Source organism: Pedobacter yulinensis (assembly GCF_003029735.1).
Taxonomy (GTDB): Bacteria; Bacteroidota; Bacteroidia; order Sphingobacteriales; family Sphingobacteriaceae; genus Pedobacter; species Pedobacter yulinensis.
Genome location: NZ_KZ686268.1, coordinates 1,374,811 through 1,490,153, shown reverse-complemented (window position 1 = coordinate 1,490,153; position 115,343 = coordinate 1,374,811). Strand labels below are relative to the sequence as shown.

At 51.5% G+C, this 115,343-nt stretch carries 98 protein-coding genes, 1 tRNA gene and 1 pseudogene (2 of these 100 only partly in view); 33 read left to right on the top strand and 67 right to left on the bottom strand.

Going from position 1 to position 115,343, the window contains the following annotated elements; translation table 11 throughout:
• The 3 genes from C7T94_RS06595 to C7T94_RS06585 form a co-directional block, all read left to right on the top strand.
• Positions 1-1,505: the 3' portion of a CocE/NonD family hydrolase gene (locus tag C7T94_RS06595; RefSeq protein WP_107214474.1), read on the top strand. The gene continues 361 nt to the left of window position 1, outside the view; the window shows 1,505 of its 1,866 coding nt (coding positions 362-1,866); the start codon falls outside the window, past its left edge; the stop codon is at positions 1,503-1,505.
• A 7-nt stretch (positions 1,506-1,512) separates the two neighbouring features.
• Positions 1,513-3,186, top strand: a complete 1,674-nt coding sequence (locus C7T94_RS06590; protein ID WP_107214473.1) for a M1 family metallopeptidase — start codon at positions 1,513-1,515, stop codon at positions 3,184-3,186.
• A gap of 227 nt (positions 3,187-3,413) precedes the next feature.
• Positions 3,414-4,142, top strand: coding sequence for a head GIN domain-containing protein (locus tag C7T94_RS06585; protein WP_107214472.1), 729 nt, complete (start codon positions 3,414-3,416; stop codon positions 4,140-4,142).
• 52 nt (positions 4,143-4,194) lie between these two features.
• Here the strand turns inward: C7T94_RS06585 and C7T94_RS06580 are convergent, their stop codons facing one another.
• The 5 genes from C7T94_RS06580 to C7T94_RS06560 all read right to left on the bottom strand — a co-directional run bounded on the left by C7T94_RS06580 (position 4,195) and on the right by C7T94_RS06560 (position 11,403).
• Entirely contained in the window at positions 4,195-4,815 is a 621-nt protein-coding gene (locus tag C7T94_RS06580) for a DUF2490 domain-containing protein (protein ID WP_239494942.1), read from the bottom strand.
• A 187-nt stretch (positions 4,816-5,002) separates the two neighbouring features.
• Positions 5,003-6,226, bottom strand: a complete 1,224-nt coding sequence (gene odhB / locus C7T94_RS06575) for a 2-oxoglutarate dehydrogenase complex dihydrolipoyllysine-residue succinyltransferase (protein ID WP_107214471.1) — start codon at positions 6,224-6,226, stop codon at positions 5,003-5,005.
• Positions 6,227-6,267: 41 nt separating this feature from the next.
• The gene (locus C7T94_RS06570; RefSeq protein WP_107214470.1) at positions 6,268-9,063 is read right to left on the bottom strand and encodes a 2-oxoglutarate dehydrogenase E1 component; all 2,796 of its coding nucleotides are present in this window, start codon (positions 9,061-9,063) and stop codon (positions 6,268-6,270) included.
• Between the two features lie 88 nt (positions 9,064-9,151).
• Positions 9,152-10,048: a MerR family transcriptional regulator gene (locus tag C7T94_RS06565; RefSeq protein WP_107214469.1), complete on the bottom strand. Its 897-nt coding sequence runs from the start codon at positions 10,046-10,048 to the stop codon at positions 9,152-9,154.
• A gap of 86 nt (positions 10,049-10,134) precedes the next feature.
• Positions 10,135-11,403: a DASH family cryptochrome gene (locus C7T94_RS06560; protein WP_107214468.1), complete on the bottom strand. Its 1,269-nt coding sequence runs from the start codon at positions 11,401-11,403 to the stop codon at positions 10,135-10,137.
• A 178-nt stretch (positions 11,404-11,581) separates the two neighbouring features.
• On the opposite strand from C7T94_RS06560, the gene C7T94_RS06555 reads away from it, so the two are divergent.
• On the top strand, positions 11,582-12,520 hold the full coding sequence (locus C7T94_RS06555; RefSeq protein ID WP_107214467.1) for a TIGR01777 family oxidoreductase: 939 nt from the start codon (positions 11,582-11,584) through the stop codon (positions 12,518-12,520).
• Entirely contained in the window at positions 12,504-13,805 is a 1,302-nt protein-coding gene (locus C7T94_RS06550; RefSeq protein ID WP_107214466.1) for a cryptochrome/photolyase family protein, read from the top strand. Before C7T94_RS06555 ends, C7T94_RS06550 begins: the two co-directional genes overlap by 17 nt.
• Here C7T94_RS06550 and C7T94_RS06545 read toward each other — a convergent pair whose 3' ends face one another.
• The 10 genes and pseudogenes from C7T94_RS06545 to C7T94_RS06500 all read right to left on the bottom strand — a co-directional run bounded on the left by C7T94_RS06545 (position 13,806) and on the right by C7T94_RS06500 (position 27,133).
• Positions 13,806-14,696: an FKBP-type peptidyl-prolyl cis-trans isomerase gene (locus C7T94_RS06545; protein WP_107214465.1), complete on the bottom strand. Its 891-nt coding sequence runs from the start codon at positions 14,694-14,696 to the stop codon at positions 13,806-13,808.
• Between the two features lie 7 nt (positions 14,697-14,703).
• The gene (locus tag C7T94_RS06540; RefSeq protein ID WP_107214464.1) at positions 14,704-15,174 is read right to left on the bottom strand and encodes an FKBP-type peptidyl-prolyl cis-trans isomerase; all 471 of its coding nucleotides are present in this window, start codon (positions 15,172-15,174) and stop codon (positions 14,704-14,706) included.
• A gap of 135 nt (positions 15,175-15,309) precedes the next feature.
• A complete protein-coding gene (locus C7T94_RS06535) occupies positions 15,310-17,103 on the bottom strand; it encodes an acyl-CoA dehydrogenase family protein (protein WP_107214463.1) in 1,794 nt (597 codons plus the stop codon).
• 44 nt (positions 17,104-17,147) lie between these two features.
• Positions 17,148-17,468, bottom strand: a pseudogene (locus tag C7T94_RS19710) (four helix bundle protein).
• Positions 17,469-17,584: 116 nt separating this feature from the next.
• Entirely contained in the window at positions 17,585-18,763 is a 1,179-nt protein-coding gene (locus C7T94_RS06525; protein ID WP_107214462.1) for an acetyl-CoA C-acyltransferase, read from the bottom strand.
• 189 nt (positions 18,764-18,952) lie between these two features.
• Entirely contained in the window at positions 18,953-21,358 is a 2,406-nt protein-coding gene (locus C7T94_RS06520; protein WP_107214461.1) for a 3-hydroxyacyl-CoA dehydrogenase/enoyl-CoA hydratase family protein, read from the bottom strand.
• A gap of 44 nt (positions 21,359-21,402) precedes the next feature.
• Positions 21,403-21,831 (bottom strand): MarR family winged helix-turn-helix transcriptional regulator, encoded by a 429-nt coding sequence (locus C7T94_RS06515; protein WP_107214460.1) that lies wholly within the window; start codon positions 21,829-21,831, stop codon positions 21,403-21,405.
• 318 nt (positions 21,832-22,149) lie between these two features.
• Complete coding sequence (locus tag C7T94_RS06510) at positions 22,150-23,478, bottom strand: OmpA family protein (protein WP_107214459.1); 1,329 nt, start codon at positions 23,476-23,478, stop codon at positions 22,150-22,152.
• 195 nt (positions 23,479-23,673) lie between these two features.
• Positions 23,674-25,401 carry a gamma-glutamyltransferase gene (gene ggt / locus C7T94_RS06505; protein ID WP_239494941.1) on the bottom strand — a complete coding sequence of 576 codons (1,728 nt, stop codon included), beginning with the start codon at positions 25,399-25,401 and terminating at the stop codon, positions 23,674-23,676.
• Positions 25,361-27,133 (bottom strand): AMP-dependent synthetase/ligase, encoded by a 1,773-nt coding sequence (locus tag C7T94_RS06500; RefSeq protein ID WP_107214458.1) that lies wholly within the window; start codon positions 27,131-27,133, stop codon positions 25,361-25,363. Before C7T94_RS06500 ends, ggt begins: the two co-directional genes overlap by 41 nt.
• 246 nt (positions 27,134-27,379) lie before the next feature.
• Between C7T94_RS06500 and C7T94_RS06495 the strand changes: the two genes are divergently transcribed.
• Positions 27,380-27,850 (top strand): hypothetical protein, encoded by a 471-nt coding sequence (locus C7T94_RS06495; protein ID WP_107214457.1) that lies wholly within the window; start codon positions 27,380-27,382, stop codon positions 27,848-27,850.
• Between the two features lie 65 nt (positions 27,851-27,915).
• Here C7T94_RS06495 and C7T94_RS06490 read toward each other — a convergent pair whose 3' ends face one another.
• Positions 27,916-29,691 carry a M61 family metallopeptidase gene (locus C7T94_RS06490; RefSeq protein ID WP_107214456.1) on the bottom strand — a complete coding sequence of 592 codons (1,776 nt, stop codon included), beginning with the start codon at positions 29,689-29,691 and terminating at the stop codon, positions 27,916-27,918.
• Between the two features lie 376 nt (positions 29,692-30,067).
• On the opposite strand from C7T94_RS06490, the gene C7T94_RS06485 reads away from it, so the two are divergent.
• The 5 genes from C7T94_RS06485 to C7T94_RS06465 all read left to right on the top strand — a co-directional run bounded on the left by C7T94_RS06485 (position 30,068) and on the right by C7T94_RS06465 (position 37,310).
• Positions 30,068-31,177 carry an efflux RND transporter periplasmic adaptor subunit gene (locus C7T94_RS06485; protein WP_107214455.1) on the top strand — a complete coding sequence of 370 codons (1,110 nt, stop codon included), beginning with the start codon at positions 30,068-30,070 and terminating at the stop codon, positions 31,175-31,177.
• A complete protein-coding gene (locus C7T94_RS06480) occupies positions 31,174-34,320 on the top strand; it encodes an efflux RND transporter permease subunit (protein WP_107214454.1) in 3,147 nt (1,048 codons plus the stop codon). The genes C7T94_RS06485 and C7T94_RS06480 overlap by 4 nt, the downstream gene beginning before the upstream one ends.
• Positions 34,321-34,330: 10 nt before the next feature.
• The gene (locus C7T94_RS06475) at positions 34,331-35,641 is read left to right on the top strand and encodes a TolC family protein (RefSeq protein WP_107214453.1); all 1,311 of its coding nucleotides are present in this window, start codon (positions 34,331-34,333) and stop codon (positions 35,639-35,641) included.
• Positions 35,642-35,661: 20 nt separating this feature from the next.
• Entirely contained in the window at positions 35,662-36,516 is an 855-nt protein-coding gene (locus C7T94_RS06470; RefSeq protein WP_239494940.1) for an N-acetylglucosamine kinase, read from the top strand.
• A gap of 224 nt (positions 36,517-36,740) precedes the next feature.
• The gene (locus C7T94_RS06465) at positions 36,741-37,310 is read left to right on the top strand and encodes an alpha/beta hydrolase (RefSeq protein ID WP_107214452.1); all 570 of its coding nucleotides are present in this window, start codon (positions 36,741-36,743) and stop codon (positions 37,308-37,310) included.
• A 145-nt stretch (positions 37,311-37,455) separates the two neighbouring features.
• On the opposite strand, the gene htpG is transcribed toward C7T94_RS06465, so the two are convergent.
• From htpG to C7T94_RS06440, 5 genes are all read right to left on the bottom strand, one after another.
• Positions 37,456-39,345 (bottom strand): molecular chaperone HtpG, encoded by a 1,890-nt coding sequence (htpG, locus tag C7T94_RS06460; protein ID WP_204353220.1) that lies wholly within the window; start codon positions 39,343-39,345, stop codon positions 37,456-37,458.
• 115 nt (positions 39,346-39,460) lie between these two features.
• A complete protein-coding gene (locus C7T94_RS06455) occupies positions 39,461-39,913 on the bottom strand; it encodes an SRPBCC family protein (RefSeq protein ID WP_107214451.1) in 453 nt (150 codons plus the stop codon).
• Entirely contained in the window at positions 39,913-40,842 is a 930-nt protein-coding gene (locus C7T94_RS06450; RefSeq protein WP_107214450.1) for a TIGR01777 family oxidoreductase, read from the bottom strand. The genes C7T94_RS06455 and C7T94_RS06450 overlap by 1 nt, the downstream gene beginning before the upstream one ends.
• A gap of 7 nt (positions 40,843-40,849) precedes the next feature.
• Positions 40,850-41,656, bottom strand: coding sequence for a DUF393 domain-containing protein (locus C7T94_RS06445; protein ID WP_107214449.1), 807 nt, complete (start codon positions 41,654-41,656; stop codon positions 40,850-40,852).
• Positions 41,657-41,713: 57 nt separating this feature from the next.
• Positions 41,714-42,220 (bottom strand): GbsR/MarR family transcriptional regulator, encoded by a 507-nt coding sequence (locus C7T94_RS06440; protein WP_107214448.1) that lies wholly within the window; start codon positions 42,218-42,220, stop codon positions 41,714-41,716.
• A 122-nt stretch (positions 42,221-42,342) separates the two neighbouring features.
• On the opposite strand from C7T94_RS06440, the gene C7T94_RS06435 reads away from it, so the two are divergent.
• Both C7T94_RS06435 and C7T94_RS06430 read left to right on the top strand, forming a co-directional pair.
• Positions 42,343-43,086, top strand: coding sequence for a hypothetical protein (locus C7T94_RS06435; RefSeq protein WP_162618578.1), 744 nt, complete (start codon positions 42,343-42,345; stop codon positions 43,084-43,086).
• 36 nt (positions 43,087-43,122) lie between these two features.
• The gene (locus tag C7T94_RS06430) at positions 43,123-44,175 is read left to right on the top strand and encodes a 2Fe-2S iron-sulfur cluster-binding protein (protein ID WP_107214446.1); all 1,053 of its coding nucleotides are present in this window, start codon (positions 43,123-43,125) and stop codon (positions 44,173-44,175) included.
• A gap of 26 nt (positions 44,176-44,201) precedes the next feature.
• On the opposite strand, the gene C7T94_RS06425 is transcribed toward C7T94_RS06430, so the two are convergent.
• The 6 genes from C7T94_RS06425 to C7T94_RS06400 all read right to left on the bottom strand — a co-directional run bounded on the left by C7T94_RS06425 (position 44,202) and on the right by C7T94_RS06400 (position 49,311).
• Positions 44,202-44,495: a GNAT family N-acetyltransferase gene (locus tag C7T94_RS06425; RefSeq protein WP_107214445.1), complete on the bottom strand. Its 294-nt coding sequence runs from the start codon at positions 44,493-44,495 to the stop codon at positions 44,202-44,204.
• A gap of 21 nt (positions 44,496-44,516) precedes the next feature.
• Positions 44,517-45,386: a pirin family protein gene (locus tag C7T94_RS06420; RefSeq protein WP_107214444.1), complete on the bottom strand. Its 870-nt coding sequence runs from the start codon at positions 45,384-45,386 to the stop codon at positions 44,517-44,519.
• A gap of 69 nt (positions 45,387-45,455) precedes the next feature.
• Positions 45,456-46,226: an SDR family oxidoreductase gene (locus C7T94_RS06415; protein ID WP_107214443.1), complete on the bottom strand. Its 771-nt coding sequence runs from the start codon at positions 46,224-46,226 to the stop codon at positions 45,456-45,458.
• 17 nt (positions 46,227-46,243) lie between these two features.
• Complete coding sequence (locus C7T94_RS06410; RefSeq protein WP_107214442.1) at positions 46,244-47,368, bottom strand: DUF4861 family protein; 1,125 nt, start codon at positions 47,366-47,368, stop codon at positions 46,244-46,246.
• Between the two features lie 4 nt (positions 47,369-47,372).
• The gene (kduI, locus tag C7T94_RS06405; protein ID WP_107214441.1) at positions 47,373-48,215 is read right to left on the bottom strand and encodes a 5-dehydro-4-deoxy-D-glucuronate isomerase; all 843 of its coding nucleotides are present in this window, start codon (positions 48,213-48,215) and stop codon (positions 47,373-47,375) included.
• Between the two features lie 67 nt (positions 48,216-48,282).
• Complete coding sequence (locus C7T94_RS06400; RefSeq protein WP_107214440.1) at positions 48,283-49,311, bottom strand: LacI family DNA-binding transcriptional regulator; 1,029 nt, start codon at positions 49,309-49,311, stop codon at positions 48,283-48,285.
• A gap of 171 nt (positions 49,312-49,482) precedes the next feature.
• Between C7T94_RS06400 and C7T94_RS06395 the strand changes: the two genes are divergently transcribed.
• Both C7T94_RS06395 and C7T94_RS06390 read left to right on the top strand, forming a co-directional pair.
• Positions 49,483-49,977, top strand: coding sequence for an SRPBCC family protein (locus tag C7T94_RS06395; RefSeq protein ID WP_107214709.1), 495 nt, complete (start codon positions 49,483-49,485; stop codon positions 49,975-49,977).
• An 87-nt stretch (positions 49,978-50,064) separates the two neighbouring features.
• Complete coding sequence (locus C7T94_RS06390; protein ID WP_107214439.1) at positions 50,065-50,715, top strand: HAD family hydrolase; 651 nt, start codon at positions 50,065-50,067, stop codon at positions 50,713-50,715.
• A gap of 19 nt (positions 50,716-50,734) precedes the next feature.
• Here C7T94_RS06390 and C7T94_RS06385 read toward each other — a convergent pair whose 3' ends face one another.
• Positions 50,735-51,844 carry a Gfo/Idh/MocA family protein gene (locus C7T94_RS06385; RefSeq protein WP_107214438.1) on the bottom strand — a complete coding sequence of 370 codons (1,110 nt, stop codon included), beginning with the start codon at positions 51,842-51,844 and terminating at the stop codon, positions 50,735-50,737.
• A 213-nt stretch (positions 51,845-52,057) separates the two neighbouring features.
• On the opposite strand from C7T94_RS06385, the gene C7T94_RS06380 reads away from it, so the two are divergent.
• On the top strand, positions 52,058-53,035 hold the full coding sequence (locus tag C7T94_RS06380) for a sugar phosphate isomerase/epimerase family protein (RefSeq protein WP_107214437.1): 978 nt from the start codon (positions 52,058-52,060) through the stop codon (positions 53,033-53,035).
• A gap of 7 nt (positions 53,036-53,042) precedes the next feature.
• Here C7T94_RS06380 and C7T94_RS06375 read toward each other — a convergent pair whose 3' ends face one another.
• The 6 genes from C7T94_RS06375 to C7T94_RS06350 all read right to left on the bottom strand — a co-directional run bounded on the left by C7T94_RS06375 (position 53,043) and on the right by C7T94_RS06350 (position 57,935).
• The gene (locus C7T94_RS06375) at positions 53,043-54,143 is read right to left on the bottom strand and encodes a DNA alkylation repair protein (protein ID WP_107214436.1); all 1,101 of its coding nucleotides are present in this window, start codon (positions 54,141-54,143) and stop codon (positions 53,043-53,045) included.
• Between the two features lie 41 nt (positions 54,144-54,184).
• Complete coding sequence (locus C7T94_RS06370) at positions 54,185-54,664, bottom strand: SRPBCC family protein (RefSeq protein WP_107214435.1); 480 nt, start codon at positions 54,662-54,664, stop codon at positions 54,185-54,187.
• A gap of 16 nt (positions 54,665-54,680) precedes the next feature.
• Positions 54,681-55,112 (bottom strand): SRPBCC family protein, encoded by a 432-nt coding sequence (locus C7T94_RS06365; protein ID WP_107214434.1) that lies wholly within the window; start codon positions 55,110-55,112, stop codon positions 54,681-54,683.
• Entirely contained in the window at positions 55,109-55,480 is a 372-nt protein-coding gene (locus C7T94_RS06360; RefSeq protein ID WP_107214433.1) for an ArsR/SmtB family transcription factor, read from the bottom strand. The genes C7T94_RS06365 and C7T94_RS06360 overlap by 4 nt, the downstream gene beginning before the upstream one ends.
• A gap of 66 nt (positions 55,481-55,546) precedes the next feature.
• Positions 55,547-57,427 carry a gamma-glutamyltransferase family protein gene (locus tag C7T94_RS06355; protein WP_107214432.1) on the bottom strand — a complete coding sequence of 627 codons (1,881 nt, stop codon included), beginning with the start codon at positions 57,425-57,427 and terminating at the stop codon, positions 55,547-55,549.
• A gap of 124 nt (positions 57,428-57,551) precedes the next feature.
• Positions 57,552-57,935: a hypothetical protein gene (locus C7T94_RS06350; protein ID WP_162618577.1), complete on the bottom strand. Its 384-nt coding sequence runs from the start codon at positions 57,933-57,935 to the stop codon at positions 57,552-57,554.
• A 627-nt stretch (positions 57,936-58,562) separates the two neighbouring features.
• On the opposite strand from C7T94_RS06350, the gene C7T94_RS06340 reads away from it, so the two are divergent.
• Entirely contained in the window at positions 58,563-59,420 is an 858-nt protein-coding gene (locus C7T94_RS06340; protein WP_107214429.1) for an EamA family transporter, read from the top strand.
• A gap of 53 nt (positions 59,421-59,473) precedes the next feature.
• Here the strand turns inward: C7T94_RS06340 and C7T94_RS06335 are convergent, their stop codons facing one another.
• Positions 59,474-60,442, bottom strand: coding sequence for a 3-keto-disaccharide hydrolase (locus tag C7T94_RS06335; RefSeq protein ID WP_107214428.1), 969 nt, complete (start codon positions 60,440-60,442; stop codon positions 59,474-59,476).
• Positions 60,443-60,793: 351 nt separating this feature from the next.
• On the opposite strand from C7T94_RS06335, the gene C7T94_RS06330 reads away from it, so the two are divergent.
• The gene (locus C7T94_RS06330) at positions 60,794-62,647 is read left to right on the top strand and encodes a sulfatase family protein (protein ID WP_162618576.1); all 1,854 of its coding nucleotides are present in this window, start codon (positions 60,794-60,796) and stop codon (positions 62,645-62,647) included.
• A gap of 33 nt (positions 62,648-62,680) precedes the next feature.
• Here the strand turns inward: C7T94_RS06330 and C7T94_RS06325 are convergent, their stop codons facing one another.
• Positions 62,681-63,430, bottom strand: a complete 750-nt coding sequence (locus C7T94_RS06325; protein ID WP_107214426.1) for a DeoR/GlpR family DNA-binding transcription regulator — start codon at positions 63,428-63,430, stop codon at positions 62,681-62,683.
• Between the two features lie 80 nt (positions 63,431-63,510).
• Between C7T94_RS06325 and C7T94_RS06320 the strand changes: the two genes are divergently transcribed.
• Complete coding sequence (locus tag C7T94_RS06320; RefSeq protein WP_107214425.1) at positions 63,511-64,068, top strand: 5' nucleotidase, NT5C type; 558 nt, start codon at positions 63,511-63,513, stop codon at positions 64,066-64,068.
• A gap of 17 nt (positions 64,069-64,085) precedes the next feature.
• Here C7T94_RS06320 and C7T94_RS06315 read toward each other — a convergent pair whose 3' ends face one another.
• Positions 64,086-65,183 (bottom strand): AI-2E family transporter, encoded by a 1,098-nt coding sequence (locus C7T94_RS06315; RefSeq protein ID WP_107214424.1) that lies wholly within the window; start codon positions 65,181-65,183, stop codon positions 64,086-64,088.
• A gap of 111 nt (positions 65,184-65,294) precedes the next feature.
• On the opposite strand from C7T94_RS06315, the gene C7T94_RS06310 reads away from it, so the two are divergent.
• Entirely contained in the window at positions 65,295-65,741 is a 447-nt protein-coding gene (locus C7T94_RS06310; protein ID WP_107214423.1) for a lipocalin family protein, read from the top strand.
• Positions 65,742-65,750: 9 nt separating this feature from the next.
• On the opposite strand, the gene C7T94_RS06305 is transcribed toward C7T94_RS06310, so the two are convergent.
• The 8 genes from C7T94_RS06305 to C7T94_RS06270 all read right to left on the bottom strand — a co-directional run bounded on the left by C7T94_RS06305 (position 65,751) and on the right by C7T94_RS06270 (position 77,585).
• On the bottom strand, positions 65,751-67,295 hold the full coding sequence (locus tag C7T94_RS06305) for a M20/M25/M40 family metallo-hydrolase (protein ID WP_107214422.1): 1,545 nt from the start codon (positions 67,293-67,295) through the stop codon (positions 65,751-65,753).
• Between the two features lie 106 nt (positions 67,296-67,401).
• A complete protein-coding gene (locus C7T94_RS06300) occupies positions 67,402-69,270 on the bottom strand; it encodes an FG-GAP-like repeat-containing protein (RefSeq protein ID WP_107214421.1) in 1,869 nt (622 codons plus the stop codon).
• Between the two features lie 240 nt (positions 69,271-69,510).
• Positions 69,511-71,187 carry a RagB/SusD family nutrient uptake outer membrane protein gene (locus C7T94_RS06295; protein ID WP_107214708.1) on the bottom strand — a complete coding sequence of 559 codons (1,677 nt, stop codon included), beginning with the start codon at positions 71,185-71,187 and terminating at the stop codon, positions 69,511-69,513.
• Positions 71,188-71,198: 11 nt separating this feature from the next.
• Entirely contained in the window at positions 71,199-74,474 is a 3,276-nt protein-coding gene (locus C7T94_RS06290; protein ID WP_107214420.1) for a SusC/RagA family TonB-linked outer membrane protein, read from the bottom strand.
• 93 nt (positions 74,475-74,567) lie between these two features.
• Positions 74,568-75,710: a FecR domain-containing protein gene (locus C7T94_RS06285; RefSeq protein WP_107214419.1), complete on the bottom strand. Its 1,143-nt coding sequence runs from the start codon at positions 75,708-75,710 to the stop codon at positions 74,568-74,570.
• A 53-nt stretch (positions 75,711-75,763) separates the two neighbouring features.
• Complete coding sequence (locus C7T94_RS06280; RefSeq protein ID WP_107214418.1) at positions 75,764-76,351, bottom strand: RNA polymerase sigma-70 factor; 588 nt, start codon at positions 76,349-76,351, stop codon at positions 75,764-75,766.
• A 279-nt stretch (positions 76,352-76,630) separates the two neighbouring features.
• Positions 76,631-76,981 carry a DUF4180 domain-containing protein gene (locus C7T94_RS06275; protein WP_107214417.1) on the bottom strand — a complete coding sequence of 117 codons (351 nt, stop codon included), beginning with the start codon at positions 76,979-76,981 and terminating at the stop codon, positions 76,631-76,633.
• A gap of 79 nt (positions 76,982-77,060) precedes the next feature.
• Positions 77,061-77,585: an NAD(P)H-dependent oxidoreductase gene (locus C7T94_RS06270; protein ID WP_107214416.1), complete on the bottom strand. Its 525-nt coding sequence runs from the start codon at positions 77,583-77,585 to the stop codon at positions 77,061-77,063.
• 125 nt (positions 77,586-77,710) lie between these two features.
• Here C7T94_RS06270 and C7T94_RS06265 point away from each other — a divergent pair, with 125 nt between their 5' ends.
• Positions 77,711-78,100 carry a winged helix-turn-helix transcriptional regulator gene (locus C7T94_RS06265; RefSeq protein ID WP_107214415.1) on the top strand — a complete coding sequence of 130 codons (390 nt, stop codon included), beginning with the start codon at positions 77,711-77,713 and terminating at the stop codon, positions 78,098-78,100.
• Between the two features lie 5 nt (positions 78,101-78,105).
• Here the strand turns inward: C7T94_RS06265 and C7T94_RS06260 are convergent, their stop codons facing one another.
• Positions 78,106-78,981 (bottom strand): nucleotidyltransferase domain-containing protein, encoded by an 876-nt coding sequence (locus C7T94_RS06260; RefSeq protein WP_162618575.1) that lies wholly within the window; start codon positions 78,979-78,981, stop codon positions 78,106-78,108.
• Positions 78,982-79,029: 48 nt separating this feature from the next.
• Positions 79,030-80,226, bottom strand: a complete 1,197-nt coding sequence (locus C7T94_RS06255) for an MFS transporter (protein WP_107214413.1) — start codon at positions 80,224-80,226, stop codon at positions 79,030-79,032.
• Positions 80,227-80,499: 273 nt separating this feature from the next.
• Between C7T94_RS06255 and C7T94_RS06250 the strand changes: the two genes are divergently transcribed.
• Positions 80,500-81,387 carry a dienelactone hydrolase family protein gene (locus C7T94_RS06250; RefSeq protein WP_107214412.1) on the top strand — a complete coding sequence of 296 codons (888 nt, stop codon included), beginning with the start codon at positions 80,500-80,502 and terminating at the stop codon, positions 81,385-81,387.
• A gap of 219 nt (positions 81,388-81,606) precedes the next feature.
• On the opposite strand, the gene C7T94_RS06245 is transcribed toward C7T94_RS06250, so the two are convergent.
• The 5 genes from C7T94_RS06245 to C7T94_RS06225 form a co-directional block, all read right to left on the bottom strand.
• Positions 81,607-82,347, bottom strand: coding sequence for a class I SAM-dependent methyltransferase (locus C7T94_RS06245; RefSeq protein ID WP_107214411.1), 741 nt, complete (start codon positions 82,345-82,347; stop codon positions 81,607-81,609).
• On the bottom strand, positions 82,334-82,891 hold the full coding sequence (locus tag C7T94_RS06240) for a DinB family protein (protein WP_107214410.1): 558 nt from the start codon (positions 82,889-82,891) through the stop codon (positions 82,334-82,336). The genes C7T94_RS06245 and C7T94_RS06240 overlap by 14 nt, the downstream gene beginning before the upstream one ends.
• Before the next feature lie 67 nt (positions 82,892-82,958).
• Positions 82,959-83,711 carry a helix-turn-helix domain-containing protein gene (locus C7T94_RS06235; protein ID WP_107214409.1) on the bottom strand — a complete coding sequence of 251 codons (753 nt, stop codon included), beginning with the start codon at positions 83,709-83,711 and terminating at the stop codon, positions 82,959-82,961.
• 3 nt (positions 83,712-83,714) lie between these two features.
• On the bottom strand, positions 83,715-84,554 hold the full coding sequence (locus C7T94_RS06230; protein ID WP_107214408.1) for an NYN domain-containing protein: 840 nt from the start codon (positions 84,552-84,554) through the stop codon (positions 83,715-83,717).
• A gap of 144 nt (positions 84,555-84,698) precedes the next feature.
• Positions 84,699-85,079, bottom strand: a complete 381-nt coding sequence (locus tag C7T94_RS06225) for a cupin domain-containing protein (protein WP_107214407.1) — start codon at positions 85,077-85,079, stop codon at positions 84,699-84,701.
• A 267-nt stretch (positions 85,080-85,346) separates the two neighbouring features.
• Here C7T94_RS06225 and C7T94_RS06220 point away from each other — a divergent pair, with 267 nt between their 5' ends.
• Positions 85,347-86,261, top strand: coding sequence for an alpha/beta fold hydrolase (locus C7T94_RS06220; RefSeq protein ID WP_107214406.1), 915 nt, complete (start codon positions 85,347-85,349; stop codon positions 86,259-86,261).
• Positions 86,262-86,347: 86 nt separating this feature from the next.
• Here the strand turns inward: C7T94_RS06220 and C7T94_RS06215 are convergent, their stop codons facing one another.
• The 3 genes from C7T94_RS06215 to C7T94_RS06205 all read right to left on the bottom strand — a co-directional run bounded on the left by C7T94_RS06215 (position 86,348) and on the right by C7T94_RS06205 (position 88,517).
• On the bottom strand, positions 86,348-86,710 hold the full coding sequence (locus C7T94_RS06215) for a VOC family protein (RefSeq protein WP_107214405.1): 363 nt from the start codon (positions 86,708-86,710) through the stop codon (positions 86,348-86,350).
• Between the two features lie 64 nt (positions 86,711-86,774).
• Entirely contained in the window at positions 86,775-87,494 is a 720-nt protein-coding gene (locus C7T94_RS06210) for an AraC family transcriptional regulator (protein ID WP_107214404.1), read from the bottom strand.
• Positions 87,495-87,593: 99 nt separating this feature from the next.
• A complete protein-coding gene (locus C7T94_RS06205; RefSeq protein WP_107214403.1) occupies positions 87,594-88,517 on the bottom strand; it encodes an EamA family transporter in 924 nt (307 codons plus the stop codon).
• Positions 88,518-88,604: 87 nt separating this feature from the next.
• Here C7T94_RS06205 and C7T94_RS06200 point away from each other — a divergent pair, with 87 nt between their 5' ends.
• Both C7T94_RS06200 and C7T94_RS06195 read left to right on the top strand, forming a co-directional pair.
• Complete coding sequence (locus C7T94_RS06200) at positions 88,605-89,264, top strand: CGNR zinc finger domain-containing protein (RefSeq protein ID WP_162618574.1); 660 nt, start codon at positions 88,605-88,607, stop codon at positions 89,262-89,264.
• A 191-nt stretch (positions 89,265-89,455) separates the two neighbouring features.
• Complete coding sequence (locus tag C7T94_RS06195) at positions 89,456-89,875, top strand: GNAT family N-acetyltransferase (RefSeq protein ID WP_107214401.1); 420 nt, start codon at positions 89,456-89,458, stop codon at positions 89,873-89,875.
• A gap of 72 nt (positions 89,876-89,947) precedes the next feature.
• Here C7T94_RS06195 and C7T94_RS06190 read toward each other — a convergent pair whose 3' ends face one another.
• The 4 genes from C7T94_RS06190 to C7T94_RS06175 all read right to left on the bottom strand — a co-directional run bounded on the left by C7T94_RS06190 (position 89,948) and on the right by C7T94_RS06175 (position 98,031).
• The gene (locus tag C7T94_RS06190; protein WP_107214400.1) at positions 89,948-91,519 is read right to left on the bottom strand and encodes a calcineurin-like phosphoesterase C-terminal domain-containing protein; all 1,572 of its coding nucleotides are present in this window, start codon (positions 91,517-91,519) and stop codon (positions 89,948-89,950) included.
• 81 nt (positions 91,520-91,600) lie between these two features.
• A complete protein-coding gene (locus C7T94_RS06185; RefSeq protein WP_107214399.1) occupies positions 91,601-93,136 on the bottom strand; it encodes a DUF5689 domain-containing protein in 1,536 nt (511 codons plus the stop codon).
• Positions 93,137-93,177: 41 nt separating this feature from the next.
• The gene (locus tag C7T94_RS06180) at positions 93,178-94,743 is read right to left on the bottom strand and encodes a SusD/RagB family nutrient-binding outer membrane lipoprotein (protein ID WP_107214398.1); all 1,566 of its coding nucleotides are present in this window, start codon (positions 94,741-94,743) and stop codon (positions 93,178-93,180) included.
• A 12-nt stretch (positions 94,744-94,755) separates the two neighbouring features.
• A complete protein-coding gene (locus C7T94_RS06175; RefSeq protein WP_107214707.1) occupies positions 94,756-98,031 on the bottom strand; it encodes a SusC/RagA family TonB-linked outer membrane protein in 3,276 nt (1,091 codons plus the stop codon).
• Between the two features lie 455 nt (positions 98,032-98,486).
• Here C7T94_RS06175 and C7T94_RS06170 point away from each other — a divergent pair, with 455 nt between their 5' ends.
• A complete protein-coding gene (locus C7T94_RS06170) occupies positions 98,487-99,146 on the top strand; it encodes a dihydrofolate reductase family protein (RefSeq protein WP_107214397.1) in 660 nt (219 codons plus the stop codon).
• Positions 99,147-99,254: 108 nt separating this feature from the next.
• Here C7T94_RS06170 and C7T94_RS06165 read toward each other — a convergent pair whose 3' ends face one another.
• The 3 genes from C7T94_RS06165 to C7T94_RS06155 all read right to left on the bottom strand — a co-directional run bounded on the left by C7T94_RS06165 (position 99,255) and on the right by C7T94_RS06155 (position 101,463).
• Positions 99,255-99,776 carry an anthrone oxygenase family protein gene (locus tag C7T94_RS06165; protein WP_204353219.1) on the bottom strand — a complete coding sequence of 174 codons (522 nt, stop codon included), beginning with the start codon at positions 99,774-99,776 and terminating at the stop codon, positions 99,255-99,257.
• On the bottom strand, positions 99,749-100,582 hold the full coding sequence (locus tag C7T94_RS06160; RefSeq protein WP_204353218.1) for a Rossmann-fold NAD(P)-binding domain-containing protein: 834 nt from the start codon (positions 100,580-100,582) through the stop codon (positions 99,749-99,751). The genes C7T94_RS06165 and C7T94_RS06160 overlap by 28 nt, the downstream gene beginning before the upstream one ends.
• Before the next feature lie 65 nt (positions 100,583-100,647).
• Positions 100,648-101,463 (bottom strand): helix-turn-helix domain-containing protein, encoded by an 816-nt coding sequence (locus tag C7T94_RS06155; RefSeq protein WP_107214396.1) that lies wholly within the window; start codon positions 101,461-101,463, stop codon positions 100,648-100,650.
• A 393-nt stretch (positions 101,464-101,856) separates the two neighbouring features.
• Here C7T94_RS06155 and C7T94_RS06150 point away from each other — a divergent pair, with 393 nt between their 5' ends.
• The 6 genes from C7T94_RS06150 (at position 101,857) to C7T94_RS06125 (ending at position 111,214) form a co-directional block, all read left to right on the top strand.
• Positions 101,857-102,414 carry a sigma-70 family RNA polymerase sigma factor gene (locus C7T94_RS06150; RefSeq protein ID WP_107214395.1) on the top strand — a complete coding sequence of 186 codons (558 nt, stop codon included), beginning with the start codon at positions 101,857-101,859 and terminating at the stop codon, positions 102,412-102,414.
• 68 nt (positions 102,415-102,482) lie between these two features.
• Positions 102,483-103,421: a FecR family protein gene (locus C7T94_RS06145; protein WP_107214394.1), complete on the top strand. Its 939-nt coding sequence runs from the start codon at positions 102,483-102,485 to the stop codon at positions 103,419-103,421.
• Between the two features lie 67 nt (positions 103,422-103,488).
• Positions 103,489-106,836 (top strand): SusC/RagA family TonB-linked outer membrane protein, encoded by a 3,348-nt coding sequence (locus tag C7T94_RS06140; RefSeq protein WP_239494939.1) that lies wholly within the window; start codon positions 103,489-103,491, stop codon positions 106,834-106,836.
• Between the two features lie 11 nt (positions 106,837-106,847).
• Positions 106,848-108,365 (top strand): RagB/SusD family nutrient uptake outer membrane protein, encoded by a 1,518-nt coding sequence (locus C7T94_RS06135; protein WP_107214392.1) that lies wholly within the window; start codon positions 106,848-106,850, stop codon positions 108,363-108,365.
• Entirely contained in the window at positions 108,359-110,212 is a 1,854-nt protein-coding gene (locus C7T94_RS06130) for an alkaline phosphatase (protein ID WP_239494938.1), read from the top strand. The genes C7T94_RS06135 and C7T94_RS06130 overlap by 7 nt, the downstream gene beginning before the upstream one ends.
• Before the next feature lie 45 nt (positions 110,213-110,257).
• Positions 110,258-111,214: a phosphatidylinositol-specific phospholipase C gene (locus C7T94_RS06125; RefSeq protein ID WP_107214391.1), complete on the top strand. Its 957-nt coding sequence runs from the start codon at positions 110,258-110,260 to the stop codon at positions 111,212-111,214.
• 81 nt (positions 111,215-111,295) lie between these two features.
• Here C7T94_RS06125 and C7T94_RS06120 read toward each other — a convergent pair whose 3' ends face one another.
• From C7T94_RS06120 to C7T94_RS06110, 3 genes are all read right to left on the bottom strand, one after another.
• Positions 111,296-111,544, bottom strand: coding sequence for a putative antibiotic biosynthesis monooxygenase (locus C7T94_RS06120; RefSeq protein WP_107214390.1), 249 nt, complete (start codon positions 111,542-111,544; stop codon positions 111,296-111,298).
• Positions 111,522-112,097 carry an NADPH-dependent FMN reductase gene (locus tag C7T94_RS06115; protein WP_107214389.1) on the bottom strand — a complete coding sequence of 192 codons (576 nt, stop codon included), beginning with the start codon at positions 112,095-112,097 and terminating at the stop codon, positions 111,522-111,524. Before C7T94_RS06115 ends, C7T94_RS06120 begins: the two co-directional genes overlap by 23 nt.
• Before the next feature lie 309 nt (positions 112,098-112,406).
• Positions 112,407-112,706 carry a winged helix-turn-helix transcriptional regulator gene (locus C7T94_RS06110; protein WP_204353217.1) on the bottom strand — a complete coding sequence of 100 codons (300 nt, stop codon included), beginning with the start codon at positions 112,704-112,706 and terminating at the stop codon, positions 112,407-112,409.
• Between the two features lie 133 nt (positions 112,707-112,839).
• On the opposite strand from C7T94_RS06110, the gene C7T94_RS06105 reads away from it, so the two are divergent.
• Complete coding sequence (locus C7T94_RS06105; protein ID WP_204353216.1) at positions 112,840-113,451, top strand: NAD(P)H-dependent oxidoreductase; 612 nt, start codon at positions 112,840-112,842, stop codon at positions 113,449-113,451.
• 880 nt (positions 113,452-114,331) lie between these two features.
• On the opposite strand, the gene C7T94_RS06095 is transcribed toward C7T94_RS06105, so the two are convergent.
• Together C7T94_RS06095 and pafA are read right to left on the bottom strand one after the other, a co-directional pair.
• A tRNA-Glu gene (locus C7T94_RS06095) sits at positions 114,332-114,403 on the bottom strand.
• 196 nt (positions 114,404-114,599) lie between these two features.
• On the bottom strand, positions 114,600-115,343 hold the 3' portion of the coding sequence (gene pafA / locus C7T94_RS06090) for an alkaline phosphatase PafA (protein ID WP_107214386.1). The gene runs 921 nt beyond the window's last position; 744 of the gene's 1,665 nt are visible here — the last part of the coding sequence; its start codon lies beyond the right edge, outside the window — the gene reads right to left on this strand; it ends in the stop codon at positions 114,600-114,602.

Genomic DNA, 115,343 nt, shown 5'->3' with positions numbered 1-115,343 from the left:
AAAACTCAAAAAAAGATATCGACGAAAGTACAGATACTTATGATACCATAGACTGGTTGTTAAAGAACGTCAAAGGCAATAACGGAAAAGCCGGCATGTATGGCATTTCTTATCCGGGCTTCTACTCAACCGCCGCCCTGCCTGGGGCGCATCCGGCACTCAGGGCAGTATCGCCGCAGGCTCCGGTAACAGATTGGTTTGTTGGCGATGACTTTCACCACAACGGCGCCCTGTTCCTGATGGATGCTTTTTCTTTTATGTCTTCTTTCGGCGTTCCCAGGCCAGCGCCCATTACGCCAGACCGGGGGCCGAAACCATTCGCCTATCCGGTCCAAGACAACTACCGCTTTTACCTGGAAGCAGGCAGCATCAAGAACCTGAAGGAAAAATACTTCGCAGACAGCATCCGGTTCTGGAACAACCTCTTTAAACACCCCAACCTGGACACCTTCTGGAAAGCCAGGGTTATTACCCCACACCTTACAGGCGTTAAACCTGCCGTTATGGTGGTGGGCGGTTTCTTCGATGCCGAAGATGCCTATGGCACCTTTGCCACCTATAAGGCTATTGAAAAGCAGAACCCAGGCGCGAATAACATCCTGGTAGCCGGACCCTGGTTCCACGGCGGCTGGGTGCGCTCGGCAGGCGATTTCTTTGGCGACATCCGTTTCGGCCAGGCAACGAGTACCTGGTACCAGCGAGAGCTGGAGCTGCCCTTTTTCAAACACCACCTGAAGGGCGAAGGTTCATTCAATCCGGCAGAAGCCACAATTTTTGTAACCGGGAGCAACACCTGGAAAAAATTCACAGCATGGCCGCCAAAAGAAACCGAGCAAAAGACGCTCTTTTTCCAGCCGGGCGGTAAACTCGGTTTTGATAAGCCACAACGCACAGATAGCTGGGATGAGTATGTTAGCGACCCGAACAAGCCGGTACCCTATCAGGACGGCGTGCAGCACCGCCGCAGCCGGGAATACATGATCGATGACCAGCGTTTTGCAGCCCGCCGTCCTGACGTAGTGGTTTACCAAAGCGATGTTCTAAGCGAAGACATCACCCTGGCGGGACCGCTTACTGCCGACCTCCTGGTATCGACCTCCGGTACCGACGCCGATTACGTTGTCAAATTGATCGATGTTTACCCCGAAAACGAACCCGATCCCCAGCCAAATCCGCAGAACGTGCTGATGGCCGGATACCAGATGCTTGTTCGCGGCGAGATCATGCGTGGCAAATACCGCAATAGTTTTGAAAAACCGGAGCCTTTTAGCCCGGGCGTGGTAACCCGGGTAAATTACAGCCTGCCAGATGTGGCACATACCTTTAAAAAGGGTCACCGCATTATGGTCCAGGTTCAAAATTCCTGGTTCCCGCTGGCCGACAGGAACCCGCAGAAATTTATGAACATTTACGATGCTGAGCCGGCAGACTTCCAGAAGGCAACCCAGCGAATTTACCATGACGTAAAAAATGCCTCATCTATTAAACTCACCGTCTTGAAATAATACCGATATGAAACGAACCTGTATTCTGCTGCGTATGCTGGCTGTGCTTGCACCCCTTTTTTATGCTGCACAAAGCAATGCGCAACTGCTGAAACCTAAGGAATCACACACCCGGGCAGATAGCCTGCGCGGCAAAATAACACCCCTGCGCAGCTGTTACGACATCAACTATTACCACCTCGATGTGCGTATGGATCTCGACGAAAAACGTGTTAGCGGCAGCAACCTCTTCGCCTTCACTGCTACCCAGGATTTTAACCGGCTGCAGTTTGATCTGTTTCCGGAGCTGAAAGTAGAAAAGGTCATTTACCAGGACAAAGAACTGCGCTTTACCCGCGAAGCAGCTGCGGTGTTCGTAACTTTCCCCAAGCCGATAAAAAAAGGCAGTAAGGATCGTTTTACAGTTGTCTATTCCGGCTCGCCGAAAATTGCCAAAAACGCACCCTGGGATGGAGGTTTTATTTACAAAACAGATAAGAGCGGCAATCCATGGGCATCAGTTGCCTGTCAGGGCCTGGGCGCAAGCGTGTGGTGGCCGAACAAGGACCACCAAAGCGATGAAGTAGACAGCATGCTCATTAGCATTGCTGTACCCAAGGGTCTGCAGGAAATCAGCAATGGGCGGCTCCGTGGCATTACCGACCTTAAAAATGGCTATGTACAGTACAATTGGTTTGTCGGAAACCCGATAAACAATTACAATGTGACGTTTTACATCGGCAGATATGCCCATTGGCAGGATTCTTATGAGGGCGAAAAAGGCAGGCTGGACCTCGATTTCTGGTCGCTCGCAGAAGACAGTACCCGCGCCAGGCCACACTGGGACCGCGATGTAAAACCCATGCTGAAATGTTTTGAACACTGGTTCGGCCCCTACCCCTTTTATGAGGATGGCTACAAACTTGTCCAGGCTCCGCACCTGGGTATGGAACACCAGAGTGCCGTGGCCTACGGCAACCAGTTCCGCAACGGCTACCTTGGCCGTGACCTCAGTGGTACCGGACATGGACTGAAATTCGACTTCATCACCGTGCATGAAAGCGGTCACGAATGGTTTGGCAATAACATTACCGCCAGAGACATTGCCGACATGTGGATCCACGAAAGTTTCACCAATTATTCGGAAACACTCTTCCTGGAGTGTCTGGAGAGCAGGGAGACCGGCTCTGCCTATGTACAGGGCATTCGCAAAGGCATTGCGAACGATGTTCCCATTATCGGCCCGTATGATGTCAACAAAGAAGGCTCAGGCGATATGTATCCGAAAGGTGCAAACATGATCCACACGATCAGGCAGCTCGTTGCTGACGATGAAAAATTCAGACAAATGCTGCGCGGACTCGGCAAGACCTTCTACCACCGCACCGTAACGACCGCCGAGATTGAAAATTTCATGAGCAAACAGAGCGGCATTGATCTTTCCAAAATTTTTGATCAATACCTCAGGCATACAAAACCGCCTGTACTGGAATATAAGATCCAGAACAACCAGCTGAGTTGCCGTTGGTCTGGCGTTGTTGCGGGCTTTAACATGCCGGTTAAAGTGGCAACAGACGGAAATACATTTACATGGATCAAACCCACCACCGATTGGAAGCTTGTCAGGGCCAGCAACCCGGCGAAGGCAGGCGGTGTCCTGGTCGATCCGAACTTTTACGTGCTGACGCAGGAAGTTCGCTAGGCGCAAACGTTTTGCTGAAACCAGCTGCTTGATTCAGGCCGGGTACGCCGCTGTCCCCGGTAAATTGATAAGAATGAGGTTGTCGCCCCTTGTTGGGACAACCTCATTTTGTTTTAAGGCCACACAGAACCCTGTTTTGACAAAATGTTAAATTTTCGAAAAGCTGCAACGAAACGGAATACGTTGCGTCTTATTAGAAAACGCACGCAGACCTAAAAACCAAGAACATGAAAAAGTTAATTACCTCTTGCCTGGCCTTTATTATAATCCTTTCTTACTCTATGAAGGCTGCCAGGCCTACAGAAATCAATAATTCCCGCCCCGCAAAGCAGCAGGTCAGGGATTTCCACGGTGTTGCCTCGGGTGGCAGCATTGATGTCGTGATACGCCTGGGCAACAGCGAATCGATCCGGTTCGAAGGCGACCAGGAGGCCATTTCTGAACTGGTTACCGAAAAAGAGGATGGTGTCCTGGTAATCAGGCCCAGCTCAAAGAAATGGTGGGATTGGGAAAAACGTTTCAAAAATTCCCGCGTAACGGCATACATCACAGCCAAAAAGCTTGACAAACTGATGATGGCAGGATCCGGTAACATGACAGTTAACGGCACGCTTTCCGGCCCATCACTGGCAGCCGTACTGAGCGGTTCAGGTAAAATCCAGGTCACCGCAAACATCAGCGGTAAAATGGAAAGTGCCATCAGCGGATCAGGAAGTGTCAATTTACAGGGAAAAGCGAACTATGCTGAAGTGGCCATTAGTGGGTCAGGCAGTTTGAATGGCAGAAGTTTCCAGGTGAATGACCTGCAAGCGGCGATCAGCGGATCAGGAAATATCTCCATGAGCGTTGGCAAAAGGCTCGACGCCGCCATCAGCGGTTCCGGGAACATACGTTATGCCGGCAGTCCTTCGGTTCAGAAACGCGTGGCCGGTTCAGGCAACGTGACCAGATTATAGTGCTTTCACACACAAATAAAAAACGTCCATACAGAGGTATGGACGTTTTTTATTAAAACCTGGTGTAAACCGCCAGCTGGACGATGTTATTTACAGTGTTGCCTGAGCGGCCTTTAACGGCCTGGTTCATGTACCCTGCCTCCAGGTCTACAGCTTTGCTGAACCGGTAACCCAGCGCGCCGTATGCCCGGTTTTGGTCGAACACTTTCCCGTTTAGCCGGTCTTTATTTTGAACATTCAGAAAGAACTCATTTTGAATCGCACCAAAGAAACCTTGCGTAAAAGGACCATTTGGTTTTTCAAACGGTACCAGAGCCCTGACGAAATAACGCAAACGCTGTGAAAAAATATCCGGCCCACCATTTAAGCCCTCAATAAATCGCTGTTCAAGCCGCGCGCGGTGGGTGATTCCGGCGGTCCTGATGGCGTGCGTAAAGATGTATTGTTCCCAGATGCGGTGTTCGGTTTGCAAGTTATCCTTAAATCCATCCATCTGGTGAAAGGTCGGTGTAAACAGGTAACCAACAATGACATTATGGTTCTTATTAAAAAAGTACTGGATACCAGGGCGGATCAGGACACTGCGCACGCCGTCCCATTCATCCTGACTGCGAACCTGCACGTCAAAATAGGCACCCCATTTTTCATTGATGCGTGTATTGTTCATAAACATGCCCCAGCCGGTTTGCTGGGTAACAGTTTGGGCGCTGACAGCCACGGGAAATAAGCAGGTTAAAAGAATAAGTATCTTCAAAAAACGCATATCAGGAAATTAAAAAAGGTTGTTCACTGCGCAACAACGTTTTGGGTAAACGCCGCTGCTGCGGTAAACAACCTCTGGTTAAAAAGAATTTCTTTATTTAAACGCCGAGCAGCAAACGTGCGGGATCTTCAAGCAATTGTTTTACGCGTACCAGGAAACCAACCGACTCGCGGCCATCGATAATGCGGTGGTCGTAAGACAGGGCTACGTACATCATCGGGCGGATCACCACTTCGCCTTTTTCGGCTACCGGGCGCTCCACGATGTTGTGCATACCTAAAATAGCAGATTGAGGGGCGTTAATGATCGGCGTAGACATCATAGAGCCAAAGACACCGCCATTTGTAATGGTAAAGGTGCCGCCGGTCATTTCTTCGATACTCAACTTGTTTTCGCGGGCTTTCAGGGCCAGTTCGAGTACTGCCTTTTCAATCTCAGCAAGACTCTTGCTTTCTGCATTGCGAACCACGGGTACAACCAGGCCTTTCGGTGCAGAAACGGCGATCGAGATATCGGCAAAATTGTTATACACAATCTCTTCGCCTTCAATACGGGCATTTACAGCAGGGAAGTCTTTCAGCGCTTCTGTTACCGCCTTGGTAAAGAAACTCATAAAGCCCAGGCCTACACCATGCTTTTCCTTGAATTGATCCTTGTATTTTCCGCGAAGGTCCATGATCGGTTTCATGTTGACCTCGTTGAATGTAGTGAGCATGGCAGTTTCATTCTTGACAGCGACCAGGCGTTTGGCAACAGTCTTGCGCAGTGGCGACATTTTTTCACGACGCTCAGAACGCGCACCTGAAGGCGCGGGCGCTGTAGCAGGAGCAGCTGCGGCGGGCTTGGCAGGCTCCGCCTTTTTGCCGGCTTCGGCTTTCTGTGCATCTTCTTTAGTAATGCGGCCATCTACACCTGTTCCCTGTACATGGGCAGGATCAACACCTTTTTCGGCAAGAATTTTTCCTGCTGCTGGGGATGGAGTTCCCGAAGCATAACTTTCTTTAGACTCTTTAACCGGCGATGCTGCCTTTTCTTCGGCTGCTGCTGGCTGTTTGTCGGCCGCTTCCTGCTTTGCCGGGGCTGCACCGCCCGCTTCGATTGTACAAACCACTGCACCGATCTCAAGCGTGTCTCCTTCGGCAGCAATGGTCTTCAAAGTTCCTGCCTGCTCGGCAGTGAGTTCAAATGTGGCTTTGTCAGATTCCAGCTCTGCAATCACTTCATCCATCTCAACGGCCTCGCCATCATTTTTTATCCAGCGGGATAAAACGACTTCGGTGATCGACTCACCTACGGGCGGAACTTTTATTTCTATGCTCATATTTTATGCGATTATCTAAATATAAAGATCAAACTAATGGACTAATCTACGCTGAAAACTTTGTTTACTGATTTCTTGGCGATTTTCTTTTCCTGTTCGCTTACCTGGGTTTCGAACGCCTTAGCCAGGATGTACGCCTGCTGGTTTGCATGTTGTTTGGCGTAACCGGTTGCGGTACTGCTGCTTTCCTTGCGTGAAATGACGTCGATGTGGCTCAGCGATGTCTTGCGCAGCCTTCGCAGCAGGTATGGCCAGGCGCCCATGTTTTCAGGTTCTTCCTGCACCCAGACAATATCGTCTGCATGTTTGTACTTCTTCACTACTGCTTCCATCTGTTCAACTGGCGTCGGATAAAGCTGTTCTACACGAACAATGGCCACATTTTTAATCTGATCTGCCTTTTGTTTTTCGGCAAGCTCATAGTAGATTTTGCCACTGCAGAAAATAACTCTCTTCACATCGCCTGCTTTAACGTGCTGATCGGCAATAACTTCTTTGAAGCCCCCGGCAGTAAAATCGGCAAGCGGCGATACGCACTGCGGATGACGCAGCAGGCTTTTTGGCGAGAAAACGACAAGCGGCTTGCGGAAATCACGCTTAAACTGCCGACGCAGCACATGGAAGAAATTGGCTGGCGTGGTACAATTGACAACCTGCATGTTGTAGTCAGCACACAGTTCCATGAAACGCTCAATGCGCGCTGAAGAGTGTTCCGGCCCCTGTCCTTCATAACCATGTGGCAACAGCATAACCAGACCATTTTCCCGCTGCCATTTCGTTTCGGCACTGGCAATGTACTGGTCAATGACGATCTGGGCGCCGTTAAAGAAATCGCCAAACTGCGCTTCCCAAATGGTTAAGGCGTTCGGGTTGGCCATGGCATAACCATATTCAAAACCCAGCACACCGTATTCAGACAGGTGGGAGTTGTAAATATCAAAAGGGGCCTGCTGGTCGGATAAATTAGCCAGCGGGATATACTCTTCTTCAGAATCTTCAAGGGTCAGCACCGCATGGCGATGCGAAAAAGTGCCGCGCTCCACATCCTGTCCGCTCAGGCGCACACGCTTGCCCTCTGCAAGCAGGGTCCCGTAGGCGAGTTGTTCGCCCATGGCCCAATCAAAAACTTCTGTTTCCTCGACCATCTTGCGGCGTTCGTCAAACAGTTTTTCAATTTTACGGAAGAACTTTTTGTCGGCAGGAAGGCTTGTAACCCGTTTACCGATCTCGAGCAAGGTCGATTTTTTCACAGATGTGTCCGGCGACTCGTTAAAGTCATTCGGGGTAGCCATGCGCATGTCTGCCCAGGCCCCGCCAAACTTCACTTCAGTACTGGTCGTGGTGACTTCTTTTGCCTCATTCAGGCGTTCCTGCAGCATAGCGCGGAATTCCTTCTCCATTTCTTTGGCCAGGCCTGCCTCAAGTTTACCTTCTTTGGTAAGCTGCTGCACGTAAATTTCGCGCGGATTGGGGTGTTTTTCTATGGTTTTATAAAGAAGCGGCTGTGTAAATTTAGGTTCGTCAGATTCGTTGTGACCAAACCGGCGGTAGCACAGAATGTCAATGAATACGTCATTCCTGTACTTCTGGCGGTATTCCATAGCCAGGTTGATGGCATAAACAAGTGCCTCCACATCGTCGCCGTTTACATGAAACACCGGCGACAAGGTAACCTTTGCAATATCTGTACAATAGGTACTGGTACGCGCATCTTTATAATTGGTCGTAAAACCAATCTGGTTGTTGATGATCAGGTGAATCGTACCCCCGGTTTTGTAACCTTCCAGGCCGGCCATCTGGATGACCTCATACACAATGCCTTGTCCGGCAATTGAAGCATCGCCATGAATCAGGATCGGTGCAATGCGGGCATTGTCGCCGCCATATTTAAAGTCGATCTTAGACCTGGTCATGCCTTCCACGACAGAATTTACTGTTTCCAGGTGCGAGGGGTTGGGGCACAGGCTCAGGTGAACACTTTTGCCGTCGTTTGTATTGACATCGGTCGAATAACCGAGGTGGTACTTCACGTCGCCGCCGAACGGCGAATCTGCGCTGTACCCCTTACCTTCAAACTCAGCAAAAATGTCTTTATACGTTTTCTGCATGATGTTGGCAAGAACGTTCAGGCGGCCGCGGTGTGCCATACCGATCACAAATTCTTCAATACCCAGATCTGCTCCTTTTTCAATAACAGAATCAAGTGCAGGAATCAGGGCCTCGGCACCTTCAAGTGAAAAACGTTTCTGTCCGAGGAATTTGGTGCCAAGGAAATTTTCGAAACTTACGGCCTGGTTCAGTTTGGTCAGAATCCGTTTTTTCTCCTCAATTGAGAAGTTTGGCGTATTGCGCACCGACTCCATTTTTTCCTGGAGCCAGCTTAGCACCTCGGGGGTGCGTAAAAATTTAAATTCAGCCCCGATAGACCTTTTATAGGTCTGCTCAAGCAGGCTGATGATGTCTTTCAGTTTCGCAGGACCGATACCAATTTCCACCCCAGCATTGAATACCGTTTCCAGGTCGGCATCAGAAAGGCCGAAGTTCGAAAGTTCCAGGGTCGGCAAATGCTTGCGGCGCTCGCGCACAGGGTTGGTATGCGTAAAAAGGTGTCCCCTGGTCCGGTACCCGTCGATCAGGTTCAGCACATTCACCTCTTTCAGAAAATGTTCTGGCGTATCGGCACTGGCGGCAGCGGGCTCTGAACCACGGCCAAAATCGAAGCCTTCAAAAAATTTCTGCCATCCAAACTCGACCGAAGCCGGATCTTTCTGGTAAGACTGGTATAATGACTCAATATATTCGGCGTTGGCACCGTTCAGGTAGGAAAAATGATCCATTACGATTGTTGTTTATAGCTTGGCAAAATTAGAACTTTAGGCCGTAAATGCCTATGAATAGTCCAATTAATTTAACAAAAAAGGCATTTTAGGCTTGTGCCGGATTGGCCAGCTGGCTGGCAAAATCAACCAGTTCGCAGACGTTCTTAAGCGGGATCAGCCGTTCGTTTGTCACGATATCGAACTCCGAGATCAGGCTGCCCGCAACGATGAGCGGTACCTCCAGGTAGTGCATCAATTTTTCCAGCATTTTATTCAGATCCTTATCTAAGCGCAGTGATGTCAGCACCGACAGCACATAGTCTGGCTGGTAATGTGCAACCACCGCTTTCAGGTCATCATAATCAACGTTCGGCCCGAGGTAAAGCGTCTCGTGGCCACATGATTTGAGCAGGTAGCGGGCAAAAATCAGCCCTGTCTCGTGGCTTTCCTCTTCGGGCAGGAAAAGCAGGAAACGCTTGGGGTTTTCATCTTTGCGGTTACCTAGTTTCTCGATCTCTACAATGATGCGTTCACGGATCAGGTTGGATGCGAAATGCTCATGCGAAGGATTCATTGTTTTGGTCTGCCACAGCATCCCGATCTTCTTCATGAACGGAAAAAGCACCTGATCCATTGTATTGGTCAGTCCAGACTCGCTGATACATCCATCCAGTATTTTATTAAATGCGGCCTCATCATACTGCAGCACCGCATTGGATAACATTTGCACCTGTACCGAATCATTGGTTCTGTTCGCCTGCAGTTGTGCAACTAAGGAGTTGACCTTATCCTGTCCCAGCTTGGCGATCTTGCTGATTTTATATCCGCTCTCGTTCAAGGTGGCGATATTAAGCAGCTGCTTCAGGTCGTCCTCGTTGTAGTAACGAATATTTGTCGCGGTGCGTTTAGCAGGCACAAGATTGTATCTCAACTCCCAGATACGAATTGTATGGGCTTTGATACCGGTCAAGTTTTCGATGTCACTTATGGAGAATTTTCTCAATTACCCTGGTTTTAAACAAACTTAAACAAATTAGTATTAAAACCTTTTTTTGTTTAGTTTGTTTGGGTCAATTTGCCTTTTTTTATTCAGGACCAGGTTGATGCGTAGAGCCCTTCCGGATCGATGTTTTTAACCTCTTTTTCCAGGTCAAAACTTCCTTTGTTTTTTTGGTCGCTGCCCACACCGCTCATGCCTGCCCAGTTGCCCCAATTGCTGGCCGGGCAATAATCGATCAGTTTTTCTTCAAAGTAAGATGCACCCAGCGTCCAGTCTACTTTCATTTCATACACCAGGTACACTGCAACCAGTTGCCTGGCCGAATGCGAAATGAAGCCTGTATAGTTCAGCTCCCGCATAATGGCATCGATAACGTTATGCCCGGTTTCTGCAGCGGTCCATTTTTTAAAGAGCCCTTGCTGGTTCCGGGCCTCAGGCGGTGCCTCGTCTTTAAAGCCAGTCTTTTTAAAATAAGTATTTCCGTGTTTCTTAAACATAAAACGGAAATAGTCGCGCCAGAGCAGCCCAATGATTACCTGGCTGAAATGGCTCTTGGCGCCAAACTTCTCTTCTGCCTGGCGCATGGCCCAATAGATCTTTCTCGGCGATACACAGCCCAGCGCCAGCCAGGCCGACATGCGCGCGGGAAATACTTTGTTTTTGCCCTTCACCGCTGCCGAGGCGGCGATAAACTCTTCCAGGTGCGCCAGACCGGCTGCCTCGCCGCCCGTAAAATTAAAGGCAGCACGTTCGTCGCGAATCAGGCCGCTGTAACCCAGGGCCTGCAGGTCGGGCATCAATCCCCAGTCTTCAGCTTCGACAACAGCGACACGCAAGGGCGCTTCGAAACAGGGTTTAATCACCGCATCCCGTTCGGTCTTTTTTTTGAACTGACTGAATACTTCAGGAATATCTTTGATGGGAAAAGGAAGGTCTTCCTTGTTGTACAGGGTATGACCGATAAAATGCCTCAGGTTAACTTTAAGCTTCCAGAGCGCGTCTTCCACGCGGGCCGAAATGCGGGTCTCTTCTGCCGCCACTTCCCGATGGTGGTACACTTCATTAATTTCGTACTGACTAACCAGCGCCGGAATAAGTTCTTCGGGCCGCCCGCTTTGAACCAGCAGATTGCCGCCCAGTGCCTGCAGTGACCGCCGCAATGCCGCAACACTCTCAATAATGAACTGCGCACGGATCTGGCCGGTTTTCCAGAACCCATTTACCTGGCTATAATGCCGAGGATCAAATACATACACAGGAAGGATCTCGTCTGACTTGGCGAGCGCCTCAAGGAGAATCTCGTTGTCGTGCAGCCGAAGATCGTTACGAAACCAAACAAGTATTTTTTTTCCGTTCATCCGGTGTGTTGTGCGATGGATCAATGCAAAAATATAGCATTTATTTTTGCAAAATGCGGCAATAACTTAATATTGACACAAGCACAACAATCACAATGAACACTCTTCAGATTTCAGCCGGGCTTGCAGGAAAATATTTTCGCTACAAACCATCTGCCGGCTTGTTCGTTATTCTCTCATGTCAGAACGGGTATTGATCACCGGGGCCTCCGGGCTTATCGGCCGGGAACTTATTTCACAACTTCTGGACAAGGGGCACGAAGTTGCTGTATTGTCCAGAAAGCCGGCGCAAAACGCCCTTTACAAGACCTATACCTGGGACATCGATGCCGGGCGGGCAGATGCTGCAGCCCTCGAAGGCGTTACAGCCGTGATCCACCTGGCCGGCGAGGCCATTTCAAAAGGTCCCTGGACCGAAGCGCAGAAGCGCCGGGTCATTGATAGCCGCGTCAAGTCTGCGAACCTGCTGCATGCCCTCGTCAAAAGCCATGGCCGGCAGGTCACACATTTTATTTCTGCATCGGGTGTGGGGTTCTACGGAGATTGTGGCGATGAACTGCTCACCGAGCGATCGCCGGCCGGCCGGGACTTTATGGCGCGTTGCTGTGTAGCGTGGGAGCAGGCAGCTATGCAGTTTAAAGAATTGGGCCTGCGTGTTTCTGTGCTCCGTACGGGTGTGGTACTGGCTGAACAGGGCGGAGCACTTCCTACGTTTGCCCTTCCCGTAAAACTTTTCGCCGCAGCTCCCCTCGGTTCGGGCAGACAGTGGATCCCCTGGCTGCATCTTGATGATGCCGCAGCTGCCTATGCTTACCTGCTGGAAAACCCGCATGCAGCGGGAATCTACAACCTTTGCGCCCCTTTCCCAGTTACCAATAAAGGTCTGACCAGGGCCCTGGCCAAGCAGTTGCACCGACCTGTCTGGCCGTTTCATGTGCCGCGTTTGGTACTCAAACTTGCACTGGGCGAAAGAAGTGTGCTTCCCCTCAGCAGCACCAATACATCTGCGCAGAAATTGCTTGATGTTGGTTTCCTGTTTAAATTTACCAATCTGCAAGACGCACTGGCATCAATTTACGAGCGCCCGCCCACACAAAACAATGAAAGAAACAATTAACATCTGCTGGCTGCGGCGCGACCTGCGCCTTGACGACCATGCGGCCCTGTACCACGCACTGCGTGCCGGCCGCCCGGTCTTGCCGTTGTTTATTTTCGACACCAATATCCTTGACGAGCTCAACCCTGACGATGCCCGCGTCACATTCATTCATCAGGAAGTGCTGCGGTTGCAGCAGGAGCTGAAAAAGCATGGCAGCGGCCTGCTTGTTTGTCATGGCAAACCCGAAGCGGTATGGAATGAGCTGGTAGACAAATACGACATCGGCCATGTGTTCGCGAACAGGGATTACGAACCGTACGCCCGTGAGCGTGATGACAGCCTGGCGGAGTTCTTAAGCAGTGAACAGATCGGCTTCAGGCTGTTCAAAGACCAGGTCATTTTTGAGACCAGTGAGGTCGTTAAACCAGACGGCAAGCCCTATACCGTTTATACACCTTACTGGAAACGCTGGCGGCAAAAACTGGAACCTTTTTTTTTCGCGGCTTATCCTACTGAAAAATATTTCAGGCATCTGTATAAAGGCGAAGTGCCTGTGCCTCCTTCGCTGGAAGAACTTGGTTTCGGCCAGGCCAAGATCGTCTTTCCCCCGAGGCAAGATTACCGGCACAAGCTGGCCGATTACGGCAAAACACGCGACTTCCCAGCCCTGGAGGGAACTAGCCGGCTGGGCATTCACCTCCGTTTCGGCACGGTCAGCATCAGGGAGGCTGTAAGGACAGCACTCGAAGAAAAAGCAGAGGTCTGGATCTCTGAACTCGCCTGGCGTGAGTTCTACATGATGATCCTATGGTATTTTCCCAATTCGGCCACTTACAATTTCAAAACGGCATATGATAAAGTACAGTGGCGCAACAACAAAGCTGAGTTTGAGGCCTGGTGTACCGGCCAAACGGGATACCCCCTGGTCGATGCGGGCATGCGGCAGATGAATGCCACAGGTTACATGCACAACCGGGTGCGCATGGTTACCGCAAGCTTTTTAACAAAACACCTGCTGGTAGATTGGCGCTGGGGTGAAGCCTATTTTGCAGAAAAACTACTGGATTACGACCTGGCGAGCAACGTGGGCGGCTGGCAATGGGCCTTCGGATCAGGAAATGATGCCGCGCCTTATTTCAGGGTTTTCAATCCCGAACTGCAGGCCAAGCGTTTTGATCCGGATCTGAAATACATCAAAAAATGGGTGCCGGAATATGGTACAAAAAAATATGCCCCACCAATTGTGGAGCATACGTTTGCCCGCGAACGGGTCTTAAAAGCTTTTAAAAAAGCGTTGGGTTAATTATTTTACAGAAACGACTTCCATGTCAAAATCCAATGCCGTATTAGGCGGTATGGTTCCCTGCCCGGCTCCGCCGTAGGCCAACGCCGAGGGAATAAAAACCCGCACCTTTTCGCCAACCCGCATCAGCGCAAGCATCTTACGCCATCCAGGAATATCACCGCCGATCGTAGATGTCTCGTAGCCCTCAGAATTGCTGTCAAATTGTTCTCCATCAACGATCCTGCCGGCATATTTCACTTTTGCTATGTGCTCTTCCCTTACCCGTTCACCGGTTCCTTCCTGCAGCACGATGTAATAGAAGTTTGCAGCTGTTTTTGTAGCAGTAAGTCCTTTCTTCTGAAGAAATTCATTAATGACACGATCATCCCGCGAGGCCTGCGTAGCTTCTTCCAGAACTGTGAGCACCAGCACGACCACTTCATTTTCGGGGACCTTCAGCGCAGTCGAACCGTTTTTACCGAATGCGAGGTAAGAAGGGAGTACAATCGATGCTTCAGAGCCCCTGTTTGTCTTTAACAACACGGTACGGATCGCTTCTACGCTGATCTGCTGTCCGTAACCCTGAAGAAATAGGGCAGATGTGTAACCAACCAGGTCAGCCATGTTGCCAATCGTTGAAGATTGATAATACGTTGCATTTGTTTTTGCAGACTTGATGGCTACCCGGTATAAAACCGAATCTGTATTTTTTAAAAGCTCGCCTGTTCCCTGCTTGGTTACTGCATAATAAAAACCGCTCGGATCTTTGGTGGCATTCAGACTGTTTTTTTTCAGGTAATCCTGGATGATTTTTTCATCTACGCTTTCGATCGGTTCATACTCCTTTTTACAGGCACTGAAAACCACCGAAAACAACAAAACGATACTGAACAAATATTTTATTTTCATGAATTGTCTATTGAGCTTTTATTAAGTCTACGTCAAAGTCAAGTACGGTATTTGGCGGAATATTTCCATAACCGGAGCTGCCATAAGCATAACCTGAAGGAATGATCAGCCTGATCCGCCCCCCCGGCTGGATCTTAGCAAGTCCCACCTGCCAGCCCAGTATTACACCGCTGTAACGGAATTTGATGGGCTCCGTACTTTTTTGAAATACGGTTCCATCCAGCAGGCGCCCGGTGTAATTGGCAAACAACTCGGGATTGTTACTGTACGTTACGTTTCCCGTTCCAGGCGTAACGATCTGGTAATAAACGCCCGAGGAAGGATCGCGAACTGCAGGAATGTTGTTTTTTGCAATAAAATCTTTGATGATCTGTTCGTCTGCCCTTGCCTGCGCATCTGCATCAAACGTTTCTTTCTTCGCACACGATACAAAAAATATCCCGGCCAGTAGAACGGCCAGCACCCTGGTTTTTAACATAATTCACAAAAATAGTTTTTTCCGGGCGCCCTGGCAATTTTTAACCAATTTTAACATACAGGCCCGGGCGCACAGGCTGAGAAAAGGCCACAAAAAAAGCCCGGATTACGCCGGGCTTCAGGATTTATTAACCAATTAAAAAATGTACTTGTTTGCTTCGATCAGTCCAACAGCGATCCGCTGACGCGCTTCTTTCACATTGAAGGGTTCCATTTTTGTAAACCGCCGCAGGCCCACCAGCATCATGCGCTGTTCATCTCCCTCGGCAAATGCCCAAAGGGCTTCTTTGCCAGCTTTGGCCACGGCATCCACGGCTTCGACCAGATACACACGCAGCAGGTCGAGCTGCCCTGCGGCTCCGTCCTCGCCCCGCAGGTGAACCAGCCTTTCGGTGCGCAGCAAAGCAGATTCGGCAACATAGGCGTAACTTGCCATATCGGCGATATTCATTAAGATTTCCTGTTCTTTAGACAGGCTCATCATAAGTTTCTGAACGGCCGCTCCGGCCACCATCAAGGTAGCCTTTTTCAGGTTACTGATCACCTTTTTTTCAGCGGCAAACAGCGTATCATCTGCCTCGCCGAAATCAGGAATGGCCATCAGTTCACTGGCCACAGCCGTTGCCGGGGTCATCAGGTCCAGTTCGCCTTTCATGGCACGTTTGAGCATCATGTCTACGGTGAGCAGGCGGTTGATCTCATTTGTGCCTTCGAAAATCCGGTTAATCCGTGCATCACGGTACGCGCGGTCCATTGGCGCGTCTGCAGAAAAGCCCATGCCGCCATAGATCTGGACGCCTTCGTCAACGACGTAATCGAGTGCTTCAGATCCCCAAACTTTAAGGATCGCGCACTCCACGGCAAACTGTTCTGTAGACTTCAGTTTCGCCTTTCCGGGTTCCATGCCGCCGGCCACCAGCGCTTCATAAGCATCATCAATATTTTGGCCGGCACGGTAGTTGGCCGAATCTACAGCGTAAACCTTAGCGGCCATTTCAGCGAGTTTATAGCGGATGGCGCCGTATTTAGCGATCTGCCGGCCAAACTGCGAACGCTCGTTTGCATAGTTCACCGCTTTGCTGATCACTTCTTTCGAAGCGCCGATCGCTGCTGCAGCAAGTTTGATTCGGCCAATGTTCAGAATATTGACCGCAATCTTAAACCCGTTCTGCCGGTCGCTCAGCATGTTATCTACCGGTACCGGGCAGTCGTTAAAAAATACCTGCCGCGTCGAGGAACCTTTTATGCCCATTTTGTGTTCTTCTGGATTCATCGTGATTCCGCCGAAATCCTTTTCTACGATAAAGGCGGTCAGGTTTTCGTCCTGATCAATTTTTGCGAATACGATGAACACGTCTGCAAAACCACCATTGGTGATCCACATTTTCTGGCCATTCAGCATGTAGTGCCGGCCATCTTCAGAAAGCACCGCTTTTGTTTTACCCGAATTGGCATCTGAGCCCGAATTGGGTTCCGTCAGGCAGTATGCTGCTTTCCATTCGCCTGTGGCAAGTTTGGGAATATACCTCGCTTTTTGCACCTCATTGCCGTAATAGAGAATGGGCAGCGTGCCGATTCCTGTATGGGCAGAAAGTGCTACGGCAAACGAATGGCCGGCGCCGATCACATCGGCCACCAGCATGGAGGTATTGAAGTTCTTGCCAAAGCCACCGTATTCTTCCGGGACCGACACGCCAAGAATACCCAGTTCGCCGGCCTTTGTAAGCAGACCCGGCATCAGTTCCGGGTCTTCCTGGCGGTCAATCCGGTCCAGGTGCGGGTAAACTTCCGATTCCAGGAAATCACGGCAGGTCTGCGCGATCATTCGCTGTTCCTCATCAAATTCTTCAGGAATAAATACATCTTCCCAGGAAGTTTCCCTGATCAGGAACTCACCTCCTTTAATGGTTTTTTTGTTTGTTGTTTCCATTTGCTACGCATTAGGACAAAAGATTAAAGAAGAAAAAGTAAAGACTACTGGCAATTGCCCAATTGATTTTTAAAAGCCGCGATTGCCCGTTGCAATTCGATGATTTGCCCGATAAGTCCTGAAAGCCGGGAAACATCGGAGTAACCAAACTCTACGCATAAAGTCAACTGCGTTTCAAGCTCAAATAAAGGCCTCAGTGCGATAGACAGAAAGCGCGCAAAGTCTTTATTGGAACTTCGTGACGAGCATTCGGCAATGTTTTAAGGAATGGATACCGCACTTCGCCCTATCTGATTTTTTAGGCCGAAACGTTCTGAGACAGGAAGTATCTCTGAAAAAATGTAAACTTCCTTTGCTAGTTGGATGCCGCCTCCATATTTTAAGCTTCCTGAAATTATGCACAGAGCTGCGATCTGTCTTTTTTCTTTCTTCTTTTTTCCTTGATCAGTGAATATAAATATTATTTCTCTAAAATTAATTTTTATAGCATTTCAAAAACCCCTGCAGCTCCTTGCCCCGTGCCTACGCACATGGTTACCATACCGTACTTCTGGTTGCGGCTGCGCAGTTCGTTCATCACCTGAACGGTCAGTTTGGCTCCGGTACAACCGAGGGGGTGCCCCAGCGCAATACCGCCGCCGTTCACATTCAGAATATCCGGATTGATGCCGAGTGCTCGCATGATCGCGATCGATTGAGAAGCAAAGGCCTCATTCAGTTCGATCAGATCGATCTGCTCGAGGCGCATGCCGGCCATTTTCAATGCCTTCGGGATGGCCTCGATTGGACCAATGCCCATGATTCTGGGCGGCACGCCGGCAACACCATAACTTACCAGCCGTGCAATGGGCTGCACACCCAGCTCTTTCAGTTTGCGCTCTGATACCACGATCACAAATGCTGCACCGTCTGAAGTCTGGGAAGAGTTTCCGGCAGTAATGACGCCCTTGGCGTCGAAAACCGGTTTCAATTTGGCGAGTTTCTCGAGGGTCGTATCAGCGCGCGGACCCTCGTCGGTATCGACCACGTAAGACCGGGTCTTGCGCTTCATCTTTTCATCCAGATAGGTTTCGTTCACGGTAATGGGCAATACACCTGCTTTCAATTTGCCGTTCCGGATCGCCTCGACTGCTTTGCGGTGCGAATGGAATGCAAACTCGTCCTGGTCTTCCCTGCTCACCTGGTATTCGCGCGCCACAGCTTCGGCCGTGAGGCCCATTCCCCAGTACCAGTCCGGATGGCTCCTGGCCAACTCCGGATTCGGCACCAGCTTCCAGCCGCCGAAAGGCATGCCAGACATCACTTCGACGCCGCCTGCAATGATACAATCGGCCATCCCCGATCTTATTTTGGCTACAGCGGTAGCAATCGTCTCCAGTCCTGATGCGCAGTAACGGTTTACCGTCACACCCGGCACCTTCTCGGTATCGAGCCCCATCAGTGAGATCATCCGGCCAATATTAAGGCCCTGCTCAGCCTCGGGTGTGGCATTGCCGACAATGACATCGTCAATTTCTTCTTTGTCCAGGCCGGCTACCGAGCCCACAAGCTCCCGGATCACGGTCGCTGCCAGGTCGTCGGCCCGCATAAAACGGAAAACACCTCTTGGCGCCTTGCCGACCGCCGTTCTTAAACCAGCTATAATATATGCTTCCTGCATGGTAGTGAGATTTGATTCACAAGGCAAGTCCTGAAACTGCACCCCGGTTAAACATCGTTATTATCGTGTGGGTCAGGTCAAGCTGCACCCGTTAAATTTTGTATCGTTTGTGCCCCATCTAAACACACTTAAAATGTCTTGCAGCACACCATCGCACAGCTGCCAGACCGCAGACCAACTCTCCGGAAATCAGTTTCGGAGCGGTTTGCCCTTTGTAATGATCGACTGGATCCGCTCGAGCGATTTACGCTCACCTGCGAGCGACAAAAACGCCTCGCGTTCCAGGTCGAGCAGGTATTGTTCTGTAACCTCGGTCGGCGAAGAGAGGTCGCCTCCGCAGAGCACATAACCCAGTTTTTCTGATATCTTTTTATCGTGCGCTGAAATGTAGTTGCCTGCATACATGCTGTTCGCCCCGGCATAGACAATGCCCAAGCCTTGTTTTCCCAGTACCCGGATATCGTTACGTTGAACAGGTTTCGTATACCCGGCATCTGCAAGTTCCAGCGCCTTTGCCTTCGCGTCTGCCAGCAGCCTGCTTCTGTTCATGGTTATGGCATACTTCCCTTTCTGCAGGTAACCCAATTCAAAGGCCTCTTCGCCCGACGTCGATACCTTCGCCATTCCGATCGTGAGGAAGCGCTCCTTCAATGTGTTCTGGGCAATCTGGTCATCTTTCAATTCATCTGATGCACGCAGGGCAAACTCTTTGGTTCCGCCCCCGCCGGGAATAACCCCTACACCAAACTCAACCAGGCCCATATACGTTTCTGCCGAAAGCTGAACGTGGTCGGCATGCAGGCTAAACTCACAGCCGCCGCCCAGCGTCAGGTTGTGCGCCGCCACCACCACCGGAATCGACGAATAACGCAGCCGCATCGAGGTGTTCTGGAATGCCCGGATGGCCATATTCAGCTCGTCCCATTCCTGCTCTACGGCCATCATGAAGATCATGCCTACATTTGCCCCGGCCGAGAAGTTGGCGCCATCGTTCCCGATGACAACCCCCTGAAAATCTTTTTCTGCCAGGTCAATGGCTTTGTTGATCCCCTGAATCACATCACCGCCGATCGTATTCATCTTTGTATGGAACTCGACGTTGACGATGCCGTCGCCAATGTCGATTACCGACACGCCTGAATTTTTCCAAACTGTCTTGTTCTGCCTCAGGTTATCCAGCACAATGAAAGCTTCGGTGCCAGGCACAGGCTGATAACTGGCAGTAGCTACATCATAGTATTTCTTGCGGCCGTCTTCGACCTTATAGAATGTGTCATGCCCCTGTTCGAGCATTTGTCGCACCCAGGCTGCGGGCTGATGCCCGTAAGTTTGCATGCCTTCTACCGAAGCGCTCAGGCCAATGGCATCCCAAAGTTCAAAAGGGCCAAGTTCCCAGCCAAATCCGGCACGCATTGCATCATCAATGCGGTACAGTTCATCAGATATTTCGGGAATTCGATCCGATACGTAAGCGAACAAACCAAATGAAGAATGTCTGAACAGCTCGGCAGCCTTGTCTTTTCCGGCAGCAAAAATCCTCATCCGCTCACGGAGGTTTTCTACCGGCTTTGTCATCTCGAGCGTAGCCGACTTTACTTTTTGCTGTGGTTTGTATTCAAGTGTTTTCAGGTCTAATGCCAGGATCTCGCTCTTTCCATCGGCGCCTTTGATTTTTTTATAAAAGCCCTGCCCGGTTTTATCGCCCAGCCAATTGTTCTCTTCCATTTTCTGTACAAAATCGGGAAGTTTGAAAAGGTCGCGTGCCTTGTCATCCGGACAATTGTCATAAAGCCCTTTTGCAACCTTGATCATCGTGTCGAGACCGACTACATCGGAGGTGCGGAAGGTTGCCGACTTGGGCCGCCCCAGCGCCGGACCTGTAAATTTATCCACTTCTTCTACTGTCAGGTCCAATTTTTCGACCAGGTGCAGCAGGGCCATAATTGAGTACACACCTACCCGGTTGGCAATAAATGCCGGGGTGTCTTTGCAGCGGACGGTGGTTTTACCAAGAAATTTATCGCCGTATTCCATCAGGAAAGCAACAACGCCCGCATCCGTAAACGCCGTCGGGATGATTTCCAGAAGGCGGAGGTAACGCGGCGGATTAAAAAAGTGGGTTCCGCAGAAATTTGCTTTAAAATCATCGCTTCGCCCTTCAGCCATCAGGTGGATGGGAATGCCCGAGGTGTTGGAGGTGATCAGCGTTCCGGGCCGGCGATGCTGTTCCACCTGGTCAAACACTTTTTTCTTGATGTCCAGATTTTCAACGACAACCTCTACGACCCAGTCACAATCCCTGATCCGAACCATGTCATCGTCGAAATTCCCCGTAGTGATGCGGCTCAGCACCTTTTTTGAGTAGACCGGCGATGGATTGGTTTTAACTGCGGTTTGCAGGGCCGCATCGACGATGCGGTTCCTGACCTTCGCATCAGCAGTGGTCAGGCCTTTGGCTTTTTCCTCTTCCAAAAGCTCTTTCGGTGCGATATCAAGCAACAGCACTTCTGCGCCGATGTTGGCAAAATGGCACGCAATGCGCGATCCCATAATACCCGAGCCGAGTACGGCTACTTTTTTAATCGTTCGTTTCATCCAATGCTTTCTTTTCTGTTCGTATGTTTAATCGCCGCCCCTGCTCAGACAGGGTAGGCCAGCGTTACCTCGTTTAATTTTACAAGCAGGGCAATAAATTGCTCTTTTTCTTTTTTTGAAAAATGACCGTCCAGGTATTCGTTGAATTGCCGCACGACATTTTTGGCAGCCTGGCGTTTCTCCCGGCCAAAGTCGGTCAGGAAAACTTTTACCGATCGCTTGTCGCCTGCTGCTGTTTCCCTGTAAATTAAGCCCTGTTCCTCCATGTTGTTCAGCATGCGCGACAGGCTCGTTGCTTTTACACCGAGCAGGGCGGCCAGTTGAGATACGGCACTCCCCTCTTCGTTGATGTTGATCAGCATGTAACCGATCGCCTGAGTAATCCCAAAACCCGCAGCCAACTGGTTATATTTATTGAACATGTTCTGCCAGGCAAACTTGATGTGGTAATCGATGGTCTGGTGCTGCTTCATTTCGAATTTTATTATGCTTGCATAACAAAGTTAATGAATGAAGAGTTTTAATGCAAACACATTTCAAAAGAATTTACATCAAATGACACAAGTGGGTGTTTGTGCAGGCACGCGCAACAAGGAAATATCCCAGACCACTTGTGCACAAGAATTTATACAAAAAAATCTATCACTAAAATTCTTCATAACGAGCCTCAGGTCGGGCTGAATTTTTTTTCTGCGGCCCGGACAGCATGCGCCAGCCCCGGGAAAAATCTATAAAAAAAGAAAGGCCCGGACGCTGCTGCGACCGGGCCTTTCTGTAGTAGAAAAATAGGCTTAAAACAAGGTAAACTCTACCCTTCTGTTTTTCTGACGACCAGACTCTGTTCCATTACTTGCAATAGGTTGTGATTCGCCATAACCGGTAGCCTCGACCCTTGAGGCGTTAGCGCCTTGCGATACCAGATAAGCTTTTACAGACTCTGCTCTGTCTTTTGACAGTTTCAGGTTGTATGAGTCGCTGCCCTTGTTATCGGTGTGGCCGGCAAGTTTCAGGCTGAAATTTTTCTCGATCAACAGTGCTGCAACACGGTTCAGTGTGGGGTACGATTTGGCGCGGATTGTCGCTTTGTTAAAATCAAACTCCAGGTTTTTGATCGCATCAGCTACCACCTTACGGTCGGCTTCGGTAATGACAACCTTTTCAACCGGTGCGGGTACCTTTAACGGACAACCAGATCCATCCACTACGGTATTGGCAGGCGTACCAGGACATTTGTCCAGTTTGTCGGCCACGCCGTCTCCGTCTGTATCTTTAAACGCGTCGGCAAGCTCCGCGCGAAGGCGTGCGTTGTCTGACTTCTGTGCGTCGAGCTCTGCTTTCATGGCTGCAGCGGTTTGTTTCGCCTGAACGGCTTCGTCATAGGTTGCAGCAACCGGATTGTGGAAAGCCAGCTGTTTGCCCTGACCCAGCGCAAACTCGAGACCGGCGTAAGCATAGTTGTACTTGTCATTGCTTGTACCCATATAAGTTCCGTCGAGGTTATCACCGTCAACGAAATTGATGGTCCAGCCAAGGTCGATGTTGACACCGTCTGACACTTTGAATTTGGCGCCCAGGCCAACCGGAATAATCAGTTCACTAATCGTTTTGCCGGGGGCGTATTCTGTCATGCCTGAACCGCGGTTAACCGATGGTTTATAGCCGGCAAGGCCCGCGCCTACTGAACCGAACAGCTGCAGCGCGTCTTCTTTGCGGAACATGTCGATATTAAACATGTTCACCACGGCATTCAGTGATCCGGAATAAGTCAGCTTGGTTTCAAATGCACGGTTCGCACTTGTGTTGGCTACGCCGCTGTCATACGGCTCGGCGTTATCGCCTTTCAGCTTTCCCCCAACACCATCAAGACGCAGTGAGAAGTAATTTGTGAACTGTTTTTTGACATAAATTCCATAACCCAGATCGGATTTCCAGTTAGAGAAGTCATTCTTTCCGCCGAGCGGAGAAATTGGCGACAAAACACCCACGTTTGCTCCGACAGACCATGTTCTGAATTGACTTGAGGATGATTTTGCAGCTGTTGTTTGCTGTGCCTGAACGGCAGACCCTGTAAAGAGTGCCGCTACAGCAAAAGGCAGGCATTTGAATAAACTGTTTTTCATAATGTTTCTTGAGTTAACAGGCGTTGTATTTTTTATACAGCTCTGCGAACAATTGCCGTACCAAGACACAAAAATTACAAAACATTAAAGCAGGCAGACGTGTTGACCTCATTTCTTCTGCATTTTGCCCGCCGCAGGCCATAAGGGCCAGCCGGGTAAAATGTGCAGTTTTTCATACACTCAGGATTGCGGCGACTACCAGCCGGCGGCTGCATCATCGCCGCGTGGGTCTGCCCCGGCCTCATAATAGCCCCATTTGGTTTTGAGAATTGCATCGACCCGGCCAATGGCTCCACGCTCGGTAAACCGGTACCCCTTTTGTGTCAGGCGCTGCCTGGCCGTGCTGTCTACCGCACCTTTTTCCAGGAACACCTCGTCGGGCAGCCACTGATGATGAATTTTCCTGGCATTCACCGCTGCCTGCATGCCCATGCCGAAATCGACCACGTTGAGAATGGTCTGAAAAACAGAAGTGATGATGGTTGACCCGCCCGGCGTACCGAGAACCATAAACAATTTGCCGTCTTTTTCAACAATCGTCGGCGTCATGGAGCTCAGCATGCGTTTGCCCGGTGCTATGGCGTTGGCTGCGCCGCCTACGAGTCCGTACATGTTCGGGGCTCCTGGCTTTACCGAAAAGTCATCCATTTCGTTATTCAGTAGAAAACCTGCGCCTTTTACAACCACGTGCGAGCCGTAAGAACCGTTGAGCGTGGTGGTGATGCTGACGGCATTACCCGCCCGGTCAACGATAGAAAAATGCGTAGTCTCTTCATGCTCGGCGGGCGCTGCCAGGCCGGCAGCGATCGCGGCGCTGCTGCCCGCCTTTGACCAGTCAAACCCTGACATGCGTTGTTTGTTGTAACCGGCAGCAAGCAGCTGCTTTTGCGGAACAGGATGGTAATCGGGATCGCCAAGGTGGGCCGCACGGTCGGCATATACGCGGCGTTCGGCCTCAACCATCAGTTGAACGGTAGAATCGCTGTTAAAACCCAAGCGTTGCAGGGGGTATGGCTCGACAGACTGCAACAGTTGCAGCAGCGCGATACCACCGCTCGAAGGTGGTGGCATGGTAATGATTTTCAGCCCCCTGTAGGTGCCTGTTACCGGCTGGCGCCAGACGGCGCGGTAGGCTTTCAGGTCGGCTGCAGAAATGATTCCGCCGCCGCGCTGCATCTCTTCTATGATCAGTGCGGCAACGGGACCTTCGTAGAATCCGGCGGCGCCCCGCTCGGCGATGTGCCTGAGTGTAGCCGCAAGGTCTTCCTGCACAAGCAGATCACCTTCTTTCCAGGACCCTGACCCTTTAAGCAGTGCAGTACCAAGGGCATTATGCCTATGAAACCGGTAAGCCTGTCCGTTCAGTTCAGCAGCCTGTCTGCTTGTCACTTGAAATCCTTCTGTGGCGAGGGAAATGGCTGGTTTTAAAAGTTCAGACCAGGGCAATTTCCCGAAACGTTTGTGTGCAGTCTCCATGCCCGCCACTGAACCAGGCACGCCCGCTGCCAGGTGACCATACAGGCTTTTTTCTACGATCGGGTTTGCGAGGCTATCGAGGTACATATCCTTATGCGCCGCAGCAGCGGCTTTTTCCCTGAAGTCGAGCGAAGCCGTCTCACCACCGGCAGCACGGTAAACCATAAACCCGCCACCGCCAAGGTTCCCCGCATTCGGATAAACAACGGCCAGGGCAAACTGAACGGCAACGGCCGCATCTACAGCATTACCCCCCTTTTTTAAGATCTCAAGCCCGGCTTTACTTGCGTAGTGGCTGGCGCTGACGACCATTCCCTGTTTGTATTCATGGTGACTGGTCTTGCCAAGCTGGCGACCTGCACAACCGCCGAACAGGAAAACGACAAGGGTAAAGAAAGCTATTTTTTTAGTGGTTTGCGGCGCCTTTGCTCCGTTCGGCATCTTCATAAAGTTTCTCGATGTTTGCTTTGTTCTTTTCGAGGATCACCTTTCTTTTCAGGCTCAGCTTGGGCGTCAGTTCTCCGCCTTCTATGCTCCATTCTTTGGGCAGCAAAATGATCTGTTTCACCTGCTCCCAGCGGCCAAACTCTTTGTTATAATCGGCAATTAACTCTTCATATCTGGCCTTAACCTGCTCGTTTGCAATAATCTGCGCGCTGTTCTGATAGGAAATCCCTTTTTTGGCACACCAGTTCTTTAAAGCTTCAAAAGCCGGAACGATAAGCGCCGAGGGAAATTTACGATTTTCTCCGATAACCATCACTTGTTCAATGAGCGGCGACTCCTTGAATTTGTTTTCAAGCAGCTGCGGGGCCACGTATTTTCCGCCCGCGGTCTTAAACATTTCCTTTTTACGGTCTGTAATCTTCAGGTATTTCTGGTCAACCAGTTCCCCGATATCGCCGGTATGAAACCAGCCTTCGGCGTCAAGCGCCTCTGCCGTAAGCTCAGGCCTGTTGTAGTATCCTTTCATGATGTGGTGCCCGCGGGTCAGGATTTCGCCGTCGGCTGCTATTTTGATCTCTACACCGTTCAGCGCGGGCCCTACGGTGCCGAACATGGTTTCATCGGGCCGGTTTACAGCAATAACCGGCGAGGTTTCGGTCAGTCCGTAACCTTCAAAAACCGGCAGTCCGGCGGCCCAGAAAATGCGCGCCAGTTTGGGGTTCAGTGCCGCTCCACCCGAAATAATCGCCCGGATGTTTCCGCCCAGGGCTTCCTGCCATTTTTTAAAGACGAGCTTACGCGCCAGTGCCAGTCTCAGGTCATACCACCTGCCCTTTCTGAAATCAAATGCATTGGCTAGCGCGAGCGACCAGAAAAATATACCGCGTTTTGCGCCGCTAAGTGCCTTTCCTTTTTCCATGATCTTATCGTAAACCTTTTCCAGTAATCGCGGAACCGTTGTAAATACATCAGGTTTCGTGTACTGAATGTCGGCAACGATCGTATCCATACTTTCGGCATAGGCCACCGATATGCCAGAATATATATAAAGGTAAATCACCATGCGCTCAAAAATATGCGACAGCGGCAGGAAACTGAGTGCGGTGCGAATGCCAGCCGGCAGGATGATCGCTGAATTAAGAAAGTTCTGGACCAGGTTGTTGTGCGTAAGCATGACGCCTTTTGGTGTGCCGGTCGTTCCGGAGGTATAGATTAGCGTAAGCACGTCTTCAGGGGTCACCGCATTGCGCAGCTGCTGCAGGTCTGCAGACACATCCCGCCCCTGCGCTGCCAGCGTTTCCCAGTTCTTAAGGCCGGGTGCCGCATCGAATGTATAGATTTGCAGACCCTCAACGCCCGCCTGCGCGATTTTTGCGTGCAAATCGGCAGTTGCCGCGAACACCACAGACACACCTGCATCGCGAAGGATAAAATTAACATCATGTTCGGGCAGTGTCGGATAAAGCGGTACCTGGAAAGCACCGATCTGGCTGATCGCAAAATCGGTAATGTTCCACTCAATGCGGTTGGCAGACATCACGGCCACTTTTGAACCCTTGGTTACGCCGAGCCCCAACAACCCCTTACTCAGGCTATCGACGGCTTCACAGAATTGCTGCGTGCTAAAACTTCGCCACTTACCGGTGGCCTTGTCGGTCAGAAATGCCTCTTGTGGAAATTTTTCGAGACTGTGTTGCAGGAGGTCGAAAACCCGGGTTACCGTTGTTGACATGATCTTATCCTATTTGGTTCGTATTAACAACAGCCCGAGCGCAAGGCTGTTTATCAAATCTACTAAATTCTATGCATGCATAAAAAAAAATTAGCCTTGACTTGTCGAATTAAGGTTTTATGAGCAGGGGTCTGCCGGTTTGGGCAGGCGCAACCCCGGAAGACTAACGTTCAACAAAACTGGCTGCGGCACAAAAGTTGTTAAACATGGAAAAACAGAATTTACATTTTTAAAAACTATCTGATTATGAAAAAAGTATTTTTTACTCTCGTGGGATGTCTGGCTTTCGTCCTGGTAAGCAGCAGTGCCTTTGCACAACGGGGTAGCTCATACCGCACAGCCCTTGGTATGCGTATCGATGCCGGCGATGGGGCCACCGGTGTCGGTTTCAATGTCAAACACTTCTTTACCGGCCATGATGCCGTAGATGCAAACCTTGTTTTCTATAACAACGTTGTTGGATTGGGTGCTGAATATCAATACAATGCTCCGATTGCGGGTGCTTCAGGCTTGCAATGGTACCTTGGCCTTGGACCTAACTTCCTGTTCGGCGACGGCGTTACTGCGGTCCAGCTTCGTCCGGTTGCCGGTCTGGATTTTAAAATTCCAAGCGCACCGATCGACTTCGCTTTCGACTGGCGCCCGATGTTTACCCTGACCCAGGGAACAGACTTTACGGCTGCCCGTTTCGGCATCTCACTGCGCTACGCATTCTAACACATATATTGAAACAAAAAAAAGACCTGTACATTTTTCTGTACAGGTCTTTTTTTTTGATGGATTTATAAACCCATCCATTTTTTCAAGACTGCTTTTTGCGGTTCGTTTGCGTTGGGATTGATTCCCGCTTTAACGCGAACCACAGGGCTGGCCTTTAGCGTCAGCGTAATCTGCCGTTCCAGGCCGGCCCTCAGGATACGAAGATTGACCTGATCACCGACCTTTTTGGCGGCAATCGGCGCCAGGATATCCAAATTGATCCTCGGGCTTTGTAACCTTACATTCGATAGAATGTCGGCCACGTCCCGCCCATCAACGCTCAGTACAATGTCGTTCACGTTCAGTCCGTCATCCCAGGCAGCAGAATTTCTGTTTACGCTGGCAATGGTAAATGCACGTCCCACCTCTGCGGTGGCACCGGTCGTTGCCTGTGTTTTGCCTTTATTGTCATCGACAGCGTCAATACCTGCGTAGCCAAAGTATTTGGCATACTCGATCTCATCTGTACCCGTTACATATTTGTTCCAGAACGCTGTAAAGCTGGTTCCAGCAATCTGTTCCACGCAGGCTTTGAACTCCGCGTCGGTATAACCTTTTCCTTGTTTTTTAACCTGCCAGTACATGGTTTTCATCACATCGTCCAGGCTTTTTGCACCCTTGGTTGCCCGGATAATTTCAAGGTCCATGAGCATTCCGACCACTTCGCCTTTGCTGTAATAGGATATGGAGTTGTTGCGGGAATTTTCATTTGGCCTGTAACCGATGATCCAGGCGTCATAGCTTGAAGCAGCTGCAGACTGAACACGCGCACCGGGCGTATTGACAACCGTACCAATTGCACCGGCCAGTTTGGTTACAAACTTTTCAGGCGTGAGGAAACCTGCCCGCAGCATGATCTTGTTTTCGTAATAAGAGGTGAACCCTTCGGCTACCCAAAGGTTCGTAGTGTAATTCTCATTGTCGTAATCGAACGGCCCAAGTGCCACCGGGCGCAGCCTTTTCACGTTCCAGAGATGGTGGTACTCGTGCGCCACCAGGTCAAGAAAACCTTCGTATCCGGCCTGCGTTCCGTACGTGTTCCTGCTTACCTCAAGCGTGGTCGAATTGAGGTGTTCCAGGCCACCGCCGCCGCGTTCCACATTGTGAACAATAAACAGGTAATATTTATTAGGATTTTCGCCGTAGATCGCGGTTGCCTGCTCGATCACTTTGGGCATATCCTGCTGCAGCCTGGCTTTGTCATAATTGCCTTCCCCCACCATGGCCACTTCGTGTTTCACACCGGCGGCAGTGAAAGAAAACACTTCCTGGTTGCCAACCTGTATCGGGCTATCATAAAGAATATCAAAATTGGGTGCGCGGTAAGTAAATTGCTGACCGGCAACCGGTTCAAGACCGGTTGAAACTGCAGACCAGGTTTTGAACGGAATGACCTTTACGGTGCTTGGCGCGGAGATCATGCCATCAGGATGCATAAAAATACCTGTCGGCGAAAGGAAGGCGTGATCGGCATCGATAAAAGGTGTCCGCACTGAAAGCTCGAAAGCATACACCCTGTAACTGATTCTTACAGCTTTTGCCGATCCATTGTATATGCGCCAGGCGTTTTTGCGCACTTTCTCGACGCGAAGTTTTTTGCCTCCTGCCGAAGCGGCAAAATCTTCGACGCTTTTTGAAAATTCCCGCACCAGGTAGGATCCGGGGGTCCAGACAGGCATTTTGATGTCTACATAGTTTCTAGCAAGTCCGGAAACTGACATCTCCACTTCTGCATAATGAGCCTGTGGCTCGCGAAAACTGACCTCGAATCCGATTTTAACCTGTGCTTGTGTACTCATAACAGCAAAGAGGAGCAAAAAAGCTCCGAATAGTGTTTTTGGGTGAACCATAAGAAAGTGATTTGCGCAAAAATAGCGGATTGCGGTAGATTCCAAAAGAAATATCCCCCTGCCTGTAACAAGGTGAATACGCAGGTTCCACCCGGTTTCGGCAAAACCCTGTTCAGGCGGGTCAATGCCCCTTTAAATAGCGGGAACCGCCCGGAAACGGCTCCTGATCAGGCTGTAACATACTTAATACATGCCCCTGCGGGCTGATTTTATTAAATATTTTTGTGAGTTGACAGGAAAATCCGGTCGGAATAAACTATCGAATGATACAAGTGTTCCTGTTGATGCGCACCGGCGGGTCTCATAAAAGAACGACAACACACAAATGAAAAAAAGATATATTTTTTATGCTTTGCTGGCCCTGGGCCTTGCCTACCTGGTGTATTACCGCATCGGGCAGAATAAAAAACAAGCCGAAGGTGGAGCGGGCGGTAAAGGCGCTGCCGGCGCGAAGGGCGGCCCGGGCGCTGGCGGTGGTGCTACGGTAGACGGCGTAATTGCACGGAGACAGGACTTTAACAACCAGCTGGAGGTAACGGGCACCATCGATGCAAACGAGTCGGTTCAGCTGCAGAGCGAAGTACCGGGCCTGATCACCAAAATCAACTTCCAGGAGGGTAGTGTGGTCAAAAAGGGCAGTTTGCTTGTTCAGATCAACAACCGCGATATCCTTGCCCAGCTGCAGGAGGCGCTTACCAAACAAAAGCTTTCTGCCACAAATGAAAACCGCGCCAAACAATTGCTCGCTAAAGGCGCCATCAGCCAGGAAGAATATGATACAAGCCTGGCCGATCTGCGGTCACTGCAGGCACAAACTCAGCTGATCCGCACGCAGCTGGCCCGGACCAGCATATATGCGCCATTTAACGGGCGGGTCGGCCTGAGAAACGTTTCGGTAGGTGGCTACCTCACGCCAGGTACCGTCATTGCCAACCTGGTTAACACCGACCCGGTCAAGGTCACTTTCTCCGTACCGGAAAAATATGCCGGACGCATCCGTACTGGCTCAACCGTTTCGTTTCATACCGACGCTTCTGAAAAAAAACACACCGGTACCGTATTTGCCATTGAGCCTGGTATTAACGCCCAAACACGAACGCTGCAGATCCGGGCCCGGGCTGCAAATCCGGGAAACACACTGCTGCCGGGCTCATTCGCACGCATCCAGATCACCCTGGAGCGCATACCGGGAGCCATTCTTGTGCCTACAGAGGCTATTGTTCCAGTCATGAAAGGTAAGGTGGTGTTTCTTAAAAAAGGCGGCAAGGCCGTGGAAACACCGGTCGAAACCGGAACACGAACAGCTGCAAGCATCCTCGTTACCAAAGGCATTGCCCCTGGCGATACCGTGCTGACGACCGGCATGATGTCAATCAAAGACGGTGCCCCGGTAAAAGTTAACATTGCTAAAGAAGCACAAAGTCCCGGAAAATGAGTATCTCGACCACCAGTATCAAAAGGCCGGTCCTGGCCATCGTCATGAACCTGATGCTGATCCTGTTCGGGATTATCGGCTATACGTTCCTCGGTATCCGCGAATACCCTTCCATTGACCCCACGGTTATATCCGTTCGTACGTCTTATCCTGGTGCCAACTCAGATATCATTGAATCGCAGATCACAGAGCCGCTCGAGAAATCGATCAACAGCATAGACGGCATCAGGAACATCTCCTCTTCGAGCAACCAGGGGGCCAGCAACATTTCGATCGAGTTTGAGCTTGGAAAAAACATAGAAGAAGCGGCGAACGATGTTCGCGATAAAGTCTCGCAGGCAGGCCGCTACCTGCCGAGGGACATTGACGGGCTTCCGGTGGTTAGCAAGGCAGACGCCAATTCAGATCAGATCCTGTCCATGACCATTCAGAGCGAAAAACGCAACACCCTCGAGTTAAGCGATTTTGCCGAGAATGTGATTGCAGACCGCATCCAGACCATTCCTGGCGTGAGCAGCGTTCAGATCCAGGGCCAGCGCAAGTATGCCATGCGCATTCGCATAGACCCGAATAAACTGGCCGCCTATGGCCTGACCTCGCAAGACCTGGTCGCCGCCCTTGACCGCGAAAATGTTGAGCTGCCCTCGGGTAAAATTACCGGCGATGCAACAGAACTGACCGTGAAAACGATGGGCAAACTGACCACCGCCGAAGAGTTCAACAACCTGATCGTTCAGAGTGATGCCAACAACGTAGTCAAACTGAGCGATGTGGCCTACGCCGTACTGGGGCCGGAAAACGAAGAGACTATTCTGCGCGAATCAGGCAAGCCGATGGTAGCGGTGGCCATCATTCCGCAGCCGGGCGCCAATTACCTGGAAATCTCCAAAGAATTTTACAGCCGTTTCGACAAACTGAAGGCAGACATGCCTGCAGATATCGTATTGAAGGTCTCGCAGGACAACACGATATTCATTAAAAAATCGGTCACAGAGGTGGCAGAGACCATCCTGCTTTCGCTGGTGCTGGTTATCCTGATCATTTACCTGTTTTTCCGTGACTGGGCCATTGCCTTCAGGCCACTGATCGACATTCCCGTGTCCCTGATCTTTACATTCTTTATTATGTACATCATGGGTTATTCGATCAACGTGCTGTCGCTGCTGGCCATCGTGCTGGCTACGGGCCTGGTGGTCGATGACGGCATTGTAGTTACTGAAAACATTTTTAAGAAGGTAGAGGAAGGCATGTCGCCCTTTGAGGCAGCGATTAAGGGCTCTAATGAAATCTTTTTTGCCGTTATTTCGATTTCCATTACACTTGCTGCCGTGTTTTTGCCGGTTATCTTCCTGCAGGGCTTTGTTGGCCGCCTGTTCCGTGAGTTTGGTGTGGTCATCGGCGCTGCCGTACTCATATCGGCTTTCGTTTCGCTGACCCTCACGCCGATGCTCAATGCTTACCTGATGAAAAAGGGCGGCCACAAACCTTCGCGTTTTTACAACTTTACAGAACCCTATTTTGTAAGGCTCAATGAAGCGTACCGCTCTAACCTCAACAGCTTTTTAAGCAGGCGCTGGATGTCGGTTCCCATTTTGCTGGCCTGTGTCGGGCTGATTTTCCTGTTCTGGAAATTGCTGCCTAAAGAGACAGCCCCTTATGATGACCGCAGCGCAATCAACATGAGCGTCAGTACGCCAGAGGGCGCATCATTTGCCTATACAGATCGTTTCATCATGAAAGTTGGCAAGCTTGTCGAAGACTCGGTCCCGGAGAAAAATGTCAACATCACCATTTCATCGCCAAGCTTTGGAGGCTCCGGATCAGTGAACAGCGGTTTTGTGCGCATGGGCCTTGTAGAACCATCAGCCCGGGAGCGCAGCCAGAAACAAATTGCAGACAAGCTGACCGCCATGACGCGCAAATTCCCTGAAGGGAAAGTTATTGTAAGCCAGCAACCGACCATTTCAGTGGGGCGCCGCGGCGGAAGCCTGCCCATTAGCTACATTATACAGGCGCAGAACTTTGAGAAGTTGCGGGAAAAAGTGCCTCAATTTATGGACGAGGTTTCTAAAAATCCGATTTTCACGATCTCAGATGTGAACCTGAAGTTCAACAAACCTGAGCTTGACCTCACCATAGACCGCGAAAAAGCACGCAACCTGGGCGTTTCTGTCGTCGACATTGCGCAAACCCTGCAGCTTGGTCTGAGCGGACAGCGGTTTTCATACTTTTTTATGAACGGCAAGCAATACCAGGTTATCGGGCAGTTCGACCTGGCCGACCGTAAAGACCCGCTCGACCTGAGCTCCGTTTATGTACGGAATGACAAAGGGCAACTGATCCAGCTGGATAACCTGGTTTCTGCCAGCGAACAAAGTAGTCCGCCGCAATTGTACCGCAACAATCGTTTCATTTCTGCAACGGTTTCGGCAGGTCTTGCTCCGGGCGTGAGTATCGGCGATGGCATCGATGCGATGGACCAGATTGCCGACAAGGTGCTAGACGAAACGTTTTCTACCGACCTCGGCGGCGAATCGCGGGACTTCAAAGAAAGCTCCTCCAACACGGTCTTTGCTTTCGGCCTGGCACTGCTGCTGGTTTACCTGATCCTGTCGGCACAGTTTGAAAGCTTTAAAGACCCGGTCATTATCATTATGACCGTGCCAATGGCCGTAGCGGGAGCCTTCCTGTCCTTGTGGTTATGCGGCCAAAGCTGGAATATTTTCAGCCAGATCGGCACGATCATGCTGATCGGCCTGGTAACCAAAAACGGCATCCTGATCGTCGAGTTTGCCAACCAGCTGAAAGAAGAGGGCAAACCGGTTCATGAGGCCATACGCGAAGCCGCTGTTTCGCGCCTGCGTCCTATTCTGATGACAAGCCTGGCCATTGCGATCGGGGCACTGCCCATTGCCATGGCCTTGGGTGCTGCAGCCAAAAGCCGCATGAGTATGGGAACAGTCATTGTTGGTGGAACACTGTTTTCGCTGGTCCTGACCCTGTTCGTGATCCCGGCCATCTATTCTTACTGGTCTAAACCCCTGAAACATGATGATGCACGCAAGGCTGAACTGCAGGCCGCCCTGGCTGAGGAAGCGCGGCATGAACAGCAGCTACAATTGGAACAACAGGGTAAAGCATAGGGAAAGAGACATGAAAAAATACGTATACCTGCTTACGGCCTTCTTACTTTGGTTTCCCGGCATGCTTGGTGCGCAGGAACTCCTTACGCTGGAGGAAGCTGTTCGCATCTCGCTTGAGAACAACTACGACATCAAGTTAACAAAAAATGCAGCGGCCATTTCGAAAAACAATGTAAATCCAGCCAATGCCGGCATGCTGCCGGTGCTGACCGGCGATATGAATACGGGCGGCAGCCGGCAGAACACCCGGCAAACGCCGGCTACAGGCGCAGACCGGGTTATTACTGGCGCAAGAAGTACCAACTTTGCCTATGGCGTTAACCTGGGCTGGACCATTTTTGACGGTTTCAGTATGTTCGCGGCCTATGACCGTCTGAAAGAACTGGAAAAGCAGGGCCAGGTAAATGCCCGGGCTACCGTTATTGCGAACATAGCTGACGTGATCTCCACCTATTATGATATTGTACGGCAGGAGCAGCTGCTCAATGCCGCAGACAGCACCCTTGATGTATCGCGGATGCGCCAGCGCATTGCAGACAACAAGTTACAGCTCGGCCGCGGCTCCAAACTCGACGTGCTGGCGGCCTCTGTAGACTACAACGCCGATACCTCTGCTTACCTGCAGCAAAAAACGGCTCTGGCAAACACCAAGGTCAGGCTGAACCAGCTTCTGGCGCGCGACCTGCAAACGCGGTTCGAGGTGAAAGAACAGATTGAGATAGACGGAACACTGACCTACCCCGCCCTTGAGGCGCTGACCGAGCAGCAAAACCCCGACATCAGGAATGCTTTTATCAACAAACGGATAGCAGAATTGACTTTAAAAGAAGTGCGTGGACAACGTTATCCAACAATTGCCATTAACGGTGGTTATGAACGTTCGCGCAGCACCAGCCCGACCGGATTTAACCAGCGTTTCCAGGCAAACGGGTTTACCTACGGACTTACGGCCGGCCTGAATATTTTTAACGGATTTCTGCAGCGTCAGAATGAACGAAATGCAAAGATCGAGATCAGCAGCGCATCCCTCAGCCTGGAAAAAGCCCGGCAAGATGTAAAGTCTCTGCTGCTATCAGCCTATCAGAATTACCAGAATTTTATCGAATTGGTCAAACTTGAACGAAGAAATGTAGATATTGCCAGGCAAAACCTGGACATCACACTCGAAAAATATCGTTTAGGCAGCATTCCGCCGCTGGAATTGCGCGAAGCGCAGAAAAATTCGCTCGATGCGGTGTCAAGATTTGTAGAAATAGAGTACCAGGCCAAAATCGCAGAGATAACCTTGCGGGAAATAAGCGGCAGCCTTGACATTCAATAAAATTGGTTTATATTTAGGCCATGATTCTTGTAGCAGACAGCGGTTCATCTAAAACAGATTGGATGGCCTACACGCCCGAAAGAACGCTTCAGTTCAGCACCCAGGGCATTAATCCTTACTTTTTGAGCGAACACGATATTCTAAGGATCGTCTCTAAAAATAAAGACTTCGAACCGTATGCCGACCAGATCAAAGAGATCTATTTTTTTGGCGCCGGCTGTTCTTCGCCAGACAAACATGAGGTCGTGTCGAACGGTCTTTCCGCTTATTTCACCAAAGCTTTCGTTTCTGTTGAACATGATATGATGGGCTCTGTCTATGCAACCTGCGGAGACAGTGAGGGCCTTACCTGCATTCTGGGTACCGGCTCGAACATTACCCACTTTGACGGCACCAAACTGTCTGAGGGCAGGCATGGCCTCGGTTATATCCTGGGTGATGAGGGCTCGGGCACTTATTTCGGCAAAAAAATGCTGCAGAGTTACTTCTACAAACGCATGCCAGCGCCATTGGCCAGGATATTTGAGGAATCCTTTGATGTAAAAAAGGAAGAAGTTATTACAAGTGTTTACCAGAAACCTTTTCCAAACACCTATCTGGCCGGTTTCAGCCGCTTTATGATCCAGAACTATGACCACCCGTTTATCCGCAAAACGCTGCGCGACGGCTTTCAGGAATTCATTGATACCAACATTAAAGATTACGCCGGCTACGACCGCATGCCGGTACATTTTGTAGGCTCCATTTCATACTACTACCGGGAAATCCTGACCGAGGCTTGTACCGCCAACAAGATTACGGTTGGTAAGATTCTTCAGAAACCAATCCAGGAATTATACAATTACATCCTAAGGAGAGAATCGATCGAGGCTTAAAATTCAAAGAAATAACTGAAAGAGGCCATCCCACCCGGGTAGGCCTTTTTTTTGCTATCAGGTTCAGGTCGTGGCAAATTGCATGATGGCAAACGACCCGTGCCAAGCAGAAACCCGCGCTGCGGCTGCAATTTGTCCTGCTATACCCCGGCATTTGGCGCAGATCACCCCGCCTCAGGTCTTAGCCTGCACTTAACTTAGCGCTTTAACATATCATAGCTGCCATGTCAAAACACACTTTACTTTTTGCACACAGTGCCGGAGCGCAGGGTCCGCCCGACAAGGGAAGTTACGGGCTCGTGGCGTATATGAGAACAGCACTTGAACCAGCATTCGATATCCGGTGCCCAATCGTTGCTGACCCGGAAAAACCCACCTACGACAGCTGGACACAGGAACTGACAACTGCGTTCAGCGAGATCGACGGGTCCGTAATACTGGTTGGGCACTCGCTCGGCGGCTCTGTGCTTTTAAAATTTCTGTCGGAGCATTCTTTGCAACAGCGTGTAACTGGTCTCTTCCTTATCGCCACTCCAAACTGGGACGATCCTGATTGGGATGTCGAAGAATACAAACTTGAGAGCGACTTTGCACAGAAGCTGCCACCCGTTCCCGCTGCTTTCATCTACCACAGCACTGATGATCCGGTGGTTCCATTCGACCACCACCTGTTTTACAAGACAACGCTGTCCCACGCTACCGTTCGGCAACTGCCCGGCAACGATCATGTTTTTGGAGCTGGCCTGCCAGTGCTGATCGCTGACCTCCGCAGCCTGGTAGGCAGCGGCACCTGACCTTGTTAACCCCGGTCTGCAGAAAACATTAACCGGGCCGGCAATCAGGCCTGTTTCATTGACGCCTATTCCGGACGGAATATCGACAAAAAAAACCGCACCCCCGGTAAACGGTTGATGCGGTTTTTAATGGAGCTCTTAAGGGTTAAATCAATTCGACACTTCTGCTGACAAATGCGGTCAGATCTGATCCGCTCAGCATGCCTTGTGAAAGCAGGGCAAGGTCTACAGCCTGTTTGGCCAATTTGTTCTGCTCCTCTTCTGACCCAGCGGCGAGTATCCGCCCGATCAGTTTGTGGTTGCCGTTGATCGCCACTTTATAATTGTCAGGCATCTGACCATAAAAGCCCATGCCGCCACCCATTTTTGCCATGTCCTTCATGCGCCGCATAAACTCATCCATGGTTACGGTAACCGGCATTTCATCGGGATGGAGTGCGACTACCTCGACCTGATAACCTGGCTTGGAAATGGCTTTCTCAAAAACCTGTTTGGCTTTCTCGGTCTGCTCTTCGGTCAGCACATGTTCATTCTGCTCGTCTTTTTCAATCAACTGGTCAACCACGCTGGAGTCTACACGTTTCAGCACAGTTTTTTCCAGTTTCTGCTCAAGGTGGTTAATGAAGTGATTGTCGATCGGGGAATCCATAACCAGTACGTCGTAGCCCTTTTTACCTGCCGACTGGATAAAGCTGTCCTGCTTTGCCGCATCAGTTGTATAGAGATACACCACAGAACCATTTTTATCAGTCTGCAGGTCTTTTACTTTCTCATGGTATTCATTCAGCGTGAAATTTTCACCTGCGGTGTTGGTCAGCAGGGCAAAGTCTTTGGCTTTGTCATTGAATTTTTCTTCACTGATAATGCCGTATTTCACAAAAAGACCGATATCTGTCCATTTCTCCTCGAAAGACTTACGGTCTTTATTGAAGAGCTCCTGCAGTTTGTCGGCCACCTTTTTGGTGATGTAACTATTGATTTTTTTAACATTGCTATCGGCCTGCAGAAAGCTCCTTGACACATTAAGCGGAATATCCGGTGAATCGATCACGCCGTGCAGCAGCATCAGGAATTCAGGTACAATGTCTTTGACCTCATCGGTAATGAAGACCTGCCGCGAGAACAGCTTGATCTTATTGCGCTGCATCTCGAAATCGTTTTTCAGTTTCGGGAAATAAAGCACGCCGGTCAGGTTAAAAGGATAATCTACATTGAGATGGATCCAGAAAAGCGGATCTTCTGAGAACGGGTAAAGCTGTTTGTAGAAATCAAGATAATCTTCATCTTTAAGCTCAGTCGGAGCTTTTGTCCAGATCGGATTGGTGGTATTGATGATGTTGTCTACCTCTATCTGCCTGGTTTTTGGCTTGCCTTCTTCATCTTCGCCGTCTGGCTCGGTCGTGGTCTTGGTACCGAACTTGATCGGAACCGGAAGAAATTTACCGTATTTGTCAAGAATTTCTTCCAGTTTGTATTTACTTAAAAACTCTTCAGCGTCTTTGTTGATATGCAGGATGATATCGGTGCCGCGGGTACTGCGCGCACCCTCGGTGATCTCAAATTCAGTGCTTCCGTCGCACACCCAGCGTGCAGGCTCAGCGCCTTCCTGGTAAGAAAGCGTCTGAATCTCGACCAGGTCGGCAACCATGAACGCCGAGTAAAAGCCAAGGCCGAATTTTCCGATGATCTCATTGGCATCTTTCGCGTCCTTAAATTTTTCAACGAACTCGCTTGCGCCTGAGAAAGCCACCTGGTTAATGTATTTCTTGATCTCATCAGCCGTCATGCCCAGACCGTTGTCACTGATGGTGATTGTTTTTTTCTCTTCATCCAGGCTCACTTCGACGAGCGGGCTGCCCAGTTCACCCTGGTACTGCCCAAGCGCTGCAAGTCTTTTGATCTTTTGAACGGCATCTACGGCGTTCGAAACAAGTTCACGAAGGAAGATCTCGTTGTCTGAATAAAGAAACTTTTTGATGATCGGAAAAATGTTTTCCGTGTGAATTGAAATATTGCCTTTTTCCTGTATACTCATGGTAATTGATGGTGGTTATGATTTATGCTCGTTCATCAACGATTATTCCAAGCAGCTTATTTTGCCAAATTGACAGATCACATGCCCATGAAGCTGAAAAAACCGTGAAGAATTTTCAGGATTTCCTGGCTGCCGCTACAATACAGTCGCTTCGCCGTTCAATCAGGCGCAGCAGGTAACGCCTGAGTACAAGCGTCCCGACCAGTTTTCCCAGAAAACCCCAGGGCACCGAGACTTCGACAATATCGGTCATCAGTGTCCTGCTGCCGGCCGCCTGAAAAAAATGGGCATGGCTAAAACGGGCAAACGGACCTGTCAGCATTTCATCGCGAAAGTAACCCGGCGACTGCATGGCCGTGATGCGGCTGGTCATCGTGAACCAACACCCGAAGTGCCTTGCGCGCCAGGTTACGGTTTCACCAGGGCCGATCATGCCCGTAACCCTTCCGCCAACGGCTCGCTCCCGCGTATGACCCATCGATTCAAGATGCAGGTCAATGCTGCGGGCCAGGTCAAAGCAGGTTTCGGCATCGGCATCGAGCCATTTTCTGGTAATGATGCGAAACATCAGCTTCGTGTGCTCAAAATGTCATGTATCGCTGCCCGGATGCCGGGATATTGAAACCGGTAGCCCAGCTCCTGGAGGCGCAGCGGCAGCACCCACCTGCTTTTGAGGATCAGTTCGGTCTCCGTGCCTATGATCCGCGCGCCGATTGCGAGCAGCCAGGCGGGGGCCGGCAGACCAAAGGGCACGCCGTAGGTTTGCCGCAAAGTCTGCATCAACACCTTGTTTCTGACAGGCTCTGGCGCGGTCGCATTCACAACACCGTCAACGGCGGGCCCGTTCAGCAGCCATTCTGTAATCTGCGCCGCGTCCTGCTCGTGGATCCAGGAAACATACTGCGAACCATCTCCCTGCCGCCCGCCAAGCCCCAGCCTCACCAGGTTGAGCAGCCTGGGAAAAACACCGTCGCGCCGGCCCAGAACGATACCCAACCGCAATGCGACCTTGCGCACGCCGGGTGTAATGCAGTTAAAAAATGTGGCTTCCCATTGTTTGCATACATCAACCGAGAACCCATAGCCGGCCTCGCCAGCGGTCTCTGTCTGCGCACGGTCTTCTGCGTGGCGGTAAATGGTGGCAGAGGTCACATTGATCCAAAGCCGGGGCGGCTGCTGCAAACGCGCCACTGCTTTTCCAAGCAGGGCAGTTGGGATGGTTCTCGAAGCCACGATTTCCCTGCGGTTCCTGGCATTGTACCGGCAGTTTACGTTGCGGCCGCAAAGGTTGATCAGCATATCGGCTCCTGACAGTTCTTCCATCCAGGCGCCAGGCGTCTTCGCATCCCAGACCACACAGCGCAGGTTGCCTGATACATTGAACCGGCGGCGCGACAACACGACCACTTCGGCGGCCTTATCAAGATAATAATCTGCCAGGACCCGGCCCAGGTAGCCGTTGCCGCCGGCAAGTACGATTTTGCGATAAGTTTTCATCAGTTCATTAGAAAATAAAGTGCAACATAACTAGCCTGAATCCAAGCCAGGTAAGGGTAGGCAGCCCACCAAGTTCCAGCAAACGGCAACGGCGCATGTGTTCAAAAAGCATCAGGCCTGCAACGGCCAGAAAAGCGGCCACAAAAAACGGTTCAGGAAGACCCAGGGCTTTTCCCGCCAGGAGTGGCAGCTGTAAAAGAATGGCGCCTGCCAGGGAAACCGTAACCATATTGCCCAGGTAATCCCAGGTTTTATTGCGTGCATAAATGACCATGATGATCGCCTGAACCAGCAACTGCCCGCTGCAGATCCACAGTTCCCGAAATGGGCCTGCTGAAGGAACGAGCGGTGCCATGGCGGTTGTGTAGTGATTAAGCAGCAGAACGGTGACAGCCAGTGCAAAGACCAGGTAGGCTGCCCTGTATCCCGGCCGGAAGTCTGGCTGGATACCGGCACGGGCGGCTGCCGGTACCAGCACCCGCCGGTTGTAAGACACAAAAGCATAAATTTCTGACAACAGCCAGATCAGCGGCGCAAAGCCAAACACAGGCCGCAGCAAGGGAATGGCATGCCCGATCACCTTCAGCAGGCTGTGTATACCATAAGTAACCTCGCCCGTCTGCGTATTGACCAGCGCAATTTCGTTTACTGCACGCTGCCGGTCTACAAGCGGGCACTGCCCTTCTTCGAGTTCCTGGTAAGCCTGCCTGCCGGTCTTGTCCAGGATGCCCGCACCTGTAAACAGGCGGGTATAGGCGCGGCACATGGGACACTCCGCATCAAAAAGAATCAGGTGGTGGTGTAGCGTTTTCATTTTTCTTAAATATGATATTTTCAGGAATTATTGAAAGATATAGACCAAAAAAAACTGCTATTTAAACAGTTTAAAGAAAGTGCTCCAAAACCAGTTTTCTTCGGCTTTTACCATGGTATCGATGGTTTTATTGGCATTCTGGGCCAGCGAACGGATGTCGGTCACCGAATTGTGAAATGTTTTGAAATGTGCGTCCTTTTCATCGCCCTTTACTTCGGCCAGTTCATTCAATACCCGCAGCATGGGTTCCAATTCACGTTTCTTGCGTTCTTTTGCCACCTGCCTGGCAATGTTCCAGGCATCTTTGTCTGCAAAGAAATATTCCTTCCGTTCTCCCGGCCGGTGCTGCTTTTCAACAAGCCCCCAACTGATCAGGTCCCGGAGTGTCATGTTTGCATTTCCGCGCGAGATGCTCAGCTGGCTCATCACCTCTTCGGTCGTAACGGGCTCAGGCGAGATAAGCAATAATGCGTGAACCTGCGCCATGGTGCGGTTAATGCCCCATTCAGAGCCCAACCGGCCCCATGTATCAATGAATTTTTGTCGTGCTGCTGCTAATTCCATGAGTCAAACATAGCACACGTTATTAAACTTTCAAAACTTTTTGAAAATTAAATTTATAAAACGTCGCAGATTGCTGCAGGGGCTGCTTTCTGCTATGGAAAAAAACCTTTATTTTGAAAAATATGATGAAAGCGAGATTTGTTCTGATGTTCCTGCTGCTGGCAATTTGGGGATGTAGCGGCGAAAAGACACTTTGGAGCGGTACCTGCAGTGGCCAGCCCTGCCGGCTGATGCTGGTAAAGGAGCCGGGCGCAGCAACCGCCTATACCTTTAGCCAGCTGCAGATCGGCGAACTCCCACCGGTTCCGCTCAATGTCCAGACCACCGACCAGAATGGCATGCCCTATAGCGATTCGCTGTTTACCGGGACAGAAACCCGGTTTGCTGGGAACCGGCCGGCATACCTGAACAACCCCGCAGAACATGCGCCTGCAGCCAGCATGTTATACCTGGACCCCAGTAAGTACAATGCGCAGGCTTACGATACTTACAGCCGCTTTTTTCTCGGACAGTGGGCAGATGTTCGCCAGCGCATCAAAGATGCCCCCATCAGCCTTCCGCCTATAGGCGGGACTGTACACGGTACGCGTGCAGAATTCACCCGTCTTTTCCACGGAACTTTTGAAGGCGCCGATCATTTTTTTATGGTTACGCCTGATGGCGTGATTACGTTGCTCGAAGGGAAGAGTCCAGAAAAGGCGAGCGGCATTCCCAAGCGTACCTCGCTGGCTTCGAAAGTGGAAATGCCAGGCGCAGTGATCCGGATTGCCGATTCGGTTGGCTTCAGCCCGGCCAGGCTGCGTAGCTTCCGCGATGACCATGACAAAAGCCTGGAAAATTATTTCAGGCTGGTCTATACGCCCTAACGGGAGGTTTGGCCGAATTTTTAGCGTCTTATCACGATGAGTTTTTTTCAATTGAAAATCAGCCAGATCATTGACCGCGGCTCAGAGGTCATGGAATACATTTTGCAGCCGCTTGACGGCGAAAAGCCCCCGTACCTGGCCGGACAATTCCTGCCGCTCAGTTTCCGGTCCAATAACCGCGAGCTGCGCCGCTCGTATTCCCTGTGCAGCTCGCCGGTTGTCGACGAGCCGCTAAGCATTGCGGTGAAGCGCGTTGAGAACGGCGAGATCTCGCGGTTTCTGCATCACAAGACAGCTGTCGGCGATACGCTGACTGCCCTGTTGCCGAACGGGCAATTCACGTATATCCCGGAGAAAGAAAGCCGCCGGCAGGTTTTTTTATTTGCTGCCGGAGTGGGCATAGCCCCATTGTTCTCCATCCTGAAAACTTTGCTGGCGGCCGAAACGGAAAGCAAAGCTGTACTGGTTTACAGCAACCGTTCTGCTGACGAGACGCTGTTTTATAACGAATTACAGCTTTTGCAGGGCCGTTACTCCAACCGGCTGAAAATCATCTGGTTTTTCAGCCACTCGAAAAACCTGCTTATGGCGCGGCTGAATAACACCCTGATTCGCCAGGTGGTTGAATCGAACCGGGATGCAGCATGCGAAACGCTTTTTTACACCTGCGGCCCGATGCTGTATATGGACCTTTGCCGCATTACCCTGCTGGGAATGGGAATTGATAAGCAGCGCATCAAAAGGGAAACATTTTTTATTGCCGAAGACGAAGCCGACGATGACGATGCTACCGAGAAGGATGTGAAAGATAAAAACACCTACACGGTCCTGATTGAACGGTCGGGTAAAGAATACCAGATTGAGGTGCCCTGGCACAAGCGCATTCTGGAGGTTGCGCTTGCCCAGCAGATCGACCTGCCCTACAGCTGCCAGGCCGGCATGTGCAGCACGTGTACGGCCACCTGCACGGCGGGGACTGTGCGCATGGATTACAACGAGGTTTTAACTGACGATGAGGTGGAGCGCGGGAGGGTGTTGGTTTGCACCGCACATCCAACCACAAATGGCACCCGTATCACGTACCCCTGACACGGGACCGGCCCACCCGCGGGATTTTATGTGCGGGCCAGCAGGCGCTCCCATTCAGGATGCCTTTCCACAAAGGCGCTGACGGCGCGGCACAGTGGCCGTATCTGGTGCCCTTCTCTTTCCAGCTGCTTCAGCGTCTGTTCGATCAGGAAGTTGGCTATGCCTTTTCCGCGCAACGGCACAGGAACCTCGGTATGCACCAGGCTGTATACGCCGCCTTTTTCGCGGTACTCCAGTATCGCCAGGTCTTCCTCCACAGCCAGCTCGAAGCGCTGAAGCTTCTCATTTTTCGTTACTTTACTGTTCTCAAATGTTTTCATTCAAATCGTTTTAAGCTCAGGCTAGTCCAGCACCCCGAATTTTCCGAGGTTGTAATCCATAATGGCTTCCCTGATCTCGGCCTGGGTATTCATGACAAAGGGCCCGTAACTGGCAATCGGCTCATTGATCGGTTCACCGCTAAGCACAAGTATCAGGCTATCCTGCAGGGCATGGAGGGTAATTTCTTCTCCCTGCGCGCCAAATAACACAAAGTCATGTTCGCCGGCGAGTTCGCCGTTAACATGGGTAGCGCCATTGACAACCAGCAATGCGGCATGGTGCGCTTCAGGAAGGCGAAATGTCATGTCTTTTCCTACTGAAAGCCAGATGTTGAACAGGTTAACCGGTGTATAAGTTTGGGCCGGACCGGCTGTTCCTTCAAAATCCCCTGCTATGACCCTGACCTGACCCGCCCCCTGCGGCAGCAGGTGCTGCCCCATATCGGCAGCGGTAATGGCCTGGTAATGCGGGTCGGCTCCTTTATCTTTTTTCGGAAGGTTGATCCAGAGCTGAACCATTTCGAAAGGACCGCCACTTCGGGAAAATGTTTCCTCATGATATTCTTTGTGCAGAATGCCTTTTCCGGCAGTCATCCACTGCACGTCGCCGGCATGAATCACGCCGCTGTTACCGCTGCTGTCATGGTGCGCCACACTGCCTTTGTAGGCAATGGTTACCGTTTCGAAACCCTTGTGCGGATGTACATCAACACCCCGGATGTGTTCTGAAGGGCCAAAATCGTATTCGGCGTTGAAGTCAAGCATCAGAAACGGGCTGATGCGCTGCTGAGCGATATTAGCGCCAGGTATGTAATTGAACACACGAAAACCATCGCCAACCATACCGGGACGAAGCGGCTGTTGCACAATTCTTTCTATTGACCTTTTCATATTTTTGCTTTTTGTAAAGCAAATCTACAGGCTGGCAGCTGCGGCATCCTTGATGTATGGTAAGAAAGGTCAGCGGCCCATCCAGCCTCCGTCTACAGTGAGTACGGTACCGTGCACATAATCGGCAGCCTTTGAGCACAGAAAAACTGCGGGGCCACCGAAATCTTCGGGAGTTCCCCAGCGGCCTGCGGGAATGCGCTCCAGGATGGACCGGCTGCGGCTTTCGTCAGCCCGCAACGCCGAGGTGTTGTCTGTCGAAATATAGCCCGGTGCAATGGCGTTGACGTTGACGCCCTGCGCTGCCCATTCATTCGAAAATGCCTTTGTAAGCTGCGCTATAGCGCCTTTGCTGGCCGCATAACCGGGAACATTAATTCCGCCCTGAAACGACAGCAGTGATGCGGTGAAAATTACTTTACCAGATCCGCGTTCTACCATTCTTCTGCCTATTTCGCGGGTCAGGATAAAGGGAGCTGTCTGGTTAACGGCGATCACCTCGTCCCAGTACGCGTCAGGGTGCTCTGCGGCCGGCTTGCGTAGAATGGTTCCGGCATTGTTAACGAGGATATCAATAACCGGATGCTCAGCATGCAGTTTGTCGATAAAGGCCAGCAGGGCCTGTCGACTGGTGAGATCGCATTGGTAGGCAAAAAACCGCCGGCGAAGTGCCCTGACCTCCTGCTCAGCCGTGCTGTTCTGCAGTTCCAGGCTGGCAGACATCCCGATAATGTCTGCGCCGGCGGCTGCAAGCGCCAGGGCCATGGCTTTTCCAATGCCGCGTTTGCAACCGGTAACCAGCGCGGTTTTACCGCTTAAATCAAATAGTTGGTTGTTCATCATGTTGTTCAGAAAAGGTGTTATTTAACCGTGACACGCAGCGGCTGGTCGAGTTGTGCTTTGAAGTTTTCCAGGTACTGGTTCCAGCTGTTTGCTGAATTGATGCGGCCGGCTTTGTTCCAGGCAGCGCCCTGGTAATAGACGACCGGTTTTCCGTTCTTTGCCTGCATAACGGTCAGCAACTGCCCCTCGGCGTCGAGCGTACGGCTTACGGTCTGCCTGGCAATGATCCCGATAGCCAGGTTGCCATCTGCCCCATGCGCGGGCTCCCAGTACGCCACCACACCCGGTACCTGTTGAATGGTGCGCTGCCCCCCGGGCTCCTTGCGCTGCACGATCCCGACCGCTACGGGAAGCGGCTGCTCACCCTTAAAGTTGAAAGTGGCCTCGACCCGGTTCAGTTGGGACCCTGCGTCTATGCTGATTGTTTTGGTCAGAACAACCCGTCTGCCCGATACGTCCCAGCTGTCAAAGTCCAGCCTGAACGTGCTGCGAATGGGACCATTATCGAGCACTTCATACCGGCGGTAGTGTTTGGGATAGCTGATTTTTCCATCCGGAAAAGGCGCAATGTCGCCGGCACCAAGGCTCATTCCCACCGAATAATAATCCAGGCCCTCTCCGTGGTCGCTGTGGTAATCTCCGCTTCGGTACCACTTATTAACAATAAGGTCAGGCGTGCGTTTGGCCCAAACGTCCATGCCCTGTGCATCTTCCCCGCTGCCTTCAAGTGCCTTGCCATACAACCTGAAAGCGACCCGGTCGTTTTCCCAGGCAAAGTCATCTTTCCGTTCGGGCACGTAGCGGGCAAAGGTTCGTGTGGGCTGCGCAATCCGCTTTCCACTGGCCATGCTTAACGCCAGCGTTTCTTTGGCTTTGATACTCACTAGCACCAGGAGGTTTTTTACGCCGGTACCACCACGTTTTTCAAACTGCAGCGGCAATTGTTTGCCGTCGGGGCCGGTAATGACCAGCGTAGCGGTATCGACCGGTCCTTTTTTAAGAACCTGGCTCCAGGGCACCGAAACCACCGCCTCACTGCGGTCAAAAGCTGATGGGTTCTGCACCAGCAGCGACCTTTTTTGTGCCAGCAGTACTGTTGGGAACAGGGCGGCGAGGCCCAGCATACAAATGAATCTTTTCATAAACTTATCTCAAATCTGTTATTGCACAATGGTCCATGTCGCCGTAATCCAGGTTCTCCCCTGCCATACCCCATATAAATGTATAGTTCGAGGTGCCTGATCCTGAGTGGATAGACCAGTTGGGCGATATGACGGCCTGCTCGTTTTGCATCCAGATGTGCCTGGTCTCCTGCGGCTCTCCCATAAAATGGCAGATTGCCTGTCCGTCCGGTACTTCAAAATAAAAATAGACTTCCATGCGGCGGTCATGCGTGTGTGCAGGCATGGTGTTCCAGACGCTTCCCGTCTTCAATTCTGTCATTCCCATCTGCAGTTGGCAGGTCTGTACGACACTGTTCACCAGCAGTTTGTTGATAACGCGATGGTTTGCTGTAGCAGCGCTGCCGAGTTCAACAACTTCGGCCTCGTTGCGGGTTACTTTTTTGCTCGGGTATGGATGATGAGCAGGTGCTGAGTTCAGGTACAGCTTTGCCGGATTGGCCGGGTCGGCTGAGGAAAAACTTACCTCTCGGGTTCCCTGACCTATGTAAAGGGCCTCCTTGAAAGCCAGCTCAAAGGTTTCGCCGTCAGCAATGATCTGCGCTGGGCCACCAACGTTTATGATCCCCAGTTCGCGCCGCTGCAGAAAGAATTCTGCTCTGAGTTCTGGCGGATTAGGCAGATTGAGGGCTTCTGCCACCGGCAAAATACCTCCAGTAATGTACCGGTCAAAATGACTCAGGGTAAACGACATCTGGTCAGGAACGAACAGCTGCGGCATGAGGAAATGCGCCCGCAGCGCGCTTGTATCCATTTGTTTTGCTTCTGCCGGACTTGTTGCCCAACGGCTTTCGAAAGTGTATTTCATGTTAAACTATATAATCAGATCTGGAAATTTAGGTTCATTGGTCCTTGGTCATTCGCTATTGCCGGCCTCAGGTAGACATGCGCCTGATCAATTGAACGGGTATCGTGATCGGCTCATTCAAAGCTGTTTCCCGGTCGGCCGCGAGCATTTGCATGAGCGCTTCTACTACTTTGCTGCCCATTTTGCCAGGGAACTGTTCAACCGAAGTAATGGCGGGGCGTATAATGGCACAGCGCGGATCATTCGAATAGCCGACTATTTTAAGCTGCCGGGGTATCTCGAGGCCGTTTTCACGGGCGAATTCATGCACAGCGATCGCAGCTGTATCATTGGCCGTGAAAACCGCATCGGGTTTTTCCCGGTGCTCGAACATTTTTTTGAGCGCCGTACGTGTGTTATCGTAGGTTAAGGGCTGGTAAAAAACCAGGTGTTCGTACACTGGTAAACCCGCCGCCTTCAGCGCTTTGAAAAAACCCGCAGAACGGTCCCTGTACAGGTTCGTAGTCAGCGGCCCGGAAATATGCGCAATGCGTTTGCAACCGGTCTCGGCCAGGTGCGTGCCAGCCAGGTAACCTCCCTGGAAATCATCCCCCCTGATAATGAGCGCGCCATCAAAGGCAGGGGGCACACGGTCGTAGAAAATGAGCGGGATGTCGTTGTCGGCAAACACATCGAAATGGCTGAAATCCTGCGTATCGAGTGTACAGGAGACGATCAGGGCATCGACCCGGCTTGAATACATGGTATCGACCAGCCGGCGTTCCATTTCGGGCGAATCGTTCGATTGGGAGATGATCAGGTTATAACCTTTTTCGTACAGTGCATTTTGCATCATTGTAATGGCTTCTGCATGAAAAAACATAGAGATGCGCGGCACAATAAGTCCAATCGTATGGGTTTTGTTATTTCTTAAGCCCAGGGCCATGTTGTTGCGCCTGTACCCAAGCTGGCCGGCCATCTCCGTTACCTTTTTTCTGGTTGCCGGTGTTACATTCGGATTGTTGTTAAGCGCCCGGGATATGGTAGCCGGCGACAACTGAAGCGCGGCTGCAATATCCAATATGGTACTTTCCTGGTTTTTCTTTGTCCTTGACATTCTCCCCAACCGGCTCTTTTAGATCATCTGCGACCGGCAGCTCAAGTTATGAAAACGTTTTCATAAATGACAAATCTTTTCATGGCCGGCTGGCGCCGACCACTTCATGACGGATATTATTGTATATTTAGGCCAGGCGGGGTCATTGACTATGAAGCAGAACATACTAACATGAAAGATTTTGACTGGTCCTCTTTTACCAAGCGCATCGCGGTAAAATCTACCCTCGCAGAAATATACAGTGCCTGGACAACGGCTGCGAACCTGGAAAGATGGTTTTTGGAACGCGTAAATTTCCGGGATGCAGCCGGTAAACCGGCAGACCCGCTGAGCCCGGTTAACAAGGGCTGCAGTTATGACTGGTACTGGTTCCTTGAACCAGCGCCCATGCATGGCCGCATTGTGGCGGCAAACGGCATCGACCACCTGCAGTTCACCTTTGAAGGACCGAGCCTGGTTGATGTACAACTTAGCGCGTTTGAAGAGTATGTGATTATTGAGCTCAGGCACCACAGCATACCAGGGGATGACCATTCGCGTCAGCACATTCGGCTGGGTTGTTCTAACGGCTGGGCGTTTTATCTGCATAACCTGAAATCCGTGTACGAAGGTGGTATTGACCTCAGGAATAAGGATCTTCGGCTTGGCACAATGATCAACAATTGAGGCGCTCTGTTCAAATTAACCCAAGTTTAACCCCCGTGGCTTTGCCGCATCGGTCTGCATCTTTATCTTTGGTCGAAAACACATCGCATGCCGCAACAATCGCACTTAACTGCAGACAGCCTCATTTTTGATCTTGACGGGACGCTCTGGGATGCAGCCGAAACCTGCGCCTCGGCCTGGAACGAGACGTTCAGGCAGCAACAGCTGGACCAGCACAGCCTGGATGCAACCATGGTTCGCTCTGTGTCCGGCCTGCAGATTGAGCGGGTTTTTGACCAATATTTTTCGTTCGTTCCCGCCGACCGGCGGAAGACAGTGTTTACAGCCTACCAGGAAAACGAAAAACGTTACATGCGTGCGCATGGCGGCATCCTGTTCCCCGAAGTCAGGGAGGTACTGCCCATACTGAAGGCAAACTTCCGCTTATTTATTGTGAGCAACTGCCTGGCCGGTTATATTGAAAATTTCCTGGACTTTCACGGGCTTGAAATTTATTTCGACGATTTTGAGTGCCCGGGACGTACTGGTCTGCCGAAGAGCGAGAACATAGCCGCGATCATTGCGCGGAATGGCCTGAAGGCACCGGTTTATATCGGGGACACGATCTGGGACTATGAAGCTACGGCAGCGAACAACATTCCCTTTATCCATGCCGCATATGGTTTTGCAGAGGTACCAGATGCAAGCTACCGCATCGGGAAGTTCTCCGATTTGCCTGGGTTGGTTCGCCCTTTATAAAAAATGAAGATCCGGCTGCCTATAACTTGAGGCTGACCTTTTTTCCCGACTGGACGGCCTGGTAAATGGCATCGATAATTTTCAGATCTTTCAGGCCTTCTTCCCCGTCGACCGGGATAAGCGGCTTTTTGTTCTCCAGGATGATTCCTGCCATTTCTTCCATTTGCCGGGCCTGGTGCATCACATGCGGCAAGGCCAGTTCACCCTTGTTTGTACGGCCTTTAATGGGTCCGTATCCTGTAGCAGGCTGCAGTTCGGCAAAGCCCTTATCGCCGTTCAGGAAGAAGCGGTCCAGGTTGTTCATGCTATATGTGGAAAGACAGGACGCCACCGCCCCGCCGGGAAAACCAAGCTGAAACTGAATGGTCTCGTCAACGCCGGCTTTGAATTTCTGCGGATCTGTTTTGGTTTCCTGCGCAGCGACCCACACCGGGTCTTCGCCAACCATGTAACGCGATCCATTGATAGCATAAATGCCAATGTCCATCAGCGCCCCACCGCCTGCCAGCTGTTTGGACAGCCGCCATTGACCCGGATCGCCGATGCGGAAACCGCTCAGGCCCTGAAAGAACCTGATTTTTCCCAGCTCGCCGGCCTGGCGCATGCGAACAATCTCTAAGGTATTGGCCTCAAAATGCATGCGGTACCCGACCAGCAACTTCACCTTTGCCCGCCTGCACGCTTCAATCATTTCCTGGCCCTCGCGCGCATTCAGCGCCATTGGTTTTTCGCAGATCACATGTTTGCCGGCTTTGGCTATGCGTAAAACCTGTTCATGGTGCAAGGCATTCGGTGTAATAACATAAACCGCATCAATATCTTTGTTATCCCTGATCTGGTCAAAGTTCTCATAGTTGTAGCAATTCTTGCCAGCTATACCATACTTCTCGCTCCAGGACCTGATCTTTTCGGGCGTTCCGCTAATAAGGCCTGCGAGCCTGGCGCGCTGACAAGATTCCAGCCCCCTGGCAACCAGCGTGGCATAACCGCCCAGGCCCATGAGTGCTACGCGCAGCACCGGCCCCTGGTAAGGTTGTTCTGTATTGCCTGCCATAACGCTCAATGGCATAACCGGCAGGGTCAGCGCTGCAGCGCTGAGTGTTTGTAAAAATCTTCTTCTTGAAGGCATGGTGGCTCAGGTTTCTTTCAGGTGATCATACTCCCATAACGGTTTTACGCCGGGCTTGGTTTCAATGAACTAAAAATAAGCAATTTAGATCAAAGCACCTTTTTGTTCAGACGCTTTATCGCTTAACGTTTATCCGTTTCACAAAACGGCCTATTGCCGGAGATCACAGAATAATGTAAATTACAGCAACAAAAGACACCTTAACCAGATATCATGAGCACCCGGAGAAAATTTATCAAAAACGCTGCCCTACTTGGCAGTGCCTTTGCGCTGGCCCGCCCGCTTGCAGCCTGCAGTGGCGGTAAAAAAACCTTTCAGCCAGTTAAAGAGATCGGTCTGCAACTTTTCAGCATCCGCGAAGCGCTGGATAAGGATGTGAAAGGCAGCCTGGCTAAGGTGGCGGCAATCGGCTATGACCATGTTGAAACATTTTTCGACTACAATAAAAAGAGTCCAAAGGCTGCATTTTGGGGCCTGCAGGTGCCGGAACTGAAAAAACTACTCACAGACAGCGACCTAAAAAGCTACAGCGGGCACTACCAGCTTCATGATTTTCTGACCAGAGGCAATGGCGACCAGTCGGCACTGTCATACCAGATTGACATTGCGGCCGGGCTGGGCCAGCAGTATTTTATTGTCCCGGTACCGCCACTGATGCTCCTCGACCAGCTTGGTGCAGATGACTTTCAGTTTATGGCCAGCCAGCTCAACAAAGCCGGCGAGTTGTGCCGCAAAGCAGGGCTGACCATCGGATACCACAACCATTTCTGGGAGTTCAGGAACCTTGCCGGCGGTAAAAAAGGGTTAGATATACTCATTGCCGGTACAGAGCCAGACCTGGTTACATTCGAAATGGACTTGTTCTGGGCAAAAAAATCAGGCATCAATCCCGACGATTATTTTAGCAGGTATCCCGGACGCTTCGCCATGTGGCATGTGAAAGATATGGACAAAAACAATACTGCGCCAATTACAGGCGGCGACCAGGACAAGAAGCCATCACTCGATATTCTGCAGACCATTTCCTATACCGAAGTAGGCACGGGTGCTATTGATTTCCGCGAAATTTTCAGCCACCAGGAACAATCAGGCCTCAGACATATATACGTCGAGCAGGATGTCATTAAACAGGATGTTTTTGCAAGTGTTAAACAAAGCTTCAGCTACGTAAAGAAAAACCTGATCAGTTAAGGTCCGTTTAAACATCTTTAAGCTCAAAGGGAAGTTCGGCAAGCTCCTGTCCGTTTACGATCAGGGCAACTTTATGTAACCCTGGGTAATAGGTGCGTGTTGTGATGGGCCTGAAAGCATGCCGGCGGGTTAACTGTAAGGCCTGCCCGGGGGCGAGCGATCGCTCGCTGATTTTAAACACCTTACGGGTCAGCTGGCCCCTGGCCCGCAGGTGATAGATTGCATATTCCAACCGCAATTCCCGGTCTTTGTTCAGTTGGTTTTCGATGGAAAAAGTAAATGTAAGCGGCTGTGCTGGCGTGACCTCGGGCGCCTCGAGCCTGAAACCGGGCAGGCTGAGGCCATCAGCATGGAGCGCGTACAGGGACAATATCCCCCGATGCCCTTGCTTGAATAGCGTACGACAGGCATGTTTGATGATGGCATCCGTTTCGGGCGATGTTCCTTTCCATTCGGTGGCCAGCCGGAGCAGCAAGTCGGGATGGTCTTTTGAAATGTCGTTCAGGTGGTTGGCCACGCTCTTACGCACCCAGGCAGACGGGTCACACTTCAGATTTTCCAATAATGGTAACACTGGCAGCGGATTACGCTTCAGCTCGGGTATGGCCATCGCCCAGGGCAGCCTGGGCCGGCTGCCTTCGCTGGCAAGGCGCCTTACCTTATGGTTTTCATGGAGCGACCAGGCGGTCATAACAGACAGCATCCGGTCAAAATATCGGAGTAAAAACGGCCGGACAGCAAATTCAGCAGACACGAACTGCGTGACCTGACAGAGCAGACCGGTGGCAGTTTCAAAATCTTCAAGGCCGTACCGCGCGATGTATTCTGGCAGGAAAATGTAAGCCAGTTTTTCCTCTTGTCCGGCGTCGAGCAGGCGGCTGACCAGTGCAGTGAAAGCAGGCGCGCTCTCACTGAAACCCGCAGGCAGAGACTGGCTGAAAATATGCGTTGTGTGGATCATCCGTTCCTTGAACTCAAAGCCCGGAAAATGCGGCGGCTGCACATCCCGAAGGAAAGTTTCGGCAGCAAAACCAGGAATCGCAGCGGTAGCATGCACAACAAACCCGCTGTAAAAAGATGCGTTGTAAACGTCTTTGATCAAAGCCATGTGTAAAGGTACATCGCCTGACGGTCTCGACGCTAAAAATTTTAATGCTTCTGGCCGGCAATCTCGGGCGGGAAGCGGTCGCCCACCAAATTCAGGCGAATTCCATGTTCCAGCCATGCTTTCAGGCCAGCGAGGACAAGAACAAACCCGCCGGTCGAGTCCTTGATCTTTCCAAGCACCTCATCATCGGTACCATTAATGCCGTGTTCGGTAATTTGCAGGAAAGTGCCCTTTCCATCAATGGGCGTCAGTGTCCACTCGACTGTTGTTTCCATTCCTTCATTTCCCCAGGCAAAGCTGATTTTTTCTTCTGGCACAAGAGCCAACACCTTTACTCCGGTGGAAACACCATACATATCCCAGTTCCAGGTTACGGTCTGGTGCTCATCCAACCGTCCCGAGCCGTGCGAAAACCAGAACTTACTGGTTTGGTCCGGATCGATGAGTGCTTCGTAAACATCGCGTGCAGGTTTACGAATGAGGAGTGCTGTTTCTACTGTCTTTTGCGTGTCTGTGATCATGCTCTTAGCATTTAAGTTATTTATTCATTGAACGCAGGTAGCCTGCCAACCATGCTGTCAGGATCTCAGTCCAGCCACCGGTAAAGCTGTCTGCTGTGAAGTCTGGCCGGTTTTGCGGGAAACTGTCCAGGCCGGTATGGGTAACGCGGAGGCGAGCACCGCCGCCTTCTTCGAAAAGCTCGAAGGTAACCAGCGAGAATCCCGGCAGGTGCGTGTATTGCCAGGAGTACTCGAGGCGCTGCCTCGGGGTAACTTCTGTGATGCGGCAAATGTGCACCAGGCGGTCGCCCGAATGGCCCCGCCCCTCGAAACTGAATTCGAAACCAGGTTCTGCCCTGAAATCGGACAGGTTAAAATACCACTTTTCCAGTTCGGCTTTTTCTGTCAGGGCTTTCCAGACCACCGCGACCGAGGCGTTAAAAAATTCTTCGACGACTACCGTATTCATTTTTTTCGCTTTTTGTGAAGTCCGGGTTGGGGCACGGTCGCAGCGGGCAGTTCGGTTGCACCGTTTTCGACCAATTGCCGGAGGCTGGCGAGTTTTGCCGTCCAGAAGGAGCGGAATTGTTCTGTCCAGGCATGTACTTCGCTAAGTTTTGCGGGGATGATCGTGCAATGCTTTTCGCGCCCGGAGCGGGTAATGGTTAGCATGCCACAAGCCTCAAGCACCTTCATGTGCAGAGCAACTGCCTGCCTGCTCATATCGAAATGGTCGGCTACACTGCGCATGTTCATGTCTGAGGCCGCCAGCATCTCAATGATCTGCCGCCGTGTAGGGTCTGCAATGGCCTGAAAAACATCTCTTCGCAATTCCATAAAGGCAAGTATTTACTTGCCAATTTACGCCTCTGGTTTTATTTATGCAAATTCAGGTCTTGATTTTTACCAGGCTATACCGTAATCTTCGCCGTGGTTACTCGAACCACCCCAGAGCGTTTTATGTTTCCAGTCGAACCAAATGGCGTTAATTGGACCGCTGGTGCGTTCGGAAAAGCTGAGTTGGTATCCTTTTTTTAGGAGTGCCTCACGGGTAGTGGCAGGTGTTTGCGACTGGAGCAGGATCTGGCCTGGCTTTGGTTCCCGGTCTGCGACTTTGGTCCCGCCCAGCGAAAGCCAGAGCTGGTTGGTATTAAAATTAGGCGCTTCGGTGGCCTTCTGCACCGGCATGTTAAAGTCGGCAACGTTAAGGAAAAACTGAAGCAGGTTTTGGTCCTGCGTGTCGCCACCCTGTACGGCTGCGGACAAGTAAGGCTTACCGTCTTTCAGGAACAGGGATGGAGAAAGTGTAACACGCGGACGTTTGCCCGGGGCTACAACATTGAATGGATTCAGCGCCGGATCGAGCACAAAACTCTGCATGCGCTGGCTCATACCGATGCCGGTGTTGCCGGCTATACAGGCCGGCAGCCAGCCCCCGCTGGGCGTGACCGACACGACCCAACCCTCTTTGTCGGCCGCTTCGATTGAAGTTGTACCCCGCCAAAGCCGGTCATGGTAGTTTTCATCTTCAGGTAACCTACCTAGATCATGTTTTGGTGCGAAATTACGTTTGCTGCTGTCGGGTTCATAACCCCGCGCTTTCAGCAGGTTCAGGTAGGGATTCGGCTGGTTCTGAAACGGAAATGGATCGCCCGGTCCGATCTTCGCATCGTTCCTGGCCGGGTTGATCAATGCGGCGCGCTGCTTTGCATAAGCCTTGCTTAACAAGCCCTTCATGGGTTCTGCGGGCAGTTGAGCGGGATCGCCGTAGTAAAAGTCGCGGTCAGCAAAAGCCAGGTTCATGGCCTGATAAACGGTGTGTATATACTCTGGACTGTTGTATCCCATGGCCTTCAGGTCAAAGTTTTCGAGGATATTCAGCGCCTGGAGCAAGACGGGACCCTGAGTCCATTGCTTGAGTTTATAAACCTCAATGCCTTTATATGTTGTTGACAGAGCGTCTTCGGCTATCGGCTTCCAGGCGGCGAGATCAGCCAGTGTGATGAGCCCGCCCTGCTCCTGGCAGCCCCTGACAAATTCTTTAGCGATATCGCCTTTGTAGAAGCGGTCGTACGCCGCCATCAGTGCCTGTTTGCGGCTTTTGCCTTTACGAAGCGCCTCGGTTTCGGCCTGCACGAGTTTAGACAGGGTGGTAAACAGGTCTGGCTGACTGAACAGCTCGCCGCCTTCAGGTGCTTCGCGCTGTGCGCCCAAATGTGGCAGCAGCACACGTTTGCTGTAAGGCCATTGCTTAATGAGGTCCTTCTGCCGTTCAATCGTGTTTGCGGCCTGAGCCTCGATGGGATAACCTTTAGCCATTTGCAGCGCCGGGGCCAGCACTTGTGCAAGACTCATGGTCCCATATTCATGCAGCATGAAAATGAGGCCGCCGGGTGTGCCGGGCGTGGTGGCCGACAGCGGACCATATTCTGGCGGGAACTGGTAGCCCTTATTTTTGAAGAATGCCGCCGTGGCGCCCGTCGGAGCAACGCCCATGGCATTGATGGCAATGACCTGTTTCGTCTTCGGGTTGTAGATCAGCGCTTGTGTTTCGCCGCCCCAGCTCAGGGTGTCCCACATGGTGCAGGTGGCTGCGAGCATAGCGCATGCAGCATCGACCGCATTCCCGCCCTGCTGAAAGATCATGCTGCCTGCGGTAGCGGCGAGCGGCTTACCGGTAATGGCCATCCAGCTGCTGCCATACAACATGGGCTTTTGGGTGGGTTGTGCATAAAGGCGAAAGGAGAGCAGGATGAGAAGCAGGAAAGCTGCAAATTTTTTCATGTTCTAAGGTAAGGAAAAAACGAAAGCCGAACATGAACGAAAGAATCAAAAAAATTGATTTTGGTAAAAAATTTAACTTAAAGTTGGTAACTTTACGAAAGTTACCAACTTTGCAGGACTCGAACTATGTGCCGGGCTGATCATAGACCAGGTGGCCGGTTTGCCGACGGCAGTATGGCTCCATTACTTCATATATTAACCTGCTTAATATGATCTTCAAACCCCATGCGTCCCGGAAGCCTGCAACCGGATACCGAAGTTCAGGCAGATCCGTATCGCCGGCACTGAAACCGAGACCCGGGCAGGCCGTGGCCAGTCGCAATCCCAAGTGTTCCAAGTGCACATCGGCAGACAACCTGCCGACAACAGACTCGCCGTTTGTGTCTGTGCTGAAATGCATAAACGGCGTTTCCTCATCGGTGAAATAAAACCGGAAACCGCTTATGAGGCCCTCAACAAGCAAAAAAAACGCATCGTCAATCTTCCCTGCCCGTCTTTGTTGCTCCACGGGCCTGCAGCACGTAGCTGAGCAATGCGCTCCTGCGACTCCCGCACCTGTTCTTCCATGAACTCTACTAAATAGGCAGGTTCTGCATCCGTATTCAGGTGAGCAAGTCTCAGTTTTAGCATCTGCTCCTGATGCATAAGCTCCCTGTGGTTTTTATTTAAGAACACTTTGAGCGTGTCGAGGTTGTTCCCTGCCCCGAACAAAGCTTACTGAAACCCGTGTGCTGCCTGGTAGTCGGACCAGGACAGCGCTTCGGCGAGCTGCCGTTGCAGCAGTTCTTTCTTTCCTTCCAGCGATGCGATCGCATCATGCAACTCTTCGTTCATTAAAGGCGGTTGATAAAATTAAAAAGGCCCGGAACAATTGCGTTAAAACCGACAGGATAAAAAGAAAAGTACAGCAAGGACCTGAGAATTTTTTTTTGACAAACCGGACTGTACTTCTTACTTTTAAGCGATGAGAACACTCCTTCATTTCGGTATCCTGCCTCCGCCTGTTGCCTAAGCGCAAATAGCCGGAATCTGCGCCGCCTGCGGCGGTGTACCTGTACGGGTTAATTAACTGGTTGTTTGCCTTGCGCCCGACCCGGGTTTCTATTTTCCTGATTTTCTTACAAAGCAAACAACAATGACTAAATATAGCTTCATGGTCTTTGCGGGTGCCTGCAGTTACGGCATCCTCTCGACCCTGGTTAAACTGGCGTATGGCGAAGGTTACCATACCGCCGAAATCACTTTCGTGCAGGCCCTCGGCGGGATGTCTGTTCTCTGGGGACTACACCTGTTTAAACGATCTCGATCCGCAGCAAGGCCCCGGCTGTACAAGCTGATGCTGGCCGGCGCATTGATCGGCTTCACCTCTTGGCTGTACTATCGTTCTGTACAGTACATTTCCGCTTCAGCTGCTGCCGTTCTGCTTATGCAGTTTACCTGGATGAGCGTGCTGCTGGAGCGGATCTCCGGAAAGCGCGCAGCACAACCCGGGCAGTACATTTGTATGATCGCCATACTTGGGGGCAGCTTGCTGGCCGCCGGCCCCGGGATTGGCAGCCGGAGCGACCTCCGGGGTATCGCATTTGCCCTGGCGTCGGCGCTTACCTATGCGCTGTATATTGTTTCGAACACTTTTTTCAGCACAGAGACGCCGGCGCTGACCAAAAGTGCCTGGATGATGACTGGTTCTGCTGTGCTGATGCTCGTGCTGGTCGCCACAGGCGACGGCCTGGTACATGCCGATGCAGGCCTGCTAAAGTGGGGTCTCCTGCTGGCGCTCTTCGGCACCATTTTGCCACCGCTGCTATTTAGCGGGGCCATAAGCCGCATCGGTGCCGGCAGCAGCGCGATCCTGATGACAGCCGAACTGCCCGTGGCCATCCTGTCAGCGAACCTGCTGCTTTCAGAACGCATCAGTCATTGGCAATGGCTTGGCATCGGCATCATGCTCACGGCGATCGCTGCGCTGAACCTGGTCAAAAAACAGGCATAAAAAAAAACTTCCCGGCCTGTTGGCCGGGAAGTTTTTTGCAATCATTATTTGCCTTATTTGGCGGGTGTAATGGTCACCTTTCTGAATTCAATCGGACCATGATCGCCCTGAAAGTAGATTGGGCCATCTTCCGCTTCCCGGCTGTCAAGTGCACCGCCTGTAATGCCTGGAATCTCCTGGTTGCTGATTACCGTTTTGCCATTCGTCACGATCGTTACCATTCTGCCGATCAGCGTAATCTCGAACCGCTGCCAGGTATCCGGTCCCAGCGAGTTGATCTCGCTTGGCGTCAGAAACCCGTATACGCCGCCGAACAGTACGCTGGACGGATGGGCGTCTTTCGGACTGTCTTCGATCTGTACCTCATGCCGGCCGCGCAGGTATACACCGCTGTTGCTTCCCTTCGGATACCGGAACTCGATTGCCAGTTTGAAATCTTTAAATTTTCTTTCGGAAACCAGGTTTGAGCCCGACCTTGGACTGGTCAACACGCCGTTTTTCACGACCCATTGGTTTTTACCGGTTGCTTTCCAGCCGGTAAGATCCCTGCCATTGAACAGTTCAATCGGCTTGCCCCACTGCACGGTGCCGCTGCGCTTCAGGTAGGAGGCGCGAACACCGGTCCAGTTGAATTTTTTACCTTCACTCGTGGTGATAGTTCCTTTGATGCCGTCGCCGGCCAGCATACCCTCGATCACGAAATCCTGGTTGCCGGATTCCCATTGCGGCGGAATGTTGAAACTAAATTTCCCCTGGTCAAAATTTACCTTCGATACAGGCCTGGCACTGCCGGAAGACCCGACGAAACTGCCTACCAGCGTCCGTGTGCCCGAAAGTTTTACTTCCAGCCAGGAAGGTGCTTCCTTGCCATTCTCATTGATCGTGATGTCCCAACGACCGATCAGGTCTTTGCCGGGCACCTCTTGCTGAAGCGCAATGGCCGGTAACTTTTCGATGTGTCCTGAAGAGATTCCCTGGCCGAGCATCCCGCTCAGGCCTAATAACAATAGCTGACGAAACATGTTCTTAAGTAATAAAGTGAGCGGGCAATTTAACTTATTCTCCTGTTTTTCAGAATAGCTGCAGGCATTTTCCGGTTACCAGATGATCAATCACCGGCAAAAGACACCTCCGTAAAGCTATTTTTACATTTCACCCTGCCTCTTCCGCTACATTTCCTGATCATGCACGCTTTCGCCGTGGTGCCTGCAATCGCTGTTTTCAGTTCTGGACTCAACGCGAGCACACGGTCCATACCATGTTTCCCCCTGCTGAACTGGCCCGTGCGACAGAATTTACAGGATGGCAAACAGGACTGCAAAAAAAATAAGACGCAAAACCTGACTTTGCAGCCGATTTTTAACGAACGTGGGATGAAAAGATTTCTTTATATTATTCTGCTGCTAACCTGTAGTTGTGCCATTGCGCAGGACCGCCCGAACATCCTCTGGCTAGTCTGCGAAGACATGAGTCCCTACCTTTCCTGTTACGGCAATACGACCATTCAAACCCCCAACCTGGATGCGCTAGCCGGGAGAGGCATCCGGTTTACCCGGGCACATTCGAACGGCGCCCAATGTTCACCATCCCGGTCTACGCTTATATCCGGAGTATATGCCGTTAGCCTGGGTACCGATATACACCGGGAGAAGCGGCCGTTTCCGGCTGCTTTTTATTTCCCAAAGTACCTGCGGCAGTCGGGCTATTACACCAGCAACAATGCCAAACAAGACTACAACAACGAGCAAACCCCGCCTGATGTGTGGAACGAACAGGGTAACAAAGCAGGCTACGCCAGCCGCATCGATAAAACCAAACCTTTTTTTGCAGTGTTCAACTGCGGCATCACACACATGAGTCGGGTAGCCACCCATACAACGAACGGCAGAACGCCCAGAAGCGTAAGTCCGCAGGCTGTCCGGGTACCTGCCTATGTCCCTGACCTGCCCGCTGTCCGGGACGATATTGCATGGAACATGGATGCCGTTGTCATGATGGATCAATGGGTCGGTAAAAAATTACAGGAACTGGAACGAAGCGGGGAAGCTGCAAACACGATCATTTTCTTCTATTCCGATCATGGGGGCACTGTTCCGCGGGGAAAGGCTTATACCTATGAAAGCGGCACCCATGTCCCCTTCCTGGTTAGTTTCCCAAAAAAATGGGCACACCTGGCCGGGCAGCCTCAACCGGCGACAAACAATCGTCTGTTCAGTTTCGTGGACCTGGCTCCCACGGTGCTGCAGCTGGCCGGCGTTGAAAAACCGACTTTCATGAAAGGGGCTTCTGTCTTCGGCGGAACGAGCAACCCTTATATTTTTACCTTCCGCGCCAACCAGGGCGATAGTTTTTGTCCGTCGCGGGCTATCAGCGATGGCCGCTTCAAGTTGATCAGGAATTTCCAAAGTGCTTACCCGAACGGCACGCGACAGGATTACCAGTGGCAGATGCCTGCCCAGCAGGCCTGGGACCAGGCTTTTACTGCGGGAAAGCTGAATGCACCGCACCAGAAATTCTGGCGGCCGGTTGAGCCGTTTGAACTGTATGACCTTCATGCCGACTCGCTCGAAACAAACAACCTGGCAGAAAACCCGACCTTTAAAGGTCAGTTGGTCGAACTCCGAACGGAACTTGAACGAACCATGCGTCGGGAACGCGACCTGGGAGTGATCCCCAGAGAATACCGCAAGGGATTGCAGGCGCGGGGACCGCTGTATACATTGGCGCAAACTGAAAACTGGCCGGTCGGGCAATGGATTGCGGCAGCTGAGAAAGCGTCAATGTGCCATCTGCCCAATGTGCCGGAGTTGATGCGCCTGCTGGCGGACAAAGACCCGGTGCTGCAATACTGGGGTGCCAGCGGAATTTGCGGACTGGCCAAAGCCGGCCGGCTCAAAAAAATCCCTGCGGCAGCAACGGCGCTTATTGACAGCAAAGAAACCATGAAAGAGGCCAAATGCCTGCTGGCCGAAGCGCTGGTTTATACCGGCAGCAGTGCCAGAGGCCTCGCCTACCTGTATGGGCTGCTGGCTCAGGGCTACGGTCCCGCAGGCGCAGCCCTTCAGAATACGGGCGCTGCCGTAGCACCGGTCAGGCGGCAACTTGAACAGCTGCTTCAGCACGAAAAAAGAGCCCGGTACCGCTTCTACATCCGCTCCTGCCTCATTAATTGCGGCGCCCTGCCATACGCAGCTTTGTATCCTCCGGGTGAAAAAATAGGCGATTAAAATGATCCTCTGCCTCCAGCTGAGCCGGTGCCACTACCGTACAGTCACGCCCGCCTCTATAAAACCCTGCAGGTTTCTGGCAGCCGGATCTTTTTCGGTAATGAGTACATCGACCGCATTTGCAGCACAAATGTAGAACGGGTCGGTGGTTTCGAGTTTTTCGTAAGCCGACAGCACGACGACAGATTTTGACGTTTCGATCATTGCCCGCTCAACGAGCACTTCCTGATGATCGAATCCGGTTATGCCCATAGCCAGACTAATGCTGCAAATACCCAACAAACAAATGTCTGCCCGGAACCTGCGGATAGCCTCAATGGTTTCATGACCGGCTGTTGCAAAGCTGCGTTTGTTGACCTCTCCACCTAAAAAAATCACCGAGACCGCATCATGGTCTTCCAGGGCATTCACGACTGCGAAACTGTTGGTTACCACGGTGAGCTGAATACCCCGCGGGAGGGCACTCATGACCGCTGCGACAGTTGTTCCCGAACCAGCCAGCAGCACCTGGCCGGGCGTGATAAAGCCCAGCGCCTTCCGGGCAATTGTTTTTTTCAGCTGCAGGTCCCGGGATTGCCGTTCCCTGAAATCGGGATGCTCCGGCGCATGCATGACAGCGCCGCCCCTTACAGCTTTCAGTAAACCCCGGTCAGACAGCTCGCGGATATCGCGGCGAACAGTATCGGTCGATACCTGCAGGAGCGTGGCAAGTTCTTCGAGCACGACCCTGCCATCTTTTTCGATCTGGTCAAGAATTTTCTGAAGGCGTTCGGCTTTAAGCATGGACAAATATAGAAACAAATTCAAACCACTGAATATTGCAATAAGTTGCAATTTTATAAAATATTGCATATTATTGCAATATGAAAATACGTAAAAGAATCGCCATTGACATGGATGGCGTACTTGCCGATACCGAAAGTCACTATATATCCTGGTATTTACAGCACCATGGAATAGCGGTAGACCCGGCAACCCTGATCGGCCAACCCGAAGGGCATGGCTTCCCGGATCGACAAGCTGTGGAGCGGTTTCTTCATACCGCAGGGTTTTTCCGCACGCTGCCGGTTATGCAAGACGCGCAGGAGGTTGTGCTTGCACTCTCTGTCAACTACGAAATATTTGTGGTTTCGGCGGCAATGGAATTTCCGCTTTCTCTCAGTGAAAAACGGGAATGGCTTGCTGAACATTTCCCTGGCATCGGCTGGCGGCATCTGGTCTTCTGCGGAGACAAAAGTATCATCGATGCCGACTATATGATCGATGACCACCTCAAGAACCTGGATGTGTTTAAGGGCAAAACCCTGCTTTTTAATGCGGCACACAACAGCCATGCAACGGGACATGAGCGGGTACAGAACTGGAAAGGGGTGCAGGCATTTTTTAACAGGGAACTGGCCGGCGCATCATCGGCAGCCTGATTTCAGAAGCTGGCCGGCTAGCCGTCAGTCTCCTCTTTTTTAGCTCGAAACAACTTTGACAGGCGGGTCAGTAAACCATCATTCCGCTTCCAGGGTTTTTCCGGACCGATCAGGAACCCATAAGGCTTTAATCCCGGCACCCGGTCGCAGATAATCTTTGCAATGCCGAGCATGGGAATAGCCAGGATCATCCCTGCAATGCCCCATACTGCTTCACCCAGCACAATACCCATGATGGTGAACAAAGGGTTGATGTTCACCTGCTCGCCAACAATGAGCGGTTCGAGTATATATGTCTGCAGAAACTGCACGGTAAAATAGACGCCGATAACAGAAAGGATCATGGTGGTATCGCCGCCCTGGCCAATAACCGCAAGCAGGGTGAGGCTGGTGCCGGCCAGGTTGCCGATAAACGGAACAATCTCGAGAAGTCCGCACAGAACGGCAAAAAACAGGGCGCTCTCCACCCCCGCCAGGCTGAAACCAATTCCATATAGAACCCAGAGCATACCAATCATGGCACCCAGACCGCTCAGGTAGCGCTGCGCCACCTGTCCGGCTTCATGCACAATTTCGCGTGTCTTCGATTCCTGATCGTCAGGTACGAGTTTCAAAATGAACTGTTTGATATGTGACCGATAGAACAGGCTCAGATACATGTAAACGATAACCAGGACCGTATTTACGCCTACGCTGAACAAGCCACCAGCAAAATTTGCGAGCATGCCGCTGGCCTGGCTGTTGCCTTGTTTGATAAGTTTTTGCTGTTCACCGTGGCTGATACCAACTTTACTGTTTATCCAGTTTCGCAGCTCTCCGAGCATACCTGTCAGGCGCTGCTTCATGCTGTCAATGTTGCCGGAAAGGCTGCCCAACTGCCAGTAGAGCAAGCCCGCAACCACCGCGGCAGCGAGCACAAATACCGCAACGCAGCACAGTGCGGCCAGGCTGCGGCGCATGCCTTTCGATTCCAGCCAATTACAGAGTCGTATGAACAGCATAGAAAAGACAGCAGCCAGTGCAAGCGGCACCAGAAAAGGCTTGGCAAAGTACAGGCCGCCAAAGGCCAGGAACAGGAGGAGCAGCACATACACGCTGCGCTGAAGTTTTCGCATACTCAGCTAAAAACACATCTTTTCAAGTAAAGTTTTCATCTGATCGACCCAAAACCACGCATATAGCCGGTATTGTTTTATCTTAGATGAAACAATCTGAACCAAAATCTAATGAGAAAATTAATTCTTCCCTTCGTTGCAGCCGCACTGTCTGCAGCATCATGTACCAAAACCAGCGAAAAAGCAGGCATCCAGGGAACCTGGCAGCTTCTTTCGGCGAAAACAATTACCGGCAAAGATACGCTTGCCACCTTCCCGGTAGCCGGACAGGAAATGATCAAAGTGATCAACGCCTCACATTTTGCATTTTTCAGGCACGACACCTCGCGCGGCAAGGGCAGCAGCGCTGTCTACGATTCAGGGGCGGGCACCTACTCACTGAATGGCAGCACCTACCAGGAGAAGCTAAATTATTGCAGCGCGCGCGATTGGGAAGGACACAGTTTCAGTTTCCAGGTCCGTCTTTCGGCCGACAGCCTTGTCCAGACCGGAACTGAAAAAATTGACAGCCTGGGTATCGACCGGCAAATCATAGAAGTTTATCAGCGCGTTAAATAAACAAACGCGCTAATAACCATCAAATAGAAAGCGGCGTTTTTCGGGTGGTTTGCGTGGCAGCATCTGCTCTTCCATAGCGGCCTGGTACACAAAACAGGCTACGATCACGGCGGCCTGTTTCAGGTCTTCAAATTGCAGGTGCTCGTAACTGTCCAGGTTGCTGTGGTGTGTGCGCGTTTCGTAATCAAGCGGATCCTGGATAAACTGAAAACCCGGAATACCTGCCCAGTCGAAAGCCAGGTGATCTGTAGATCCCGTATTGCGGAGGGTAACCGTCCTGGCGCCCAGGTCATGCAACGGCTGCAACCAGGTTTCGAAAATGGGTTTTATGCGTTCGTTGTTCTGGGTAAAAATCCCCCTGATTTTTCCGCTGCCATTATCCAGGTTAAAATAAGCCGATATTTTCGCGTGTTCAGGTTTCAGGCGATAAGCCTTATCCATGAAATGTTTTTGCACATAAAAATACGATCCGTACATGGCCTGCTCCTCCCCGTCCCAGAGCGCAATCCTGATGGTTCTTTTGGGCTTCAGGCCGAGCGAGTCGAGCAGACGAATGGCTTCCATCATCACCACACAGCCCGCGGCATTGTCTGTTGCTCCTGTTGAGGCTGCCCAGGAATCCAGGTGGGCACCGAGCATGACGATTTCAGATTTCAATCTGGGATCACTGCCGGGAATCTCTGCAATGACATTGTAACCCTGAACATCGGCAGCAGAAAAGCGTGCCTGCAGGTTCAGGGCAAGTTCGACCGGGTGGCCGGACATGATTAGCCGGCGCATGCGCTGGCCGTCTTCGAAAGACAAGATAACCTTTGGCAAGGTCTCCGCAGCTCCGGGCTTGTAGGCACCGGTTCCCTGAACAAAAACGGCGCCGTTGTGGTTCGCTCCGCCGGCTGACAGTACGGCAAGTGCTCCTGAGCTTTTAAAAAGTTCATCGGCACGTTTGCTGATCTTAACCGCCCTGCCGTATTCGGTGATATCTGCTTCGCTGAGCATGTGTGTATCGCCGATTGAGTCCAGCTGCGCATCGGTCAGGCGGTGCAGTGCAGGCCGGGTGTTGAAATCAGGATCAACCTGCCGCCCGGCTACAAGAACGAACTTTCCTTTCAAATCGTCCTGGTGGGTGCCGAGATAGACGGTGTCGCGTGCCTGCTGGCTGCTGAGCAGCACAACCCCACCCTGCTGCCGGCCTTTGGTGCTTCCGCTCCAGGCCTGCGGATAGGCCGTGACCGGCAATACATAAGGCTTTTTCTGGATGATGCTGAAATCTTCAAGTTCCCATTGTTTGCCAAATGTACCCCAGGGCTCCAATGCAGCACGCTGCAGCCCCCAGCTTTTTAAGGTTTTCACAGCCCATTTGGCCGCCTTGAGGTAAGCCGCAGAGGCGCTCAGCCTGGGCCCGGGTACGTCGGTCAGGTAATGCGCCAGGTGTGGAATTTGTGAACTGCCCATGCCTGCCCGGCGAATCTGGCTGAATGCTGCCGTATCGACCTGCCCGTAGGCGGCACTGCCAAGCACCAACAAGATGCCCAGCGCTAAGTGACGTATTTTCATAAGCTGTCTCTGCTGCTGACCTTTATTCCAAATTTACACAACAAAAGGCCTGAGTTCTTGTAAAAAACCGGCAGGATGCGCGTTGTCATCCTGCCGGGCGGCGTATCTAGTAGGCGAAATAATTGCGCAGTTCACCGCTGTTTTCTCCCGGGTTCCAGCGTACCTGGTCAGCATGCGCATCGCCGGTGATATCTGCAAAGTAAAACCTTGTATTTTCACTCTGTGAAGTTCCGCGCAAGGAATAAACCGGGCCATCAAACGTGTTTGATGCCGTTGCGTAATAAACCTTGACCTTGCCAAGGTAGTTTGACGGGTTCCAGTAGATCTTTTCGGCCCGCCCGTCGCCGTTTATGTCAGCAAAATAGAATACGGTCGAGGCCAGGCCGCTGCTTGCGCCCGAATCGCTGAAGCCTGCAGCAGCCGTAAAGGTTCCGTCGCCATCAGACAGGTATACCATTACCTTGCCCGAGTTCAATGACGGGTGCCAGCGCATTTTGTCCATCCGGCTGTCGCGGTTCAGGTCAGCATAATAAAAGATAGTCCCGGCAGTCGTGCTGGCACCTTCTGGCCCCGCAACGACTGATGAATCGAAACTGCCATTTGCCGTGGCCAGGTAAACCCTGGTTTTACCTGAGTCGAAACTGGCGTTCCAATAGATCTTATCGGCTTTGCTGTCGCCGTTCACATCAGCGAAATGGAACACGGTAGTGCTGCCCGCACTTGTCCCTTCTGGATTTTCGATCGCGGTCGTGCTGAAATTGCCCGCCGACGTGGCGAGGAATACCCGTGTGCGACCTGAATACAGTGTCGGGTCCCAGACGATCTGATCATCCTTACCATCACCGTTAATATCTGCATAGTGATACCGGGTGCTCTGCAGCGTCGAAGCGCCTGCCGGATGTTTTATGGCCGGCGAAGCGAAAGTGCCGTTGCCGTTAGAAAGATAGATTTGCGGGGTACCACCGTCATAATTGTAACGCCAGTAAATTTTATCAGCTTTATCATCGCCGTTTACATCGGCAAAATAGAAATTCGTGCTGGCAACGGTGCTCAACCCGTTTGCATCGGCATGCGGACCACCCAAAACGGCGGGAATATAGGTGGCCATAACGGGCCAGTGGTCTGAGGGCCAGAAGCCATTGTAACTGGTTTTAATCACCTTGAACGTAGTGAAAGCCATGGCCCGGTCGCTCATGACCCAGTCCAGTTTTTTGGTACCGGTTGCTGTCCACCCATGAAACGTCGGTTCGCCTTCACTGTCGCCCAGGGCATCGACTACATCCAAGCCGCTTTTTAAAATTCCGATCTCAGTTGTACCCGGAATGGCATTGAAATCGCCGAAGACGATCTTCGGCAGGTTTTCAGTATTGGCTGCCGTAATGCCGGCTACCAGTTTTTCTGCGTTCTCAATGCGTACCGCCACCGAGTCAAACTGCCAGTGGCTGTTGCTGATAAAATATCTTCGGTTATTGGTCTTATCCTGCAAAATGACCCAGGTGCCCGTATTGCTCGGACCAATATCCATTGTACCGCTACCTGTTTTGGTAAACCGGCTGTTCTTAAAAAAAATAGCTTTCGGGCTACCGGTTATCGCCGTATCGTAATATTCCCCGTAACCGAGGGCTGCCATCTGCTCCCTGAACCAGGTTTCGAAATCGTTGTCTGAGAATTCCTGCAGACCAAAAACATCGGGCGAATTGTCTACAATAACCTGCCTGATGATCCCTTGGCGTTCGGTGATGCTCTGCGGATCGCCGGCAGCATTGTGGCGCACATTAAAAGACAGGACCTTGAATGGCGTTTGCCCGGCAATGCGGACCAATGCCATCGATTCCGGTTTTGGCAGCGAAACCGATGCTGGTGAGCCGGTCTCTTGCCGTTTGCAGCTGCTCAAGCCTGCAAGCGCGAAAATGACCAGGAAAACGGCCGGTTTGGCCGCGCCCCGGATAGACTGAAAAAAGGGAGTGATTTTCATATTTGATTTGGATTGGTGACAAGATTCAGAACAGGCCCATAAAACAGCCTGCAGTCGTGTCATGTTACCAGCCTCCAATCAAATGCAGCAGACACTAAATTAAATTTAACAAATTGAAATTTAAAAATCAACAAAAATAAATGTTATGAAATTATTAAATAAGACCTGTATTTGCAGTAAAAAAGAAGCCCGCAGCCATTTCTGGTCTGCGGGGCTCTCTGGCAAGGACAATCGGGATGATCAATAACCAGGATTTTGCTTCAGGCTGTTGTTGCCGGATATGGCCTGGGTGGGTACAGGAAACCGGTTCAGATGTTCAGATCCTGAAGGTGTGTGGTCCCACCAGGCCTCGGTAGTAAATTTCTTCCACCTGATGAGGTCGGTACGCCGCCGGCCTTCGCCGAGAAACTCGACGAGCCATTCGTCCAGGAAGCGGTAGGCGTCCAGGTTTGCCGCCGTAGCGGGATTGGGGTCGACACCACCGGGAAAATTGCGCTTTCTGACCGCGTTGATCAGGGTTGCTGCGCTGCCTGCATCGCCACTGCGCCACTGGCATTCGGCAAGCATGTAATAAATTTCTGCCAGGCGAATAACCGGCATATCCGCGCCCCAGCGCAGCGTGTTTTCGGCGAGCGGCGGGATCGGCACTTTAACAAGACGCACACCGGTATTCTCTTCCCCGTCAGACATCCTGGAGGTCAGGTTTGAAATAGATGCATACTTTTTACCTGGCCCTACTTCCGAGAACCGGGCCACCTGATCGCGGAAGACAAGCGGCTGATCTTTGTATTCTTCTCCCCCTTTTATTGTTGCACCGGCACGTGTCAGCATCGGTCCGTTGATAAACATACCTTCATAATTGCCGCTTCCCAGGTAGCGGTATACCTGCTTGCGCAGGTCGGTCGGCGCAAACTTTTCGTAAGGATTACCCAGCCGGGTGGTATAAAGTGAGCTATCGGGCGCCCGGGAAGGTGTCAGGTGGAGGCCATTATTTGCACCCATATCGGTATCAAAGAACTGCCGCGTATTGTAATGGTAAAAATCTGCAAAGAACCAGTCGTACTGGAGTTTGTTGAATTCAGAGGGGATGGACCAGATAATTTCGGGCGACTGGTCGTTCTTAAATCCATGCGGACCATTCCACGCGGCGTCCAGGCTGTAGGGACCGTATTTGCCATCTACGATTTCCCGGCAAAGCTGCATACACTCCGCATACATGGGCTTACGGATGTAGGCTTCTGCATTAAAATACAGCTGTGCCAGCATGGCTGCTGCAGCTCCCTGCCTGAGCACACCTTCTTCACGCTGCCCACCCGTTTTGCCGGGAAGTTTGGTCATGGCTTCTTTTAGCAGGCCTTCAATGTGGTTAAAGACCTCCTGATCTGTGCTGCGTGGCAAGGCACCCTGATCAAGCGAGGTGAAAACCGGCAGGCCTCCAAAGAAATCGAGGCCGCGGAGGTAGAAATATGCAATCAGCGTGTTCAGCTGACTGATGTGCGCGTCTTTGTCTGCCTGGGTAAGCGCAAACCGGCCGTAATCGAGTTTAGTCAGGTCATTCTTTGCATCCAGCGCCAGCGAAATTCCCATCAGGGTGCCGCGCCAGGTCTGCCATACCCAGTTTTCATCGGCTGTCCACCGGTGGTAATGGTAACGTTCATTTTCCCCGCCATTGTACCAATGCCGGCCCTTGGTGGTAATGGCGAACGCGTCGGCAGCGCATTCCTGTAATTTCCAGCGGTCAGCGCCCATGTACCAGCGTGCATGTGTAAACGGACGGTTCAGTGCTGCGAGAATATCTTTCTCACTTTGAAAGAACGTTTCTGGTGTAACCTGGCTGTAAAACTCCTGGTCCAGTTTGGTACAGCCGCCCTGAACGATGAACAGGAAAGCGGCCAATAGGTAAATAAGTTTTTTCATATTCATGGTAGTTAAAAGGTTGCCTGAAGACCCAGGTTAAACGTGCGGGTTTTGGGATATGTATTGCGCTCCTCAAATCCGGGCTCCAGGCCGTTGATGTTCACTTCGGGGTCTAGCCCGGTATATTTGGTAAAGACGAGCAGGTCGCGGCCGGCGGCGTACAGCCTCAGCGTCTTGACTGGCTTGATCAGCTTCTGGCTAAAGGTATAACCAATGCTCAATGCATCAAGCTTCAGGAAATCGCCCTTTTCAAGCCAGTAATCGCTGAGCTCCTTCTCGCCCGTTACATTCCGGTGTTTGTCAAATGCCTGTTTCAATACATTCTGACCGCGCACGTTGGGCAGGCTGTAGTACATATTAATCATGTTGAACACATCATAACCTAGCCAGCTGCGCATGTAAATGCTTGCATCCCAGTTTTTATAGGTAAATGTATGGTTCCAGGAAAGCTGAACTTTCGGGATGGCATTGCCAATAAAACGTTTATCGGCATTTGCCTTGTTCCGTTTAGACACATCAAAGGCTACACCGTCTTTGTCGTACAGCATCCACTTGCCTTCAGGTGTGAAGCCGGCAAACTGCCAGATGAAGAAGCGGCCGATGTCCTGACCCGGAAACAGGCGCACAGCTTCGCCGGGACTGCCCGGTGCCGGGAACGACTTGCGGTCGGCAAAGGTCAGGTTACCGGACAGGGACCGCAGCACACTTCTGTTGTGCGAGGCGACCAGACTCGTAGAATAATTGAAGTCATTTTTCTGCACAACTCTATAGTTGAGTTCAAGCTCGTAACCGTAATTTTCCAGGCTGCCGATGTTAACCGTAGTTTTATCATGAATGGCAGGAGGCTGGGATACCGAGATGTCGTAAATCATGTTTTCGACCCGCCTTTTATAATAATCGAACCGGCCAGTCAGGCGCTGATTAAAGAAGCCAAAGTCCAGGCCTGCATTCAATTCCTTTTTTACTTCCCACCTGATGTCGGCATTCTGGTTGTGCATTACGCCATAGGTTCTGATCCAGTTGCCGTTTACGAGGAACCAGGTATCTGCGCCATACATGCGCGTGGCCACATTGGCGTTGAAACCTTCATTACCGGTCTCGCCGTAGGCTGCGCGGAATTTCAGGTCACTGAAAACGTTCAGGTTTTTGACGAAGTCTTCCTCCGAAGCGCGCCAGGCGGCAGAAAGACCGGGAAAGGTACCCCAGCGCCGGCCCGGGGCAAATTTAGACGAACCCTCATGCCGAACGGTTGCGGTTACAATATAGCGGTCCCTGAACGAATAGTTAATGCGTCCGAAAAATGCAGCCAGTTTTACCGAAGGGTTCTTGTAAGAACCAATTCCGGCCCGTCCGTCGACCAAAAAGGTTCCGCTGCCCATATCATGTTCACGAATACCATCGACTGGGAAATCTGAGTTGTTTGCTGAAAAGCCCTGGCCGTTGAAATCCTGGTAGCTGTAGCCGCCAACCGCATTGATGCTGTGGCTGCCAAAACGTTTGTTGAAAGTGGCGCTCCATTCAAAGATCCGGTCTTCGTTGCGGCCATAGCTCTGGCTGGCGTACCCGTCTACACCATTCAGCCGCGACTCGCGGTGCTGCGCAGATCGGTAGAACATACCATGCTGGTTGTTGCTTTTCACGCCAACAGTTGCCGAGGTAAAAAGATCTTTCGTCAGGTTCACTTTCAGCGTGCTGTTGGCCAGCAGGTAACGGTACTGTTGTTTGTCGCTGCGCAACCGTACTTCGGCAACGGGGTTCCAGTAGTCGTAGCCTCCAACCAGGATATTGTACCCCGTGATGTCTGAAGCATCATATACCGGTGTCGTTGGATTCAGCACCATGGCCATGTTGAAAATGTCGTTGTTGCTGAACTCCGCGTCGACCTGGTTGTAGGTAATATTTGTATTCAGCTCTGCGCGTCCGCCAAAAAAACGGAAGTTGGTGTTCACCCTGCCGCCGAGTTCACCGCGCTTGGAGCCAATGGCTATGCCTTCTGCCCCACGTTTAAACAAAGTAAAATAAACATTGGCATCTTCTGAACCCCCGGTAACATTGAGCACCTGGCGATGACTGAAGGGGTTTTTGTTTGTTACTTCCTTGTACCAGTCGGTGCGGGCACCCAGGTCATCGCCGAGTTTATTGGCGACAAATTCATCGCCTGACAACACTTCTGGCCGCTTGCGGATGGTTTCGGTGAAATATTCTGATGTTAATGAAACCTGCGCCTGACCTTTGTTTGGCCGTCTGGTGGTGATCAGGATCACGCCCCCCGAAGCCCGGGTACCATAAATTGCCGCCGCCGAGGCGTCGCGAAGCACGTTAATTGATTCAATGTCTTCTTTAACTACAGAGTTGATATCGCCGCCAGGCACCCCGTCTATCACAACAAGCGGGCCCTGGGCAGCATTGATCGAGTTCACGCCACGCAGCTGCAGGCTGATTCCGGCGTTCGGATCGGTACCATTGGTCGAAGAAATATTCAGCCCGGGAACCTTGCCCTGAATAGCCGCCAGCGGCGACACGGCACCCGCAACAAAATCCCTTTGCTTCAGCGTGGATACGGCACTGGTGAGGTCTTTTTTCTCAAGTGTACCATAACCCACCACCACCACATCATTCAGCTCTGAAACATTGGGCTCCAGTTTGACGGCCGGCATGTTTGCTGCAGCGGCCAATCGCTTGCTTTTATAGCCTATCGAGCTGAATTCGAGCTGCGCACCTGAGGCGACCGCAATGCGAAATCTGCCGGCCTGGTCGGTGGTCACCACCTTTGTCGTTCCCACTTCCTTGACCGTTACGCCGGGGAGTGGCGTATTGTTTTCATCAAGTACAACGCCCGTGGCATCTTGCTGAATAGCGGCGGGAACCGGGGCAACCAGTTCGGACTGCGGTTTACGCCTGATCACAATGGCCTGATCGCTGACGGTATAGGTAAGCTGTGTTGTTTTCAGGGTTTCATTCAGGGCCTGCTGTACCGTTGCATTGCGCAGCCTGACACTGACCGGACCCTGGTTACGAACCAGGCTGCCGGTGTAAATGATGTCGTACCCGCTTTGTTTACGGATTTCTTTGAATACAGTTTCCAGGGTAGCGTGCTGCTTGTCGAGATTAATGCCCTGTGCCCTGATGTTGGCCTGTACCTGCAGAAGCGAAAGTACGAGGAAAGCAAGGGTCAGCTTCATTCGCAAAGTAATTTTTTTAAGTTTTTTTGAATTCGCCTGCCAGGAAAATAAAGGCAATAGCGAGCCGGGCACCGGTTTGGCGCCTTTGAAACGTTGATAATTCATAGACTTTGTTTTAGGTTAGTTGTTTTACAGCGCGGCAGTGCTATCGGGCGATAAACGGCAACTGCTGCTGGGTATTCAGGGTTCTGGTCGGGGTCAGTGCATCACGATCACCCTCCTTCCTTCAATTTTGAACCGGAACTGACCGGTGAGTTCCAGTTTCGCCAGTACATCCTCTACCCGTTTATACCGGGATATCGAACCACCCAGCCAATCGTCGGGCACAACACCCTGGTAAATGACATCGACATCATACCAACGGCCAATTTTACGCATAGCCGTACGAATATCTTCCCTGTCAAACATAAAGTAGCCATTCTTCCAGGCGCCGGCCACTTCGATATCGGCATTCGGATCAATCTCCAGTTCCCGGTTGGCATGGAGCACCGATTGCTGACCTGGTTTAAGCACCAGGTCTGACCGGCCTGCCGAAAGCTTCACGCTTCCCTCGAAAAGGGTGGTCCGGGTTTCCGGTTCGTCAGGATAGGCATTGATATTGAACCGGGTTCCGAGTACCTGTATGGTCTGCCCCTCGGTTTTTACAAGAAACCGGCGCGAAGCATCTTTCGCCACTTCCAGGTAGATTTCTCCGCCTGCCTCGATGCTGCGTTCCTTTGTCCCGAAGCTCACCGGAAAGCGTACATAGGAGTCAGAATTCAACCAGATCTTTGTTCCATCTGCCAGGCCAAGGCGGAATTGCCCGCCGCGCGGTGTGCGGATCGTGTTGTAAGCCGCCGGGGCGCCCTTGGTGTTGACAGCCGGGAAATCATAACTGATCATGCTGCTGTCTGTTTTCGTAATGCCAACTCCTTGTTCTTCGGCAAGCCTGCCCTCGGCTGCAGCGTCGAGTACAATGGTTTTGCCGTTTGCAAGTGTCAGCACAGCTTGGTCCCGCCCGGGTACAATTGCCGCGGTTTTTTGTACTGCGGGTTCAGAGGTTGTGAAAAGAAAAACTGAAAAACCTACGATGATGAACACGGCAGCGGCGGCGACCCAACCCATCAAACGGCGCAGAACAGGCTGCTTCGGGCTGTAGGCAGTTGCAAGCTGTATGCGCTTCTTTATGGCTTTTCTCAGGGTTTTCCTGTTTGGATACCGGCTCTCGTACACTTCGAGCAGGGAATCATCGAAACTGCTGTACCATTCTTCAAACCAGGCCCGTTCGGCCTCGCTGAGCGTACCTTTCAGAAATTTATCGGAAAGGTCATGGATATCATAACGGGAATCTTTCTGGCTCAAAGTATTTGGTTTGCCTTATAGTCGTGCAAACCGCCATGAACCCTTGCTCAGAATTAAAATATTTTTTTCAGGAGCACCAGCAGTACCGGCGCCGAGACCTGCAGCGCAGTGCGCAGTTCCTGCAGAGCCCTGGTCATATGGCCTTCAACCGTCTTCTGGGCAATACCGAGCTCAGCTGCGATCTCCGCATTACTTTTGCCCAACTCCCTGCTTAGCCGGAACACAATTCGGCATTTTTCAGGAAGCTGGTCCACACAGGCCAGGATTTGCGCCTGCAGTTCCTTTTCCAGCAGCCATTCTTCGGTCGTATCGCGCAGGGCCGGGCCTGAAAGCGCCTGCTCGGCAGCAAACTGCAGTTTTTTCTTATTCCTAGCCAGGGCTGCTATGATCCTGTATTTGACAGCGGCAGCAAGGTAGGTGTTCAGGGTATGGGTTAGCTGCAGCGTTTCGCGGCGCAACCAGAGGTCGGTAAAGATATCCTGAACGGCTTCTTCAGCCTCGGTCTCATCGGCCAGGCGGTGGTATGCCGTGATATAGAGTTTTTCCCAATAGCGGTTATAAAGCGCTGTAAATGCGCGGCTGCTGCCGGATTTAAGGAGCTCAAGCAGTTCGGTATCACTGGCTGCACGCATGATAGACATTGGGATATTTGGTTATGCTAAAACGAATATCGGAAATAAGTTTCAAGTGCAGCAGTTAATACCCGTTAAATTTTGGCCTGAGGAAATGCCGGCACCAATAGCGTTTCGTTGTACCGCACGAGAATGCCCTGACCTTAATTGCTGAGATCGCAGCGCCCGGCCTGCCTCGCCCGCGCTCCCAACGATCTGTTTGGCACACATCAGGGATTGGCGCCGTCCTGTTCACGCAACCTTTGGCGGGGGCAGTAAGCGACCCCTACGCAAGCAAAAAAGAATGGATCAGGCACGAAACGCTGCGGCCGGCGAATCAAGGAAATTAACCAACCTGCCCTTGTTGCTTTCATAAATGAAATCGCGTATGCTTTTGCCCTGGTACCTGGAAAAATCGCCTATCACGGCCAGCGAAAAACGATAATTCGAGAATTTCTGCAAAATGTCTCCGGCCATTCCGTTCTTCAGGTCGAAAAACCCGGGCGCCAGGTTTTGTTCCCGGATCACTACTTTTACGAAGTCCTGGTAATATAGGTCGGCCAGCAATTGCAGCGCATCGTCAGCGTTGGTGATCAGGACCTCATCGCTGATAATTTCTGCGATCCGACCTTCGGCGGAGCTGTGGGGGATGATTTTCATTCTTTGTTTAATGGCTTAAGGCCTCTTGAGGAGGCAAAGCAAATGTAAGGATTTCCATAACACCCATCGGCCATACGCATCATAACGCGTCGATAAAATCCAGGTAAGCCCTTGCACTTTCCTCAATGCGCGGGGCGGTACCGTTGTATTCGCGGCCGTAAAAAGCAAACAGCTGACGGTAATCTGCCCGCACATAGGCGAATGTGAGCTCGAACGGCGCCGTCAGCTGTTCAAGCGTATATTTGTAACGGCCGCCCGGCTGGTACCCGGCGGCATCGATCCCGGCCGAAATGGCCAGCGCCACTTTTTTGCCGCGAAGCGCATAATTACTGCCGTACGACCATCCATCGGTTAAGACTTCGTCAAGCCATTGCTTGAACAACGGCGGACAACTAAACCAGTAAAAAGGAAACTGAAACACAATTTTAGCGTAGCGCGCTATGAATTCCTGCTCGGCAGCCACATCGATCTGCCCGTCTGGATAGCAAAGATAGAGGTTATGCAGGGTGTACTTTTCAGGGTGTTTTTGCAGTTCGAGGATCCAGCGCTTGTTGACCACACTTTGCGCAAGGTCGGGATGAATAATGATGACAAGTGTTTTCATCCTGCAAATTTCGATATATGGTCTGCAGGCACCAACATGGGCCTGCTTAATCCCATAGCGATTAAATTATCCCTATCCCAAACCTGCTGAGCAAGCCTTATGTTTGTGTGAAGAACGGAAAAGTTATGTATACCAGAAAAATCCCGATCGACTACGACTGCGGTATCGTTGTAGCCATGGAAGTAGTCCTTTCCAAATGGAAATTCTGCCTGCTCGACGGCATATCAAAAGGCCGCACGCGTCCGCGCGACCTGCTCAAACTGGTACGGGGCATAAGCCGGCGCGTGCTGCAGGCGCAGCTAAAAGAACTGGAATTGCACGGGCTGCTTTCGAAGACAGTATACCGGGAAATTCCGCTGCATGTGGAGTACCGGTTAACACACGAAGGCCGCTCCCTCCTTCCCATCATTGCCGAGCTGGACAAATGGGGACTGGCATTTTCGCCCCGGCTTAAAAAGTTCATGGAAGAGCAGGAGGCCGCGCCGCAGCCGGCGCATGAACAGGCAGCATCCTAAACAGGTCAATCTGCCCCGAACCGGCTGCGGTAGGTACCACCACACAGGCCGACGACCTCCTTCCAAAGCTGTTTCAGAGAAACCAGGCTTGACACAAGCGGGTCTGCTTCTTGTCCGGGCGCTCCGAGTATTCGGTTCAGCCGCGCCGAAAAATTGCGGGGCCTGACGGCCATTTGCTCCAATTCGTTCAGGGCCCGCTTGTCGCCCAGCGGGAAGGATTCATTGAGGGCATACAAGGCGTGCACCAGGTAATTAGCGGCACGGGTAAAACAGCCAGTGGTGTTGTACACATCTGCGGCTGCCGCGAAACCTGCACACTGCATCAGCGTAAACTCTGCAAGCCACAGGCAATCCTGAACAATTGTTTGTTTCAAAGGCGCGGGATAGGCAGCGACGGCAGTCTTCAAACCTGCTATTTTTTGTTCCGGGTCAAACAGGGGTTGGCAGACCCTGAGTTCGGCCAGGTAAATCACCGAGCGGAAACCATAGGGCGGCTGCTGGTCAAAATGATGCGCCCAGAGCCCTTTCTCCGCATCAGCTACTACACCGGCCAGCTGCTCCAGGCTGCGGTACAAAAAGTCCACTTTCCCGGCGGCTGTCTGAATCCAGGCACCGCCGTTTACCCATGGACCCCATTCATACAACCCGGTGACGACCGGATCACTGCCTGCCGAGAACCGGTCTGCAATTTGCCTGATGTGGTCAACGGCAAAAGGTGCATGCGCACTGTAATAAATACCCAGATCAAGATCTGAGCCCGGCCGGGCCTGTCCTGCCGCGTAAGAGCCGCCCAGTACAACGGCGGCTATGCCCGGGACCTGCTGCAGCGCCGCGGTGATCTGCTGCAAAAGTTCCAGCTGCTTGCCTGATAATTGTTCCATGTCCCTAACATACAAAAAGCATGGCATTGTAAATTACCTCTGGCTGCATTACCGCCTGTCGGTGACTGATGCGCGGGACCGCCCGTCGCCCAGAACGAGCGCAAAAGCGCCCAGGCCGATGATAAAAAACGCGATGACGAGCGGCTGTACGCTGCTTGTCATGAAACCGGTGATCAGGCTCCCCAGGGATGCCCCGACAAAGAAAAAGCAGGTGCCGTATACTGCTGAAGCGATCCCCGCTGAATGCCCCATCGGTTCAAGTGCCAGTGCACTGCTGTTCGGTTCGATGGCCAGATTGATGGCAAGCAAAACGGCGACGGCGAGGAAAAACGGAAGCATGGCCGGCGTGCCGCTGCGTGCAAGGGTATAAATGAAAAGCAAGGTGCCGATCAGAACATAAATAAACAGCAGCCATTTGATGGCCATCCGGGCGCCCAGTTTCGCAGCCAGGCGGGAATTGGTCAGTGCACAGGCCGACATGGCCAGGCCAATGGCTGCAAAAATCCAGGGAAAAAGATCGGGGCGGCGGTAAATTTCGCCGACAATATGCTCAGAAGCCGAGACATACGTGCTCAGGCCAGTGAAGAGCAGGGTGGTTATGGCCGTATACCGCAGAAAAATGCGGTTGCTCAGCACTCCTGCCAGCGTTTTGCCGAGTGCCCTGAACGCGAGCGGCTGTCTTTTATCGGTCGGCAGGGATTCTTTCAAACGGAATGACCAAAGAAAAACCAGCATGGCGAACAAGGGCGGCGTAAGAAAAACGCCCTGCCAGGACGAGATCCGGAGAATGGCCAGACCGAGAAAAGGTGCGAATACTGGTGTAGACAGAAAAATCGTGAAAACAAGCGACATCATTCTTGCCATCTGGTCGCCCGAAAACCGGTCACGGACGCCAGCGATGGTGGTCATGAATACCGCTGAGGCACCCATTCCCGCAAGGAAACGCGCCAGGTACATCAGTTCAAGGCTTGGTGCAAAAGCAGCGCCAATGCCGCTGACAATATACAGCGGAAAACCGACCCTGAGAATGGCCAGGCGTCCGAAACGGTCTGAAAGCACCCCGAAGGCCAGCTGGGCAATCTGCCCCATAAAAAAAAAGCTGATCACCTGTGCTGTAGCTGTAGATCGGGGCGGCAGCCCGAAATGCGCACGCAAGTCGGCGAACACCGGAAGCATGATGTCTATTCCGAGTGCGGTGAGCATCATGGTACAGGCCGATAAAACGATAAATTCAGTTGATTTCATTGCTGGTTTGAATAATTGACTAAGGGCTTGCCCATGCAGCATGGCTTAAACGGTACCGGAGCCGCAGGGGTCTGTACACGAAAGTAGGGCGTTTACAGCGTTCCCGCCCTGTGCCTCCTGGACATTTTGACGGGCCGATCAGGACAGCAGCATTTCAAACGGAAGGAAAAATTGCAACTATTGGCAGGAACAGTTTTCACGTCACCAGAGTGTTACACACGCCGGCGGCGGGCGGCGCCCAAATCTGTTAAATTTGGGTTTACCTCCTCCCTTATGAACCCGATCAAAAAAGAAGACATCGCCCAGGAAGTGTTTGACCTGTACGATGATTATGCACACGACCGCATCAACCGGCGAACGTTTGCACAAAAGCTTTCGGCCTTTGCCATCGGCGGACTTACGGTCCCCGCGCTGCTGAGTTTTCTGAGCCCCGACTACCAGGACGCCATCCAGGTACGGGCTGACGACCCCCGTCTGAAAACGGATACCGTTACTTACCCATCACCAAAGGGCGGCGGCAGCATCAAAGGTTTGCTGGCCAAACCAGCAAAGGCTAAAAAGAAATTAGGCGGCATTATCGTGGTTCATGAAAACCGCGGACTTAACCCGCACATTCAGGATGTGGCCAGGCGGGCTGCGGTTGCGGGCTTCATCGTCCTGGCGCCAGATGCGCTGAGTCCGCTGGGCGGTTACCCCGGCAATGATGACGACGGGCGGACCCTGCAGGCAAAACGCAGCAAGACGGAGATGGAAGAAGACTTCATAGCAGCTTATACTTACCTTAAAAACCATCAAGGCTGCAACGGCAAGGTGGGTGTGGTCGGATTTTGTTTCGGCGGGGCGATCGCCAACATGATGGCCGTCAGAATTCCCGACCTCGCAGCGGCCGTTCCTTTTTACGGCGGCCAGCCGGCCACCGCAGATGTACCGAAAATCAAAGCGCCGTTGCTGCTGCATTATGCCGAACTGGATACCCGCGTAAACGAGGGATGGCCGGCGTATGAGGCAGCGCTTAAAGCGGAAGGCAAGAGCTACCAGGCGTACATCTATCAAAAGACCAACCACGGTTTTCACAACGATACGACCCCACGATACGATCAGCCTGCAGCAGCGCTGGCCTGGCAGCGAACCATAGATTTTTTCAAGAAACACCTATCCTGATTGTCCAAGCGCGCAGCGGGTTAGTCCAGCGGCGCAGACACCGGTTGCATGGCCTGTCTGAAAAAGAAAGCCCTGTCCCTGCCAGCCAAGCCGGATCGAAGCGGCAACCCACAGCGCAGGGCGACAGCGAAGAGCCGGGCAAAGTGACTGCTCGCAGGCAACTGCCTTTCAAAAATAGCTGTCCCACCAGAGCAGTGCCGGCGTTCTCAGATGACATACTCAGTTTGCAGCAGGTTTGTCGGCCCGGATCAGGAGCATCATGGGCCGGCGAAGTTCATTCTTATATCCGGGATGTTGCGCCACCAGAACAGGATCCGGTTGAGGCTCGATCACATGCTTGAGGATAAAGCCCAGCCTGAACAGGGTCTCCAGGTAACTGGTCAGCGTACGGTGATATTTGACCACCTTGCTTCCCAGGAAATCGGTTTGCCGCGCCCCTTCGGCATAATAATGATCCACTGGCCAGTACCGGGCCCGGCCCGAATCGTCGGTTATCCACTGCTGACTGCCTTCCGCAGTGAATACAGGATGCTCAACAGAAAAGACGAAGCTTCCTCCGGCATTCAGCAGGTCATAAATTTTTTCGCAAACCGAAGCATAGTCCTGTACATAGTGCATAACCAGCGAGCTGATCACTACATCGAAGCTGCCCGGGCCGGCCGACAGATCCTCAACAGGCTGCTGCCGGTAGGCAATTCCAGGCATAAGATTTCTCTTTTTTGCCTCGGCAATCATTTTCTCAGAAATGTCTGTTCCCAGAACGGTGGCACCGCGTTCGGCTGCATACCGGCAATGCCAGCCATACCCACAGCCCAGGTCCAACACCTTCTTTCCTTCAAAGTGGGGGAAAAGTGATCTGAGGGCCGGCCACTCGCCGGCAGCCTCCAGGCCTCTAACCGAACGCTCCATTTTACCATAGGCATCGAAAAATGCCGGATCATCGTATTTATTTTCTTTCATAGCGGGATGTTGCCCGGCCGCCGCCTCGGTTATGGCCGGCGATTGGCCAGGGAAAACCAAATATACCTTTTTGTTTCAGCCGCTCGATGATCTGCGCGGTATGGTGCTGAATATGCCTGAGGTTGTTCAGGTGCAGTTCCAGGCGGCTGAAGGGGTACCATTCAAAACCTGAATGCTCAGAAAACGGCAGGCCCCTGACCTGTTCGGACAACTGGTTCAAGATATCTTCCAGGTATCGCTGCAATTCAGGCTTGGTATGGAAACCTTCGGGTTGAAGGCCCGGCTCGGGATTTTCCCATTCTTCAGTTCCGCCCAGGCTTTCAGCACCTGGAATGGCATCCGCCCAGGGCGCAAATGTCTCAGGGCTGGCGGTGAGGTAAAATTTTGTTGCCCATAAAGTATGGTAAGCCAGTTGCCAGACGGGCGTCTGCTGCTCCGGACCGTTCCACTCCCCTGCCGGCGTTTTCGTCATGGCCTTGCCAAGCATCTGCAAAGCGGCGCGGTACTGTGCTTCAAGCGCTGCCGCCATCAATTCGTCGTTCATTTTTCTCTTGATTTTTGAGCAAAACTAGGCGCAGGGAAATTTTCTGAATTGTACGAAATAGACTTTATCAGTAACCGCTCAGAGCAAAAAACCGCTGCGGGCTGCAGCCGGCAAATTGCTTAAAGTCCCTGATAAAATGAGACTGATCATAATACCCGGAGGCAAGGGCAGCCTGGGTAAGTGTGGTGAACCTGCGGTGATTATTTAGCAGGTATTCGAAACGGCTGACCCTGTCGAACAACTTCGGGCTGAAGCCGGTGCAGGCGCTGAACCGGCGTTCGAACTGTTTTGGTGATAAACAGCATTCCCCTGCAAATGCGCTCAGATCAAACTTTACTTCCGGTTTCATGACCTGACGGGCAGCAGCAATAATCCGGTGGTCACCCTCCGCCGCTTTTCGCAGGCGGAGCTTCAAAAAATCATTGAGGCAACGAACACGTGCAGGCAGATCTGCCTCGCCTGCAACTTGCTCGACCAGCAAAGCGCCTTCCCTGCCCAGCAACTGTTCGGGCGTGCAAAAACGGCCACTAAGTGCCGCAGGTGGCACATCGAAAAGCAAAGGCAGGGAATAGGCAAATACAGATACGCCGAATATGCTCAGGAAACCGCCCGCATTGTACCGGGCGGCATGTGGACTGTGGCCCTGAACGGAAGCAAAAACCAGTTCCGATGAGCGGAAGGCGAACGCCAGTTCGGCCAGGCAGCTGGCAGTCTGATAATACACCGGCTGAACCCGGTCTTGCTGTGCTGTCCAGGAAGCGAACCAGAAATGGCTCACATGGTCGCGCAGTTCCATGCAGGGCGGAATGACCTGGTACATGGCCTAGCCGGTTTTCTTACGGGACGAAGCCTGCCGCCGACCGGTTTTGACCTGCGGCTTCTGTTTAAGCCTGACATACAATTGAGCGGAAAGCGCCGGCTTATACACTTCATAATGCGCTATGCTCTCCAGCAATTTGGAGAGCGTTCTGAACCCATGGGTACGGCTGTCAAAACTTGGATCTATCTTGCGGAGGTTCGTGCCCAGGGTCGATACATGCACGCCGATATCTTCAGGTGAGGCCATGAAGTAGGCCTTGTCTACCAGTTCGACCTGCACACCGGTAAAATCAGCGGGCGGCGCATCAGTTTTGGCCTCTGCGACCTTGTTGTGGCCGGTCTTCCGGGCTGGCTTTTCGATAACCGGCTTTTCGTCAACGATCTCCTGTTTTTCGATGGCAGTTTCCTGCACAATATTCTGCGTAAACGTGAAGATCTCGCATGAATTGATAAAAGCAGCCGGGGTCTTTTTCTCTCCGATTCCCATAACAAAAACGCCTTCTTCACGAATTCTTTTCGCCAGGCCGGTATAATCACTGTCACTGGATACGATGCAAAAACCGTCAACCAGTTTATTGTGTAGAATATCCATGGCGTCAATGATCAGTGCGCCGTCTGTCGAGTTTTTTCCGGAGGTATAACTGAACTTCTGCATGGGCGTGAATGAGAGGTCGTTGAGCAGTCCCTTCCAACTGTTCATACCCTGATGCGTCCAGTCGCCGTAAATCCGTCTTACGGTAACTTTGCCATACTTGGCCACCTCTTCAAGAATATCCTTTAACAGTTTGGCCTGGGCATTGTCTCCATCGACCAGGATGGCCATTCGTTCGATTTTCTTTTCCATACAGATCAGCAGTTTTGCCGAAGATAATGGTTGCCAGCGGCATTACGGGGGAATGTCGTGTTTATTTTATGCAACATCGGCTTACCAGCTTCAAGGATGTGCCGCATGCAGGGCGCGGCAATCTTGATACGGCAAGATGCAGGGCTACCGTGCGGGCACCAGTTGCGAAGATGTCCAGTGCCCCGCAACAATGAGGTCTGTCCGCGTTTTGAAAAGCAAGCGGTGCCAGTAACCGCGCCTGACAATGAACGACTCTCCCAGCCCTACAGTTACCCGGCATCGTGCTGCATCGGCCGGCACCTGGTCTTGATTGGTCATTTCGGCCGGCACATATCCAACATCCAGTTCGCCGCTGACGACCAGCAGCATTTCATCACCATCCGGGTGCAGCTCCCAATAGTCGGGATGCGTGTCATGCGGGTCTGCCGGGAAAAAATACGCCAGCGAGCAGACACTTCCCATGTCACGTTCTTCGGTATAGGCAATTTGACTTCCATCTAAAAAGCGGATAAAATTTTCATTCATTTTAACAATCGCTATGGTGTATGTTTTTAGATTTGGCAGGACAAGCCCCTCTGGCCGCCCTGAAACCGCAGGGTTGTCTTAACCCGCTATCAAAACTAATAACTCGCTGGTGTTTCTGAAACACGATCCGGCAGGCCGGATTAAACAAGGCGAGACCGGAACATCACGGAGGAACGGCCCGTGTCGTAACCAGCCTGTAATTGGTCGCGTTCCCCCATCACCGCCCGCCGGTCAACAAACGACATTTGTATCTATACAATCAAGAACATGAAAACTCTGAAATTTAACACCGCCGCCCTATACCTTGTGGGCTCCCTCCTGTTTCTGCACAGCTTTACGTTTGCGCAGCAAAAGCGTCCGGCTCAGACCGCCCGCACCGGGGCAAAGTCAGGCTATGCTGCTGTTAATGGCCTCAAGATGTATTACGAAATTCAGGGCACGGGCGCACCTGTAGTACTCTTGCACGGATCATTCATGACCATCAGCCTGAACTGGCAGGAACTGATGCCCAAGTTGGCTGCCAACAGGCAGGTTATTGCTGTCGAGCTGCAGGGGCATGGTCATACCGCTGACATGGATCGCCCCATCACGTATGAAAACCTGGCCGATGATGTTTCTGCTTTGCTCCGTCACCTGAAGATCGCAAAAGCCGACATCATTGGCTATAGTCTCGGAGCCAGCGCCGCCCTGCAAATGGTTTTACGTCACCCCGAACAGGTACGTAAACTGGTCATGATTTCCGGAGTATTCCGAAACAATGGCTGGTTGCCCGAAGTTGAGGCAAGCTTCCCTTCTATCACTGCAGATATGTTCAAGGGGACGCCGCTCGAAACGGAGTACAAGAAAAAAAATCCAGATCCCGGCCACTGGCCCCAGTTCGTAAAAAGAGCGATTGAAATGGACACCAAACCTTACGACTGGGGTGCTGATAAAATCAGGCAGACGAAAGCGCCATTTTTTATCATCGTGGGCGATGCCGATGGCGTACAGCATGAGCATGCCGTCGAAATGTACAGGCTAAAGGGGGGCGGCAAGATGGGCGACATAGCGGGCATACCGGAGTCCCGGCTCGCTATCCTGCCGGCGAGCAGCCATGTAGGCATTATTGCACAAACCCGGTACCTGCTCCCCATGATCAATGACTTTCTTGACGGTACTCCCCAGCCAAGAGCCAGCTTCTGATGTTGAGCGTTCGGCATCGCAAACCCCTGAACTTGTGTTCGGGGGTTTGCTGTTAACGTCATTTTGGTCCGTCTGGTCCCCTCAGCTTATTCGGACCAAACGGCAAGCTCATAGCCGTCGGGATCAATGAACTGGAAACGCCTTCCGCCCGGAAATTCAAAAATTTCCCGGGTAATTGTCGCTCCGGCCGCGCCAACCTTTTCCCTTGTCTCTGCGAGGTTTGCCGAGTACAGCACCACGAGGATCGTGCCTTTCGCGGGCTCGCCTGTCGTAAAGCCACCGTCTACGTACGCGCCCTCGAAAGCGGTATAATCGGGCCCGTAGTCGGTAAATTTCCAGTTAAATGCGGTTGAATAGAATGATTTAGCGGTGTTTATATCGCGCGATAAAAATTCCAGGTACTGCACTTGTTCGTGCTGGAGCCTGCCTTGTGCAAAAATAGAAGTCATGAGATTTATTTTTTACAAACTTAATGTAAAGACCGCTTCCCGCTTTTGGAAAAAAACGACAAAATTACAAGCGGGTCGGGGGCAAACCGGTGAACCGCCTGATCTCGGCACTCAGGTGTGCATGGTCATAATAGCCGTGTTCAAACGCCAGCGCCTGCAGGCTGCTGCCTTCGGGGCGATCCTGTAAAGCAGGCAGTACAGACCGAAACCGCAGCAAGTTCATAAATGCCTTCGGGCCGATGCCTACATGTTGCCGAAAGCCCCGTTCCAGCTGCCGGACCGTGGTACAATGCCGGCTGGCCAGATCAGCCATGCGCATCTGTCCGCCATGGTGTTCCATGTCGGCAAGGACCGGGAACAGCTGGTGCCGCGGCCTCACCAGGCGTCCAAGAAAATACCGGTTCAGGTACCCCTGTAAATCCCTTCGCAATTCTTTTAGGTCGAACGCGAAGCCTGAATCCAGCTCGAGTGTCAGGTCGGTAACCTGATCAAGCGATGTAAACCGGTAAAAAACAGAGAAGGCGGCAGGCTTGAACCGGACGCCGATCAAAAGGCTTTCTGCAGCCATTTCTGCTGTTTTGGCCCGGGTCATGGTACCAATCAGGTAAATTTTTCCGTTCCTGACGGCCTCACTGGCCGAACCGCAGTCTGCCCCGGCATTCAAAATGATATCGACGCAACCATCGGGCAAGATGCGGGTAGATGACGCAACAGCCGACCGACTGATCCAGTAGGCATCGATATAGGGCTGCAGCGCTGGATGTGGTCTGACTTGGCGGTACATATCATTCGGGGGCGCACATGTCCTGTAGTCGCGGGCTGCACGGCTGGCACAAAGGTACGATTGCGACCGGAAAGCCAAAGCCGTGCGGACGGGTCAGGCTCAGGATGCAGCCGCTTCTTCCGGCAGGCGGGCGGTTCTTGTCAGCAAAACCCCTGCAAGCACACCAAAAAGACACAACAGTTCGGGTAAAGTTACATGCTCGCCGGCAACCAGCCAGCCCATAAAAATGGCCACGATCGGATTCACGTACGTATGCGTTCCCACTACCGCGGGTGGCCGCACCCGGACCAGGTAATTAAAAGCCAGAAAAGCGATCAGCGAACCCATGATAATCATATAAGCGAGACCGAGGAGGCTGTTGACAGACAGGTTTTCGGGCGATAGCCGCTGCCACTCGCCAAAAGCGCCGGCAATGACCGCCGCCACCATACCTGCTGCCAAAAGCTGTACCGCCGAAGCTGTCAGGTTGGACACATTTTTATCAAGCCGGCTGCGGGCGTAAAGCGTACCGGCCACCCACAAAACCGCAGACAGCAGAAGAATGGCCGTTCCAGTCCAGTGTGCGGAGCTTGCCGTCTGCGGATCGTTACCTGCGCTGAGATAACAGAACAGAGCTATGCTGATAAAACCCAGAATGACACCCGACAGCACTTTGCGGTTGGAGAAATACCATTTCCAGCACTTCCGGTCCAATAATATGAACCACAGGGGTTCTGTAGCTACGACGGCCGCAGCATAACCCGAATGGATCTGTCCCTGCGCAACGGTCACGAGTCCTGATCCGCCGATCAGCATAAGCAGCCCGCTGACGACCAGGACCTTTACGTCTGCCCCGCGCGGCCAGCGGATGCGCGCCAGGAGGCAATATGTTCCAAGCAGCAAGCCAGCCAGCAGGTAACGTGCGCTCGAGAGCACCATGGGCGGAAAACCCAAAAGCGCAAACTGGTTGGCAAGGTAGGTTGTACCCCAGATAAAGTAAATGGCAACGAAGGCGAGAAGAACGAGCAGGGATTGATTTTTCATTGGGAAATGATTACCGGCAAAATTGTCTTATATGGTAATAAAACTATTACCGGCAAAAATAGTTTTAATGGTATTAAAATAACGCACATGTTAACTTTATCGACCGCAGCCACGATGACCCTCGATGGCGGCAACGTTTGCCTGGATTTCATCAACTCGGGTTATCACCAGCTCGAAACCGACGAGGCTGAAAGGCTGCATACATATGCCGACTTTTTGCTGCTGGCTAGGCGGCTGGACCTTATATCTGCGAGCTGGCACGACGATCTTTTGCAATTGGCAACTCAGCATCCGCAAAAAGCAGCAGCGGTGCTGAGTAAAGCGAGAAAGATCAGAACTGCCCTTTACAACTTGTTTACGACGCGTTGTGATGCAGATCCCGACGGCAGGCGAACCGGGAACCTGCGCGTTTTTAATGCCGCCCTGCAGGACATGTGGAAACAACGGAAGCTGACGTTTGAAGATGGTCGTTATCAATCCGCATGGAAGCACCCGAAGCCTCACCTCGAACATCCATTGCTGCAACTTGTATTGGCTGCATATTCGTTATTAGCATCACGGGCACAGCACGATGTGAAACAATGTCAGGGCTGCCTGTGGCTGTTTCTAGACCAAAGCAAGAACCACAGCCGGCGCTGGTGCGACATGCAAAGCTGCGGCAGCCTGGTCAAATCAAGACGTTATTACCAGCGCAAAAAGGCTGACGGCGCTGCGAAGCAGGGCCGCACCGGCAAAGCAGCCAAATAACCGCCTGTTACCAACACAGGCAGCAGGCTCCGGATATTAACATGGAAAGGAAATCGTTATGACCACCTCTCCTCCCGGTATGGAAACCAAACGCCTCCGGCTGCTACCAGTTTCGGCGCAGTATAAGCAGCAGATCAACGAGACGTTTACACCAGAAGTAACGGTTTTTGCCTTACACGCCGTCAGGCGACATGTCTGAAACCGAGGAGTTCCTGCATGCGGCACATACAGGCCTGGCATCGGGCACTGACCAGCACTTCTGTATCCTTGAAAAAAAAACCGGCGGTTTTCTGGGCATTTTCGGCATACACCAGTGCCTCACACCCTGTATCGAGACCGGGCTTTGGCTCAGGGCAGACAGGCACCACCAAGGGTTTGGGGCTCAAGCCATTGAGGCCGTCCTCTCGTTTCTAACGGCACGCTATACCTGCAACTGTCTTGTGTACCCCGTAGCTGCAGACAACGGCCCGAGCCGGGCGCTGGCTGAAAAATTTGGCTTTGTCCTGTTTCGCGAATATGACAAACCCAAAGGCAAGAATGAGTTGCTTCACATCCTGGAATACCGAAAATATGCCGCAGCACAGCGCTGCAGTCCTGATCAGGCCGGGTAGCGGACCACTTCAAACAAAGAACCCCGCAGTTTAGGCTGCAGGGATCGGTCATCAATACATTTTGAAACGATCTCAGCGTGTCAGGATCCGGTATTTTGCTGTTTGGGTATAGGTCTTTCCAAACATGTCGGTGGCCTTTACCTCGACGGTATGTTCGCCGGGCGCCAGGCTGGCAGGAACCGGTGCACGCCAGAGGTGTTTACATTCTGCCGGCAAACTGGGCCTTCTGCCCGTTAAGAGGGTTTCTGTATGGTCCCACTTGTGCAGCGCAGCAAGGAAACCGGGATCATTTTCCAGCACATACTTCATCTTTTTCCAGCTGCCGCCGTCAATACGGTACAGTACGGCATCTTTTTCACCGCCCATAAAAAAGTTTGCATAAATACCGGCAGAGGTCTTTTTATCTTTTTCAAGCACCCTTGGCGTGTAAATTTCAAGCTGGTATTCCTTAGGCTTACCCGCTACTTTGTAATCTACGGTATACTGATTGCCTTTGAAGTTGATAAAAGCATAACCTTTGGGTGTTCCGTCGCTCATGGTCGAGACCGGTACTCCGATCTCATTCAGCTCGCCCGAATACCAGTTGCCTGAAGTTGTTCCGACGTTGTAATGATGATGCGCTTTTGCTTGTTTCCAGCCATCTTTTTCTGAGAAAAACAGTTGTTTCTGGTTGTGGGTATGGGCAGAAAGCGACAGCGTGTTCGGGTAATCTGCCAGCAAATCAAATAGTTTGATCCGGTCTTCTTCGCGGAAGCCTTCGTTTTCACCTGCAAAGCCGATGGGTATGTGGAAAGCCAGCACGATCAGTTTGTTCTTAGGTACGTATTTGAGGTCGTTCTTCACGAATTCCAGCTGCCCGGCCCTCAACCCGCCCCAATAAGATTTTCCGCCGCGCGGATCAGGGTAAATGATGTCATCAAGAATAATGAAGTGTACATCGCCATAGTTGAAAGCATAGTCTGCCGGGCCAAAATGCGCTTCGTAAGATTCATCAGAATACCGGTCATCCTGCACATCGAAGTTGATGTCGTGGTTACCGATCAGGTTGTACCAGGGAATACCAACTCTTTTCACCGCTTTTGTATACGGCGCAAAGAGACTGGGGTCATTGCCAACCAGGTCGCCGAGGCTTAAGCCGAAGACTGCGCGTTTGGTACCCTCAACCTCACTGACCACACCTTTTGCGAAATAATCCATTTCTTCCAGGTTATAAGCCTGCGGGTCGCCGAAAATCAGCGCCGTAAAATTGCTGTCTTCTTTTGCCGGGCTCAGGAAAAAGTTGACCAGTTTGGGAAGCGGACCGGTCGGGCTCACCCCTTTATATTTTAGTGCCGGCGAACCGTTTGGCTTGTGGTTATAAAAAAACTGCGGCAGGTTGTCTTCATTCAACGGCACTTTGTAGCCTGCAGGTTTGATGACTGCAATGATCTGGTCATCGCCAACGGGCAACTGATAATAGCCTTTCTGGTCGGTTTGAACGACATCGGTTCCATTCGTTACAGAGATCCCTGCAAGGCCTTTTTCTGCCTTATCAAGTTTGCCATTGGCGTTCAGGTCGTTATATACATATCCTTTCGCCTGATTTTGCGCGTAGACACCGAGCGATAACAGCACGCCGGCAGCTGCTAAAAATATTTGTTTCATGTTCAAAATTTGTAAACGGGACAGGATAAGCCGGTCCCATGTAAAAAAGCGGCCCGAACAAAGTGCAGACCGCTCTATCGTTTAATTGGTTACCCGGGTTGCTCCGGTCACCTCCTGTATTACAGCGAGGTCTGCCGATTTCGAAACCGCTACCGTTTTATGCGTACGCCTGGTTGTCCAGGTTTTGGTGGTGGCGTTGTACACCCCGCCCAGGAAACTGAACTGGTAAGGCTCGGGGTTCGCACCAATTTTCCCGGTATTGTTCCCCTGCCTGTAAAAAGGCTGGAAAGTTGCCCCATTAAATCGTTTGTAATAGTCGTTGTCAACAATGGCATAACCGTAGCCTTCAGCAAAGGCATTTCCTGTACCCGAAAAGAAGGCCACATCTGAAGGCACCGTATTGCGGTCTACCGTGGTGGTTGCAAAGACGGCCATACCGGCGGCGTTGCCACTGTTGGCCAACAGGTTGCTGGTTTTGTCTCCAATGCCGTCATCGCCGTCCACATTGCTGTACAATTTGCTGACTACCCAGTTGGCCCGGCTGATGTCTGTTGAGTTTGCGCCGGCGATAAGCTTGTAACCACCTACATAAAAGAACTTGCCCTTGGCAACCGTACCCCTGGTAATGTTGAATTTGTAGGTACGCAGGCCACCTGTTGCCCAGCCGTTTACCGGCGGACCGGTTGGCGTCGATGCGCCGGCATTGTTGGTGGTGATCAGGCAGAAAGGTTTCTGACGGAAGTCGAGATCTTGTGTGGCCATGAGCTGGATGTACTCATGGTTCGCATCAGAACCTTCAGGGTCGGCCAGGTAGCCGGTAATGATGGCCGGGTTTGGTCCGAGCGGCACAGTTGGGTCAACCACGATGCTGGTTGCCACGAAGTCTGCCTTAACACGCGGCCAGATCTGCGGGATGCCGGTACTTGCCGAGGGGATAATGATTCCCTGCACATTGGCTGAATAGGGAAGAAATTCTGTCTTGAAATCTGCCGTGCTGCTGACGTTCATCTGCATGTTGCCTGATCCTTCGTTGAAGACCTTAACGCCTTCGATGCGCTCGACGCCGATATTGGGTTCAAAGTTGGAATTGTAAACCACGCCGAACAGGCCTTCAAAGTTTTCGGGCTTGGCGAGCATGGTCACGGCAGAGACAGGCGTCATGATCACATTGACCCCGGTGGCAACCTTCTGAACATTTGAAGCGGGCAGGCCGGTAATCTGCAGAATGCCGTTTACGCGTTTAAGTACGCCGCCTTCAATGTTGATGTGCACCGAATCGCCAGGCACATAGCTGGCGGCCGCAGCGCCAATATTAACGGCCATGCCCCGGATCGAATCGATCGTGGCGCTCACCTTGCGCACGTTCTGGATAAACAGCAGTCCCTCGGGCAGGTTTTTGCCAGAATGGTCTGAAGTAACCTGTCCGGCAACGATGGTGGCTTGTCCGGTCATGTTTTTGGTCAGGGTTACATCTCCGCCCCGGTGCAGCTTACGCAGGTCAAGGTTGGAAATAAAAGGGCTGGGTGTACTGATTACAAAGTCATCGTCACGCTTACAGGCGCCCAGCACCGCGAGCAGACAGATCACAAAGAAATATGGTTTCAAAATCGTATTCATCGATTGTTTATTTTAATTCTGTTTCAAAAAATCAGAAGACATTAAGGTCTTTGCCACCAAACGAGCGTATTGATATCGTCAGGTCCCTGTGCAGCTACCGCATTCTTATAACTGGTTGGGTTGGTAGACTGGGTAATCTGCGGGTAAAACATCCTGGCGGGCATTTTTTGACCGTTTACCAGGCCTGGCCCTTTCGGCAGGATCGGGTGCCCGGTGCGCCGGTGTTCGAACCACTGCTGCATATCGACGAGGAACATGGCATAATACTTTTGTATGTGGATCATTTCGAGCTGGCTTTTGCTGCCGAAGGTCAGGTTATCGAGCGGAAGCGCTGGATCCCATTGCAGGTTGGCTTCGTTTACGTAAGCCGTGAAGCGGGCATCTGTCGGGCTTGTAATGTAGGTGGGCATCCAGTAGTTGATCGCATCTGCCATTCCTTTATAGTAGTAATTGGCTACCGGACCGCTGATCCAGCCACGTGCTGCCGCTTCTGCTTTGATAAAGGCCACCTCGGCACTGTTCATGATAATGCCCGTGTGCTGGTCGGTCTGCAGGGTGAGTTTGTTTTCAGTATCTGAGTGGAAGTGCGTCTGAATTACAACGCCCGAACCCGGCGAATAGCCACTCGAGATACCCACCCAGCCGTCGGCGCCGCGGTCTATGCCAAATCGCGGTACACCACCGGTACCTAACGAGGGCTGAACGCGTGGATCTTCCCAGGTAACGAGCTTACTGAGGAAAAAATCGCCAACAGGCATGTTCCGGAAGTCGACCGCACGAATGTTGACCATGAATGGTGAGGAATAAACCGCCGTGCTGCTGTTGGTGCCGTTCCAGAGAATCTTTGCCGTGTGGCTGTTGTTTTCCATAACCGGGTAAGCCGCAGGGTCTGTATCGACCATTTGTTTGATTTTGGCCACGGCCGATGCTGCTACCTCCGCTTTACCCGCCACACGAAGCAGCAACCGGAGGTAAAGGGAATTGCCGAACCTTCTCCATTTTGATATGTCGCCCTGGAAAACCGGGTCGCTGGTCGGCACGATGGCCGTACCTGCCTGCAGCAGCTGGTTTGCTTGCTCCAGTTTGGCAAACATGTCTGTATAAATGTCCTTCTGCTTGTCGAACGCGGGCTGCATGTTGTCGTCGCGACCGGTGTTCGCCTGCGAGTAAGGAACATCGCCATACATATCGGTAAGCAGGGAGTACACCCAGCTTTGTGTAATGAGGGAAATGCCCTGGTACGATTTATTCAATGTTTCAGGCTGACTCGCAATGGTATAGATGTCTCTCAGATCGGTGAGGTTCACATACCAGTTATTCCAGGTATAGTCGGCAAGATTTCTGCGAACATCGTAGCGAAACACCCGGCCTTCTGAATCATTGATCTCGACCGTCACCTGCATGAGCTGGTTGTTAAAATTCCAGTTGCGCATCATATTCGTGCTGAGCACGTTCACAAGCGCAGGAGCCAGCAACTGGTGTGCTTCGGCGGTACGTTTGCCGATGGGGTCCTTGTTCACCTCGGTAAAATCTTTTGTACACGAGAAGTTCATGAAACTGAAGGCCGCTAACAGGCTGTAAAAGAAAATATGGTTGTATTTTTTCATGATTGCTATAAATTAAAGGCCAACGACCAGGCGTACACCGTATGTCCGGGTTGATGGCAGCTGCCCCGTTTCAAAACCTTGTGTGATGTCAGAGCCGGCCAGGGTTCCGAATTCGGGATCAAATGCCGGCCACGGCGACCAGATAAAGAGGTTACGCCCATACACGCCGAGCGTCATTTTATTGAAGCCGATCCGGGTCAGGAAACGCTTGTTGAAGGCATACGTAAAACTGGCCTCCCTGAATTTGAGGTAGTCGGTTCTGAACACGCTTCCTTCTGCCTGCCCGCTGCCGTAAATGGACTCATAATATGCGGCAATATCCGTGGCGATCACGTCATTCTTGCGGTATGTTCCGTCAGCGTTCTGCACAACACCATCGCCGATCACACCGTTGTAACGACCGGGAAGGGTGACGACGTGTTTGCCCAGCGATGCCATTCTCGAGAAGGTAAGCGAGTGGCCTACTGCACCTAGCTGTGCATCGAACAACGCATTCAGGCTGAACTGCTTGTAGCTGAATCCTGTGCCCATGCTGAACCTGAAATCAGGCAGTGTGTTACCCAGGTAAATCAATTCAGGGTTTTCGAGTGCAACGCCTGTGGTCGGGTTGTAAACGATCTGGCCATCAGGCGCCCGCAGGTAACCGCGGCCATACATATCGCCCATACTGCCGCCAACATTTGCCACGACCTGTCCGCTGCCCAGGGCACCGGTTCTGAGCACGAGCGAACTGTCGGCAAGTTCTTTGATCTTATTTCTGTTGGCTGTAAAGGTTCCGAACACGGTCCAGCTGAACGAACGGGTCTTCACAGGTGTGCCATTGACAGCCAGTTCGAGGCCTTTGTTGTCTACCCGGCCTATGTTCACGACCTGGACATTGTAACCGGTAGATTTATCCACGATCCTGTTCAGAATCTGGTTTTTGGTGTTTCCTGCATAAGCAGCCAGGTCGAACGTTAAGCGGTCCTTGAAAAGTTTCAGGTCCAGGCCCAATTCTACAGTCGTGGTGATGAGCGGCTTCAGGTTCGGGTTTGGCAAGATGCGCGTATTGTTCAGGGCGCCGTCGGGATAAATGCCGTCTGCAGCCCACAAGTAATTGTATTCAGTTCTGTACGGAACGGTACTGCCGCTGCCTACCTGTGCAATAGAAGCCCGCAGTTTGGCATAATTGATTGCCTTTGGCAGCTTCCAGAGATCTGACGCAATAAAGGCCAGACTTGCCGAAGGGTAAAAAAAGCCGACGTTGTCGGTCCTGGTAATGGTAGCCAGGGTACTGTTCCAGTCCTGCCTTGCGGTCAGATCCAGGTAAAGCAGGTTCCGGTAATCAAAAGAGGCCGTTGCATAAAAACTGTTGATGCGGTAACGTGCAGTATCCGGCGCGTAGATCAACGGACTGCGGTTGTTGTCCAGGCTATATAGGTTGGGCACAATCAGGCCATCGGCGCGCGTTTCGAGCCGGTTGTAGCTGTTGCGCATCTGGCTGCCGCCCACACTGGCGTTAACACGGAGGTTTTTGTTGATCTTCTTGTCGTAGCGCAGCATGAAATCGGCATTGATTTCGTACGAGCGAATGTTTGCTACCCGAAATGAGCCCTGTGCAAACTTGTTTCCTGAGGCATCCCACGGGCGCCTGGTCTCGCGGATGTCCTTGTTCAGGTCCATGGTTGCCCGAAGCATGAGGCTCAGTTCTTTGCTAAATTTATATGTTGCCGATGCATTTCCGAGCCAGCCGTTTCTGCGCTGACCATTCAGGTACTGCTCAGAGATGGCATAGGGGCTTTCCGGGTTCGTCGTGGTAATGTTCACAAATTGCTGGAACTCACGGCCGGGAACCCAGTAATCGCGGTACCAATCTACATTGACATTGGGCTGCGCAAACATAAACCAGTACATAAGCGATTGATTGCCGTAACCGGTTGCAGGCAGGTTATCGCTATTTCTGTTGCTGTATTGGGCTTTAAGGTTGACCGATAATTTTTTTGTCAGGTTTGTGTTTACGTTGAGCGCCACATTGGTACGCTCTAGTCCGGTATTTGGGACGATCCATTCGTTTTCACCATGGCTTGCCGATAAACGCAGGCCGACTTTTTTATAGGTTCCGTCCAGGCTCACTGAGTTGGCAGACTCGTAACCGGTTACAAAAAAAGCATTAACCGGATCTTCGTAGGCCATCCATGGCGTTCGGTCTACGCCCCTGGCTTTGGTAGCCGGGTCGAACTGGTAAAACATGCTGCCGAGCGAGAACGGTGGGCCCCAGGTAGAACTTGTGGCGTTTGTGCTTGGCCCGTCAGGGCTGGTACCATATGAAAAGTAAGAATTGCCATACACCCCTGCGCCATATTCCTGCTGGCGTTCCGGGCCGCGGTTTACCTCCTCCCAGGTGCTGTTTGAAGTGAAAGTGATGCCGAGTTTTTTCTTGTTCAGCTTTGCAGACTTGGTGGTGATGATAATGGCGCCGTTCGCACCGCGTTGTCCGTAAAGCGCAGAGGCTGCCGGGCCTTTCAGTACCGTTACATTGTCGATATCATCCGGGTTCAGGTCATTCAGGCCGCTGCCAAAATCGGCCGGCATGATATCGCCCGAGGTACCGTAAACACCGCCACCGGTTGCCGCGCTGCGCCTGGCACTGCTGCTGGCAACGACGCCGTCAATGACGATCAGCGCTTCGTTATCGCCGGTCAGGTTGTTCTCGCCGCGCAGAATGATCTTGTTCGAACCGGCCGGGCCACTGTTGCGTACAAGATTTAATCCCGCAACCTTACCTGAAAGGGCATCGGTCCAGTTGCTGGCCACCGCATTGGTGAATTCATTGCTATCGAGCTTGTTTGCGGCATAACCAAGTGACCTTTCTTCGCGTTTAATGCCAAGTGCCGTAACCACCACATCGCTGAGCGTGTTGCTGGATGCCTTTAACCGGATGCTCAGGCCGCTCGCATTTTCTCTGGCCAGCCTGCTCAGGCTGGTATAACCCAGCATGTTGAACGTAAGTGTGGTGCCCTGGGGAACAATTACAGCAAAATCGCCATCATTATTGGTCGCACCATACACTTTCTTATTGGCATCCATAATGGTTACCCCGGGAATACCGGTGTTGTCGGCGTCGTCGACGACCCGCCCTCTGACCGTTACGGTTTGCTGCGCCTGTACCGGCAGCGGCGTGGCGGAGATCGCCGCCAGCAGGGGGTTCACTTGTGTAAAAGCAAGCAGTCCGATCACAAAAGCAGTACGGGCTTTCGCAAATAGCCGGAGCTTGTGTCTTCCTGCTGTTTCAGGTAAAATTCTCTTCATCTGTGCGTATTTAAATGCTAGTTTGAATGCCGCAAAGGTGACTTTTATAGATAACGCCTGTGTTAAGAGCAGATTAAATGAACGCTTGATAAACATTTTGAAAGTTGTTGAAACTTTACACGACAAGACTCTGAAGATCAAATATTTCCTTAAATGCGCCTTGCCCGGGACCCCGAACGCTGCATTTTTCGAAACGATTTTGTTATCTCGCCTTAACAATTCCTTAAAGTTGATAACCAACCAAACGGCCAGGGCATGTAGATATTGAAAACCCGTTTTGACCGGGTCAGGTTCAAATGAACCCCGTTACCGCTGACAGCATGCCGGATCCGGAAGACTTTGAGGCTGCTGCCAGGCCGCTTCAAATTGTCGCAAAGCACCTTTTTCCTGTCGCAAAGCTAACCGGTCATGGCCATTGATATGCCGTAGGTTTGGAACAACAAAAACTATGTCCCATGAGAAAGATTATTGTTACCACGTTTATGACGATGGATGGCGTATTACAGTCACCAGGCGGCCCGGACGAAGACCGGACTGGCGGATTTGAATGGGGAGGCTGGCAATTTACCTATGCCGACGCCATTTCCGGCCAGGCGATAGCCAAAATTATGTCTGAGCCATTCGATCTCCTGCTGGGACGCCGAACCTACGAGATATTTGCAGCGCACTGGCCTTACCTCGACGACGAGATCGCAAGAAAATTCAACCGCACCAACAAATATGTGGTCTCGACCACGCTTGAGACGCTGTCCTGGAAAAACTCAACCCTGATCGGCAGCAAGGTGGTGGATGCGCTGAAAGCATTGAAAGAAGAAGACGGGCCCGACCTGCTGGTACATGGCAGCAGCAGGCTGGTTCAGACTCTATTTGCAAACCAGCTTGTGGATGTCCTGCACATCTGGACCAACCCTTTGACACTCGGTAAAGGAAAAAGGCTGTTTGCCGAAGGTACGCCCGTACAGGAGTGGACGCTTGCCGATGCCAAAATTTCGACAACCGGGGTAATCATGGCCACCTATTTGCCCGGCGGCGATGTACATCCCGGTTCGTACGTACCGCTTGAACCCAGCCAGGCTGAACTGGAGCGGCGCGAGAAATGGAAAACCGGGGGCTGAGCAGCCCTTTAACCGGAACGGGAAGGCTGACCTGCCAGCCTTTCCGTTTTTCGATGTTCAATGCGGTAAAAAAGCATGCTGCTGAATTTGAACCGCTAGCCGGGATAGTCAGACCTGGATGCGTTTAACAAGCGGGAGCACCAAGGTAATAAAAGCGGCAACAGAGGCGATGGTTCGCAGCAGGTGCCATTTGTTCCAGGTTGCCTCGAACGCCAGCCTGAGCTTCGCGACCTCAGCCTCGCTCGCGCCTTGCACATCGAACGCGGCCACCTGCTCGTTCAGCGGTACGTTGCACGCAGCCGTAATCCCGAACACAGCGATCGCATAAATGGCGGTCGACATGCAAAGGTAGGGCAGCAAACCGGGGCTCTGGTTCCTGTAAGCCACAAAAGTTGTTGCGATCAGGACCAGGAGACTTCCGATAAAACTGAGAAAAAACACCGGGTTCAGAATAGCGGCGTTAATGCTTTTAAATGCCAGCAGGTATTCGCGGTTCCCGAGGTTACCCAGCCCGCCGATCACCGAGCACTGGTAACCATAAAACAGACCGGCCACCAGGCCGGTCAGTATGGTGGAGATGGCATACAATGCCTGGCTCAGGCTCATGCTGTCTGCAGATTTGATGTCCACGCCTTGTTGCGGGCAGCTTTGCTGACAAACGCATCGAACGTTGTTGCGGGCCTGCCAAGTACCCTTTCCACATCTGTCGTAACCGACTCGTTTCGTCCATCGAGCACTTCCTCGAACAGGTAACGGATCAGGGCTATGTAGTCGTCGGGGATCAGGTTTTTCAATGCATCGACATAACTGTCCATGCTAACCTGTTGCAGGCTAACGCGGTGACCGGAGCCGGCGGCGATCTTCATCACAGTCTGACTGAAATCCAGCAGCTCTGGGCCGGTCAGTTCATAAATTTTCCCGTTGTGGCTCTCGCTGGTCAGGGCGGCTACCGCCACGGCGGCAATGTCGTCTGTATCAATAAATGGCTCTTTGGCGTGTACAACGGGGATGACCAGTTCGCCGGCGGCAATGCCTTCTGCCCAGAAACCTTCGCTGAAGTTTTGCATAAAGAAACTGCAACGCAGCATGGTATAATCGAGCCCCGAATTGATGATCACGTTTTCGCAAGCCACACATTCGGGCTCACCCCGGCCTGAGAGGAGCACAAGTTTGCTTACTCCGGCCGCTTTCGCCTCATTGACAAAGTCTGTGACAAGCGGCAGGGCCTGGGGTATGGAAAGGTCGGGCTGAAATGTGATGTATACGCTGTGTATCCCCTCCAGGCTGGCGGCCCAGGTGCTGCGCTCGTACCAGTCAAACGGAATGTCGCTATTTCTTGATGCGGGAACCGCAGTATGGCCGCCGGCTTTCAAAAGGTTGTAAACGCGACTGCCTGTTTTTCCGGTGCTTCCAAGCACTAAAATCTTGTTGTTCATATCTTTAAGTTTTATAATTCAAAACTACAGGACGGGAACAGGCGGGAATAGAATGAACGCGACAATCAGGGCCGGTCGAGCGACCTTGCAAAATTTTTGGGCGTTTGTCCGGTAAAGGCCTTGAAGACGCGGATAAAATGGGACTGATCCGAATAACCATTGGCATAAACGACATCTGTCAGTTTCTGGTAACCGCGCCTGGTAAGCTGCTCGAGCGATTTGGAAAACCGGATGATCTGCATAAAATCTTTGGCGCTGATCCCGGTTTCTTTCAGGAACTTCCTTTCAAAGGTACGCACCGTCAGGTGCACACGTTCGCTGAGCTCGCTTACAGCAACCTGGGCCTGGCGATCCAGGATGATCTGAAGCGCCCGCATTACGGCCTGGTCGAGCTGTTCGCGTTTTGAGCCGAAAAGGCGATGCAAAAATGCCATGATGAGGCTGATGTGCTCATCTGTATTGCCGGTTGCCGATAAGTCCGGTTCGACCGTTTTCCAGCCGGGAAACTCCTGCAGGTTGAAACAGGCGTTATTCAGGCTGGCTGGATCTACGCCAAAAAAACTTTTCAGCACAAAGGGGTACAACTGAAAGGCAATGATCGAAAAGGCACCTTCCATGCGCAGTTCAATGGGATGCAGCGTTTGCCCATATAAATAGGCTGCCGGCATTTGTTTGTTCTGTGGCTGCACCCACTGTCCGCCGGGCGTGGTGTGAAAAACCAGCCCGGGATAACCGTCGGCAAAAAAAGGAAGGGTGGTGATCCCGGCACCGGCATCCTGCCGGAAAACGAAAATATTCTTTACAAAAAGTGAATTGGACTCGTCGGGTTGGCGCTGGCTCACGACCATTGACCTGGCAGAGGCCTGAACAGTTTTTTCCATCGTATGTGGTTTCTGCAAAGTTGAGCACGTATTTCCCCCATGTAAAAGAACTAATATTTTTTCGTTTCAGCAGCAAAAGGACTTCAAGAAAAAAAACGAGTTGTTCTGCAAAATGCCGGGCATCTGATGTTAAGGCTAAACAGTGAAGTAACATCAGGCCAGTTTTCTTGTTGCCAATTATAAGCCATGAGCCAACTAACAATTTTATTCGGCTCATTGCCTGTCCAGGCTGGAGCTGTATCGCGCAAACAGAGCAAGAGCACCGGGCAGATATGGTGCTGATTTCGATGAATTACACCAGATCCCGAAATAGCCTCCAAAGTTTACCGAGGCTTAATATAGCTGCAATATAGCCTATCTAAGTTTGCACTGTCTTTTACTTGGCACCGGCTGATGACCCAACTTCTCCTTCATGCACTGAAGAATGATAGCCGACAGGCTATGAATGACATTTATGCGCTTCATTGGGAAAAAGTTTTCGACGCTGCTTTTTTTAAGACCGGCGACGAAGCGGCGGCGCAAGACATCACACAGGAAATTTTCATTTCTTTATGGGAGAAACGTGATAAGCTTCATGTGGACGGAAGTCTGGACGCCTATTTATATGGTGCGGTCAAATACCGGGTTATCAATTATTTTCGTTCCTCGGCCTTGCGCGAAAGCCATCAGTCTGCCTTTGCGCTTCTCGCTGACGAGCACTCAGCCTTGCAGGCCGACTCCCGTCTTCGCCTAACCGAACTCAACCGCGAACTGGACGCCGCATTGGCCTTACTTCCGGAAAGAATGCGACTCGTAATGACCATGCGGAGAAAAGAAGAAAAAAGCATCAATGAAATTGCCTCCGAACTTGACGTATCGGTCCAAACCATAAAAAATCAAATCACGGCTTCCATGAAAATTCTTCGGCAAAACCTGTCGTATGTTGTTTTCCTGGCGCTTTTCGTTCGTTAACACAATCTTCATAGTTTCTTAACAGAACTGATTGGTACTTCTGGTCATTTGAGCTGACATGTTTACAAATGACCGAAAACCAAGCCAAAGAATTGCTCAGGAAATACCTGAGCGGTGAAGCGACGCCGGCCGAAGCCAGTCATGTGGAGCAGTGGTTCAGACAACTGGAAACAGATAAGCCGGGCCCGTCCATAGACCAAAAGCAGGCCATACGACAACAGGTGTTCGTGAGTCTGCAGCAAGCCATGACAAAGGGAACGTCAAAACCAAGATTGGCCGGACGCTGGTGGTTGCGCGCAGCTGCAGCCTTACTTATCGGAAGTGCTGTTTTTGGCGCCTACCAGTTTCTGCAGCCTTCAAGTCAAAGCCTCATGACAGCCGCAAGGAGAACACAAAATGAACAGCCGGACACATTGCGACTTGCTGACGGGACGCAGGTTGAGCTGGGAACCAGGGGCAGGATCGACTACGCAGCGAGCACCAAAAAGATCAGGCGAATAAGATTGAGCCAGGGCGAAGCATTTTTTAATGTCAAGCATGACGAACAGCGCCCTTTTATTGTTGATGCGGGTTCAGGGCTTAGCATCAAAGTATTAGGCACATCGTTTACTGTTCGCAACCATGCAAACGACGGTGCTGCACAGGTGGAAGTCAGCACGGGAAAGGTCGCGGTGCGAAAAAACGGCCGGTTAATCGGGATACTCACGCGCGGCCAGCGGTTAAGTTACGACCATAAAACCGAAAGGGCCACCGTGGTGCAGCTTCGCGAAGTACGCAGCATCATGTTGTCTTTTTCGGCGTCGTCACTAGGCAATGTACTACGTGAACTCGAGTATGCCTATAATATTCGGATAACTTTAGCCGACACCAGGCTTTCCCAACTCAAATGTACGGCGAACTTCAGCAGTGCCCAGGCGCCGGAAGACATCCTTGATATCTTGTGCCGCCTGCATCACATCAGTTTCAAAACGGGATCGGATCCTGCTTCATTCGAAATCTACCCTTAACCCGGGCACGAAACCGGGACACCAAAGAAATATCCGCTCATTATTATCCAAGAAAAAACAAACAACAATGAAAACAACCTCAGTCAGGAGGACACCTGCACTCTACCGGGCCATGAAGTACCCGACATTAACTTTCGCCGTCCTCTGCCTCTTCTGCAGCTCTTTGTTCGCATCGAAATCGATGGCTCAAAAACTTGACAGAAGCACCATCAGTATCCGGATCAACAAGGGCCGGAAGCTCCTGGAAATCATCTCAGAAGTAGAACAGCGTACGGGCTTCCGATTTGTTTATAATCCCGACCTGCTGCTGGGAAAAAGTGCGCTCATGAATGCAGAGTTCAGGCAGGAGCCAGTGCGTTCCTTGCTTGACAAATTAGGTCTGAACGCAACTGAAAAGGGCCTTCACGTCATTTTGGAGCCGACTACCCGCGTAAAGGCCGACAGAATCATTACCGGGAACGTAACCGATACCACCGGCGTTGCGATGCCGGGTGTATCTGTTAAGGTGGTAGGCACACAAAGTGGCACCATCACTGACGCGAACGGAAATTACCGCATCGAAGCAAATGACAACGCCGTGCTGTCGTTTTCAATGGTGGGTTACAAAACCCGCGAAGTCCGTGTAGGAACGAGTGAAACTATAAACGTTTCGCTGAGCATGGAACAGTCCAACCTTGCCGACGTAGTCGTTGTAGGTTACGGAACACAGAAGAAAGAAAGTTTGACAGGTGCTGTCGGACAGGTTTCACTTGACAGGCTGTCTTCCCGCTCTTTAAACAGCGTGGGCGAAGTTCTGGCCGGCAAATCACCAGGTGTCATCGTTACAAACGAAGGCGGCGACCCTACCTCATCACCACGCGTGAATATCCGCGGATTGGGCGGCATCAATGGAGAAAGTGTACTTTACGTTGTAGACGGTTCCATCTATCCCGGCACACCGCAACTGAATCCTAATGACATCGAGTCTATTTCCGTTTTAAAGGATGCAGCAGCGGCCATCTACGGCGCCCGGGCATCTGGCGGTGTTGTACTTGTAACAACTAAAAAAGGGAAGCGCGGCAAAATGCAAGTCATGTTCGATGCGAAGGTAGGCCAGCAATCTGTCTGGAAAACCCTTGATCCCCTGAATGCACAGGAGCGCGCAACTGTTGCTGCAACAGCCGCTCAAAATGGCGGTACCGCTTTACTCCCGGCCTTCGACCCTACCAAATTCCCCGACGGGCAGACCACACGCACAAACTGGATGGACGAAGTGTTCAGAACAGGCCTGCTTCAGGACTATAATGCAGCCATTAATGGGGGAAGCGAGAAATCAACCTACTATCTCAGCTTTAATTACCGCACAGCCGAAGGCATCTTGTTGAATACACGAACCGAGCGGTACAATTTCAGAATCAATACGGAACATGAAGTTACGCCCTGGTTAAAAATAGGTGAAAATCTGGCCTACAGCAATACAAACGGCAATGGCGCCAACACCAGCAGTGACTATACAGGGGCCCTGCTGTCGGCCATTTATTACCCAACCAATGGCACGCCTTACAATGCCGACGGAAGTTTTGCCGGTTTGCCCGGCGGTCAGTATGCCGGCGACTATGGGGACATTGTGAACCCGGTAGCAGAACTCATGCGTATCGACTTCAACAACCCGGTCCACGCACTCGTAGTCAATCCGTATGCGACACTGAAACTTGCACCAGGTCTGACTTTCAGGTCTAACTTTAGTTTTACGCGGAATGCCTCACAGTACAAAAGTTTCGCCCCGAAACGTCCTGAGGTTGGCAAACCTGTGCTGAGCAACAGCCTCGTCGAGCGCGCCGATCAGTCAAATGACATCCTTGCAGAACAGGTGTTGAATTACAATACTGCGATAGGCGACCATAGACTCGATGTTACCGGCGGTTACACGTTCCAGCAAACCAAAAGCAATGGCATTGTTGCTTCAGGGTCCGGGTTCGACGACGAGTCGCCGCAGTACCGGTATCTGGTAAACGCCACCATTATCCAGCCATCGTCGAGTTACTTCGATGCAAAAGCACTTTCTTCTTTATTTCTTCGTGCAAACTACAATTACAAGGAGAGATATTTACTGTCGCTCATTGGTCGCCGTGATGGATCATCCATGCTGACCAAAGAGAACAGGTTCAGAAATTACGGATCAGTTTCTGCCGGCTGGGCCATCAATAAGGAAAGTTTTCTTGCCGATCAGACCTGGTTAAGTGAATTGAAACTGCGTGGAAGTTATGGGATACTGGGTAACCTCGGAAGCCTCTCTCCTTCGGCCGTCAACCCGCTGCTCGTGGCCACGCAAAGTTATTTCGGTCAAAGCCCGGCGCTTCAAACCGGTTACGTACAAACCGTTCTGGCTAACCGTGACCTTACCTGGGCCGAGTCGAAGCAGACAAACATTGGGCTCGATATCGGTCTCTTCGGCAGACTGAACGTCATTGCAGATTATTTTATTAAGGAGACCAATAAAATGATCCTTACCCGCACACTTCCAGGTACTGCCGGGCTGGGTACACAAACCATCAATGCAGGCCTGGTAAAAGACCGTGGTATCGAACTGGGAATCAATTACACCAGCCCTAAAGACCGCGCCTTTACTTATGGATTCAATGCCACGCTCACCAAACTGAGCAACAAAGTGGAAGCGCTTGCGCCCGGAATGCAGAACATCGCTGTCGGAACAAACTTCCGCAATGAACTTGCGCCTTTGATGATCAGTGTAGGCCAGCCACTATACAGCTACTACGTTTTAAAAACTCAGGGCATATTCCAGAACCAGGCCGAGGTAAACGGTCATGTAAACTCGACAGGAAAAAAAATCCAACCGAATGCGAAACCGGGCGACTTCCGCTTCGCAGATCTTGACGACAATGGAACCATTGATGGGCGCGACCGCTACTACGCCGGCAGCGCCTACCCGGACTTCTCTTACGGACTGAGCTTCAATGCCGAATACAGAAGCTTCGATTTTAACATCTTCTTGCAGGGTGTTCAGGGAAATGAACTGTTCAACGCAGTAAAGAGAACTACCTACAGCGCCAGCGGCCCTTCTTACAACAAGTTGTCAGGCATCCTGGACGCCTGGTCTCCCCAAAATCCGGGCGGGAGCGTTCCAATCATTTCAACGTCAGACGCGAATGGAAACTTCAACGCGTCAGACTTTTACATCGAAGACGGGGCTTATCTGCGCCTGAGAAACGTAACGCTTGGCTACACATTACCCAAGTCTCTAATGACCAGGCTTAAAACCGGCCCTTTAAGAATCTACGCGACCGCCAACAACCTGTTCACGTTTACAAATTACTCAGGGTTCGACCCCGAAATCGGCATGGACAACAACGGGCTTGACGTGGGCCGGTATCCCCAAGCCCGCAGTTTCATTTTTGGACTCAGTTTAACCCTTTAACTCTCAAACACATGAAAACCAACATAAAATATCTTGCATGCGCACTCCTAACGCTTGGGGCATGCACCAAACAACTTGATATTGCACCGGAAGGTTCGCCATCTGCAGGAAATTTCTGGAAAACGAAGGAAGACGCATTAAAAGCAGAAGCCGGTATGTATGAAAACTACAATGATGAGAATTTTTATGGCCGCGGCATGTTCTGGTTCATTAATGCAAGCGATGATATGGTTACTGGCCGGAACAAACCTGAAGGCGATAACATCAAAAATTTCAACAAAAATTACATCGGCGGCGGATACACCGAAAGCCAGTGGAGCCTGCGTTACGCGGTGATTAAACGCGCCAATGACATCATCAGCCATGTGCCGGGGATTTCCATGGAAGACGGCCTTAAGAAGCACATCATCGGCGACGCTTACTTTAACGCTGGCCTTGTCTATTTTCAGCTTGCCGCAAATTATGGCAATCAAAAAGCCGGCGTGCCCATCGTTACGCCAGATGCCGACCCCGCGGTGCCCGTGCCCCGCGCAAAGGATGTGAATGAAAACTACGACTACATCATCTCTCTCTTTCTGAAAGCGGCTGAGAACCTTCCCAACTTTTCCGAGATGAAGGCTGCAGACTATGGCAAAGCGCATAAAACAGCTGCCTGGGCATATCTTTCAAAAGTCTATCTCTACAAAAAAGATTACGCCAATGCTGTGAAATACGCAGACATGGTTATCAATTCCGGGCAGCACCAGTTGCTGGATAACTTTACAGATGTCTTCAAGGCGGCAAACAACTGGTCTAAGGAATACATCTGGTCGGTGGTATGTACGCCGAACGGCGGCGGAACCGGCTGGGGAAGTAAACTTCCGGGAGTCATGCTTACCAACAAAGGCTGGGGAGTGTACAACGGCTGGGGTTATTACCTCCCGACAAAGGAGCTCTATGATTCTTTCGAAGCAGGCGATCAGCGCCGTGAAGCAACCATACTGAAACCCGGCGACAAATTTATGTTCTTTGGTCAGGAGCGCAGCTTTACGAAAGATGCGGGTGCCACCTCAGACTACCAGTTCAGGAAATATATGGAGCCGTTTTCCTGGGCAAATCCAATCCCTGCCCATGTAAACCCAAATGGTGATAATGGCACAACCGACCTTAACGTACCGTTGATGCGCTTTGCAGAGGTACTGCTGATCAAAGCAGAAGCGGCAATACAGCGCTCAGGGGCAGGAGCCGGCGATGCCGAACTGAACAAAATCAGACAGCGCGCCAAACTTCAGCCGAAATCAGGCATGACCATCGCGGATCTGAAAAGAGAACGGAGAAATGAGCTTGCCGGAGAGTGGGCCGATCGTCACCGCGACCTGGTCAGGTGGGGCGATGCACAGGCTGTTTACGCAAAACCACTGCATGATTCACGCGACAACGTAATCTGGCCAGCCAGGGCATTTGACCCCAATGTACACGATGTTTGGGCCGTGCCACAGAAAGAAATAGACAACGGTGCAGGCGTAATCAAACAAAATCCAGGATGGTAAAAAATATTTTCGCCCTGCTGCTTGGCGGTGCCCTGCTGACCTGGCAACCCGTCTTCGGGCAGGTTGCTTTAACGGCAAACCACGGGCATAGTCACAACGACTACAAACAGGCAATGCCGCTTAAAACAGCTTACAATGCAGGCATGGGTTCGATCGAAGCCGACATCTTTCATCGCGGCGGTCAACTGTTTGTAGCCCATGAGGCCAGCGAAATCGAGCCTTCCAGGACTTTAAAACAACTGTACCTTAGTCCGCTGGCCGAGATATACAAGGCAAACAACAACAAAGCGTATCCGCGTCCGGGCGAAAAACTGCAGCTCGTCATCGACCTGAAGCAGGATTATCGCGAGGTACTTCCCGTACTGATCAGCGAGCTGAATGCGTTCGGAGATACCTTTAACGCTTCCAGGAATCCCAACGCCATCCGGATTGTAATTAGCGGCAACATGCCTCCACCCGCCGCGTTCCATACATTTGCCGAACTGCTGTTTTTTGATGGCAGGCCCTCCCTGGACTATACACCTGCCCAGCTGCAGCGTGTTGCCATGATCAGTGATGACTTAAAATCCTATACGGTCTGGAATGGAAAGGGAAACCCGACCGGCGAAGATGAGGCGAAACTGCGTGCCGTCATTTCAAAGGCACATGAACAACAAAAGCCCTTTCGCTTTTGGGCAACGCAAGACAGTCCGAACACCTGGATCGTACTGGAACGCCTCGGCGCCGACTGGATCAATACTGACCAGCCGGCCGGCTTGCAACAGTTTTACGCAAACGCTGCGAAGCAAACCTACACCCGGCCTGCCCCGTACCCGGTCTATACCCCTGCGGGGGATGCCGGAAGGTCAGCGAAAGCCCCGAAAAACGTGATCTTATTGATCGGAGATGGCATGGGGCTGGCGCAGATTCACGCTGCGGCGATGGCCAACCACGGGGCACTGAATATCCTTCAAATCCCCAACATTGGCTTTGCCCAAACCAGCGCTGCCGATGCAGGAAATACGGACTCGGCAGCTGGCGCAACGGCACTTGCCACAGGCGCAAAGACCAATAACCGCTTCATCGGCGTTGATCCTGCCAGGAAACCTAATACCAATCTCGTAGACACCCTCGCGGGATGGGGGCTGAAAAGCGGAATCATCAGCACCGGCGATATCACCGATGCCACCCCGGCCGGTTTTTATGCCCATCAGCCCGAACGCTCCATGAGCCAGGCCATCGCTGCTGATCTGGTGAACAGCAACGCACATATCCTGATCGGCTCAAACCAAAAAAGCTTTCAGACGGGCTTAAATTCCAATCTGCCAGCAGCACTGCGCAAAAAAGAATTCGACCTGGTTGATGCGATAAATAAAATGAGTCCGTATCCCGGAACAAGACAACTTGTGCTGCTTCCCGACAGCGCTACACGACCCGTGCTGAAAGGCCGCAAAGATATGCTGCGGCAGGCGCTCCTGAAAACGATCGCCTTGCTGAACAAGAACGAAAAAGGTTTTTTTATTATGGCCGAAGGCGCCCAGATCGATCACGGTGGCCATGCCAATGACCTGCCTTTCCTTATAACCGAGCTCCATGATTTTGACCTGGCGGTGGAAGCGGCATTGCGCTTTGCAGACCTCGATCAGGAAACGCTCGTTATTGTAACAGCTGATCATGAAACCGGCGGACTCTCCCTGCTTGATACGAACCCCAGTAAAGGGATGATCAGGGGTGCCTTCAGCACGAACGATCACACCAATATTATGGTCCCTGTATTTGCTTACGGGGCCGGCTCTTCTGCATTTACCGGTACTTACCCAAATTACCAAATATTCCATAAAATTCTGAAAGCCCTGCTTTTGAAATAAGTAACTTGAAATAGCCCGGCATCAACCAAAATAAACCCTAAAAAAATGAAAAACTTAAAATCTCCCCTAATTGTCCTCTGCGTAATGCTGTTTGCAGCATGTAAGAAAAACAGCCCTGTCGAACAGCAGCCGACCGGGACCAACAAACAACTCACTGCAGCAACCACTGCAGTTTCCCTTAACAACTGGATGGGCGGACTGCCAAACTCGTTAAGCATAGCCGGCTTGTCCATTCCCGGAACGCATGACTCGGGCGCAACTCAGGAGCCCGTTAGCGGAACGGCCAAGTGCCAGACCTTAAGCATTGGTGCCCAGCTGAATGCGGGTGTACGCTACCTCGACATCCGGTGCCGGCATATCGACAATGCGTTCGCCATACACCACGGTGCGATCTACCAAAATCTGAACTTCAATGACGTCCTGAATGCATGCATCAGTTTTCTGAACAGCAACCCGACCGAAACCATCATCATGAGTGTAAAAGAAGAGCATACGCCATCGAACAATACGCGTACGTTTGAACAAACCTTTGACAGTTACGTACAACAAAATGCGAGCAAATGGGATCTGGGCGTAACCGTGCCTGCACTTGGGACGATTCGTGGCAAAATCAAGCTGCTGCGCAGGTTCGGGACCGGAAGTCCAAAAGGCATTGATGCAACGAATTGGGCAGACAATACCACGTTCGACATCAGCAACTCAAATGCAAACCTTAAGATTCAGGACTATTACAAGGTAGATGACCTGAACAGCAAATGGACACGTGTGGAAACGTTGTTCAACGAAGCCAGGAACGACGCATCCAACAGACTTTATCTGAACTATGGCAGCGGGTACAAACCTGGTATTTTCGGAATTCCGAATATCAATACCGTTTCAAACTTCATTAATCCCAAGATCAGCACCTTCTTCACCAGCAACACCAAAGGAAAATTTGGTATCATTCCCCTGGATTTCATAACAGCTGAACGCAGCCAACTGATCGTAAACACCAATTTCTAATTTACACCTTGCCGGGTTGAGCGGGCCGTCCCTCGGGGCGGCCTTTTTCTTGACGCGTACCGGAAGACTTTGTTACCTGCCCTACCAATTAGTGGAACCAGGCACGGAAAATTTTGCATAAACCGGCATGACGACATAACCCATAATCGGGACAACCAGTACGGTGAGAATTAAAGTGCGAACTGGCAAAGTGAACGGTCTAAGGTGCTCGTCTAACAGCAGCAGGATCAGTGTAATGACTGGATAAATGGCAAGCCATTGCAACAAGACCCTTTTGTGCCTGCCATTCGTAGTTGATGTTTTCATTTCAGCGATCAGTGTTTTTTCCATTAAAATGACAACCGACTGAATAGGCCAGCTCTTGCAGCTCTGAATGAAGACTGGATTCCTCGATGCCGGCATTAAATTGCGAGGCGTCAAAATTGCGAACGTTCCGCTCCCCTAAAATTGTTGCGCCCAATCTTTTAAGTATATCCCCCGCATGCCTGATCGCCGAATGGCCACCATTTCCGGGAGATACGGCTATTAAGAATATTTTTTTATCCTGAAACACGCGGTAGCTCTTCCGCGCCCGTGAAAGCCAGTCGAGCGTATTCTTAAAAAAGGCCGTTACCGAGCCGTTGTTTTCCGGGACAGCAATGACAAAGCTGTCAAATTGATCAAGAAGATTGATTAACTCACTTATTGTCTCCGGTATACCTTTAGCTTGTTCATCTTCCTGTGCGTAAAGCGGTGCCGGAAAACGTTTAAGTTGAAGCGTTTCTGCGAGATCCCCGCCTATCATTTGGGCCAGATAAGCAACGACCATCTGGTTAATTGATACGGAGTGGTTGCTGCCTGAGAAGAAGAGTATTCTTCCTTTGTTTTTGATGTCTTGGTACATAAGTTTAAGATTTATATACACAAGACAATTGACGGCGACCGAACGTGACCAACCTCCTCTTATTACACATAACTTTTACGACTGACAGGCTGCGTCTATAAACACCACTTCAACAGGTGCGAATGGCTTTAAACTGATCCTGTCTAAAAAGGATGCGCTGTAAGCTGGCTCGAGCGGCAATGATAGCGTAAGTTCTTTTCTTTAAAATTAGCCAAGATTATGGTGAACCGCGGCTGTACCAGAATTCGGCCTTGGCCCCTTCCTGCGATCTGAGCAATGCGTTAGCACAGCTTGCGACCAGATCGATGCCTATCGGAGAACCTTTATTCTCTGGTTACTTTGGGCGGTTTGTGTTCCCCATTCGGCGATGGATTGGAGCAAGGGGATCAGCGTTCTGCCAAAATCGGTCAGTTCATAGTCGACTTTTAGCGGGGGCTTAGCTGTATGAACGGTTCTGGTAATCAGCCCGTCCTCTTCCATTTCCTTTAGCTGAAGGCTCAATGTCCGCTCGGTGATTACCTTGCACTCTTTTCTCAGCTCGCTGTACCTTTTTTTTTCGATCAGGTGGATCAGGATCACCGCTTTCCATTTACCACCTATGTATCTCATTGTCAGGCTGGTCGCACAGGGATACGCCTTGTTGTCTATACTGTACATCTGTTACTATCAATTTTGGCCGTTATTGCAAAGATAATGGGCTATACTTAGGTTTGCTACAATAAAAAATATAGTTTAAATGATAATGACAGATATGAATTTTTTAGGCCTTGCAAAAAAGAGGTATGCGACTAAGAAGTATGACACGACCAAAATGCTCTCGCCAGAGGTGATCGCCTCAATGAAAGAGATCTTACGGCTAAGTCCTTCTTCGATCAACAGCCAACCTTGGAGTTTTACATTTGTCACTGATCGCGTGTTGAAGAAGCAATTGGCCGCAAAGTCTTATGCGAACGAACAGTCGATTAACGATGTGGATCTTTTGGTGGTGTTCAGCGTGATGGATGATGTGGAGCATTTCGAGCGCCGCAATATTGCCGTTCTCCCCAAGGATTGGGTCACGGGGTTCTATGAACCAATGATCAGGGCCAATGGGGAGGCAGCGGTTAAATCATGGATGGCGCACCAGGTCTATCTTTCATTGGGCTATTTCCTGAGTGCCTGCATCAGTATGGGATTGGATGCTACACCAATGGAGGGCATTGACCTCGAAGCCTATAGGCAGCTATTGGCGCAGGACGGCTATTCCCCTTTGTTTGCCGTCACGGTGGGTTTCGCAGATCCAGGTGATCCGATGCATCCGGCGGCTTTCCCGAAATCACGTTTTGAAATGGACGAGGTTGTCCGGTCCATTTAGGTAACCGCAAGCGCAACAAGTGAACGCTCCTGGAGATTCGATTTATACCGGGCAGGGAGGACAAATAAAAAAGCCCTGAAAACCGTTATGATCTTCAGGGCTTTTAGATACTTTGAATGAAAAATCAGTAGCCCGGTTGTCACCTCTGGTATTTCCGTCATACCAGCCAGTTCTTCCAGCAATCTCAAAGTGGCACTTCCAGACATGGATTGACGAAGATTGTAATATATGTTATTGCAAGAGACAGCGGCTATAAAAATCCGTACCTTACCATTTACAGCTAACTCAAGCTGCAGCATCCATTTGCAAAAGGTTGCCGGTTTGCCAGAAAATGAATGCCTATGTTGGTATAACTTGTTTCATGCTTAACCCGCGTTTCTCTTTCAAAATCTTGCCTGGCTCCTTCTATAATAAAAATCTTCAGGAAATTTTACTGACCCCATTAATTTCGGCATCCTGGCGATAGGTTTGCACAGTTTCCTCTGAAGCACCAATAGAATAAGGTAATTTTCGACAATATCGGATAAGCTTTTCCATTTTGACGGGTATATCTTAGCTGAATAAGTTCTGTATCCTCTCGTTAATGTGAGTTTAGTCGTCATCAGGATTTAATGCGTCTGGCTAATGTGGACGGCCATTCTGAGAACTAGGAAAGTCCAAATTTTGTCCTCCACGGGAATAGACTGGGAAATTAGAAGTTTCCTCAAATTATTGAAAACTTAAACTACCTCAACCAGGCCGCGAAAACATTTGCTTTGGCGGAATGCAACATCCAACCGCCAGGCTAAGCGAACCGCTCGGCCTTATCCTGCTGATAAACAGCGAAACAAAGAGCAAAAAAATGGGAAAAGTTCATTGAATTTGAACCTTTCCCATCAAGTAGCCCGTAGGGGAATCGAACCCCTGTTTCAAGAATGAAAATCTTGCGTCCTAACCCCTAGACGAACGGGCCGCTTCAGTGTCGGGCCTGTGCCTGTGTTCCGCCTTAAACCGGATCTTCAGTACCGCCCTGCTTGCGGGTGCAAATATAGACAGCACGCAGGTTTTTGCAAAAAAAAGTGAAAAATTCGGGCAGTCAGCGCATCAATACACTGAACGACCGAACTTTAGTTCATCAATGTCCAGCTTCCGGCTTACCTTTTTCAGATCTATTTTCCGAGCACCTCTCCGATCGGCGTTCCAATCGTCCCGTTCGGCATTTGAATGCGCAGAAAAGCGGCTACCGTTGGCGCAATGTCGGTCATGTAGGTTTCGCGGTTGGTTGATCCGTGTTTCACACCCCAGCCCATAAACACCAGCGGGATATGCGTATCATACGGACTGTAGGTGCCGTGGTTGGTACCAATCGCACTGCCGCTGAACCAGCCGGGTTCGGTAACGATCTGTATGTCGCCGTTGCGTTTGAAATTGTAGCCGTTTATAATGCGCGTCTTGATGTTCTCTGGCACCGAGGCACCTGCAATGTTTTCAAAATCGACCGCAAAGCCAATTCCGGGCTGTTTACGGAGAAAATTCATTGCATCCTGCTTAACCGCCGCCAGGTCCAGTTTTTTCTTTTCGATCACTTCATGGTTAAAGTAAACCTGATAAGTACCCACATAACGCACCGGCTTTTCCACATTGTATTTGTCGCCCAGGTATTTGTTGAGGCCGGTAAGCAAAGTCCGGTTATTCAGGATATCAGCCGGAATTTTGCTTTGCTGGTTAAAGCCAATTGAGTGCGAAGCGCCATGGTCGGCTGTGAGGAAAACCAGGTAATTGCCTTTACCCAGCTGGGCATCCAGCTTATCGAAAAACAAGCCAAGGTCGCGGTCCAGGCGCAGGTATACATCCTCGACTTCGATCGAATTGGGGCCGAACATGTGTCCGACATAGTCTGTCGACGCGCAGTT

Coding starts and splice junctions, on each gene's coding strand:
- C7T94_RS06390 (WP_107214439.1), top strand. CDS start 50,065: ATGCCGCAACAATCGCACTTAACTGCAGACAGCCTCATTTTTGATCTT.
- C7T94_RS06490 (WP_107214456.1), bottom strand. CDS start 29,691: ATGAGTACACAAGCACAGGTTAAAATCGGATTCGAGGTCAGTTTTCGC.
- C7T94_RS06355 (WP_107214432.1), bottom strand. CDS start 57,427: ATGAAAAAATTTGCAGCTTTCCTGCTTCTCATCCTGCTCTCCTTTCGC.
- C7T94_RS06180 (WP_107214398.1), bottom strand. CDS start 94,743: ATGAAAAAATACAACCATATTTTCTTTTACAGCCTGTTAGCGGCCTTC.
- C7T94_RS06280 (WP_107214418.1), bottom strand. CDS start 76,351: ATGTCTATCATGCGTGCAGCCAGTGATACCGAACTGCTTGAGCTCCTT.
- C7T94_RS06320 (WP_107214425.1), top strand. CDS start 63,511: ATGAAAATACGTAAAAGAATCGCCATTGACATGGATGGCGTACTTGCC.
- C7T94_RS06520 (WP_107214461.1), bottom strand. CDS start 21,358: ATGAAACGAACGATTAAAAAAGTAGCCGTACTCGGCTCGGGTATTATG.
- C7T94_RS06510 (WP_107214459.1), bottom strand. CDS start 23,478: ATGAAAAACAGTTTATTCAAATGCCTGCCTTTTGCTGTAGCGGCACTC.
- C7T94_RS06425 (WP_107214445.1), bottom strand. CDS start 44,495: ATGAAAACATTTGAGAACAGTAAAGTAACGAAAAATGAGAAGCTTCAG.
- C7T94_RS06415 (WP_107214443.1), bottom strand. CDS start 46,226: ATGATGAACAACCAACTATTTGATTTAAGCGGTAAAACCGCGCTGGTT.
- ggt (WP_239494941.1), bottom strand. CDS start 25,401: ATGAAGATGCCGAACGGAGCAAAGGCGCCGCAAACCACTAAAAAAATA.
- C7T94_RS06570 (WP_107214470.1), bottom strand. CDS start 9,063: ATGGATCATTTTTCCTACCTGAACGGTGCCAACGCCGAATATATTGAG.
- C7T94_RS06270 (WP_107214416.1), bottom strand. CDS start 77,585: ATGAAAACACTTGTCATCATTATTCATCCCGACCTTGCGCAAAGTGTG.
- C7T94_RS06300 (WP_107214421.1), bottom strand. CDS start 69,270: ATGAAAATCACTCCCTTTTTTCAGTCTATCCGGGGCGCGGCCAAACCG.
- C7T94_RS06500 (WP_107214458.1), bottom strand. CDS start 27,133: ATGTCAACAACGGTAACCCGGGTTTTCGACCTCCTGCAACACAGTCTC.
- C7T94_RS06430 (WP_107214446.1), top strand. CDS start 43,123: ATGAGTTTTTTTCAATTGAAAATCAGCCAGATCATTGACCGCGGCTCA.
- C7T94_RS06380 (WP_107214437.1), top strand. CDS start 52,058: ATGAGCACCCGGAGAAAATTTATCAAAAACGCTGCCCTACTTGGCAGT.
- C7T94_RS06535 (WP_107214463.1), bottom strand. CDS start 17,103: ATGGAAACAACAAACAAAAAAACCATTAAAGGAGGTGAGTTCCTGATC.
- C7T94_RS06260 (WP_162618575.1), bottom strand. CDS start 78,981: ATGGAACAATTATCAGGCAAGCAGCTGGAACTTTTGCAGCAGATCACC.
- C7T94_RS06210 (WP_107214404.1), bottom strand. CDS start 87,494: ATGTACCGCCAAGTCAGACCACATCCAGCGCTGCAGCCCTATATCGAT.
- C7T94_RS06135 (WP_107214392.1), top strand. CDS start 106,848: ATGAAAACCAACATAAAATATCTTGCATGCGCACTCCTAACGCTTGGG.
- C7T94_RS06290 (WP_107214420.1), bottom strand. CDS start 74,474: ATGAATTATCAACGTTTCAAAGGCGCCAAACCGGTGCCCGGCTCGCTA.
- C7T94_RS06375 (WP_107214436.1), bottom strand. CDS start 54,143: ATGGCTTTGATCAAAGACGTTTACAACGCATCTTTTTACAGCGGGTTT.
- C7T94_RS06275 (WP_107214417.1), bottom strand. CDS start 76,981: ATGAAAATCATCCCCCACAGCTCCGCCGAAGGTCGGATCGCAGAAATT.
- C7T94_RS06125 (WP_107214391.1), top strand. CDS start 110,258: ATGAAAAACTTAAAATCTCCCCTAATTGTCCTCTGCGTAATGCTGTTT.
- C7T94_RS06400 (WP_107214440.1), bottom strand. CDS start 49,311: ATGTCAAGGACAAAGAAAAACCAGGAAAGTACCATATTGGATATTGCA.
- C7T94_RS06555 (WP_107214467.1), top strand. CDS start 11,582: ATGTCAGAACGGGTATTGATCACCGGGGCCTCCGGGCTTATCGGCCGG.
- C7T94_RS06225 (WP_107214407.1), bottom strand. CDS start 85,079: ATGAATGAAAATTTTATCCGCTTTTTAGATGGAAGTCAAATTGCCTAT.
- C7T94_RS06475 (WP_107214453.1), top strand. CDS start 34,331: ATGAAAAAATACGTATACCTGCTTACGGCCTTCTTACTTTGGTTTCCC.
- C7T94_RS06170 (WP_107214397.1), top strand. CDS start 98,487: ATGAGAAAGATTATTGTTACCACGTTTATGACGATGGATGGCGTATTA.
- C7T94_RS06155 (WP_107214396.1), bottom strand. CDS start 101,463: ATGGAAAAAACTGTTCAGGCCTCTGCCAGGTCAATGGTCGTGAGCCAG.
- C7T94_RS06330 (WP_162618576.1), top strand. CDS start 60,794: ATGAAAAGATTTCTTTATATTATTCTGCTGCTAACCTGTAGTTGTGCC.
- C7T94_RS06470 (WP_239494940.1), top strand. CDS start 35,662: ATGATTCTTGTAGCAGACAGCGGTTCATCTAAAACAGATTGGATGGCC.
- C7T94_RS06465 (WP_107214452.1), top strand. CDS start 36,741: ATGTCAAAACACACTTTACTTTTTGCACACAGTGCCGGAGCGCAGGGT.
- C7T94_RS06175 (WP_107214707.1), bottom strand. CDS start 98,031: ATGAAGAGAATTTTACCTGAAACAGCAGGAAGACACAAGCTCCGGCTA.
- C7T94_RS06140 (WP_239494939.1), top strand. CDS start 103,489: ATGAAAACAACCTCAGTCAGGAGGACACCTGCACTCTACCGGGCCATG.
- C7T94_RS06160 (WP_204353218.1), bottom strand. CDS start 100,582: ATGAACAACAAGATTTTAGTGCTTGGAAGCACCGGAAAAACAGGCAGT.
- C7T94_RS06255 (WP_107214413.1), bottom strand. CDS start 80,226: ATGAAATCAACTGAATTTATCGTTTTATCGGCCTGTACCATGATGCTC.
- C7T94_RS06450 (WP_107214450.1), bottom strand. CDS start 40,842: ATGAAAACTTATCGCAAAATCGTACTTGCCGGCGGCAACGGCTACCTG.
- C7T94_RS06420 (WP_107214444.1), bottom strand. CDS start 45,386: ATGAAAAGGTCAATAGAAAGAATTGTGCAACAGCCGCTTCGTCCCGGT.
- C7T94_RS06495 (WP_107214457.1), top strand. CDS start 27,380: ATGAAAAAAGTATTTTTTACTCTCGTGGGATGTCTGGCTTTCGTCCTG.
- C7T94_RS06360 (WP_107214433.1), bottom strand. CDS start 55,480: ATGGAATTGCGAAGAGATGTTTTTCAGGCCATTGCAGACCCTACACGG.
- C7T94_RS06240 (WP_107214410.1), bottom strand. CDS start 82,891: ATGAACGACGAATTGATGGCGGCAGCGCTTGAAGCACAGTACCGCGCC.
- C7T94_RS06110 (WP_204353217.1), bottom strand. CDS start 112,706: ATGAGATACATAGGTGGTAAATGGAAAGCGGTGATCCTGATCCACCTG.
- C7T94_RS06545 (WP_107214465.1), bottom strand. CDS start 14,696: ATGAAAATAAAATATTTGTTCAGTATCGTTTTGTTGTTTTCGGTGGTT.
- C7T94_RS06295 (WP_107214708.1), bottom strand. CDS start 71,187: ATGAAAAAACTTATTTACCTATTGGCCGCTTTCCTGTTCATCGTTCAG.
- C7T94_RS06485 (WP_107214455.1), top strand. CDS start 30,068: ATGAAAAAAAGATATATTTTTTATGCTTTGCTGGCCCTGGGCCTTGCC.
- C7T94_RS06590 (WP_107214473.1), top strand. CDS start 1,513: ATGAAACGAACCTGTATTCTGCTGCGTATGCTGGCTGTGCTTGCACCC.
- C7T94_RS06515 (WP_107214460.1), bottom strand. CDS start 21,831: ATGAAGCAGCACCAGACCATCGATTACCACATCAAGTTTGCCTGGCAG.
- C7T94_RS06230 (WP_107214408.1), bottom strand. CDS start 84,554: ATGGAAAAGAAAATCGAACGAATGGCCATCCTGGTCGATGGAGACAAT.
- C7T94_RS06235 (WP_107214409.1), bottom strand. CDS start 83,711: ATGTACCAGGTCATTCCGCCCTGCATGGAACTGCGCGACCATGTGAGC.
- C7T94_RS06105 (WP_204353216.1), top strand. CDS start 112,840: ATGACAGATATGAATTTTTTAGGCCTTGCAAAAAAGAGGTATGCGACT.
- C7T94_RS06440 (WP_107214448.1), bottom strand. CDS start 42,220: ATGGAATTAGCAGCAGCACGACAAAAATTCATTGATACATGGGGCCGG.
- C7T94_RS06150 (WP_107214395.1), top strand. CDS start 101,857: ATGACCCAACTTCTCCTTCATGCACTGAAGAATGATAGCCGACAGGCT.
- odhB (WP_107214471.1), bottom strand. CDS start 6,226: ATGAGCATAGAAATAAAAGTTCCGCCCGTAGGTGAGTCGATCACCGAA.
- C7T94_RS06305 (WP_107214422.1), bottom strand. CDS start 67,295: ATGAAAATACGTCACTTAGCGCTGGGCATCTTGTTGGTGCTTGGCAGT.
- C7T94_RS06130 (WP_239494938.1), top strand. CDS start 108,359: ATGGTAAAAAATATTTTCGCCCTGCTGCTTGGCGGTGCCCTGCTGACC.
- C7T94_RS06185 (WP_107214399.1), bottom strand. CDS start 93,136: ATGAATACGATTTTGAAACCATATTTCTTTGTGATCTGTCTGCTCGCG.
- kduI (WP_107214441.1), bottom strand. CDS start 48,215: ATGAAATACACTTTCGAAAGCCGTTGGGCAACAAGTCCGGCAGAAGCA.
- C7T94_RS06560 (WP_107214468.1), bottom strand. CDS start 11,403: ATGAACGGAAAAAAAATACTTGTTTGGTTTCGTAACGATCTTCGGCTG.
- C7T94_RS06200 (WP_162618574.1), top strand. CDS start 88,605: ATGTTAACTTTATCGACCGCAGCCACGATGACCCTCGATGGCGGCAAC.
- C7T94_RS06220 (WP_107214406.1), top strand. CDS start 85,347: ATGAAAACTCTGAAATTTAACACCGCCGCCCTATACCTTGTGGGCTCC.
- C7T94_RS06325 (WP_107214426.1), bottom strand. CDS start 63,430: ATGCTTAAAGCCGAACGCCTTCAGAAAATTCTTGACCAGATCGAAAAA.
- C7T94_RS06525 (WP_107214462.1), bottom strand. CDS start 18,763: ATGCAGGAAGCATATATTATAGCTGGTTTAAGAACGGCGGTCGGCAAG.
- C7T94_RS06335 (WP_107214428.1), bottom strand. CDS start 60,442: ATGTTTCGTCAGCTATTGTTATTAGGCCTGAGCGGGATGCTCGGCCAG.
- C7T94_RS06550 (WP_107214466.1), top strand. CDS start 12,504: ATGAAAGAAACAATTAACATCTGCTGGCTGCGGCGCGACCTGCGCCTT.
- htpG (WP_204353220.1), bottom strand. CDS start 39,345: ATGAGTATACAGGAAAAAGGCAATATTTCAATTCACACGGAAAACATT.
- C7T94_RS06195 (WP_107214401.1), top strand. CDS start 89,456: ATGTCTGAAACCGAGGAGTTCCTGCATGCGGCACATACAGGCCTGGCA.
- C7T94_RS06250 (WP_107214412.1), top strand. CDS start 80,500: ATGAACCCGATCAAAAAAGAAGACATCGCCCAGGAAGTGTTTGACCTG.
- C7T94_RS06120 (WP_107214390.1), bottom strand. CDS start 111,544: ATGGAAAAAACACTGATCGCTGAAATGAAAACATCAACTACGAATGGC.
- C7T94_RS06395 (WP_107214709.1), top strand. CDS start 49,483: ATGAAAGATTTTGACTGGTCCTCTTTTACCAAGCGCATCGCGGTAAAA.
- C7T94_RS06245 (WP_107214411.1), bottom strand. CDS start 82,347: ATGAAAGAAAATAAATACGATGATCCGGCATTTTTCGATGCCTATGGT.
- C7T94_RS06205 (WP_107214403.1), bottom strand. CDS start 88,517: ATGAAAAATCAATCCCTGCTCGTTCTTCTCGCCTTCGTTGCCATTTAC.
- C7T94_RS06580 (WP_239494942.1), bottom strand. CDS start 4,815: ATGTTTATGAACAATACACGCATCAATGAAAAATGGGGTGCCTATTTT.
- C7T94_RS06445 (WP_107214449.1), bottom strand. CDS start 41,656: ATGAAAACGCTACACCACCACCTGATTCTTTTTGATGCGGAGTGTCCC.
- C7T94_RS06385 (WP_107214438.1), bottom strand. CDS start 51,844: ATGCCTTCAAGAAGAAGATTTTTACAAACACTCAGCGCTGCAGCGCTG.
- C7T94_RS06340 (WP_107214429.1), top strand. CDS start 58,563: ATGACTAAATATAGCTTCATGGTCTTTGCGGGTGCCTGCAGTTACGGC.
- C7T94_RS06215 (WP_107214405.1), bottom strand. CDS start 86,710: ATGACTTCTATTTTTGCACAAGGCAGGCTCCAGCACGAACAAGTGCAG.
- C7T94_RS06115 (WP_107214389.1), bottom strand. CDS start 112,097: ATGTACCAAGACATCAAAAACAAAGGAAGAATACTCTTCTTCTCAGGC.
- C7T94_RS06435 (WP_162618578.1), top strand. CDS start 42,343: ATGATGAAAGCGAGATTTGTTCTGATGTTCCTGCTGCTGGCAATTTGG.
- C7T94_RS06315 (WP_107214424.1), bottom strand. CDS start 65,183: ATGCGAAAACTTCAGCGCAGCGTGTATGTGCTGCTCCTCCTGTTCCTG.
- C7T94_RS06540 (WP_107214464.1), bottom strand. CDS start 15,174: ATGTTAAAAACCAGGGTGCTGGCCGTTCTACTGGCCGGGATATTTTTT.
- C7T94_RS06365 (WP_107214434.1), bottom strand. CDS start 55,112: ATGAATACGGTAGTCGTCGAAGAATTTTTTAACGCCTCGGTCGCGGTG.
- C7T94_RS06480 (WP_107214454.1), top strand. CDS start 31,174: ATGAGTATCTCGACCACCAGTATCAAAAGGCCGGTCCTGGCCATCGTC.
- C7T94_RS06585 (WP_107214472.1), top strand. CDS start 3,414: ATGAAAAAGTTAATTACCTCTTGCCTGGCCTTTATTATAATCCTTTCT.
- C7T94_RS06455 (WP_107214451.1), bottom strand. CDS start 39,913: ATGTTTCGCATCATTACCAGAAAATGGCTCGATGCCGATGCCGAAACC.
- C7T94_RS06190 (WP_107214400.1), bottom strand. CDS start 91,519: ATGAAACAAATATTTTTAGCAGCTGCCGGCGTGCTGTTATCGCTCGGT.
- C7T94_RS06370 (WP_107214435.1), bottom strand. CDS start 54,664: ATGATCACAGACACGCAAAAGACAGTAGAAACAGCACTCCTCATTCGT.
- C7T94_RS06410 (WP_107214442.1), bottom strand. CDS start 47,368: ATGAAAAGATTCATTTGTATGCTGGGCCTCGCCGCCCTGTTCCCAACA.
- C7T94_RS06310 (WP_107214423.1), top strand. CDS start 65,295: ATGAGAAAATTAATTCTTCCCTTCGTTGCAGCCGCACTGTCTGCAGCA.
- C7T94_RS06145 (WP_107214394.1), top strand. CDS start 102,483: ATGACCGAAAACCAAGCCAAAGAATTGCTCAGGAAATACCTGAGCGGT.
- C7T94_RS06265 (WP_107214415.1), top strand. CDS start 77,711: ATGTATACCAGAAAAATCCCGATCGACTACGACTGCGGTATCGTTGTA.